The organism is Curtobacterium sp. P97 (genome assembly GCF_023712445.1).
Taxonomy (GTDB): Bacteria; Actinomycetota; Actinomycetes; order Actinomycetales; family Microbacteriaceae; genus Curtobacterium.
In genome coordinates, this window is sequence record NZ_JAMAYF010000004.1 from 111,318 (window position 1) to 223,219 (window position 111,902).

General features: G+C 72.0%; 114 protein-coding genes and 4 tRNA genes (1 of these 118 only partly in view). 57 read left to right on the plus strand and 61 right to left on the minus strand.

The annotated features are described in order from the left end of the window. Window positions 1-322, minus strand: the 5' portion of a protein-coding gene (locus tag M3677_RS05490; RefSeq protein WP_251159984.1) for an NAD(P)-dependent alcohol dehydrogenase. It extends 722 nt beyond the left edge of the window; only the first 322 of its 1,044 coding nucleotides appear in the window; it begins with the start codon at window positions 320-322; its stop codon lies beyond the left edge, outside the window. A 155-nt stretch (window positions 323-477) separates the two neighbouring features. On the opposite strand from M3677_RS05490, the gene M3677_RS05495 reads away from it, so the two are divergent. From M3677_RS05495 to M3677_RS05505, 3 genes are all read left to right on the plus strand, one after another. Beyond that, on the plus strand, window positions 478-918 hold the full coding sequence (locus tag M3677_RS05495) for an OsmC family peroxiredoxin (protein ID WP_209684341.1): 441 nt from the start codon (window positions 478-480) through the stop codon (window positions 916-918). 83 nt (window positions 919-1,001) lie between these two features. Continuing rightward, entirely contained in the window at window positions 1,002-1,478 is a 477-nt protein-coding gene (locus tag M3677_RS05500) for a hypothetical protein (protein WP_209684343.1), read from the plus strand. Window positions 1,479-1,542: 64 nt separating this feature from the next. Continuing rightward, entirely contained in the window at window positions 1,543-3,051 is a 1,509-nt protein-coding gene (locus tag M3677_RS05505; protein WP_209684345.1) for a threonine/serine exporter ThrE family protein, read from the plus strand. A gap of 97 nt (window positions 3,052-3,148) precedes the next feature. Here M3677_RS05505 and M3677_RS05510 read toward each other — a convergent pair whose 3' ends face one another. Together M3677_RS05510 and M3677_RS05515 are read right to left on the minus strand one after the other, a co-directional pair. After that, entirely contained in the window at window positions 3,149-3,343 is a 195-nt protein-coding gene (locus M3677_RS05510) for a DUF2795 domain-containing protein (protein WP_066651621.1), read from the minus strand. 82 nt (window positions 3,344-3,425) lie between these two features. Beyond that, on the minus strand, window positions 3,426-4,103 hold the full coding sequence (locus tag M3677_RS05515; protein ID WP_066651619.1) for a TetR/AcrR family transcriptional regulator: 678 nt from the start codon (window positions 4,101-4,103) through the stop codon (window positions 3,426-3,428). Between the two features lie 152 nt (window positions 4,104-4,255). On the opposite strand from M3677_RS05515, the gene M3677_RS05520 reads away from it, so the two are divergent. After that, window positions 4,256-4,573 carry a hypothetical protein gene (locus tag M3677_RS05520; protein WP_251159985.1) on the plus strand — a complete coding sequence of 106 codons (318 nt, stop codon included), beginning with the start codon at window positions 4,256-4,258 and terminating at the stop codon, window positions 4,571-4,573. A gap of 140 nt (window positions 4,574-4,713) precedes the next feature. On the opposite strand, the gene M3677_RS05525 is transcribed toward M3677_RS05520, so the two are convergent. Next, window positions 4,714-5,640 (minus strand): SDR family oxidoreductase, encoded by a 927-nt coding sequence (locus tag M3677_RS05525; RefSeq protein WP_251159986.1) that lies wholly within the window; start codon window positions 5,638-5,640, stop codon window positions 4,714-4,716. A 158-nt stretch (window positions 5,641-5,798) separates the two neighbouring features. Here M3677_RS05525 and M3677_RS05530 point away from each other — a divergent pair, with 158 nt between their 5' ends. Next, window positions 5,799-6,626 carry a hypothetical protein gene (locus M3677_RS05530; RefSeq protein ID WP_251159987.1) on the plus strand — a complete coding sequence of 276 codons (828 nt, stop codon included), beginning with the start codon at window positions 5,799-5,801 and terminating at the stop codon, window positions 6,624-6,626. 60 nt (window positions 6,627-6,686) lie between these two features. Here the strand turns inward: M3677_RS05530 and M3677_RS05535 are convergent, their stop codons facing one another. The 4 genes from M3677_RS05535 to M3677_RS05550 all read right to left on the minus strand — a co-directional run bounded on the left by M3677_RS05535 (window position 6,687) and on the right by M3677_RS05550 (window position 11,896). Then, entirely contained in the window at window positions 6,687-7,472 is a 786-nt protein-coding gene (locus M3677_RS05535; protein ID WP_251159988.1) for an endonuclease/exonuclease/phosphatase family protein, read from the minus strand. Window positions 7,473-7,527: 55 nt separating this feature from the next. Then, on the minus strand, window positions 7,528-9,021 hold the full coding sequence (locus tag M3677_RS05540) for an LCP family protein (RefSeq protein ID WP_066651609.1): 1,494 nt from the start codon (window positions 9,019-9,021) through the stop codon (window positions 7,528-7,530). A gap of 82 nt (window positions 9,022-9,103) precedes the next feature. Then, window positions 9,104-9,754: a GntR family transcriptional regulator gene (locus tag M3677_RS05545; RefSeq protein WP_209684356.1), complete on the minus strand. Its 651-nt coding sequence runs from the start codon at window positions 9,752-9,754 to the stop codon at window positions 9,104-9,106. 12 nt (window positions 9,755-9,766) lie between these two features. Next, window positions 9,767-11,896, minus strand: a complete 2,130-nt coding sequence (locus M3677_RS05550) for an efflux RND transporter permease subunit (protein ID WP_251159989.1) — start codon at window positions 11,894-11,896, stop codon at window positions 9,767-9,769. 83 nt (window positions 11,897-11,979) lie between these two features. Here M3677_RS05550 and M3677_RS05555 point away from each other — a divergent pair, with 83 nt between their 5' ends. Then, window positions 11,980-12,378, plus strand: coding sequence for a MarR family winged helix-turn-helix transcriptional regulator (locus M3677_RS05555; protein ID WP_251159990.1), 399 nt, complete (start codon window positions 11,980-11,982; stop codon window positions 12,376-12,378). Between the two features lie 67 nt (window positions 12,379-12,445). Further along, window positions 12,446-13,480 (plus strand): LCP family protein, encoded by a 1,035-nt coding sequence (locus tag M3677_RS05560; RefSeq protein WP_251159991.1) that lies wholly within the window; start codon window positions 12,446-12,448, stop codon window positions 13,478-13,480. A gap of 81 nt (window positions 13,481-13,561) precedes the next feature. Here the strand turns inward: M3677_RS05560 and M3677_RS17955 are convergent, their stop codons facing one another. From M3677_RS17955 to M3677_RS05595, 6 genes are all read right to left on the minus strand, one after another. After that, window positions 13,562-14,245: a transglycosylase family protein gene (locus tag M3677_RS17955; RefSeq protein WP_066651599.1), complete on the minus strand. Its 684-nt coding sequence runs from the start codon at window positions 14,243-14,245 to the stop codon at window positions 13,562-13,564. Between the two features lie 361 nt (window positions 14,246-14,606). After that, window positions 14,607-15,758 carry a 23S rRNA (uracil(747)-C(5))-methyltransferase RlmC gene (rlmC, locus tag M3677_RS05575; RefSeq protein WP_251159992.1) on the minus strand — a complete coding sequence of 384 codons (1,152 nt, stop codon included), beginning with the start codon at window positions 15,756-15,758 and terminating at the stop codon, window positions 14,607-14,609. 7 nt (window positions 15,759-15,765) lie between these two features. Further along, window positions 15,766-16,641, minus strand: coding sequence for an SMP-30/gluconolactonase/LRE family protein (locus M3677_RS05580; RefSeq protein WP_209684366.1), 876 nt, complete (start codon window positions 16,639-16,641; stop codon window positions 15,766-15,768). 37 nt (window positions 16,642-16,678) lie between these two features. Next, the gene (locus M3677_RS05585; RefSeq protein WP_209684368.1) at window positions 16,679-17,299 is read right to left on the minus strand and encodes a DedA family protein; all 621 of its coding nucleotides are present in this window, start codon (window positions 17,297-17,299) and stop codon (window positions 16,679-16,681) included. A gap of 37 nt (window positions 17,300-17,336) precedes the next feature. Then, window positions 17,337-18,023 (minus strand): FadR/GntR family transcriptional regulator, encoded by a 687-nt coding sequence (locus M3677_RS05590; protein WP_066651590.1) that lies wholly within the window; start codon window positions 18,021-18,023, stop codon window positions 17,337-17,339. Further along, window positions 18,020-18,739, minus strand: a complete 720-nt coding sequence (locus M3677_RS05595; RefSeq protein ID WP_251159993.1) for an SDR family oxidoreductase — start codon at window positions 18,737-18,739, stop codon at window positions 18,020-18,022. Before M3677_RS05595 ends, M3677_RS05590 begins: the two co-directional genes overlap by 4 nt. 71 nt (window positions 18,740-18,810) lie before the next feature. Here M3677_RS05595 and M3677_RS05600 point away from each other — a divergent pair, with 71 nt between their 5' ends. The 7 genes from M3677_RS05600 (at window position 18,811) to M3677_RS05630 (ending at window position 26,014) form a co-directional block, all read left to right on the plus strand. Beyond that, complete coding sequence (locus tag M3677_RS05600) at window positions 18,811-19,566, plus strand: SDR family NAD(P)-dependent oxidoreductase (protein WP_251159994.1); 756 nt, start codon at window positions 18,811-18,813, stop codon at window positions 19,564-19,566. A 133-nt stretch (window positions 19,567-19,699) separates the two neighbouring features. Beyond that, window positions 19,700-22,627, plus strand: coding sequence for a Na+/H+ antiporter subunit A (locus tag M3677_RS05605; protein WP_066651585.1), 2,928 nt, complete (start codon window positions 19,700-19,702; stop codon window positions 22,625-22,627). After that, complete coding sequence (locus M3677_RS05610) at window positions 22,624-23,049, plus strand: Na(+)/H(+) antiporter subunit C (protein WP_209684376.1); 426 nt, start codon at window positions 22,624-22,626, stop codon at window positions 23,047-23,049. Before M3677_RS05605 ends, M3677_RS05610 begins: the two co-directional genes overlap by 4 nt. Beyond that, entirely contained in the window at window positions 23,046-24,749 is a 1,704-nt protein-coding gene (locus M3677_RS05615) for a Na+/H+ antiporter subunit D (protein ID WP_251159995.1), read from the plus strand. Before M3677_RS05610 ends, M3677_RS05615 begins: the two co-directional genes overlap by 4 nt. Further along, window positions 24,742-25,323, plus strand: coding sequence for a Na+/H+ antiporter subunit E (locus tag M3677_RS05620; protein WP_066651579.1), 582 nt, complete (start codon window positions 24,742-24,744; stop codon window positions 25,321-25,323). Before M3677_RS05615 ends, M3677_RS05620 begins: the two co-directional genes overlap by 8 nt. Next, window positions 25,320-25,661, plus strand: a complete 342-nt coding sequence (locus M3677_RS05625) for a sodium:proton antiporter (protein ID WP_209684378.1) — start codon at window positions 25,320-25,322, stop codon at window positions 25,659-25,661. Before M3677_RS05620 ends, M3677_RS05625 begins: the two co-directional genes overlap by 4 nt. Next, complete coding sequence (locus M3677_RS05630) at window positions 25,658-26,014, plus strand: monovalent cation/H(+) antiporter subunit G (RefSeq protein WP_081984549.1); 357 nt, start codon at window positions 25,658-25,660, stop codon at window positions 26,012-26,014. Before M3677_RS05625 ends, M3677_RS05630 begins: the two co-directional genes overlap by 4 nt. 1 nt (window position 26,015) lies before the next feature. Here M3677_RS05630 and M3677_RS05635 read toward each other — a convergent pair whose 3' ends face one another. From M3677_RS05635 to M3677_RS05645, 3 genes are all read right to left on the minus strand, one after another. Continuing rightward, window positions 26,016-26,987 (minus strand): NAD-dependent epimerase/dehydratase family protein, encoded by a 972-nt coding sequence (locus tag M3677_RS05635; protein WP_251159996.1) that lies wholly within the window; start codon window positions 26,985-26,987, stop codon window positions 26,016-26,018. A 48-nt stretch (window positions 26,988-27,035) separates the two neighbouring features. Next, window positions 27,036-28,274, minus strand: coding sequence for an MFS transporter (locus M3677_RS05640; protein WP_251159997.1), 1,239 nt, complete (start codon window positions 28,272-28,274; stop codon window positions 27,036-27,038). 221 nt (window positions 28,275-28,495) lie between these two features. Beyond that, window positions 28,496-28,936, minus strand: coding sequence for a MarR family winged helix-turn-helix transcriptional regulator (locus M3677_RS05645; protein WP_251159998.1), 441 nt, complete (start codon window positions 28,934-28,936; stop codon window positions 28,496-28,498). Between the two features lie 46 nt (window positions 28,937-28,982). Between M3677_RS05645 and M3677_RS05650 the strand changes: the two genes are divergently transcribed. After that, the gene (locus tag M3677_RS05650; protein ID WP_066651569.1) at window positions 28,983-30,218 is read left to right on the plus strand and encodes a multidrug effflux MFS transporter; all 1,236 of its coding nucleotides are present in this window, start codon (window positions 28,983-28,985) and stop codon (window positions 30,216-30,218) included. Between the two features lie 90 nt (window positions 30,219-30,308). Here the strand turns inward: M3677_RS05650 and M3677_RS05655 are convergent, their stop codons facing one another. After that, a complete protein-coding gene (locus tag M3677_RS05655) occupies window positions 30,309-31,034 on the minus strand; it encodes a phosphatase PAP2 family protein (RefSeq protein ID WP_251159999.1) in 726 nt (241 codons plus the stop codon). 144 nt (window positions 31,035-31,178) lie between these two features. Here M3677_RS05655 and M3677_RS05660 point away from each other — a divergent pair, with 144 nt between their 5' ends. After that, a complete protein-coding gene (locus M3677_RS05660; RefSeq protein WP_251160000.1) occupies window positions 31,179-31,931 on the plus strand; it encodes a DUF3800 domain-containing protein in 753 nt (250 codons plus the stop codon). Window positions 31,932-32,046: 115 nt separating this feature from the next. Here the strand turns inward: M3677_RS05660 and M3677_RS05665 are convergent, their stop codons facing one another. Then, window positions 32,047-32,355, minus strand: a complete 309-nt coding sequence (locus M3677_RS05665; protein WP_081984546.1) for a Dabb family protein — start codon at window positions 32,353-32,355, stop codon at window positions 32,047-32,049. A gap of 126 nt (window positions 32,356-32,481) precedes the next feature. Here M3677_RS05665 and M3677_RS05670 point away from each other — a divergent pair, with 126 nt between their 5' ends. Next, window positions 32,482-32,838 carry a VOC family protein gene (locus M3677_RS05670; protein ID WP_251160001.1) on the plus strand — a complete coding sequence of 119 codons (357 nt, stop codon included), beginning with the start codon at window positions 32,482-32,484 and terminating at the stop codon, window positions 32,836-32,838. Between the two features lie 69 nt (window positions 32,839-32,907). On the opposite strand, the gene M3677_RS05675 is transcribed toward M3677_RS05670, so the two are convergent. Next, the gene (locus M3677_RS05675) at window positions 32,908-33,795 is read right to left on the minus strand and encodes an SDR family oxidoreductase (RefSeq protein WP_066651561.1); all 888 of its coding nucleotides are present in this window, start codon (window positions 33,793-33,795) and stop codon (window positions 32,908-32,910) included. Window positions 33,796-33,955: 160 nt separating this feature from the next. After that, a complete protein-coding gene (locus tag M3677_RS05680; RefSeq protein WP_251160002.1) occupies window positions 33,956-34,684 on the minus strand; it encodes an NYN domain-containing protein in 729 nt (242 codons plus the stop codon). Window positions 34,685-34,866: 182 nt separating this feature from the next. On the opposite strand from M3677_RS05680, the gene M3677_RS05685 reads away from it, so the two are divergent. Continuing rightward, window positions 34,867-35,685, plus strand: a complete 819-nt coding sequence (locus tag M3677_RS05685; RefSeq protein ID WP_251160003.1) for an SDR family oxidoreductase — start codon at window positions 34,867-34,869, stop codon at window positions 35,683-35,685. A 90-nt stretch (window positions 35,686-35,775) separates the two neighbouring features. Here the strand turns inward: M3677_RS05685 and M3677_RS05690 are convergent, their stop codons facing one another. Beyond that, complete coding sequence (locus M3677_RS05690) at window positions 35,776-36,507, minus strand: trypsin-like serine protease (RefSeq protein ID WP_251154252.1); 732 nt, start codon at window positions 36,505-36,507, stop codon at window positions 35,776-35,778. Window positions 36,508-36,641: 134 nt separating this feature from the next. Here M3677_RS05690 and M3677_RS05695 point away from each other — a divergent pair, with 134 nt between their 5' ends. Further along, entirely contained in the window at window positions 36,642-38,180 is a 1,539-nt protein-coding gene (locus M3677_RS05695) for a M81 family metallopeptidase (RefSeq protein ID WP_066651555.1), read from the plus strand. Continuing rightward, a complete protein-coding gene (locus M3677_RS05700; protein WP_066651553.1) occupies window positions 38,180-38,914 on the plus strand; it encodes a copper homeostasis protein CutC in 735 nt (244 codons plus the stop codon). Before M3677_RS05695 ends, M3677_RS05700 begins: the two co-directional genes overlap by 1 nt. A 20-nt stretch (window positions 38,915-38,934) precedes the next feature. On the opposite strand, the gene M3677_RS05705 is transcribed toward M3677_RS05700, so the two are convergent. Continuing rightward, entirely contained in the window at window positions 38,935-39,561 is a 627-nt protein-coding gene (locus tag M3677_RS05705; protein WP_209684508.1) for a metal ABC transporter ATP-binding protein, read from the minus strand. Between the two features lie 50 nt (window positions 39,562-39,611). Here M3677_RS05705 and aztB point away from each other — a divergent pair, with 50 nt between their 5' ends. Genes aztB through M3677_RS05725 form a run of 4 tightly spaced genes read left to right on the plus strand, consistent with a single transcriptional unit; the run spans window position 39,612 to window position 43,802 of the window. Next, window positions 39,612-40,493, plus strand: coding sequence for a zinc ABC transporter permease AztB (gene aztB / locus M3677_RS05710; protein WP_251160004.1), 882 nt, complete (start codon window positions 39,612-39,614; stop codon window positions 40,491-40,493). Further along, window positions 40,490-41,689 (plus strand): ABC transporter, encoded by a 1,200-nt coding sequence (locus M3677_RS05715; RefSeq protein WP_251160005.1) that lies wholly within the window; start codon window positions 40,490-40,492, stop codon window positions 41,687-41,689. The genes aztB and M3677_RS05715 overlap by 4 nt, the downstream gene beginning before the upstream one ends. Before the next feature lie 26 nt (window positions 41,690-41,715). Next, window positions 41,716-42,591, plus strand: a complete 876-nt coding sequence (locus tag M3677_RS05720; RefSeq protein WP_251160077.1) for a metal ABC transporter substrate-binding protein — start codon at window positions 41,716-41,718, stop codon at window positions 42,589-42,591. A 26-nt stretch (window positions 42,592-42,617) separates the two neighbouring features. Then, window positions 42,618-43,802 carry a hypothetical protein gene (locus tag M3677_RS05725; RefSeq protein ID WP_251160006.1) on the plus strand — a complete coding sequence of 395 codons (1,185 nt, stop codon included), beginning with the start codon at window positions 42,618-42,620 and terminating at the stop codon, window positions 43,800-43,802. 79 nt (window positions 43,803-43,881) lie between these two features. On the opposite strand, the gene M3677_RS05730 is transcribed toward M3677_RS05725, so the two are convergent. After that, the gene (locus M3677_RS05730) at window positions 43,882-44,496 is read right to left on the minus strand and encodes a GNAT family N-acetyltransferase (protein ID WP_251154260.1); all 615 of its coding nucleotides are present in this window, start codon (window positions 44,494-44,496) and stop codon (window positions 43,882-43,884) included. 78 nt (window positions 44,497-44,574) lie between these two features. Between M3677_RS05730 and M3677_RS05735 the strand changes: the two genes are divergently transcribed. Continuing rightward, window positions 44,575-45,183: a TetR/AcrR family transcriptional regulator gene (locus M3677_RS05735; RefSeq protein WP_251160007.1), complete on the plus strand. Its 609-nt coding sequence runs from the start codon at window positions 44,575-44,577 to the stop codon at window positions 45,181-45,183. Between the two features lie 35 nt (window positions 45,184-45,218). Here the strand turns inward: M3677_RS05735 and M3677_RS05740 are convergent, their stop codons facing one another. Further along, complete coding sequence (locus tag M3677_RS05740; RefSeq protein ID WP_066651540.1) at window positions 45,219-45,479, minus strand: hypothetical protein; 261 nt, start codon at window positions 45,477-45,479, stop codon at window positions 45,219-45,221. A gap of 120 nt (window positions 45,480-45,599) precedes the next feature. After that, window positions 45,600-46,454, minus strand: a complete 855-nt coding sequence (locus M3677_RS05745; protein ID WP_066651538.1) for a helix-turn-helix transcriptional regulator — start codon at window positions 46,452-46,454, stop codon at window positions 45,600-45,602. 87 nt (window positions 46,455-46,541) lie between these two features. Between M3677_RS05745 and M3677_RS05750 the strand changes: the two genes are divergently transcribed. The 7 genes from M3677_RS05750 (at window position 46,542) to M3677_RS05780 (ending at window position 54,518) form a co-directional block, all read left to right on the plus strand. Further along, a complete protein-coding gene (locus M3677_RS05750; protein WP_209684528.1) occupies window positions 46,542-47,324 on the plus strand; it encodes an SDR family NAD(P)-dependent oxidoreductase in 783 nt (260 codons plus the stop codon). A gap of 154 nt (window positions 47,325-47,478) precedes the next feature. After that, window positions 47,479-48,000 carry a peptide-methionine (S)-S-oxide reductase MsrA gene (msrA, locus tag M3677_RS05755; RefSeq protein ID WP_251160008.1) on the plus strand — a complete coding sequence of 174 codons (522 nt, stop codon included), beginning with the start codon at window positions 47,479-47,481 and terminating at the stop codon, window positions 47,998-48,000. A gap of 144 nt (window positions 48,001-48,144) precedes the next feature. Then, window positions 48,145-50,163 (plus strand): glycogen debranching protein GlgX, encoded by a 2,019-nt coding sequence (glgX, locus tag M3677_RS05760; RefSeq protein WP_209684531.1) that lies wholly within the window; start codon window positions 48,145-48,147, stop codon window positions 50,161-50,163. Between the two features lie 117 nt (window positions 50,164-50,280). Then, window positions 50,281-50,991 carry a GntR family transcriptional regulator gene (locus M3677_RS05765; protein ID WP_209684533.1) on the plus strand — a complete coding sequence of 237 codons (711 nt, stop codon included), beginning with the start codon at window positions 50,281-50,283 and terminating at the stop codon, window positions 50,989-50,991. Next, window positions 50,988-52,004 (plus strand): ADP-ribosylglycohydrolase family protein, encoded by a 1,017-nt coding sequence (locus M3677_RS05770; protein ID WP_209684535.1) that lies wholly within the window; start codon window positions 50,988-50,990, stop codon window positions 52,002-52,004. Before M3677_RS05765 ends, M3677_RS05770 begins: the two co-directional genes overlap by 4 nt. 109 nt (window positions 52,005-52,113) lie before the next feature. Continuing rightward, window positions 52,114-53,598 (plus strand): cytosine permease, encoded by a 1,485-nt coding sequence (locus tag M3677_RS05775; RefSeq protein ID WP_251160009.1) that lies wholly within the window; start codon window positions 52,114-52,116, stop codon window positions 53,596-53,598. Continuing rightward, window positions 53,595-54,518, plus strand: a complete 924-nt coding sequence (locus M3677_RS05780; protein ID WP_251160010.1) for a PfkB family carbohydrate kinase — start codon at window positions 53,595-53,597, stop codon at window positions 54,516-54,518. Before M3677_RS05775 ends, M3677_RS05780 begins: the two co-directional genes overlap by 4 nt. A 249-nt stretch (window positions 54,519-54,767) precedes the next feature. Here the strand turns inward: M3677_RS05780 and M3677_RS05785 are convergent, their stop codons facing one another. Beyond that, entirely contained in the window at window positions 54,768-55,673 is a 906-nt protein-coding gene (locus tag M3677_RS05785) for a carbohydrate kinase (protein WP_251160011.1), read from the minus strand. 129 nt (window positions 55,674-55,802) lie between these two features. Between M3677_RS05785 and M3677_RS05790 the strand changes: the two genes are divergently transcribed. Together M3677_RS05790 and M3677_RS05795 are read left to right on the plus strand one after the other, a co-directional pair. Next, the gene (locus M3677_RS05790) at window positions 55,803-56,222 is read left to right on the plus strand and encodes a BLUF domain-containing protein (protein ID WP_066651524.1); all 420 of its coding nucleotides are present in this window, start codon (window positions 55,803-55,805) and stop codon (window positions 56,220-56,222) included. Window positions 56,223-56,303: 81 nt separating this feature from the next. After that, window positions 56,304-57,347: a hypothetical protein gene (locus tag M3677_RS05795; protein ID WP_251160012.1), complete on the plus strand. Its 1,044-nt coding sequence runs from the start codon at window positions 56,304-56,306 to the stop codon at window positions 57,345-57,347. Window positions 57,348-57,443: 96 nt separating this feature from the next. Here the strand turns inward: M3677_RS05795 and M3677_RS05800 are convergent, their stop codons facing one another. Both M3677_RS05800 and M3677_RS05805 read right to left on the minus strand, forming a co-directional pair. Beyond that, window positions 57,444-58,559 carry an N-acetylglucosamine-6-phosphate deacetylase gene (locus M3677_RS05800; protein WP_251160013.1) on the minus strand — a complete coding sequence of 372 codons (1,116 nt, stop codon included), beginning with the start codon at window positions 58,557-58,559 and terminating at the stop codon, window positions 57,444-57,446. Continuing rightward, window positions 58,556-59,584 (minus strand): ROK family protein, encoded by a 1,029-nt coding sequence (locus tag M3677_RS05805; protein ID WP_251160014.1) that lies wholly within the window; start codon window positions 59,582-59,584, stop codon window positions 58,556-58,558. The genes M3677_RS05800 and M3677_RS05805 overlap by 4 nt, the downstream gene beginning before the upstream one ends. A 131-nt stretch (window positions 59,585-59,715) precedes the next feature. Here M3677_RS05805 and M3677_RS05810 point away from each other — a divergent pair, with 131 nt between their 5' ends. From M3677_RS05810 to M3677_RS05830, 5 genes are all read left to right on the plus strand, one after another. Next, a complete protein-coding gene (locus M3677_RS05810; protein ID WP_251160015.1) occupies window positions 59,716-60,504 on the plus strand; it encodes a DeoR/GlpR family DNA-binding transcription regulator in 789 nt (262 codons plus the stop codon). A gap of 215 nt (window positions 60,505-60,719) precedes the next feature. Next, complete coding sequence (locus tag M3677_RS05815) at window positions 60,720-61,958, plus strand: Gfo/Idh/MocA family protein (protein ID WP_066651513.1); 1,239 nt, start codon at window positions 60,720-60,722, stop codon at window positions 61,956-61,958. Further along, complete coding sequence (locus M3677_RS05820) at window positions 61,955-63,268, plus strand: sugar ABC transporter substrate-binding protein (protein ID WP_251160016.1); 1,314 nt, start codon at window positions 61,955-61,957, stop codon at window positions 63,266-63,268. Before M3677_RS05815 ends, M3677_RS05820 begins: the two co-directional genes overlap by 4 nt. A gap of 109 nt (window positions 63,269-63,377) precedes the next feature. Beyond that, window positions 63,378-64,337 carry a carbohydrate ABC transporter permease gene (locus M3677_RS05825; protein WP_251160017.1) on the plus strand — a complete coding sequence of 320 codons (960 nt, stop codon included), beginning with the start codon at window positions 63,378-63,380 and terminating at the stop codon, window positions 64,335-64,337. Next, a complete protein-coding gene (locus M3677_RS05830) occupies window positions 64,334-65,242 on the plus strand; it encodes a carbohydrate ABC transporter permease (protein ID WP_251160018.1) in 909 nt (302 codons plus the stop codon). Before M3677_RS05825 ends, M3677_RS05830 begins: the two co-directional genes overlap by 4 nt. Before the next feature lie 328 nt (window positions 65,243-65,570). Here M3677_RS05830 and M3677_RS05835 read toward each other — a convergent pair whose 3' ends face one another. From M3677_RS05835 to M3677_RS05855, 5 genes are all read right to left on the minus strand, one after another. Beyond that, window positions 65,571-66,473 carry a carbohydrate ABC transporter permease gene (locus M3677_RS05835; RefSeq protein ID WP_251160019.1) on the minus strand — a complete coding sequence of 301 codons (903 nt, stop codon included), beginning with the start codon at window positions 66,471-66,473 and terminating at the stop codon, window positions 65,571-65,573. Next, entirely contained in the window at window positions 66,470-67,420 is a 951-nt protein-coding gene (locus M3677_RS05840) for a carbohydrate ABC transporter permease (protein ID WP_251160020.1), read from the minus strand. Before M3677_RS05840 ends, M3677_RS05835 begins: the two co-directional genes overlap by 4 nt. Window positions 67,421-67,429: 9 nt before the next feature. Then, window positions 67,430-68,785, minus strand: a complete 1,356-nt coding sequence (locus M3677_RS05845) for an ABC transporter substrate-binding protein (RefSeq protein ID WP_251160021.1) — start codon at window positions 68,783-68,785, stop codon at window positions 67,430-67,432. A 41-nt stretch (window positions 68,786-68,826) separates the two neighbouring features. Then, a complete protein-coding gene (melA, locus tag M3677_RS05850; RefSeq protein ID WP_066651509.1) occupies window positions 68,827-70,143 on the minus strand; it encodes an alpha-galactosidase in 1,317 nt (438 codons plus the stop codon). A gap of 234 nt (window positions 70,144-70,377) precedes the next feature. Next, a complete protein-coding gene (locus M3677_RS05855) occupies window positions 70,378-71,166 on the minus strand; it encodes a DeoR/GlpR family DNA-binding transcription regulator (RefSeq protein ID WP_066651508.1) in 789 nt (262 codons plus the stop codon). 158 nt (window positions 71,167-71,324) lie between these two features. On the opposite strand from M3677_RS05855, the gene M3677_RS05860 reads away from it, so the two are divergent. From M3677_RS05860 to M3677_RS05875, 4 genes are read left to right on the plus strand one after another with little or no spacing between them, the layout of a single operon-like run. Further along, window positions 71,325-72,656 (plus strand): D-tagatose-bisphosphate aldolase, class II, non-catalytic subunit, encoded by a 1,332-nt coding sequence (locus M3677_RS05860; protein ID WP_251160022.1) that lies wholly within the window; start codon window positions 71,325-71,327, stop codon window positions 72,654-72,656. Further along, entirely contained in the window at window positions 72,653-73,786 is a 1,134-nt protein-coding gene (locus M3677_RS05865) for an SIS domain-containing protein (protein ID WP_209684547.1), read from the plus strand. The genes M3677_RS05860 and M3677_RS05865 overlap by 4 nt, the downstream gene beginning before the upstream one ends. Then, on the plus strand, window positions 73,783-74,766 hold the full coding sequence (locus M3677_RS05870; RefSeq protein WP_251160023.1) for an N-acetylglucosamine kinase: 984 nt from the start codon (window positions 73,783-73,785) through the stop codon (window positions 74,764-74,766). The genes M3677_RS05865 and M3677_RS05870 overlap by 4 nt, the downstream gene beginning before the upstream one ends. Window positions 74,767-74,824: 58 nt before the next feature. Then, window positions 74,825-76,330 (plus strand): glycoside hydrolase family 36 protein, encoded by a 1,506-nt coding sequence (locus tag M3677_RS05875; protein ID WP_251160024.1) that lies wholly within the window; start codon window positions 74,825-74,827, stop codon window positions 76,328-76,330. Between the two features lie 21 nt (window positions 76,331-76,351). On the opposite strand, the gene M3677_RS05880 is transcribed toward M3677_RS05875, so the two are convergent. Continuing rightward, entirely contained in the window at window positions 76,352-77,281 is a 930-nt protein-coding gene (locus tag M3677_RS05880) for an NADP-dependent oxidoreductase (RefSeq protein ID WP_066657609.1), read from the minus strand. Window positions 77,282-77,386: 105 nt separating this feature from the next. Here M3677_RS05880 and M3677_RS05885 point away from each other — a divergent pair, with 105 nt between their 5' ends. The 3 genes from M3677_RS05885 (at window position 77,387) to M3677_RS05895 (ending at window position 79,740) form a co-directional block, all read left to right on the plus strand. Then, on the plus strand, window positions 77,387-77,899 hold the full coding sequence (locus M3677_RS05885; protein WP_066651500.1) for a MarR family winged helix-turn-helix transcriptional regulator: 513 nt from the start codon (window positions 77,387-77,389) through the stop codon (window positions 77,897-77,899). Window positions 77,900-78,892: 993 nt separating this feature from the next. Beyond that, window positions 78,893-79,222 (plus strand): hypothetical protein, encoded by a 330-nt coding sequence (locus tag M3677_RS05890; protein ID WP_066651492.1) that lies wholly within the window; start codon window positions 78,893-78,895, stop codon window positions 79,220-79,222. Between the two features lie 329 nt (window positions 79,223-79,551). Continuing rightward, window positions 79,552-79,740: a hypothetical protein gene (locus M3677_RS05895; protein WP_066651491.1), complete on the plus strand. Its 189-nt coding sequence runs from the start codon at window positions 79,552-79,554 to the stop codon at window positions 79,738-79,740. 38 nt (window positions 79,741-79,778) lie between these two features. On the opposite strand, the gene M3677_RS05900 is transcribed toward M3677_RS05895, so the two are convergent. The 3 genes from M3677_RS05900 to M3677_RS05910 form a co-directional block, all read right to left on the minus strand. Beyond that, entirely contained in the window at window positions 79,779-80,165 is a 387-nt protein-coding gene (locus tag M3677_RS05900) for a hypothetical protein (RefSeq protein WP_144411198.1), read from the minus strand. A gap of 20 nt (window positions 80,166-80,185) precedes the next feature. Continuing rightward, window positions 80,186-80,707, minus strand: a complete 522-nt coding sequence (locus tag M3677_RS05905) for a hypothetical protein (protein ID WP_066651486.1) — start codon at window positions 80,705-80,707, stop codon at window positions 80,186-80,188. 624 nt (window positions 80,708-81,331) lie between these two features. Then, window positions 81,332-81,421: transfer RNA gene (locus M3677_RS05910), tRNA-Ser, on the minus strand. A 140-nt stretch (window positions 81,422-81,561) separates the two neighbouring features. Here M3677_RS05910 and M3677_RS05915 point away from each other — a divergent pair. Further along, window positions 81,562-82,617 (plus strand): SGNH/GDSL hydrolase family protein, encoded by a 1,056-nt coding sequence (locus tag M3677_RS05915; protein ID WP_251160025.1) that lies wholly within the window; start codon window positions 81,562-81,564, stop codon window positions 82,615-82,617. A gap of 9 nt (window positions 82,618-82,626) precedes the next feature. Further along, window positions 82,627-83,988: a DNA repair protein RadA gene (gene radA / locus M3677_RS05920; RefSeq protein ID WP_066651439.1), complete on the plus strand. Its 1,362-nt coding sequence runs from the start codon at window positions 82,627-82,629 to the stop codon at window positions 83,986-83,988. 151 nt (window positions 83,989-84,139) lie between these two features. Here radA and M3677_RS05925 read toward each other — a convergent pair whose 3' ends face one another. After that, complete coding sequence (locus M3677_RS05925) at window positions 84,140-84,523, minus strand: SseB family protein (RefSeq protein WP_066651438.1); 384 nt, start codon at window positions 84,521-84,523, stop codon at window positions 84,140-84,142. A gap of 343 nt (window positions 84,524-84,866) precedes the next feature. Here M3677_RS05925 and M3677_RS05930 point away from each other — a divergent pair, with 343 nt between their 5' ends. Further along, window positions 84,867-85,073, plus strand: a complete 207-nt coding sequence (locus tag M3677_RS05930; protein ID WP_022904520.1) for a cold-shock protein — start codon at window positions 84,867-84,869, stop codon at window positions 85,071-85,073. A gap of 349 nt (window positions 85,074-85,422) precedes the next feature. Here the strand turns inward: M3677_RS05930 and M3677_RS05935 are convergent, their stop codons facing one another. Continuing rightward, entirely contained in the window at window positions 85,423-85,572 is a 150-nt protein-coding gene (locus M3677_RS05935; protein ID WP_158407719.1) for a hypothetical protein, read from the minus strand. Window positions 85,573-85,730: 158 nt separating this feature from the next. Between M3677_RS05935 and M3677_RS05940 the strand changes: the two genes are divergently transcribed. Then, the gene (locus tag M3677_RS05940; RefSeq protein WP_251160026.1) at window positions 85,731-86,462 is read left to right on the plus strand and encodes a DUF3800 domain-containing protein; all 732 of its coding nucleotides are present in this window, start codon (window positions 85,731-85,733) and stop codon (window positions 86,460-86,462) included. A 113-nt stretch (window positions 86,463-86,575) separates the two neighbouring features. On the opposite strand, the gene M3677_RS05945 is transcribed toward M3677_RS05940, so the two are convergent. Beyond that, entirely contained in the window at window positions 86,576-87,274 is a 699-nt protein-coding gene (locus M3677_RS05945) for a hypothetical protein (protein WP_251160027.1), read from the minus strand. A gap of 135 nt (window positions 87,275-87,409) precedes the next feature. Beyond that, the gene (locus tag M3677_RS05950; RefSeq protein ID WP_209684599.1) at window positions 87,410-87,952 is read right to left on the minus strand and encodes an amino-acid N-acetyltransferase; all 543 of its coding nucleotides are present in this window, start codon (window positions 87,950-87,952) and stop codon (window positions 87,410-87,412) included. 110 nt (window positions 87,953-88,062) lie between these two features. Between M3677_RS05950 and M3677_RS05955 the strand changes: the two genes are divergently transcribed. Next, window positions 88,063-88,515: an SRPBCC family protein gene (locus M3677_RS05955; protein ID WP_066651432.1), complete on the plus strand. Its 453-nt coding sequence runs from the start codon at window positions 88,063-88,065 to the stop codon at window positions 88,513-88,515. Window positions 88,516-88,613: 98 nt separating this feature from the next. Then, the gene (locus tag M3677_RS05960; RefSeq protein WP_251160028.1) at window positions 88,614-89,432 is read left to right on the plus strand and encodes a hypothetical protein; all 819 of its coding nucleotides are present in this window, start codon (window positions 88,614-88,616) and stop codon (window positions 89,430-89,432) included. A 314-nt stretch (window positions 89,433-89,746) separates the two neighbouring features. On the opposite strand, the gene M3677_RS05965 is transcribed toward M3677_RS05960, so the two are convergent. Continuing rightward, the gene (locus M3677_RS05965; RefSeq protein ID WP_066651428.1) at window positions 89,747-92,263 is read right to left on the minus strand and encodes an ATP-dependent Clp protease ATP-binding subunit; all 2,517 of its coding nucleotides are present in this window, start codon (window positions 92,261-92,263) and stop codon (window positions 89,747-89,749) included. A 167-nt stretch (window positions 92,264-92,430) separates the two neighbouring features. Here M3677_RS05965 and M3677_RS05970 point away from each other — a divergent pair, with 167 nt between their 5' ends. After that, a complete protein-coding gene (locus M3677_RS05970; protein WP_066651419.1) occupies window positions 92,431-93,363 on the plus strand; it encodes an NAD(+)/NADH kinase in 933 nt (310 codons plus the stop codon). A 164-nt stretch (window positions 93,364-93,527) separates the two neighbouring features. On the opposite strand, the gene M3677_RS05975 is transcribed toward M3677_RS05970, so the two are convergent. The 15 genes from M3677_RS05975 to tilS form a co-directional block, all read right to left on the minus strand. Beyond that, window positions 93,528-94,601, minus strand: coding sequence for a sigma-70 family RNA polymerase sigma factor (locus tag M3677_RS05975; protein WP_209684601.1), 1,074 nt, complete (start codon window positions 94,599-94,601; stop codon window positions 93,528-93,530). A gap of 346 nt (window positions 94,602-94,947) precedes the next feature. Then, window positions 94,948-95,079 carry a hypothetical protein gene (locus M3677_RS17965; protein ID WP_268746767.1) on the minus strand — a complete coding sequence of 44 codons (132 nt, stop codon included), beginning with the start codon at window positions 95,077-95,079 and terminating at the stop codon, window positions 94,948-94,950. Window positions 95,080-95,153: 74 nt separating this feature from the next. Continuing rightward, entirely contained in the window at window positions 95,154-95,297 is a 144-nt protein-coding gene (locus M3677_RS05980; protein WP_251160029.1) for a hypothetical protein, read from the minus strand. A gap of 54 nt (window positions 95,298-95,351) precedes the next feature. Next, entirely contained in the window at window positions 95,352-95,555 is a 204-nt protein-coding gene (locus M3677_RS05985; protein ID WP_251160030.1) for a hypothetical protein, read from the minus strand. Between the two features lie 113 nt (window positions 95,556-95,668). Next, entirely contained in the window at window positions 95,669-97,204 is a 1,536-nt protein-coding gene (gene lysS / locus M3677_RS05990; RefSeq protein ID WP_251160031.1) for a lysine--tRNA ligase, read from the minus strand. A 120-nt stretch (window positions 97,205-97,324) separates the two neighbouring features. Continuing rightward, window positions 97,325-98,017 (minus strand): Rossmann-like and DUF2520 domain-containing protein, encoded by a 693-nt coding sequence (locus tag M3677_RS05995; RefSeq protein ID WP_251160032.1) that lies wholly within the window; start codon window positions 98,015-98,017, stop codon window positions 97,325-97,327. After that, window positions 98,014-99,777: a PH domain-containing protein gene (locus M3677_RS06000; RefSeq protein ID WP_251160033.1), complete on the minus strand. Its 1,764-nt coding sequence runs from the start codon at window positions 99,775-99,777 to the stop codon at window positions 98,014-98,016. The genes M3677_RS05995 and M3677_RS06000 overlap by 4 nt, the downstream gene beginning before the upstream one ends. A gap of 9 nt (window positions 99,778-99,786) precedes the next feature. Next, on the minus strand, window positions 99,787-100,308 hold the full coding sequence (locus tag M3677_RS06005; protein ID WP_209684606.1) for a PH domain-containing protein: 522 nt from the start codon (window positions 100,306-100,308) through the stop codon (window positions 99,787-99,789). Between the two features lie 22 nt (window positions 100,309-100,330). After that, a complete protein-coding gene (locus M3677_RS06010) occupies window positions 100,331-100,819 on the minus strand; it encodes a DUF3180 domain-containing protein (RefSeq protein WP_066651410.1) in 489 nt (162 codons plus the stop codon). Beyond that, on the minus strand, window positions 100,816-101,349 hold the full coding sequence (folK, locus tag M3677_RS06015; RefSeq protein ID WP_235426411.1) for a 2-amino-4-hydroxy-6-hydroxymethyldihydropteridine diphosphokinase: 534 nt from the start codon (window positions 101,347-101,349) through the stop codon (window positions 100,816-100,818). The genes M3677_RS06010 and folK overlap by 4 nt, the downstream gene beginning before the upstream one ends. Continuing rightward, window positions 101,346-101,735: a dihydroneopterin aldolase gene (gene folB / locus M3677_RS06020; protein ID WP_066651406.1), complete on the minus strand. Its 390-nt coding sequence runs from the start codon at window positions 101,733-101,735 to the stop codon at window positions 101,346-101,348. Before folB ends, folK begins: the two co-directional genes overlap by 4 nt. Then, complete coding sequence (gene folP / locus M3677_RS06025) at window positions 101,732-102,736, minus strand: dihydropteroate synthase (protein WP_251160034.1); 1,005 nt, start codon at window positions 102,734-102,736, stop codon at window positions 101,732-101,734. The genes folB and folP overlap by 4 nt, the downstream gene beginning before the upstream one ends. Before the next feature lie 6 nt (window positions 102,737-102,742). Then, window positions 102,743-104,731: an ATP-dependent zinc metalloprotease FtsH gene (gene ftsH, locus M3677_RS06030; RefSeq protein WP_066651404.1), complete on the minus strand. Its 1,989-nt coding sequence runs from the start codon at window positions 104,729-104,731 to the stop codon at window positions 102,743-102,745. A gap of 165 nt (window positions 104,732-104,896) precedes the next feature. After that, the gene (gene hpt / locus M3677_RS06035) at window positions 104,897-105,448 is read right to left on the minus strand and encodes a hypoxanthine phosphoribosyltransferase (RefSeq protein WP_031272831.1); all 552 of its coding nucleotides are present in this window, start codon (window positions 105,446-105,448) and stop codon (window positions 104,897-104,899) included. Window positions 105,449-105,457: 9 nt separating this feature from the next. After that, window positions 105,458-106,477 (minus strand): tRNA lysidine(34) synthetase TilS, encoded by a 1,020-nt coding sequence (gene tilS / locus M3677_RS06040; protein WP_251160035.1) that lies wholly within the window; start codon window positions 106,475-106,477, stop codon window positions 105,458-105,460. Between the two features lie 51 nt (window positions 106,478-106,528). Here tilS and M3677_RS06045 point away from each other — a divergent pair, with 51 nt between their 5' ends. Further along, complete coding sequence (locus M3677_RS06045) at window positions 106,529-107,020, plus strand: inorganic diphosphatase (protein ID WP_066651400.1); 492 nt, start codon at window positions 106,529-106,531, stop codon at window positions 107,018-107,020. A 119-nt stretch (window positions 107,021-107,139) separates the two neighbouring features. On the opposite strand, the gene M3677_RS06050 is transcribed toward M3677_RS06045, so the two are convergent. Beyond that, complete coding sequence (locus tag M3677_RS06050; RefSeq protein WP_251160036.1) at window positions 107,140-108,606, minus strand: NlpC/P60 family protein; 1,467 nt, start codon at window positions 108,604-108,606, stop codon at window positions 107,140-107,142. Between the two features lie 33 nt (window positions 108,607-108,639). Then, a complete protein-coding gene (locus tag M3677_RS06055) occupies window positions 108,640-109,923 on the minus strand; it encodes a M23 family metallopeptidase (protein ID WP_066651398.1) in 1,284 nt (427 codons plus the stop codon). A gap of 255 nt (window positions 109,924-110,178) precedes the next feature. Between M3677_RS06055 and M3677_RS06060 the strand changes: the two genes are divergently transcribed. From M3677_RS06060 to M3677_RS06070, 3 genes are all read left to right on the plus strand, one after another. Beyond that, window positions 110,179-110,251 (plus strand) — tRNA-Glu (locus tag M3677_RS06060). Window positions 110,252-110,301: 50 nt separating this feature from the next. Further along, window positions 110,302-110,378, plus strand: a tRNA-Asp gene (locus tag M3677_RS06065). Window position 110,379: 1 nt separating this feature from the next. After that, window positions 110,380-110,452: transfer RNA gene (locus tag M3677_RS06070), tRNA-Phe, on the plus strand. Window positions 110,453-110,670: 218 nt separating this feature from the next. On the opposite strand, the gene M3677_RS06075 is transcribed toward M3677_RS06070, so the two are convergent. Beyond that, entirely contained in the window at window positions 110,671-111,681 is a 1,011-nt protein-coding gene (locus tag M3677_RS06075) for an aldo/keto reductase family protein (RefSeq protein ID WP_251160037.1), read from the minus strand. Window positions 111,682-111,902: the final 221 nt, after the last annotated feature.

Here is a 111,902-nt window from a genome sequence, read left to right on the forward strand (position 1 = left end):
AGTAGGTGTCCTGGCCCTTCGAACAGGACGCGCAGTGCCCGCAGCCGACCGGCCCGTAGACGAGGTAGGCGTCGCCCTCGGTGAAGCCGCTCACCCCGTCACCGACGGCCTCGACCCAACCGGAGGTCTCGTGCCCGAGGACGAACCCGGGGGCCTGCGCGCCCGGCTGCCCCTCCTGGAACTCGCGGTAGACGGCGACGTCGGAGTGGCACGCCCCGGCACCGGCGACCTCGAGGAGCACCTCCCCGGGTCCCGGGACGGGCTTCTCGACCTCGGTCAGGACGGGGAACGTCCGGAACTGTTCGAACACGACGGCGTGCACGGGTTCTCCTTCGATCTCCGTCAAAACTACACCTGTCGCGCATCTCGGTCGCCGGACATCCTGCGTCTTCCCCGAGAGCCGGTTGCGAGAACGGTCGTTCTCCGATTGACTGGCGTCGGCCCTGAACGGGGCCTCCCCCAACGAAAGGAGCGGCTATGCCCACGCGCACCGCACGCACCGCCTGGCAGGGCGGCCTCAACGACGGTTCCGGCCAGGTCGAGCTGTCGAGCTCGAAGGTCGGCACCTACGACGTCTCCTTCCCGAAGCGCGCCGCGGACGAGGCCGGTGGCACCACCAGCCCCGAGGAGCTCATCGCCGCGGCCCACTCGGCCTGCTACGCGATGCAGTTCTCCGCGATCCTCGGCGAGGCCGGCGGCACCGTCGAGGCCCTCGACGTCAAGGCCGACGTCTCGCTCGGCCCGGACAGCGCCGGCGGCTTCAAGCTCACCGGCATCACCCTCACCGTCAACGGTGAGGTCTCCGGCATCGACGAGGCCGCCTTCCTGAAGGCGGCCGACGAGGCCAAGGCGACCTGCCCGGTCTCCAAGGCGCTCACGGGCGTCGAGATCGAGCTCAAGGCGACCTTCGAGCAGTAGTCGTCACCGACGGACGGACGGACGGGAGGCGCGGTGCCAGCTGGCACCGCGCCTCCCGTCCGTCCATCGGTACGGTGGGGCGCATGCGCCGCCTCTTCCGCACCCGCACGCACGTCGTCACGTGGGTGGGCGCACTCGTCGCCCTCGTCGGCGTGGTGTTCCTGGCGGTGCGGCGACTCGACTCGTCCGGCTGGATCGCGGGTGCATCGGGCGGTGACTTCGCGTTCGTCAGCGGGGACCGACCCGGGCAGCTCGTCGTGGGGGCGGTCCTCGCCCTGCTCGGTGGGATCGTCGCGGCCGCCTGCGCCGCTCGCCTCGCCCGCACCTGGACGCTCCGGGGGCTGCTGGTCGGGATCATCCTGCTCGTCGCCGGCGTGGTCCTCCTCCTCGCAGCACCGAACCCGTCGTTCGGGTGGTTCGCCTACGCGCCCCTCGCCGGCGAGACGATGCTGCCGATCCGGACCACCCGACTGCAGCTGACCGGGCAGGTCGTCGTGCTGGTCGGTGCGGTCCTCACCGCCTTCGCAGCCGGACGACTCAGCACGCAGGCCCGTCACTGACCCGTCATCGGCAACGTCCAGCGGACGTCCGGACTCGGGCGCGAGCGGCTGGCACCATGGTCTGATGGCCGAGCAGTTCCTCCCCGGCGTCCCGCGGCCCGGGCGCCCACCCCGGCCGCGCGTCCGCAACCTCGCACAGCACGACATCCGCGACGCCCGTGCCCGCCTGCGCGGCACGATCTACGAGGACGTCACCCCGGACACCCGCCCGCGCGAGCAGTACTCGCCGGTGCAGATCGTCGACTTCTGCCTCGACCTGGCCGAGGTCATGCTCGCCTCCGGTGCGGACACCCGCAGTGTCGAGACCGCCGTCGTCGCGGTGTCCACGAAGTGGAACCTCGCGCCCCTCGACCTCGACTTCTCCGGCAGCTCGGTCACGCTCCAGTACGCCCCGGCCGACCACCCGCCGCTCGTCAAGGTCCGCACGGTGCAGTCCGACGGCTCCGACCTCGACCGGCTCGCGCGCGCGAACCAGATCGTCGACGACCTGGTGCACGGCGAGCGCGACATGACGAGCGCGGTGAGCGCCCTGGTCGCCGTCCTGCGGCTGCCCACCCGGTGGCCGACCTGGCTCGCCGACGTGGGCCTCTCGGTGCTCGGCACCTCGATCGCGATGCAGGCCGGTGGTGGCTGGCGCGCCGGTGTCGGCGCGTTCGTGCTCATGTTCGGGATCATCCTGTCCGGCCGCTGGCTGACCGGCCGGGGCTTCCCGCAGTTCTTCGTCTCCGGTGCGCAGGCAGCCGTCGCCTCGGCCATCGGCACCCTGGCGATCTGGGCCGAGGTCCTGACCGCGACGGGTGCGGCCACGATGGTCGCCGCACTCGTCGTCCTGCTGCTGCCCCACGTGTCGCTCGTCACCTGGGCCCAGGACGCGATCTCCGGCTTCCGGGCCATGGCCGTCGCCCGGGCGTTCTACATCGTGCTCGTGATCGCCGCGATCGTCGTGGGGGTCCCGGCCGGCATCGCGGTCCTGCAGTGGCTCAGCATCGAGGTCGACCCGTCCGGCATCGTGCTGCAACCGCTGCCGCTCTGGGCCTCGTTGTCGCTGACGGTCGTGTCCGCGGCGGCGAACTGCTTCGTGCAGCAGGCCAGTGCCCGGGTCATCCCCGTCGCGGTGGTGTTCTCGGTCACCGCCGGCGCGTTCCTCTGGGAGCTCCGGCACCTCGGCATGCCGCTGCTGGGAGCGACGTTCATCGCGTCGGTGCTGCTCGGCGTGCTGTCGACCATCGCAGCAGCCCGGATGCGCACGGCCGTGGCGGCGATCGCGGTGCCGGCGTTCTGCGGTGCGCTGCTGCCCGGTGTCGCGGTGTCCGATGCCCTGCTGCACTTCATGTCGGGGGCGTCCGGCGCCGCGCTCGACTTCGTGGCGGCCGTCTCGGTGGCACTCGGCATCGGCGCGGGGCTCGTGCTCGGCGGTCTCGTGGCGACCCCCGGCGCGCGACGGGCCCTGCGGCGGGCGCGTCGGGTGACGGTGCACTCGGTCCACAACGACACGACGGCGATCCCCGTCCTGCGGGACACCGGGTACGACCCGGGCAACGGCTCCGTGCCGCGGGGCCACCGCCCGCGCTGAGGGACCACCCGACACGAGACCCGGGCTGGGCGACCGCTCTCGTGCCCGGGAGCACGAGGAACGTCGCCCAGCCCGGGTCTCGGGTGGTGCGAGCGCCTCAGCCCTTGTCGGAGACGGCCTTCGTCACCGCGGTGGGGGCGTCGTAGTCGCCGTCCGGGATCCCCTTCAGGGCGTCCAGGACGTCACCGGGGGCGTCCTCCTTCTCGGCGGTCGCGACGATGTCCTCCTTCGAGGCGGGGTAGTCGATGCCGCTGAGGTACTTCTGGACCTGGATCGGGTTCGGTGCTGCCATGTCGGTTCCTTCCGTCGGAGCCTCCACGACTACGCCCGTGCGGCTCCGGATCGACCCGGGTGACGCGCCTCGCGGCCAGGGGTCAGATCTCCCAGCTCCCGCTGTCGCTCCACGTCGAGAAGCGCTGCGCGGCCTGCGGCTCGTACCGCTCCATCCATCCGCGCTCGAGTCGGGCGACCGCACGGTCGAACGCCGGCACCAGGTCGAGCTCCGCGCGGAGCATCGCCTGCAGCTGGAGCCCTTCGTACAGCGCGATGAGCTGCTCGGCACCGCGACGGGGGTCCATCGTGTGCGGCGCGCGGCCGACGGCGATGTCGTGCTCCAGTCCGCGCCTGACCTGCGAGAAGAAGAGCTGGTAGCGCGACCGCAGGTACGTGGCCATGGGGTGCGCAGGGTTGCCGGCGACGGAGAGCAGTGCGACGAGCAGCCGCATGAGCGCGGGGTCCTCGGCGTTCGAGGCGACGATCGCACGCAGCAGGTCGACCGTGGGGCCGTCCCCGACCTCGTGTGCCACCGCCTCCAGTCGCGCGCCGTTCCAGCGGTCGACGGCGGCGAGCACGAGGCCGTCCCAGGACGGGAAGTGCTGGCGGAGCTCCTCCGTCGTGATGCCCATCCGCTCGGCGACCATGCCGACGTGGGCCTCGTGGAAGGGCACGTCGCGGAGGACGTCGACCGTGGCGCCGACGATCGTGATGCGCAGGTGCAGGGTGGCGGCCGCGGCGGCTGCCGCCTGCGTGTCGGCGCTGGTGTGTTCGAGCATCGTGCCCTCCGTCGTGCGGCGGACGTCCTGTCCGCACCTCCATCCAAGCGCAGTGGCGGGGGACACAGCATCCCCGGTACGGGTGTCAGCATGTCGGGGGACAGGCGACGACCCCGGAGCACGCACGCGGGCTGCCGTGCGACCATGCCGGGATGACCCCCGAAGACCCCGTCGCACAGGGCCTGGCCACCATGGCCTCCGCAGGCTACGAGTTCGGCGGCGACGACGAGCAGGTCGCGCACGACGTGCGGACCATGTGGGAGCAGCTCGGCTCCCCGGAGGGCGCCTTCGGCGCTGCAGCACGCGCGATCGCCCGGCTGCCGCAACGCCCCGAGGTCCCGATCGCCGACCAGGCCCGCCGCCGCGCGTTCGAGCGCGCGATCGGGATCAACCCGGTCGAGGTCGAACTGACCGCGGCGATGTCCGCACGGGAGCTGCTGGAGCGGATGGCGCGCTCCGTCGCCTGCTGAGACGACGGACGGGCGCGCCCCGCTGAACGGCAACGCGAAGCGTTGCGGGGCGCCCCGACCGAGCCTGTGAGGGAGGCGCGGTGCCAGCCGGCACCGCGCCTCCCGTCCGTCTACGGTGTGCGCGCGTCAGGCGACCCGTCTCACGGGGTCGGCATGCCGCCGTCGACGTGGAGCGTCTCGCCGACCACGTAGGACGACTCGCCGCTCGCCAGGAACACGAACGCCGGCGCGAGCTCGGCGGGCTGGCCCCAGCGGCCCAGGTAGGTCTGCTCACCGGCGGACGGAAGCGCCTCGGGCGGCTGGCCACCGGCCGGCTGCAGCGGGGTCCAGATCGGGCCTGGAGCGACGGCGTTGACCCGGATGCCCTTCGGCGCGAGCTGTGCCGCGAGCCCCTTGGCCATGTTGTTCACGGTCGCCTTCGTGGCTGCGTAGTGCACGAGGTGCGGTGACGGCGCGTACGCCTGGATCGACGTCGTGTTGATGATCGTCGAACCGGGCTGCATGTGCGGCACGGCCGCCTTCGTGATGCGGAAGGTCGCGTAGGCGTTCGTCTTGAAGGTCTCGTCGAACTCCTCGTCCGAGATCTTCGTGATGTCGTCGACGTTCTGCTGCTTGCCGGCGTTGTTCACGAGGATGTCGAGCCCGCCGAGGCCGTCGACGGTCTTCTGGACGAGCTCCTCGCAGAACGCCAGGTCCTTGATGTCACCGGGGATCGCGACGGCCTTGCGGCCCGCGTCCTCGATGAGGCCGACGATGCGGTCGGCGTCCTCCTGCTCCTCGGGCAGGTACACGATGGCGACGTCGGCACCCTCGCGGGCGTAGGCGATGGCGACGGCGGCGCCGATGCCCGAGTCGCCGCCCGTGACGAGCGCCTTGCGGCCCTGCAGGCGGCCCGAGCCGCGGTAGGTGTCCTCACCGTGGTCGGCGGGCACGTTCTGCGCCATCTCCTCGTCGGTGCCGGCACCCTGCAGGTACTGCTCGTCCGGCTTCTTGTCGGCGTACATCTTCGTGGGGTCCTGCATCGCGTACTGGTCGAGACCCGCCTGGTCGTTCTGCTGCTCCGTCATGGCCTGGACGGTACGCACCGGGGTACCGCTGTCCGTCCAGCCGGGTGTCCCCCGCGACGCGTCCGTGACACATCCCCAAGATCACGAACACGTGACGACCGGGCTGCGATTCGGTAACACCTGTCGTCCTGTCCGGCTCCGGGCCGTACGGTCGACTGGTGACTTCCCGCACTCTGCTCGCGCTCGGCGCTGCCGTGCTCGCCTTCGCGGCCGGCACGGTCGGGTCCGATGCCCTCGCGACGGGGGGCGTGGCACCGGCCGCGGCAGCGGAGGACCGCAGCGACGTCGCGGACCCGGTCCAGCCACTGATCCGGGTCACCGACCGCGAACTGCGCCGGGTCGACACGGTCGAGCTCGACGCCGAGTCCCTGGTCCTCCGGCACGCCGACGACACCGTCGCGGACGTCCCCATGCGCGACGCGAGGTCGACCGTCTCGCTGCTCAACCGGCTGCTCGGGACCCCGTCGCGCACGCAGACCGCGGTCGGCGACGGCGGCGCGTGCTTCCCGGCGGGGACGACCTACACCTGGGGCGGCGCGGTCCGCGTCGCGGCGCTCCGCACACCGTCTGCCGTCGGCAACGCGGTCGAGATCCGTGTCCTCAAGGACTCGGTACGGGGCCGGACCGGCGACCGGGTCGAGCTGACCGGTCCTGACGGGCTCCAGGTCGGCGACGACGTCGCGGACGAGATCGCGACGGCTCCACGCTCCGACAAGGTGTCGTTCGGGTCCGGCGACTCCCGGGCGTGGCAGCTGCTGCTCGAGGCCGGTTGGGCTCCCGACGAGCGTTCGACCGGTGACGACGCGACCGGCGACGACCCGACCGGGGACGACCCCCGCGCGGAGCACGACGACGCGACCGACGGTCCGACCCACGACACGGGCGAGGACGCGCGGGGCACGAACGGCGTCTCGGCGCTGACGAACGACACCGAGGTGACGGTCATCGGCTCCCCGATGCCGGTGCACGCGCGCCGGTCCTGCTGACGCGTCCCGCACTGCACGACGGCCGCGCGGTCACGGCCCGCGCGGCTCAGGTCACGCGGCTCAGGCCACGCGCAGGGACGCCACCACCGGGAAGTGATCACTCGCGGCCCACGTCTCCGGGCCGTCGTGGTCCATCACGACGCGCTCGGCGGTGACGTCGCCGCGGGTCAGCACCCAGTCGATCCGCTCGCCGGAGTCGACCGGTTCCTGCCACCCGTTGAAGGACGCGGTGCGGTCACCGGGGTCACCGGCGTCGGACCAGGCGTCCCGGTACCCGGCATCGGTGAAGACCCGGGACGCCGGACCCGCGCCCCATGGTTCGTTGCAGTCACCGGCGAAGACGACGGGGCCGTCGACCGGGGCGAGCCGCTCGACGACGAGGGCGGCGCTGCGCCGACGGACCTCGTCCCCGTGGTCGTTCTCCTCGTGGTCGAAGTGCGCGGTGAGGAGCGTGAAGGCGGCCCCCTCGGCGTCGAGGAAGCGCGCGTGGTTGGCGACCCGTGGGTACAGGCTCCCCCAGGTGTTCGACACCGGCTCGTCCGGGGTGTCGGAGAACCAGAAGGTCCCGACGTCGACGGGGCGCAGGCGGTCGCGGCGGAAGAACACCGCGGCGTGCTCCCCCGCGGAGCCCCCCTCGCGGCCCTGCCCGACGGCGTCGTGGTCGGGCAACCCCTGTCGGAGGGCGTCCATCTGGTGGTCGAACGCCTCCTGCACGCAGAGGACGTCGGGGTCGTGCCGTCGGATGACCTCGAGCACCAGCGGCAGGCGCGCTGGCCAGTCGTGCCGCGGATCCGGGTTCTTCACGTTGTAGGTCATCAGGGTGATCGGACGCGCGACGTGGCTCACCGGTCGACCCTACCGACACGCTCCCACGGGCGACCCCAGGGTGGTGCAGGGTGCGTCAGTTGATGCAGACGCCTTCCTCGCCGTAGGTCTTCACGTCGGTGGAGCTCGGCGTCGGCTCGGACTCCGCCGGCTTCGACGCCTCGGCCTCGGGCGCCTCGTCCGCCGGGGTGGAGGAGGCGTCGCCGGGGGCGGCCGGGGCGGTGACGGTGATGCCGTCGGACCCGAGGACGAGCGTGACGCCCGACACCGTCGTCGACCGCACGGCGACCGCACCGGGCACCACCGCGGCGACGGCCTTGGCCTGCGCCTCCTGCCCGGCGGGGTACTGCACCTGGGTCTTCTGCGTCGTGTCCGAGGACCCCGGCGTCCCGACCTGGAAGCCGCGGGCCGTCAGGTTCGCGGTCGCCGTCGCGGCGGCGCCGGTCGTCCCGCTGCCGTTCAGCACGGTGACCGTCGTCGCGGCGGGCTCGGCGGCCGTGGCCTTCGTGTACTCCTCCGGCTCGCCGACGAGTCCCTGCACGAACGCGGGCAACCCGACGGTGTCGACCTCGACGATGGACAGCGGCCGGCCACCCACCGTGATGGTCGGGGTGCCGAGCGTCGGGATCGTGGCGGACTGGATGTTGCCCGGGCGCAGGTTCCGCATCTGGCTCGCCAGCGACACCAGGTCGGTGTCCGTCTGGATGGAGCTCCCGACGGCGCTGAGGATGTTGTTCATCTTGATGGGGTTGAGCAGGGTGCCCGCGGAGAGCACCTTGCGGGCCTCCTGCGACAGGAAGTACTGCTGGCGCACGTTCCGGTCGAGGTCACCGTTCGGCAGCCCGTGCCGCTGGCGGACGAACGACAGCGCCTGCTTGGCGTCGAGCTCTGAGGTGCCGGCCGGCAGGTCGACACCCGAGTACGGGTCGTTCACCGCGTTGTTCAGGCACACCTCGACCGGCCCGAGCTCCTTGACCACCTGGTAGAAGCCGAGCAACGACACCCGGACGTAGTGGTCGATCGTCAGGCCGCTGAGGTCCTGGATCGTCTGGATGAGCAGCTTCGCACCACCGGTGTCGCCGCCGCCGTTGAGCGTGCCGTAGTAGAACGCGCTGTTGAGCTTGCCCTTGCCGACGCCGGGGATCGGGACGTACGAGTCGCGCGGGAACGAGATCATCGTCGCCTGGGACCCGTCGGCGTTGATGTGCAGCACGATCATCGTGTCGGTGTTCGTCGCACCGCCGTCGTCCTCGGTGCTCAGCTCGGCCATCTGCTCGGGCGTCGCGTTGTCCGGACGGTGGTCGTCACCGACGAGCAGGATGTTCTGCGCCTGACCGTCCACGTCGTCGTCGTCGTCCGACCGCGGACTGATCGCGTCGATCTTCGTGACGCCGCTGTTGAGGCTCGTGAAGGCGAACGCGGCGTAGCCGCCGGTCAGCACGAGGCCCATCGCCAGGACGCCGGCGACCGCGGGGAGGACCACGCCGCTCCCACGCTTCTGGCGCCCGTGGCGCGGCGGCACGTGGCCGCGGCGGGCACGGCGCGTCGTCTGCTCGGGTTCGATGCTCACCCGGAAACCATAACGGCACAGCGTGGAACGGACAGGGAGATCCCTGAGGGTCCGTGCCCGACGCTGTACGCCCGGCGCTCGGTCAGTCGCGCGTGGGCAGGAGGTGGATCGCCTCCATCGCGAGTTCCGCGTCGATCGGCTCGCCCGCGGCGACGGCGTCACGGAGCTTCACGATCTCGGGTCGGATGACGTCGGTCGGGACGAGCTCGGTGAGCTCGGGCACGCGGAGCCGGAAGGCCAGACCGTCGGTGGTCGAGCGGCACAGCTGCGCGAGCGAGGCGTTGCCGCAGGCCTCCGCCCACATCGAGTAGATGTCCGCCCCCTCGCGCGCGACCTCGGCCTGCTGGTCGGCGTCGAGCCGCGCCAGGACGTCGTCGAGCACGGCGGTGACCCGCTCCCGCTCGGCGTCCGAGAACCGCGGGACGGCCAGGCGGACGACCCCGCCGTAGATGACGCCGAGCGTGCGGTAGGCGTCGAGCAGCTCGGCCTCGGTCGGTGCGGCGACGCGGGTGTAGCGGTTCGGCGCCATCTCGATGAGTCCGGCCCGTGCGAGTTCCGCCAGTGCTTCACGGATCGGGGTCCTGGAGACGCCGAGCCACGCGATGAGGTCGTCGTCGTTCAGTCGTTCGCCCGGTTCGAGCGTGCCGTCCATGATCGCGTCGCGGATCTTGTCCTGCACGGTGTCACGGAGCAGCTTGCGCTCTGCGGCCGGCTGCGTGGAGGGAACTGGCATGCCACCAGCGTGTCACATGTGACGCGCTGCGCGCGAGAGGCGCGACGGCCACCACGCCCGGCGCCCCAGGTCGATCACGAGCGCGGGGACGAGCAGCGACCGGACCACGACGGTGTCGAGCAGGACGCCGAACGCCACAACGAAGGCGATCTGCGCCAGGAACAGGATCGGGATGACGCCGAGCGCCGCGAAGGTCGCGGCCAGCACGATGCCCGCCGAGGTGATCACTCCCCCGGTGGCCGCGAGCCCGCGCAGGACACCCTCACGCGGGCCGTGCCGCAGGGACTCCTCGCGCACCCGGGTCATGAGGAAGATGTTGTAGTCGACGCCGAGCGCCACGAGGAACACGAACGCGTACAGCGGGACGGACGGGTCGACCCCGGGGAAGTGGAACACGTGGTCGAACACCAGTGCGCCGACGCCGAGTGCGGCCGCGAAGGACACCACGACACTGCCGACGAGGACCAGCGGGGCGACCACGCTGCGGAGCAGCAGCACGAGGATCAGCAGGATGACCGCGAGCACCACGGGGATGATGACCGAGCGATCGCGGATGCCGGTGTCGTTCGTGTCGACGGCGGTCGCCGTGACGCCACCCACGACCGCGTCGGGGTCCACCCGCTCGACGGCGACGCGGAGGTCGCGGACGGTCCGTTCGGCGGCGCTCGAGTCGGCGGGGTCGGCGAGCGTGGCCTCGAGCAGGACGTCCCCGCGCGACACCGTCGGCTCCGCCGCGCCCGTGGCGGTCCGGGCGGCGGCGTCCGACCCCACGGGGACGGTCCCCGAGGGCGAGTCGGTGGAGGCGGCCACCACCCCGTCGACCCCGCGGACCGAGCGGACGGCGTCGACGAGGGCGTCCAGGTCACGCTCGGCGCCGATGACCTGGGCCGGGCTGCCGGAACCCCCGGGGAAGTGGTCGGCGAGGACCCGCTGGCCGTCCCGCGCCTGGGACGACCCGATCACCAGGTCGCTCTGCGGGACGCCGTCGGCACGGAGCCCGACGAGGCCGCTGCCCATCGCCAGGAGCGCCACGGTGCAGACGATCCAGACCGTGCGGGACCGACGCGCGACGAGGCGCCCCACCCGCGCCCACAGTCCGGTCGCGTCCGGACCGGTGGTCGGGCGGCCACCGGAGCCGAAGGCCGGGCGCAGGGGCCAGAACGCCGCCCGACGGAACGCCAGCAGCAGGGCGGGCAGCAGGGTGAGGGCGGCGAGCAGGCTGAAGGCGATCCCGATCGCGGCGACCGGCCCGAGCGCCTTGTTCGAGTTGAGGTCCGACAGGAGCAGGCAGAGCACCCCGACGATGACGGTCCCGCCCGAGGCGACGATCGGCTCGAACGCGCCGCGGAGAGCGGCCCGGGTCGCCTCCCAGCCGGTGCGGTGCTCGCGCAGTGCCTCGCGGTAGCGCGCCGTGTAGAGGAGCGCGTAGTCCGTCGCGGCGCCGATCACGAGGATCGACAGGATGCCCTGCACCTGCCCGTTGACCGTCACGACCCCCGCCTTCGCCAGGGCGTACACCACGAGGATCGAGGCGCACAGGGCGAAGGTCGCCGTCCCGAGCACCAGGAACGGCAGCAGCGGCGACCGGTAGACCACGATCAGGATGACGAACACGGCGGCGAGTGCCACCCCCAGCAGCAGGCCGTCGATGCCCGCGAACGCCTCGGTCAGGTCGGCCGTGAAGCCCGCCGGACCGGTGACGTACCCGGAGACGCCGGCGGGCAGCGCCTCGTCCACCGTGGTCCGGATGGCCGAGACGGCGTCTCCGGTCTCCGCGTCCTCGGTCAGTGTCGCGACGATCTCGGCGGCGTCGCCGTCCTCGCTCGTGATCACGGGGCTCGTGCCCTGCACGTCGTCGCGCTCGCCGATGGTGTCGGCGATCCGACGGGCCGCAGCGAGGTCGTCGGGCGTCAGGCCGCCGTCGCGGTCGAGGACGACGATGGCGGGTGCCCCCGAGGCCTGTCGGAAGTCGGCGGCACGCTCCTGCACCTTCGTCGCGTCGGCCGAGGCCGGCAGGAACGACGTCTGGTCGTTCGTGGCGACCTCGGAGATCTTCCCGAAGACGGGACCGCCGACGCCGGCCACGACGAGCCAGACGAGGATGACGAGCGCGGGCAGGACGATGCGGAGGAACCGGGACACGTCGGTGAGCGTACACCGATCGTCAGCATGCTGACTATCTCCGCGCCGACGCCGCCGGGAGGACCCGCCCGTAGACTCCGATCATGCACGAACCCGCGGAGCAGTGGCCGCTCGGACGCCTGCTCTCCGCCGCGGCACGTGCCGTCGAGCGGGAGTGGGACGAGCGACTCCGGGCGATCGGGCTGACCCACGCCGCCCTCGTCGCGATCGACATCCTGCTGCGGACCGGCCCGACGGGCGCGGACACCATCGCCAGGACCGCTCGCGTGCAGCCCCAGACCATGTCGCGGACCCTCGAGCGGGCCGAACGGGACGGCCTGGTCGAGCGGACCGCCCACCCGGAGGACCGCCGGCGTCGCGTGGTGTCCGTCACCGACGAGGGTCGCCGCGCATGGGAGACCGCACAGCACATCGAGCGGGAGGTCCTCCCCGAGGACGCGGAGCTCCGCCGGCGGCTGACCAGCGTGCTGCACCGCTCGTGACACTGAAATACCACATGCTGTAGACTCTCCGGGTCGGCGCAGGGCCGACCCGACCCGAGGAGTCCCGATGTCCGAGCGTCGCGCCGCCCGAGCCGCGGCAGCAGCAACAGCAAGAACGGCCCGGAGGCGGCGCAGGCACCCCGCGCTCAGCGCGCTGGTCGCCACCACCGGCACCCTGGTCGGCATCGCCACCCTGCTCGCGGTCGTCGCAGCGGTCTTCGTCGGCAGTCTGACCCGGAGCTTCGACGACCACACCGAGGCGATCGCGGACCCCTTCCCCGCCGGCGACCGGCCCGCACCTTCCGGCGGCGCCGAGGACATCCTGCTCATCGGCTCCGACTCGCGGGCCGGACTGGCCGACGGCGACCAGACCGCCGGCGGGCGGTCGGACACGCTGATGCTCGCCCACGTGCCCGCCGACCGCCGCCACGTGTACCTCATGTCGATCATGCGCGACTCGTGGGTCGAGGTCCCCGGCCACGGCCGGGCCAAGATCAACGCCGCGTACTCCTGGGGCGGCATCCCGCTCACGGTGCAGACGGTCGAGCAGCTGCTCGACGTCCGGATCGACCACGTCGCCGAGGTCGACCTCGCCGGGTTCGCCGACATGACGGACGCACTGGGCGGCGTGACGGTGCAGTCACCGCGGGACTTCACGGCGCGGGGCCACCACTTCGTCAGCGGCGCGAACCGGCTCGACGGCGAACAGGCCCTGGCCTTCGTGCGGGAGCGGTACGCGTTCGCCGACGCCGACCACACACGCGTCCGGAACCAGCAGGCGTTCCTGCGCGGGGTGTTCGACCAGGCCCTGTCGCGCGGCACCCTGACGCACCCGGGACGACTGCAGGAGTTCGTCACCGCGACGAGCGAGCACCTGGCGGTGGACCCCGGGCTCGACGCGGCGACGATCGTCCGTCTCGGGTGGTCCCTGCGCGGGGTCCGACCGGACGACCTGGTCACGTTCACGATGCCGACCGCGGGCAGCGGGACGACCCCCGACGGCCAGTCGTTCGTCCGGTTGGACGACCACGACCGCGCCGCGATCTCGAGCGCCCTGCGGTCCGACGACCTGCAGCGGTGGCTCGAGGATCGCCCGAGCTGACGGTCGCGCCGGCGAATCCCGGACAGCACGAGACCCCCGCGACAGGTGCCACGGGGGTCTCGTGTCGGATCGGGAGGTCGATCAGGCGGGGAGCTGGAGCTCCTGGCCGGCGTAGATCAGGTTCGCGTCGTCGATCGTCGACGTGTTCGCGGCCCACAGCTTCATGTAGCCACCGTCGATGTTCAGCTTCGTCGCGATCTTGTCGAGCGTGTCGCCCGACTCGATCGTGTACGTCTTGCCGCTCGTCGCGACCGCGGCCGGCTTGCTCGACACGGCCGCCTTCGGAGCGGCCTGCGTGGTCGCCTTCGGTGCGGCCGGCGTGGTCGCCTTCGGTGCAGCCTGCTGCGGCGCGGCCTGCTGCGGTGCAGCCTGCTGCGGCGCGGCGGGGGCCGGAGCGGCGGCCTGCGGAGCGGCACCCGTGGTCCCGCTCAGGCCGAGCTTCGCGGAGCAGGCCGGCCATGCACCCCAGCCCTGGGACGCGAGGACGCGCTCGGCGACGGCGATCTGGGCCTCGCGGCTCGCGGAGGCCGGGTTGCCGGCGCCGCCGTTCGCCTGCCAGGTGCCGAGGTTGAACTGCAGGCCACCGTAGTAGCCGTTGCCGGTGTTGATGGCCCAGTTGCCACCGGACTCGCACTGTGCGAGGGCGTCCCAGGTCGAACCGGATGCGGCGTTCGCGGGCGCTGCCGCCAGGCCGACACCGGTCGCGGCGATGCCGGCGAAGGCCAGGCCACCGACGATGGTGCGGGTACGGGAAAGCTTCTTCATGGTTGATCGCTCCACCGGGACCACGGACCTGGCGCCCGCCTGAGCGGACCCGGTCGCCACTGCCCGTCCCGACCGATCGCGGTCATGTTGTGGGGTGCGCCGCCGGGGGCAGTGGTCTCGTGCCGGTGGCGCTGGTCGGCAACCATAGGAAATTCGTGACTGTTATCAAACCGAGACAATGAGTTCTACCCGTGAGTGCTATGTCCCCCACCGGTCTTCCTGAGTGCCCCGATCACCATGGGCATGCAGATCGGTCTGTACCCGGGTACGTGACCTTGGCAGTTTCCTGGCAATGCTGCGGACGGGAGGCCCGTGGCGGCCTGGCAGCGAGCCTCCCGACCGCTGGCTGGTCGCGTCCTGGTCAGCGCCTGGACAGCAGCGTCACGGCCTCGAGGTGGCCGGTCTGCGGGAACATGTCGAGCACGCGCGCCCGTCGCAGGCGGAGCGACGGCATGCGCGCGAGGTCCTTCGCGAGGGTGACCGGGTTGCAGCTCGAGTAGACGACGTGCTCGACCTCGGACTCCTCGAGCCAGGTCGCGAGCGTCTCGCCGATGCCCCGGCGCGGCGGGTTCACCACCACCAGCTCGGGCAGCGCGTCCGGTCGGGCCCGGAGGGCGTGCTCCGTCGCGTCGTCGGCCGCGAAGCGGACGTCGGTCAGCCCCGCCTCGCGCGCGGACTGCTTCGCGGAGCGGATCGCCTCCCGGCTCGTCTCGATCCCCGTGACGGCACGACCCGGGCGCGCTGCGTGCAGGGCGAACCCGCCGACACCGCAGTACAGGTCCCACATCGAGGCCGGCCCGACCTCGTCGATCCACGCCGACGCCTGGTCGTACAGCTGGCTCGCGACGCTCGTGTTCGTCTGGAAGAAGCTCTGCGGTCGGAGGTGCATCGCGATCGAGCCGAACCGCATCGGCAGCGTCTCCTGCTCGGTCAGCACGACCTCGCGTTCCCCCTCGGTGACGGCCTTGTGCTCCGGGAGCAGGTTCGCGGTGACCACGACCGCCTCGGGCAGGACCCGCCGCAGGTCGTCGAGGCGCTCACGCAGTCGTGGCAGCTGCCCTTCGGAGCGCAGCACGAAGCGCACCATGAGCTCGCCGTCCGGGGACTCGGTCACGAGCACGAACTTGAGCTCGCCCCGACGTGCGGCCACGTCGTACGGGATCAGCCCCGTGTCGGCGACGAAGTCCGCCAGGACCGGGAGCGCCCGTCGGATGCCCGGCGTGCAGATGCCGCAGTGCCGCAGGTCCACGCCGCGCTGCCGGTGGTCCAGGATCCCCACCGTGGGGCGCTGGACCGTGCCGCCGACGACCATCTTCGCCTTGTTGCGGTACCCGGACTCCGGGCTCGTGATCGCGGGCAACCACTCGACCGCCCCCGGGCCCCCTGCGGCCTCGACGGCGTCCCGCAGGAGTTCCCGCGTGCGGATCTCCTTGTCGAGCACCTGGTCGCCGTAGGGCTGTCCCATGAGTGTGCACGAGCGGCACACCCCCCGGTCGAAGTAGTCGCACTGCATGGCCGGGTCAGGATACGGCAGCGGCGTCCCGCGTCGTCGTCGCGATGCGGTACAGCGAGGTCGTCGCGGTCACGAAGAGCGTCGTGCCGTCGTCGCCTCCGAAGCACAGGTTCGACACGACCTCGGGCACGGCGACGTCGCCGATGCGGGCGCCGTCGGGTGCGAAGACCGTCACGCCCCGGTGGGTCGAGGACCACACGTTGCCGTGGACGTCGACCCGGATGCCGTCCGGCACGCCCTCGCCCTCGCCGAGCCGGGCGAACACCCGGCCGTTCTTCACGCGGTGGCCGTCGACGTCGTAGGCACGGATGACCGGCTCGTGGGCGGACGAGCTGGCGACGTGGAGCACGCGCTCGTCGGGCGAGAACGCGAGACCGTTCGGTTCGTCGACGTCGAGCACCACGGGGCGCAGGTCCTCGCCGTCCGGTCCGCACCGGAACACCCAGTGGTCGCCGTACTCCCGCTCGCCCGGGTGTCCCTCACGCGGCTGGGTGATGCCGTAGGCCGGGTCGGTGAACCAGATCGAGCCGTCCCGCGTGACGACGACGTCGTTCGGCGAGTTCAACCGACCGTCCGCCCAGCCGTCGACGACCGCGGTGACGACGCCGCCCCGGTCGCGCTCGACGCGTCGCCGCCCGTGCGAGCACTGCACGACGGAGCCGTCGCGGTCCAGCGTGCGGCCGTTCGTGAACTCGACGTCCGACGCGTACACGGTCGTACCGCCGGTCTCCTGGTGCCACTCGAGGATCCGGTCGCCCGGGATGTCCGACCAGCGGACCGTCCGGTCGGACGGGATCCAGCACGGTCCCTCGGCCCAGGTGCTGCCGGTCGCGAGGCGCTCGACGGCGTCGGGGTCGGGGACGAGTTCGGTGAGGCTCGACACGGGTCCTCCTTCGGACGGTGCCCTCCACGCTACGGCGTCAGGCGGTCGCAGCGGCCTCGGCGCGGCGCCGCACGGCCTTCTCGACCGCGGAGATCGCGAGGCCGAGCAGGATCGACGCGACCACCGCGAGGGTCGTCACGAGGAACGGCTGCTCCCGGCTCCAGTGCCCGGTGGCCGCCGCGATCCCCACGCAGTAGGCCGCCCACACCACGTCGGCGACGAGGCAGCTGACCAGGAAGCGCCGGAGGTCGAGCCCGCTGTCCGCACCGACCAGGTTCGTCGTGAGGCGCCCCATCGGGATGAAGCGGCCGAGGACGGCGATGCGTCCGGGGGCCTTCCGGTACCTGGCGTCGATCGACTCCCGCGCCTTCCTGACCTTCGGCCGGCTGAACCACGACCGCGAGCCGAGGTCGACCGTCCGCGCCAGGTGCCAGAGCGCGACGTCGCCGAGCACCATCCCGATCGTCGCCGCGACCACCAGGACGAGCACGGGCAGGAACCCACCGTCACCACCGACGAGCAGCGTGCCGATCGCGACGACGAGCGCCTGGCTCGGCAGGAACACCGCAACGCTGCCGGCGGCCAGCACGAGCCCGACCACGAGGAAGGCCCAGGGCGTCCCGACGAGCTGGAGCACCATCTCCTGCGCTGCGTCCACCGTTCACCTCCGTCGACGCCGGGTGCGCCGACCACGATCATCCCAGGTCCGGGCCCGGCCGGTGCTCGGTGCGCCGCACGATCTCGCGCATCACGTCGGCGGCCTCGTCCGACCGACCCCCGACGACCGCCTGCACGAGCGCGACGTGCAGCCCGACGTCGTGGCGGTCCGGCCGGATGCTCCCGCGCTCACGAAGCGCCTCCCCCACGACGCGGTGCAGCCGTCGGTACAGCGCGTTGCCGGACAGCTCCAGCACGAGGGAGTGCAGCCGGACGTCCGCGATCGTGAAGTCGACCCGGCGGTCCTCGGCCGCGGCGGACGCGAGCTCGTCCGCGGTGGCGAGGAGCGCCTCCCGTCCGGCCGCGCAGTCCTCGAGCGGTGCTCGTCGGGCCGCCGCGGCGGCCGCTGCCGGTTCCACGGCGACCCGCAGCTCGCGGAGCTCGACGGAGACCTGCGCCGCGTCGGGCCCCCGGAGCCGCCAGCGGACGACCAGCGGATCGAGGACGTCCCAGTCCGTGGGGTGGGCGACGACCACGCCGACGCGGGGGCGCGCACTGAGCATGCCGAGCGCGACGAGGACGCGGACCGCCTCACGGACGATGCTGCGGCTCGCGCCCGACCAGGCCACCAGGTCGTCGGTGCTCCGACGGCTCCCCGGCGCGAAGGTGCCGGTGACGACGGCGGTCCCGATCCCGTCGAGCACCCGGTCGAAGGCGCTCGTCACCGCTGCGCGACGGGCGACAGGACGAGCTCGTCGATGCGGACGTGGGCCGGCGCCGCGAGCACGAAGGCCACCGTGCGGCCGACGTCGTCGGGCTGCAGCATCCGAGCGCGCGCCGCCGCGTCGGGGACCTCGGGACGCTGGTCCAGGAAGTCCGTCGCGACGTCGCCCGGGCACAGGTGGGTGGCCCGCACGCCGTGCTCGGCCTCCTGCTGGTTGAGCGTCCGGACGATCGAGCCGAGGGCGGTCTTGCTCGCCGAGTACGCGACACCGGCACCGGGTTGGAAGGACCAGCCCGCGTAGGACGACACCACCACGACGACACCGCCCGCGTCCCGGAGCGCCGGCAGTGCAGCGTCGACCACCGCCACCACGGCGGTCGTGTTCGTGTCGATGACGGCGCGGACGTCGGCGAGCGACTGGTCGTCCCACCGTCGCGCCGGCGAGTTCAGCCCGGCTGCCAGCACCAGGCCGTCGATCCGGCCGTGCCGTCCGAGCACGGCGTCGCGTGCTGCGGGCACCGCGTCGCCGTCCGTCACGTCGAGCGGCACGACGTCCGCCGTCCCGCCGACCGCGCGGACCTCGTCCGCGACCTGCTCGAGTAGGTCCCGGCGACGCCCGCTGAGCACCACCGTCCACCCGTCACGGGCTGCGGCCACCGCGCTCGCCGCCCCCATCCCGCTGCCGCCACCCGTGATCCAGAGCACCTTCGCCGTCATGCTCGAATAGTATGACGATTCAAGGCACGGGCGCCCACCGTTGCCGGGACAGACCGACGACGGGAGCGACGATGCACCTCGACCTGACCGACCGCGTGGTGGTCGTCACCGGAGCCGGCCGGGGGATCGGCCGGACACTCGCGGCGCGGTTCGCCACCGAGGGGTGCCGCGTCGTCGCGTTCGACCTCGCCTTCGACGACGCCGGTGACGACGGCGTCGACCGTGTCGTCTGCGACGTCGCCGACCCGGCCTCCGTGCGTGCGGCCGTCGACGAGGTCGTCCGCCGGCACGGCACCGTCGACGTGCTCGTCAACAACGCGGGCATCAACGTCACCGGGACCGTCGCCGAGCTCGGCTGGGACGAGTGGCGACGGTGCATGGACGTGAACCTCGGGGGCACCTTCCTGGTCAGCCAGGCGGTCGCGCCGGTGATGCAGGCGGCCGGGCGCGGGCGGATCGTCAACGCCGCGTCGTTCGCGGCGATCGTGCCGAGCGTCGGCAGCGCGGCCTACGCGGCGTCGAAGGCCGCGGTGGTCTCGTTCACCCGCGTGCTGGCGTCGGAGCTCGGCCCGTGGGGCATCACCGTGAACGCCTACGCGCCCGGCATGGTGCCGACCGCGATGAACGGGTTCGCCGAGATGCCGCAGGCCGAGCAGGACCGGCTGCTCGACACCCTGTCGCTCCGGCGGTGGGAGACGCCCGACGACGTCGCCGACCTCCTGGTCTTCCTGGCGAGCGACGCGTCCGCCTACGTCACGGGCACACTGCTGGACGTCTCCGGCGGCAAGCTCGCGACGCAGATCCCGGCACGGGCGCACGGTCGCTGAGGCCGGACGCGGAGCAGAGTGGAGGGAACGCTCGCTCCGGCTGTCCGGTCGCTCAGGAAGTTGCCATCCGCCTCTCCGTAGGCTGTGAGGGCCCAGTGAGCCGGACTGCAGCCCGACCCCGAGGAGGTGCCCGATGGTCTCCGTCCTCGTCGCGTTCGCGATCGTCGCCCTGATCGTCCCCGCCCTGACCCCGCTGATGGGGCGCCGCGTGTTCTACGTCGCCGCCCTCGCCCCCGCCGCCGCCGCGGTGCTGACGATCGCCCAGAGCGACGCCGCACTCCACGGCGGGGTCACGAGCCGGTGGCAGTGGATCCCGGAGCTCGACCTGGCGCTGTCGTTGCGGATGGACGCCCTGTCGTGGGTCCTCGCCCTGGTGGTCTCCGTCGTCGGTGCGCTCGTGCTCGTCTACTGCGCGTCGTACTTCGAGCGGGACGAGCCCGGACTGGGCCGGTTCGCGTCCGTCCTGACCGCCTTCGCCGGGTCGATGTACGGCCTCGTCGTCGCCGACGACGTGATCGTGCTCTTCGTGCTCTGGGAGGCCACGACGGTCTTCTCGTACCTGCTCATCGGGCAGGACGCCGACAAGCGCGCGAGCCGTGCCGCCGCGATGCAGGCCCTCGTCGTCACGACCGCCGGCGGGCTGGCGATGCTCGCCGGACTCGTCGCCCTGTCCGTGACCGCGGGGACCACGAGCCTGTCGGGCATCATCGCGCAGGCACCGGAGCTCGTCGAGCGTCCGGGGCCGCTCGTGCCGGTCGCGGTGGTCCTCGTGCTCCTGGGCGCCCTGACGAAGTCGGCGATCGTCCCCTTCCACTTCTGGCTCCCGGCAGCGATGGCGGCGCCGACCCCGGTCAGCGCGTACCTGCACGCCGCGGCGATGGTGAAGGCCGGCATCTACCTGGTCGCCCGCCTGGCCCCGGCGTTCGCGCTGCTGACCGGCTGGCGCGAGACGATCACCGTGCTCGGTGTGCTCGGCATGCTCATCGGCGGCTACCGCGCGCTGCGCCAGACCGACGTGAAGCTGCTGCTCGCCTACGGGACGGTCGCGCAGCTCGGCTTCCTCGTGCTCGCCGCCGGGTGGGGCGCTCCGGCCGTCGCCCTGGGCGGGGTCGCCCTGCTCGTCGCGCACGCCACATTCAAGTCGACGCTGTTCCTGGTCGTCGGAGCCGTCGACCACGCGACCGGCACCCGCGACCTCCGGAAGCTCAGCGGTCTCGGGCGGAAGCTGCCGTGGCTCGTCGTGGTCAGCGTCCTCGCGCTCGCGTCGATGGCGGGCATCCCGCCGACGATCGGCTTCGTCGCGAAGGAGGCCGTCCTGACCGGCTTCGTCGAGGAGCTCCACGGACCGCAGGCGGCCTGGGCGTGGATCGCACTCGTCGGGGTGACCCTCGGCTCGCTCCTCACCGTCGCGTACTCGCTCCGCTTCCTCTGGGGCACGTTCGCCCGGAAGTCCGGCGTGGCCGACACCGAGCCGCACGGCCTGCACGGACTCGGTGTCGTGCCGTCCGTCCTCGCCGTCGCCGGACTCGCGTTCGGCCTGCTCACGCCCGTCGTCGCGCACGGCCTCGAACCCGCTGCCACCGCCGCGGCGCTGCCCGAGGGCGAGGTCCCGCACCTGGCGCTCTGGCACGGCCTGGAGCCCGCGCTCGGCCTCTCCGCGATCACGCTCGTCGGTGGCGTCCTCCTGTTCCTGGCACGACGCCGGGTCGAGGCCCTGCAGCACCGACTCTCCGGGTCACCGAGCGCGGCCGACACCTACCGGAAGACCATGCGTGGGCTCGACCGCCTGGCGACCGGGCTCACGGCCGGCGTCCAGCGCGGGTCGCTCCCCTACTACCTGACCGTGATCCTGTCGGTGTTCGTCGCCGGCGCCCTGGCGAACCTGGTGCTCGGCGGCCCGTGGGCGTTCCGCGTGCGCTTCGCCGACTCGTGGGGCCAGGTGCCGGTCGTCGCCGTGATGGCCGTCGCCGCGATCGCGGTGCTGACCGCGAAGACCCGGTTCGCCGCCGCCGTGCTCGTCGGCGTCACCGGCTACGGGATGTCCGTGCTCTTCGTCCTGCACGGTGCGGTCGACCTCGCGCTCACCCAGCTCGTGGTCGAAACCGTCACGCTGATCGCGTTCGTGCTGGTGCTCCGCCGGCTCCCCCCGCGGATCGCCACGGCCAACCCGTCGCGCTTCCGGATCGTGCGGGCCCTGTTCGCCGGCCTCGCGGGAGCCACCCTGGCCGTCGTCGTGGTCGTCGCGGCCTCGGCACGGAACAGCACCCCGATCTGGCCGGACATCCCGGCGCTCACGAAGTCCTTCGGTCACGGCCTGAACGTCGTGAACGTCGCCCTCGTCGACCTGCGCGGCTGGGACACGCTCGGTGAGCTGACCGTCGTCGTCGCCGCGGCCACGGGTGTCGCGAGCCTGATCTTCCTCGATTCGCGCGAGGACACCCTGCCGCGGCTGCGCGACCTGCCGGCGACCGTGACGAGCGACAAGCACCGCCCGGACGGCGAGCCCCGCGCCTGGCTGCCGACGAGCGCGGCGATCCCGACCGGTCGCTCGGCCCTGCTCGACGTGGTCGTCCGCCTGCTCTTCCACGGCCTCGTCGTGCTCTCGCTCTACCTGCTCTTCGCCGGGCACAACACGGCCGGCGGCGGCTTCGCCGGCGGACTCGTCGCCGGCATCGCGCTGGCCGGTCGGTACCTGGCGGGCGGTCCCGCGGAGCTCGGCGCCGCCGCGCCCGTCCGCGCCGGTCGCCTGCTCGGCCTCGGCGTCGCCACCGCGGCCACGACCGCGATCGTCCCGCTGTTCTTCGGGAAGGAGGCCCTGTACTCCGCGTTCTTCGAGGCGACCGTCCCCGTGCTCGGGCACGTCGAGTTCGTCACCGCGACGTTCTTCGACATCGGGGTCTACCTGGTGGTCGTCGGGCTCGTCCTCGACGTGCTCCGGAGCCTCGGTGCCGAGGTCGACCGGCAACGGCTCGAGGACTCGCGGGCGCGCATCACCGACACCACGGAGGGCGACGTCGACGACAACGCCGCCGCCGCGACCCCGGAGGGGAGTGCCGTATGACCATCACCCTGGTCCTCGTCATCGCGATGGCGGTGCTGTTCTCGTGCGGCGTGTACCTGCTGCTGGAGCGGTCGCTGACCCGGATGCTGCTCGGGTTCCTGCTGCTCGGCAACTCCCTGAACCTGCTGTTGCTCATCATGTCCGGCGCGGCGGGCAAGCCCCCGATCGGCGGCTCGTCCGAGGGCATCACCGACCCGCTCCCCCAGGCGTTCGCCCTGACCGCGATCGTCATCACCTTCGCGGTGAGCGCGTTCCTGCTCGCCCTCATCCACCGCTCGTGGAAGCTGTCCCGCGCCGACGAGGTCGAGGTCGACGAGGCCGACGTCGCGATCGGCAAGGACCGCGACGACGATCCCGCGGACGACGACCCCGAGATCGACACCGACCCCGAAGCGGTCCAGAACGAGGAGGCCTCGCGATGACCTGGCTCGTCCCCCTGCTCGTCCTCGTCCCGCTGCTCGGCGCCGCCATCGCGCTCGGCCTCCTGCGGCACCAGAAGCTCCAGCGGGCCATCACGGTCGCGGTGCTCGCGGTGGCCGTGGTCGTGGCCGCCACGCTCATGGTGCTCGTCGACCAGCACGGCACCATCGTCGTGCAGGTCGGCGGGTGGCAGGCACCGTACGGCATCTCGCTCGTCGTCGACCGGCTGAGCGCCCTGCTCCTCACCGTGAGCGCGAGCGTGCTCCTGCTCGTGCTGCTCTTCTCGATCGGCCAGGGACTCGCGGCCGACGACGAGGACGCCCCCGTCACGATCTACTACCCGACCTACCTGGTGCTGGCCGCCGGAGTGCTCGACGCGTTCCTGGCGGGCGACCTGTTCAACCTCTACGTCGCGTTCGAGATGCTCCTGGTGGCGAGCTACGTGCTCATCACCCTGGGCGGCAGCGAGCAGCGCGTGCGCGCCGGCACGACGTACATCATCACGAGCCTCATCGCCTCGGCGCTGTTCCTCGCATCCATCGGCCTGGTCTACGGCGCGACCGGCACCGTGAACATCGCGCAGATCTCGGAGCGCGTCGCCGGGCTCCCCGAGCACGTGCAGCTCCTGCTCCACACGATGCTGCTCATCGCCTTCGGCATCAAGGCCGCGGTGTTCCCGCTCGCCTTCTGGCTGCCGGACTCGTACCCGACCGCACCGGCCCCGGTCACCGCGGTGTTCGCCGGACTCCTCACGAAGGTCGGCATCTACGCGATCATCCGGCTCGAGACGATCATCTTCCCGAGACCACAGCTCAACACGGTGCTGCTCGTGGTCGCGGTGCTCACGATGATCGTCGGCGTGCTGGGGGCCGTGTCGCAGACCGACGTGAAACGACTGCTGTCCTTCACGCTCATCAGCCACATCGGCTTCATGGTGATGGGCGTCGGGCTCGGTTCCGTCGTCGGCACCGCCGCGGCCGTGTTCTACACGGTGCACCACATCGTCGTGCAGACCACGCTGTTCCTGGTGTCGGGGGTGATGGAACGCGTGGGCGGCACGACCTCGACCCGGTCGCTCGGCGGGCTGCTCAAGGCCGCACCGCTCCTCGCCGCGCTCTACCTGGTCCCGGCGTTCAACCTCGGGGGCATCCCGCCGTTCTCCGGGTTCATCGGCAAGCTCGGCCTGTTCCGCGCCGCGGCCGAGGACGGCTCCCCGATGGCCTGGGTGACGGTCGGCGCCGGCGTGGTGACGAGCCTCCTCACCCTGTACGCACTGATGCGCGTCTGGGACGCCGCCTTCTGGCGGCCCAAGCCGGCCGCCGAGGCGGCGGCACCGCACGCCAGCACGGCCGAGCCGCACGCGCACCTGCGGTCGCCGGAACCGGCGCCGCTGACCGTCTCCGAGGAGACGGGCGAGGCGTACCACCCGGGAGGCTCGACCACCGTCACCGAAGCGGCGCACGCGAGCAGTGCCTCCGGTCCGGCCACCGGCCAGACCCCCGCGGTCGAGCCGTCGGTGCACACGCCGCTGCCCCGGATGCTCGTCGCCGTCACGACGGTGGCGGTCCTCGGGTCGGTCGCGCTCACCGTCGTCGCCGGTCCGCTCTACGGTTACGCGACCCGCGCAGCGGAGTCACTCGAGTCGCCGGACCGATACGTGCAGGCCGTCCTGGGCAGCACGGACGGAGGCGCTGATGAGTGACACCCGCCGCATCTCGAACGCCCGACGGATCGCCCTCGCCTGGCGCTACGACGTGCCGCTCGTCGCCGGACTGACCGTGCTCTGGGCGCTGCTGTGGGGATCCTGGAGCGTCCTGACGCTGCTGTGCGGCGTGGTCGTCGCGCTCCTCGTCACGCAGCTGCTCCCGCTGCCGCCCGTCCCCCTGTCGAAGCGGTTCTCGCTGCCGCGCGCACTGTGGTTCCTGGTGGTGTGGGCCGGGCACGTCGTCGTCGCCTCGTTCCGGGTGGCCTGGGCGGCCGTCCGACCGCGCGGCGTCCGGCAGAGCTCGATCGTGCTCGTGCAGCTGCACACCACGTCGGAGATGACCTTCACGCTCGCCACCCTGGCGATCTCCCTCGTGCCCGGGTCGTACGTCGCCGACGTCGACCTCCCCCGCCGTCGCCTGCTCATCCACGTGCTCGACACCGAGCGCCGTGAGCAGGTCGACCAGGAGCGGCGGACCGTCGCACGCATCGAGGAGCTCGTCATCCGCGCCATCGGGTCGAAGCAGGACGTCTCCGAACTCGCCGAGCCGCTGCCGGAGGTGACCCGGTGAGCGCCGCGGTCGTCGTCATGGCCGTCGGGATCGCGCTCGTGCTCGTCCTGCTCGGCGCCACGCTCGCGCTGGCCGTCGGGCGGATCGTCCGCGGACCGACGATCCTCGACCGGATGATCGGCTCCGACATGGTGCTCACCACCGCGCTCGTGGTGATCGCCGCGGCGATGGTGGTCCGGCGCGACCTGACCGGCGTCCCGGTGCTGGTCGTCATCGCGGCGACGAGCGTCTTCGCGACCATCGCCGTCGCACGGATCGTCACGCCCTCGTCGGACCCGTCCGACGAGGGGATCGACGTGACCACGCCGGAGCACGCCGCCGAGGAGGAGTCGAAGTGATCGAGATCCTGCAGTCCTTCGTCGACGGGGCCGGCGTCCGTGCGTGGATCGCCCTCGTGCTGATGCTCCTCGCCGCGGGGCTGTCGTTCGGCGCCGCCGTGGGCATCGTCCGGTTCCGGGACCCCCTCGTCCGGCTGCACGCGATGGCGAAGCCGCAGGTGCTCGGGTTGGCGCTCGCCCTGGCCGCGATCGTCGTGGCGGTGTGGACCTGGACGGCGTTCTGGGTCGTGCTGCCGGTGCTCGTGTTCCAGCTCTTCCTGGTGCCGGTGTCGACGCACATGATCGCGCGTGCCGGGCTGCGGTCGAACGACTACCGGCACGAGGACCTGCTGGTCGACGACACCGAGGACTGAGTCACCCGGCGGCGCGGACCGCAACCTCGTCGTCGTCCGAGAGGCCCGCGCCGTGGGGGTGGACCGGTTGCAGCTGCTCCCACGCGAGCACGTCCGCCAGCGTCTCGGCGAGTGGCCTCCGTGTCAGGCCTGCCGCACGCGCGCGGTCTGCCGGTCGGTCGTTCATGCCCTGGTGGTCGTCGTCGGGGATCCACAGCGGCAGGGACCGCTCCCCCACCCAGGGCGCCACCCCGCGCGCGAGGAGCACCTCGTCCGCGAGCGCCACGACCGGGACGTCCACGCCCGCTGCGGCCCGTGCTTCCTCGAGGTGCTGCCCCAGCGTGACGACCTCGCCGGGGACGTCGTGGACACCCGCTCGTCGGCCCTCGGCCGCTCCGACGAGCCATCCCGCCAGGTCGCGGACGTCGATCACCGAGGTGGGTCGATCCGTGCGCGCCGGGACCACCACCGCGCGGCCGCTCTCGGCTGCACGGGCGAACCGCCACGGCCAGTAGCCGGAACGTCCGGTGTGGTCGCCCGGTCCGCCGACGAGTCCGGCCCGCGCGACCGAGGCACGCTCGGGGCCGAAGGCGTCGAGGACCGCACGCTCGCACGCCACCTTCGCGGCGCCGTAGTCGGCGGGGTCGTCCGACGGCTCGAGCACGGCGGCGTGCTCGTCGGCACCGCGCTCGGCCTGCGAGGCGTAGACGCTCACGGTCGACACGAAGACGTACCGGTCGGCGACGGGCTCGAGGTCACGGGCTGCGCGACGGACGTGCTCCGGGGTGCGGGAGACGTCGACGACCGCGTCCCATCGCTCGCTGGCGACCCCGGTCAGGGCGTCGTCGCGGTCCCGGTCGGCCCGCACGAGTCGAGCGCCGGTGGGGACGTCCGAGCCGCGCGCGACGCACGTGACGTCGTGGCCGGTGTCGAGAGCGTGCTGCACGACGGTCCGGCCGAGCCAGGCGGTGCCGCCGAGGACGAGGATGCGCATGCAGTCCAGCCTGCACCGAGCGGCGACCGACGGCGCGCGGCGACCGGCTCAGGCGGTCGCGGCCGCCGGAGCGTCCTCGCGGCGGGCGAGCAGCAGGTCCGCCACGGCGGCGACGACGACCAGCGCGGCAGCGTACGCGGGGAACGCCATCGCGGCACCGGTGCCCGCACGCTCGGCGACCTCGCCGACTACGGCCGACGCGACCGACTGTCCGACGATGACCGCCGAGCCGAGGATCGTCATCGTGGTCGCCGAACGGCCGACGGGCGACCGGTCCGATCCCAGGCTGTACTGCGCGACGAGCGTCGGGCCGATACCGATGCCCATGACACCGAGCACGAGGACGACCGCCACGACGGAGTCCGCTCGGCTGAAGGCGATCGCGCCGCCCAGCAGCACGACCCCGAACACGAGCCAGCGCCAGGTGACACCGAACCGCTGCGGGAACGCCGCCGATCCGAGTGCGAGTGCGGCGGACCCGATCCCCATCACGCCGTACAGCAGGCCGGCCTGGGACGCCTCGCCGTGCTGTTCCGTGAAGGCCGTCAGCGAGGTCAGCGTCGACCCGAAGAAGAGTCCGATGCCGAGGATCCCGACGACGACCACGAGGAGTCGCGGACGGAGCAGCTGCCGGGCCGGTGCGCGCGTCTCCTGTGCCGGCCCACCGACGACGAGGGCGCCGGTCGGGTGCAGCGCGAAGGCGGTGACGAAGACGAAGGTCAGTGCCGACGCACCGGCGACGGCCACCCACGGCGCGATCGTGCTCGCGAGCAGGCCGACCAGGAACGGTCCGACGATGAAGACGGTCTCGTCCGCGGCCGACTCGTACGCCATCGTGCCGCTGAAGACCTTGTCGCGGCGTGCCGGGGACATGCGCTGGCGGATGATCGCCACGAGTCGCGTGCGGGACATCGGGGCGACCTGCGGTGCGGTCGCGCCGATCAGGAACGACATCGCCAGGACCGCGAGGTCGGGCGCGGTGCTCGCGACCACGATCGGCAGGACGCCGAGCAGGACGGCGTTCGCGAGTCCGACCGGGACGAGGACGGCCCGCTGGCCGAAGCGGTCGGCGGCCGCACCGACGAGGGGTCCGAAGATCGCCGAGCCGATCCCGACGAAGGCGGAGTTGATGCCACCGAGGGCGACGGAGTCACGGGACGCGACGACGAGGGTGAGGACACCGACGACCATCATCGCGAAGGGCAGACGGGCGATGAACGCGATCGGGAAGTACCACCGACCGGCGAAGGAGACGAGGGACGCGTCGGAGCGTCGGGCTTGGAGCATGAGGGGGTGTGCCTTCTGGGGCCCGGCCTGGTCCGGCGGCGGGCCCATCGGGTGCCGCCGCTGTCCGTCGGTGGGGCCGACGGCCGGTAGATACACACTGCTTGCTGTTGTGTCCCCCCAGGGTACCAAGCCCGTCCGGACGGCACGCGGGACCCGTCGGGACGCAGCTGGTGACGGTCTGGAGGCGCGTGGCGGGCCCCCCCCCCCCCGCCCGACCCACGTCAGCCGCGGCGCAGGCCGTCGTCGATGCGCGCCAGCAGGTCGGCGGCGACGTCGATGCCGTCCTCGTCGCCGCCGAGGGCGGCTCGGAGCCGCTCGGCCCAGTGCGCGTGCAACCGCGCGATGCTGTCGTGGGCGAGGGCGGTGGGGTGCAGCTGCACGGTCCGGGCGTCGTCCGGGTCGGTACGGCGCTCGACCATGCCCTTCGCGACGAGGGCGCGGAGCGCGACGCTGCAGTTGCTGCGCTGCAGGGCGGTGGCCTCGGCGACGGCACTCGGCGAGGCGCCGGGGTTCCGGTGCACCCAGCGCATCACGAGCGCCTCGGTGCCGGTCAGCGGGACGATGTCGAGCGCATGCGGGCCGTGCGGGTCGACCTCGCGACCGATGCGCAGGACGACGTCGGCGAACTCGGCGAGGGCGTCATCGGAGACCGCTGGTGCCATGTCGTCACTGTACCGTCCAGCGACAATGAGTTATGGTTTCATAACCATGACGACGGACACCGGGTCCATCCGCGCCACCACGGCGACGCCCTCCACCCGCCCCACGGGCATCACGACTCCCCTGCTGCTCGTGCTCGGCCTGCTCAGCGCGGTCGCCCCCTTCGCGACCGACCTCTACCTGCCGGCGTTCCCGCGGATGACCACGGAGCTGTCCGCCTCGGCGACGACCGTGCAGCTCACCCTGACGGCGTTCCTGGTCGGTGTGACCGCGGGGCAGCTCGTGTTCGGGCCGCTGTCGGACCGTTTCGGCCGCGTGCCCCCGCTCCTCGCCGGCGCCGCGCTCTGCGTCCTCGCGAGCGCCGCAGCGGTGCTCGCGCCGAACGTGGCGGTGCTCGTCGTCGCCCGGCTGCTGCAGGGACTCGGCGGGGCGGCCGGCATGGTGATCGGCCGCGCCGTGATCTCCGACCTGGCGACCGGCAAGCCCGCCGCCCGCGCCTTCTCGCTCATGATGATCGTCGGCGGGGTCGCGCCCGTGGTGGCACCGCTCCTCGGCGGTCTGCTCACCGGACCGATCGGGTGGCGCGGACTGCTGACGATCGTGCTCGGCCTGTCGGTGCTGATGCTCGTCGCCGTGCTCGCCGTCGTGCGGGAGACGCACCTGCGCTCGCGGCGTGACGCGCTCCGGGCCGAGCGCGTGGCATCCGGCTCCCCGCTGCGAGCGCTGCGATCGCGCACCTTCGTCGGGTACACGGCGGTCTTCGGCTTCGCGTTCGCGGTGATGATGGCGTACATCTCGGCGTCACCGTTCCTGTACCAGGGCATGCTCGGGCTCGACACGGTCGGCTACGGGCTCGCCTTCGGTCTGAACGCACTCGCGCTGATGGGCGTGAGCATCCTGTCGGCGAAGCTCACCGCGACCCGCTCGGTCGAGGGCGTCCTGACGCTCGGCATCGCCCTCGTGGTGGCGTCCACCGTGGCGTTCGCGCTGCTCGTCGTGACCGGGGCGCCCGTCCTCTGGCTCGCGGTGCCGCTCTTCACGGCGGTCGGGTCGCTCGGCCTCGTGCTCGGGAACGCGACGGCGCTGGCGCTCGGCGCGGTCCCCGGGGTCGCGGGCAGCGCCTCGGCCGTGCTCGGCGCCCTGCAGTTCGGGCTCGCGGCGCTCGTGTCGCCGCTCGTGAGCATCGGGGGCGAGGACACGGCGGCGCCGCTCGCGGTCGTCATGCTCGCGGCCGCCGTGGTCGCCGTCGTCGCGCTCGTGGCGGCGCGGCGCAGCCGGGCGTAGCAGCGCAGCGCAGCGCGGCGCGGCGCAGCCGGGCGTAGCAGCGCAGCGCAGCCGGGCGTAGCGGCGTGGGGTCGCGGGGCCGTGCGCCGCTCAGTGGCGGCGCCCGAGCGGTACCGCGGCACCCTCGCGCGGGCGGAGGAACGGGATGCGGGGCATCGCCCAGTCAACCCACACCACCCGGGCCGCCGGCGCGACCGCCAGCGCCCAGAGGATCGAGGCCGCCGCGTCCGTCGGGTAGTGCACGGCGTCGATCGAGACCGAGAGGAACACGACCACGATCGCCACGACACCGGCGACCCGGGCGACCTGGTGCCACCGCGTCTCGCGGACGACCCACACGAGCGCGATCACGAACGCCGTGATGTAGACCGTGTGCCCGCTCGGGTACCCGGGGTCGGGCTGGACGGGGAACGGGTGCGGCAGCAGCGCCACGTCGGGCCGGGCGCGGTGGACGATCTCCTTGACGACGGCGGACGGCAGCCACGTGATCGCGATCGTCATGCCGAATCCGAGGGCCGGTCGGAGGTCCCGTGCCCGCCACCAGATGACGCCAGCGACGACGAACGTGATCGCGATCGCCGGCACCGGGCTGATGACGTGGTAGACCGCCGTCGTGAACGCACCGAGCGCACCGGTGTGCAGCGTGTTGAACGCCTTCGCGAGCCCCGCGTCCACCGAACCGAGGAAGAACCCGATCACCGTCAGCACGACCACGGCCCCGATGCCGATCGTGACGGTCGCCAGCGGGTGGGGGTTCGGCTCGAGGATGCCGACGACGTCGGCCCTCCTGCGGCGGCGCTCGGGCTCGGTGCTCATCCACCCATCGTCCCAGGGAGAGCCGCCCGTGCCCGGCACACGCGGCCCGCGCAGATCAGAGACCGCTCAGCCTGCGTGATCCCGCTCCGCATGCCGCATCCACAGGGCTGAACGCGGACGCGTGCCACGTGTCAGGCTCGTCCGATGCTGGTGGCCTACGTGGACGAGTCGTACGACCGAGATCGGTACTACGTCGCTGCGGCGATCGCCACGCTCGACCAGTGGGACCTCGTCGCGGAGCGGCTGTCGGAAGTCCGCAGGCGAACCGCTCTCGAACACGGGACCGATCCGGCGATCGAGTTCCACGGCCACGAACTCATGGGCGGCGCCGGCTCGTGGCGATCGTTGCGAGGCAGGCATCGCGAGGCTGCGGGCATCTCCCTGGCGGTCCTCCGAGCTGCACTCGACTGCGGAGTCCGGTACGTCCTGTGCGGAGTGGACACTGCACAGCTCGGCGCCCGGTCCCACGATGCCCGTACTCCGCACTCAGTCGCCTTCGGGCACGTCCTCGAGGAGGTCGATCGCTACACGGGTGCGAGCGGCGACGGGGAGCAGGCGATCGTCGTCGCCGACGAGATCGCGACGCAGGCAGAACACCAGCGCGCGTTCGCCGGTTACCAGGAGTTCGGCACGCCGGGTTCGCAGTCGTCCAGGCTCCGGAACATCTCGTCCCCGATCAACTTCGCGTGCTCCCGGTTCGCCGACGGGTTGCAGGTCGTGGACCTCGCCGTCTACGTGCACTACCGCCGAGAGCGCGTCCACAATCCGCACCCGGCAGCTCGCAGGACGCTTGCACAGCAGTGGGCCGCGATCGCACCGGCAGTCATCCACCGGGAGACGTGGACGCCCGACGGAGATGCCGACGACTCCGTCGAGGAAGAACGAAGGCCCCGGTGACGGGGCCTTCGGCTGGCGACGTCCCGAGAACCGGCCCGTCGTGCTTCCACGGTAGCTCAGGACAACCTTCGTCGCGACCCTCACCCTGCAGCTCGACGCTCACGAGCAGCCCGGCTCAGTCCTCGACGTCGAACACGACGACGCGGCTGCTGCCGGCGCCGATGTGGTCGGCGACCGGACGGTGCTCCGGGTGCGGCAGGTACCCGGCGAGCGCCTCGCGGTCACGGAAGCGCACCGTGAGCATCCAGTCGAACCCGCCCTCGAGGCCCTCGGTGCTGATGCTCGGTCCGGAGTGCACCGACTCCACCCCGTCGATGCGGGGCAGGTGGTCACGGCAGAGCGCATCCGCCTGCACGGCGTGCTCGCCGACCCCGTCCCGCGCTGCGTCCCACTGCACCAGCACCACGTGCGTCACACCAGCCATGTCCTGCTCCCGTCGTCCCGGCCCACATTGCCACCCGAGCACTGGGACACCACCCCGCCTGTGCCCGCACGCAACCAAGGGACCTACCGTCGGCCGGGTACGAGACGGCACGACGAGAGGAACACCATGGCAAGCGGAGTAGCAGCGGTCTGGGTACCGGTCAGTGACATGCAGCGCGCGGTCGCGTTCTACCGCGACGCGCTCGGCCTGACGGTCGCGAGCGAGGACGACGACTGGAGCGAGATCGACGCGAACGGCCTGCGCATCGGCCTGAACGGTCGGGAGTCGGCGAGCCCGTCGAGCGGCGGCGGTGCGGTCGTCTCGTTCCAGCCGGACGGCAGCATCGAGGACGAGGTCGCCGACCTGCGGTCGAAGGGCGTCGAGTTCGCGGGTGACGTCAGCGAGCACCCGTGGGGCAAGATCATCCCGTTCAAGGACAGTGAGGGCAACGACCTGCAGCTGTACTCGCCGCCGCAGGGCTGACGCGACGACCCGCAGACGGGAGGCGCGGTGCCAGCTGGCACCGCGCCTCCCGTCCTCCTGCAGCGCCGTCTAGAACGCGGGCGTCCCGCCGGCGATCGTGATGGTCGAGCCGGACTGGTAGCTCGACTCCGGGCTGACGAGGTGCACGTACGCGGCTCCGAGCTCGGCCGGCTGGCCGGGGCGGCCGAACGGCGACTGCTCGCCGAAGTGCGACACCGTCTCGGCGTCGTCGGACCCGGGCTGCAGCGGCGTCCACACCGGACCCGGCGCGACCGAGTTGACACGGATGCCCTTCGGGGCGAGCTGCTGCGCGACGGCCTCGGTGAAGGTCTTCACGGCGCTCTTCGAGATCGCGTAGTCGATCTTGTCCGGTGACGGCGTCGCGGCCTGGATCGAGCCGGTGGTGACGATCGTCGAGCCGGGCTCGAGGTGCGGGACCGCGGCCTGGGTCAGCCAGAACAGCGAGTAGATGTTCGTCTTGAACGTCGAGTCGAAGTGCTCGGTGGTCAGCGACAGGATGTCGTCGTTGCTGTCCATGCGACCGGCGACCATGACGAGGGTGTCGAGCCCGCCGAGTTCGTCGACCGCCTTCTGGACGAGGTCCTTGCAGTACTGCTCGTCGGAGATGTCCCCGGGGACGAGGACGGCCTTGCGCCCCTCGGACTCGAGGAGGTCGCGGACCTGCTCGGCGTCCTCCTGCTCGTCGGGCAGGTAGGAGAGGACGAGGTCGGCACCCTCACGGGACATCGCGATGGCGGCGGCGCGGCCGATGCCGGAGTCGGCACCGGTCACGATGCCGCGGAAGCCGGTCAGCCGTTCCTTGCCGACGTAGCTCTGCTCGCCGTGGTCGGGCTCCGGGTCCATCTTCCACGCGGCACCCGGCAGCGACTGCTCCTGCTTCGGGAACGGCGGCTTCGGGTAGAGGGAGTTCGGGTCGCGCTTCTCGTACTGGCTCATGGGGCCATGGTGCTCGCGAGCTGCTCCGTGCCGGTCCAGCAGCACCGGGTGGGTTCGGTGGGCTCGAGACCCTCGAGGAAGGAACCTGGACGAGGAAGAGAAGACCCGGCCCCTGAGGAGCCGGGTGGTGTCCTGCTAATGTACCAGATACACAGTCCCGTCACCATCCATCAGGGCGTCGGAGGTGAGCGATCCGTTCCGGCAGGACCACCGCTGCGACGTCCGTCGCTGTCAAGCGACACCACCAGTGGCCCCCCGCACCTTCGGCCGGTTCGCCCCGGAGCTTGCCCGCCGTGAAGCCCGGCGTCGGGTTGACGGTGCCCACCGGCACCAGCGTCCGCGCGTGCGCGAGCGGGAAGGCGAGGTCGCTGTCGTTGGTGACGACGACCACGGCATCGACCCGATCGGTGAGGACGTCGATCAGCAAATGTGACGCCACGTTGACGTCGGAACCCTTCTCCTCGCGCCTCGCCACGGACACCATGAACGACGCGGACGGCACGTCCCGGTCCGACGTGTCCCGCACCTGCAGCGGCCAGTCTGCGCGGACCAGCCGAGGTCGCCCGCGGCGGTCCGCCACGGCGAGCGGCGCCGTTGCCACGCGGGTGACGTACTGTCCGAGGGTGAGCTCGTCCAAGGCCCCGGCCAGGCGGAGCGCGCGCAGGTACGTGTCCTGGTCCCGCTGGTCGTCCTCGTTCCCCGCTCCGCTGATGCGGGCGGTGCAGTAGACGACACGCTCGACCTCACCGGACCATGCCGCCCCGGGTCCGTCGACCAGACGCTGCGCCAGCGCTCGAGGGTCCAGCCACCGCCAACCCGGGGCAGCACCGCTCAGCGCCCGAGCTCCGTAGTAGAGGTTGAAGCCGTCGACGTACACACCCACGCGCATGTCGGGTGACGGTAGTGCGAAGGCGGACGTGCCCGATGGTCATCCCCAGCTGCACGGTCGAGGGCGGTCGTCCACACCGCTGCGCCCCTCCTGTGCCCCGCTGTCACCCGGGCACCCAGGTCGCACCCGGGCGACGGGCGTTGCCTGCTCGCGGTCACCCGATCAGCAACTGGAGGCAGCGAATGGCCAAGACCTGGTTCATCACCGGAGCATCGAAGGGCTTCGGCCGCGAGTGGGCGGAGGCCGCCTTGGAGCGCGGGGACTCCGTCGCGGGCACTGCCCGGGACACCGACGACGTGCAGGCACTCGTCGAGCAGTACCCGGACACCTTCCTGGCGATCCGGCTCGACGTCACCGACAAGGCCGCCGACACCGCTGCGGTGCAGCAGGCCGCGGAGCACTTCGGACGGCTCGACGTCGTCGTGAACAACGCGGGTTTCGGCCACTTCGGCATGGTCGAGGAGCTCACCGAGGACGAGGTCCGCGCGCAGCTCGAGACGAACTTCTTCGGTGCGCTCTGGGTCACGCAGGCGGCACTGCCGATCATGCGCGAGCAGGGCTCGGGCCACATCGTGCAGGTCTCGAGCATCGGCGGCATCAGCGCGTTCCCGACGGTCGGCGCGTACCACGCGTCGAAGTGGGCGCTCGAGGGCCTGTCCCAGTCCCTGTCGCAGGAGGTCTCGGGGTTCGGCGTCTCCGTCACCCTCGTCGAGCCGGGCGGCTTCTCGACCGACTGGTCCGGTCCGTCCTCGAAGCACAGCGAGGAGCTCGACGCCTACGCGGACGTCCGCGAGGCCGCCTCGAAGCGTCCGTCCGCATCGGACCCGGGCAAGCCCGAGGCGACCCGCTCGGCGATCCTCAAGGTCGTCGACGCCGAGCAGCCGCCGCTGCGCGTCTTCTTCGGCAAGGCGCCGCTCGGCATCGCCGAGCAGGACTACGAGTCGCGGCTCGCGACGTGGCGCGAGTGGCAGCCGGTCGCCGAGGAGGCACACGGCGCCTGAGCACCCACGCCGCCGACGTCACCACGTGTCGGACGGGAGGCTCCCCACCAGCTGGTGGGGAGCCTCCCGTCCGTCGGTGGGTCGGGTCGGTCAGACGCCCGCCGTCGACCGGATCCACGAGGACGACTGCGACAGCAGTGCGTAGTTCGACCCGGCCGTCGTGTCCGCACCGGGGTCGGCGCTGTCGCCGGTGGAGCACACCGCGACGACCTTGCCGTTGACCAGGAGCGGGCCGCCGGAGTCGCCGTGGTTCGACGCTCCGGTGACGCCGGTGACGTGCTGCGCCTTGCCGCTGTAGGCGTCGCGCGTCGCACCCGTGAGCGACACGGTCGCCTGGTACAGCGCGTCCGACTGCTGCGCGTTCGCGCGGAGGCCGTAACCCTGGATGACGCCGGTCCCGCTCGACTTCGCCGCGGCGGTCAGATCGAGGGGGGCGTAGGTCGACAGCGCGTAGGTGCTGCGCAGGTGCACGAGCGCGATGTCCCCGGCCGGCGCGGCGCTGACGCGGTCGATCGCGACGGCGGTGCCGCGGTTCGTGGTGGAGTTCGAGTGGTAGACGTTCATCGCGCCGATGCCGTCGATGCAGTGGCGGGCGGTGACGATCCACGAGGCGTTGATCTGCTCGCCGGTGCAGTTGCTGACGTACCCGGACGGGATGGTGCCGCCGGACGCCTCGAGCTGGACGGCCCAGGTGGTGGTGGGTGCCTTCTCACCGCCGACGACCTCGGTGCCCGCGGGCAGCGCGGAGGCGGGGGTGGCGGCGAACACGCCGCCGGCGACGACGGCCACGGCGGCGAACGCCGCTGCGAGGGTGTGCTTCACGGGGACTCCTCTGTTCCTGGCTCCTGCACCGTTGCAGGATGCAACTGCGGTCATCCTGACCCTCGTCCGGGGGCCGCGCCAGTCCGCACTTCCACCGACACCGGGGCTCCGTGACCGCTCCCTATGCTGATCCAGTGCCCGACCCCGCCGTCACCGCCGCCGCTCCGGACGCACGTCGCCCGGTGATCGCGATCGCCGGACTCGCGATCGAGACCTCGACCTTCACGCCCACCCGGACCCTCGCGCCCGCCTTCCACCCGGACCGCGGTGACGAGGTCGTGGCGCGGTACCCGTTCCTGGCGTCGTACGCGGACTCAGCCGACTTCCGCGGGGCGCTCATCGGCCACGCACTGCCCGGCGGGGTCGTCGCCCGGCAGGCCTACGAGGAACTCGCCGACGAGATCGTCGCGCGCCTGACGGCGATCGGGCCGGTCGACGGCCTCTGGTACGACATCCACGGCGCGATGGTGGTCGAGGGGCTCGACGACGCCGAGACCGACCTGCTCGGCCGCATCCGCGCGGTCGTCGGGCCGGACGTCATCGTGTCGGCATCGATGGACCTGCACGGCAACGTCACGCGGGAACTCGCGCACCAGGTGGACCTCGTCACCTGCTACCGCATGGCCCCGCACGAGGACGCCCTCGAGACGAAGGAGCGCGCGGTCCGGAACCTGGTCGACGTGCTCGCCACCAGGCCGGTCGGAGGACAGCGCCCGGTGAAGGCGTGGATCCCGATCCCGGTGCTGCTGCCCGGCGAGCAGACGTCGACCCGCATCGAGCCCGCGGCGTCGATCTACGGGCAGGTACCGGAGGTCGAGCAGGAGGACGGCGTCCTCGACGCCGCGATCTGGGTCGGGTACGCCTGGGCCGACCAGCCCCGCGACCGTGCCGTCACCGTCGTCACCGGGTGGGACCGCGACGTCGTGGCCGCGGGCGCCGAGCGCCTGGCCCGAGCGTTCTGGGACGCCCGCGAGGACTTCGTGTTCGTGGCACCGACGGGCTCCTTCGACGAGTGCCTCGCCGCCGCCCTCGCACCCGGGACCGCGCGTCCGTTCTTCGTGTCGGACTCCGGTGACAACCCGACCGCCGGCGGTTCCGGTGACATGACCTGGGGTCTCACGCAGGTGCTCGCACACCCGGCCTTCGCCACCCCTGACGGCCCCACCGTCATCTACGCGAGCGTCCCCGGCCCGGCCGCCGTCGCCGAGGCGGTCGCGGCCGGGGTCGGTGCGACCGTGACGGTGACGGCGGGCGCCGAGGTCGACGACGTGCACGCGGGGCCGATCACGATGACCGGCCGGGTGCACGCGGTCAAGCACGGCGACCGGGACGCCGAGACCGAGGTCGTGCTGCAGGTCGGCAGCGTCTTCGCGATCCTGACGACGCTCCGCAAGCCGTACCACCACGAGCACGACTTCACCGATCTCGACCTCGACCCGCGTCGGGCCGACGTCGTCGTCGTGAAGATCGGCTACCTCGAGCCGGAACTCTTCGACATGGCGGCCGACTGGATGCTGGCGCTCACTCCGGGAGGGGTCGACCAGGACCTGCTCCGCCTCGGGCACCACCGGATCGAGCGGCCGCTGTTCCCCTACGATCGGGAGTTCGCGACGCCGCCGGACCTGTCCGCGCGCATCGTGCCGCCGTCGAACGAACCCCTCGGAGCCGCCTGATGACCGTCGCCCTCGAGATCGCCGTGACGTCGCCCGCCGGGGCCCTGGTCGCCCGTGACGGGGGCGCCGACCGGGTCGAGCTCTGCATCGGCCTGGAGCTGGGCGGCCTGACGCCCTCGCAGGCCCTGGTCGAGGCCACGCACGAGACCGGGATCCCGGCGCACGCCCTGGTGCGCTGCCGCCCCGGGGGCTTCACGTACGACGACGACGAGCTCGCGCTCATGGAGCGGGAGGTCCGCACGGTCCTGCGCTCGGGAGCGGCCGGGGTGGTGGTCGGTGCCCTGCGCCCGGACCGGACCCTCGACGAGGACGCCCTCCGCCGCTTCGTGGCCGCCACCCGCTCGGTCTCCGCACACGCCGAGGTCACCCTGCACCGCGCGGTCGACCACGCCGCCGACCCGGTCGCGACGGTCGCGCGGCTCGCCGACCTCGGCGTCACGCGGGTGCTGACCTCCGGCGGCGCCGCGAGCGCTCCGGCGGGAGCGACGACGATCGCGCGCATGGTCGACGCCGCCGGGCCCGTGCAGGTGATGGCGGGGGCCGGGGTCCACGCGCGGGACATCGGAGCACTGGTCGCGACCGGGGTCGCCGCGGTGCACCTCTCCGCCAAGCGGTCGGTCGTGGGCGGTCACGACGGCGTCCCGATGGGCAGCGGCGACGACGGTTCCGGCCACACCGTCACGGACGCGGCGGTGGTGGCAGCAGCGCGGACTGCCCTCGATCAGTCGGCCTGACGGCGGTCCCGGCGGAGCCGTCAGCCCAGGGCCACGACCCGGTCCGCAGCGGCGATCGCGACCGGGTCGTGCGCCGCGTGGACGACGACGACACCCGCGGCGGCCTCCGCGGCGAGCGCCGCCGTCACGAGGGCCGCCGACCCGGCGTCGACGCCCGCCGTCGGCTCGTCGACGAGCAGGACCGGCGCGCGCTGCGCGAGACCGAGGGCGACGAGCGTGCGCTGCCGCTGCCCGCCGGACAGCTCGTCGAGCGGCCGGTCGGCGAGGTCGGTGATGCCCATCCGGTCCAGCTGCGCGTCGACGACCGCGTGGTCCGCCCGTCCGAGCGGTCGCCACCAGGGCCGTGCCCGCCAGCGCCCCATCGCGACGGTCGACCGCACGGTCAGCGGGAGCGCGGACGGCGGGACCGCCTGGGTCACGTACGCCACTCCGCCGGACGGGAGGCCCGACACGGCCCCGCCGACGGGCGTCACCACTCCGGCGAGCGCGTCGAGCAGCGTCGACTTGCCGGATCCGTTGGGTCCGGTGAGCGCCGTGACGACCCCGGCGGGGAACGTCGCGTCGAGACCGTCGAGCACCGTCCGGTCACCGCGTCGGACGACGAGGTGCGTGACCTCGAGGGCAGGGGGAACCGCGGTGGTGAGCACCTGAGCACGCTATCAGTATCGATAGTCGTTTTCATGTAGCGTCTCCCAGCATGACCTGGCTGACCGACCCGTTCTCCGTCGACTTCATGCTGCGCGCCCTCGTCGGCGGCACCCTGGCGGCGGTCCTCTGCGCGGTCGTCGGCACGTGGGTGCTCGTGCGGGGCATGGCGTTCCTCGGCGAGGCACTCGCACACGGCATGCTCCCGGGCGTCGCGGTCGCCACCCTCACCGGGATCCCCGCCGTGCTCGGAGCGGCCGTGAGCGCGGGCGTGATGGTGGTCGGCGTCGGCGCACTCCGTCGTCGCGCCCGGCTGTCGTACGACACCTCGATCGGGCTGCTGTTCGTCGGCATGCTCGCCCTCGGGGTCATCATCGTGTCCTCGTCCCGGTCCTTCGCCACCGACGTCACCGCGATCCTGTTCGGCGACGTCCTCGCCGTGACCCGGACCGACATCGGTGGGCTCGCCGTCGCGGTCGCCGTCGCACTCGTCCTCGCCGCGGCGTTCCACCGGCCCTTCACCGCGGCCGCCTTCGACGTCCGGAAGGCGGCGACGCTCGGCCTCCGTCCCCGACTGGCCGAGGTCGTGCTCGTCGGGCTCGTCACGCTCGCGGTCGTCGCGTCCTACCGCGCGGTCGGGACGCTCCTGGTCGTCGGGCTCCTGCTCGCGCCCGCCGCCGCGGCCCGGGCCTGGACCCGGCAGGTCGGGTCGACCATGCTCCTCGCCGCGGTGATCGGCAGCGCCGCCGTCACCACCGGCCTGCTCGTCTCCTGGCACGCGGGGACCGCCGCCGGCGCGAGCATCGCAGCGGTCGCCGTCGCGGGCGTCGCCGTCTCCCGCGGCCTCGCCGCCCTGCTGCCGCACCGGGGGCGGCGGACGACCACGACCACACCAGCACCAGCACCAGCACCAGCACCACGAGAGGGAGCATGACGAACCCCACCACCACCACGACCCGCCGCGTCGCGGCGCGACGCATGACCACCGCAGCGGTGGCCGCCGGACTCGCGCTCGGCCTGACCGCCTGCTCGACCGGAGGCACCGCCGGACCGGCCGCCGACGACGCGACCGGCACGGCGAAGCCCCACGGCTACGTCGAGGGCGCGAGCGAGGCGCAGGAGCCGCAGGTGCGCCTCCTGGCCGTGTCCGCCGCCGGCGAGACGGCGGTGCACGACCTGCTGAGCGGCGAGACCACGGCGCTCGACGACGTCGAGGCGCCTGAGCAATCCGCGACCGACGGACGGTTCCTCGTCAGCAGCACCGAGGACCGCACCACGATCGTCGACGGCGGTTCGTGGACCGTCGACCACGGCGACCACACGCACTACTACGCGGCCGAACCGCGCGTGGTGGGCTCGATCGACGGCGGCGGGCCCGTCGAGGTGCACTCGTCGGAGACGATGACGACCATCACCTGGCCGGAGCGCGGCGAGGGCGTCGTCCTCGACCGGGCCGCACTCGGACAGGGTGACGTCGAGGAGACGGTCCGGATCGACGCGACCGTCCTGCTGCCGTTCGGCGAGCAGCTGGTCGCGGGCACCGACGACGGCGTCCGGGTGCTCGACGCCGACGGCGAGCCGAGCGGCGCCGAGGCCGCGTGCACCGACCCCGCGGGCGGCATCGTCACCCGGGCCGGCGCCGTGGTCGGCTGCTCGGACGGGGCGGTCGTCCTCGGCGAGTACGGCGAGACCACCACCGTCGCGCTGCCCGACGGGGCCGCACGCCCGACGGAGTTCTCCGCCCGCGCGGGTCGACCGACGGTGGCCGGGCTCGCCGGCGACCGGGGCGCGTGGCTGCTCGACAGCCGCGAGGGCACCTGGCGACTCGTCGAGACCGAACGGCCCCTGCGCGCCGTGACGGCCGTCGACGACGAGGACGAGCACGTCGTCGGCGTGGACGACCAGGGTCGAGTCGTGGTGATCGCGGCGACGACGGGCACGGTCGCCACCACCGAACCGCTGCTCGACCCGGGCGAGCAGCCGCTCCTGCAGCTCGACGCCCAGCGCGCCTACGTCGCCGACGCCTCCGGGCAGCAGGTGCACGAGATCGACTTCGCGGACGGTGCACGCCTCGCGCGGTCGATCGACCTGGCCGCGGCGCCCGTCGCGTTCGCCGAGGTCGGACTGTGACCCGCCGGTTCCGCGCCAGCGCCGCGCTGGCCGTGGCCGCCGGACTGGTCGCGGTGACGGCGGGGTGCTCGTCCGCCGGGTCGGACCGCCCGGTCGTCGCGGTGACGACGAACATCCTCGGCGACGTCGTCACCGAGGTGGTCGGGGACGCGGCCGTCGTGATGGTCCTCATGCCGGCGGGTGCCGACCCGCACTCGTTCGAGGTCTCCGCGCAGGAGGCCGCCCGGCTCCGGAGCGCCGACCTCGTCGTCGAGAACGGGCTCGGGCTCGAGGAGGGCGTCGCCCGGCACGTGGAGGCCGCCGCCTCCGACGGTGTCCCGGTGTTCACGGCCGGCGAGCACGTCGACGCGCTCGAGTGGACGACGGAGGACGACAGCGGCCCCGATCCGCACCTCTGGACCGACCCCGCACGCATGGTCGACGTCGTCGAGGCCCTCGACGACGCCCTGCGGGACGCGGGCGTCGAGCCGAGCGGGACCGACGCGTACCTCGACGAGCTGGCCACGCTCGACACGGACATGTCCGACGCGTTCGCGGGCATCCCGGAGGACCGACGGGCACTCGTGACGAACCACCACGTGTTCGGGTACCTGGCGGACCGGTACGACTTCCGGGTCGTCGGCGCCGTCATCCCGAGCGGGACCACCCTGGCGTCGCCGAGCGCGGCGGACCTGCGCGACCTCGCGTCGGCGATCGACGAGGCGGGCGTCCCGACGATCTTCGCCGACCTCTCGCAGCCCGCACGGCTGGCCGAGGTGCTGGCGGACGAGGTGGACGTGCACGTGGAGATCCGCTCGCTCGCCACCGAGTCGCTGACCGAGGACGGCGTCGCCTCGACCTACCTCGGGATGATGCGGTCGAACACGGCGGCGATCGTCGACGGCCTGTCGATTTCTAATTGAGAATGAGAATCAGTACAGTGAACCGCATGACAACTCTGCGCACCACGCTCGCGCCCGCAGCCCTGCTCGGCGCCGCAGCCCTCGTCCTCACCGGCTGCTCGACGGGCCCCGCCGACGCGGAGGCCGAGGGCACCCGCACCACGGAGGCCGCATCCGCCGAGGGCGACCGCATCGTCCTCACGTACGACGGCGGCCTGCTCACCCTCGACCAGGACCTGCGGGTCGTCGCCGACGACAGCATCGACGGCTTCACCCGCGTGAACCCCGCCGGGGACGGCCGCCACGTGCTCGTCACCGTGCCCGAGGGCTTCCGGGTCCTCGACACCGCCGCAGACCCGGCCCTGACCGACGCCGTCTTCCCGGCCGACACCGGCGGCCACGCGGTCGTGCACGGCGAGAAGACCGCGCTCTTCGCGGACGGCAGCGGTGACGTCACGGTGTTCGACCACGACGACCTCGACGGCGCCACGCTGCCCGAAGTGGAGACCACGGAGTCCGAGGCGGCACACCACGGCGTCGCGATCGTGCTCGAGGACGGCACGCTCCTCAGCACGATCGGCACCGAGGAGGAGCGCACCGGCGTCCGCGCGCTCGACGAGGACGGCGAGGAGCTGGCCCGCTCCGAGGCGTGCCCGAACGTGCACGGCGAGGGAGCGGTGCAGGGCGAGGTCGCGGTCTTCGGCTGCACCGACGGCGCCCTCGTGTACCAGGACGGCGCCTTCACGAAGATCGACGCCCCGACCGAGTACGGCCGCACCGGCAACCTGTTCACCACCGAGGACTCGTCCGTGGCCGTCGGTGACTACAACGACGACCCGGACAGCGAGGGCTACCTGCTCGACCAGGTCGCACTCATCGACGCCGCGTCGGGCGAGTACCGCGTGGCCGACATGCCCGAGGGTGTGGGCTTCACCTTCCGCGACATCGCGCGTGGTCCCGGTGACGAAGCCGTGATCCTCGGCTCCGACGGCGCCCTGCACACCTTCGACGAGCAGACGGGCGAGCCGATCGACACGTTCGACGTCCTCGACGCCTGGGAGGGTCCGACCGAGTGGCAGGACGCCCACCCCGCACTGAAGGTCGCGGGTGACGTCGCGTACGTGACCGACCCGACCGAGCGGAAGATCCACGCGGTGGACCTCACCACCGGGGAGGTCGTCGCGTCGAGCGACGAGCTGCCGGGCGTCCCCAACGAGATCGCGGTCGCCTGACGGCCGACGTCACCACCCGACGGACGGGAGGCGCGGTACCGGCTGGCACCGCGCCTCCCGTCCGTCCGTCGGTCGCGGCTCAACCGACCGCGGGTCGCCACATCGAGACCGGAGCGGCCGCCCGGAAGCCGGTGATCGGCGCACCGTCCCCGAAGCCGTGGCGACGGTAGAGCCGGCGGTTCTGCGGCGTCGAGGACTCGAGGTACGCGTGCTGCGCGAGGGCGTCGACCCGGCGCAGCGCGTGGTCGAGCAGGAGCCCGCCGACCCCCTGACCTCGGGCCGCGGCAGCGACACCGATCTCGGCGAGGTACCAGTGCGGCGCATCGGGGCGGGCGCGGTCCATCCGTCGGAGGTGCCGCAGCGCGCGGAGGGCACCGCCGGTCCCGAGGACCCGGAGGAGTGCCGGGACCTGCCGGACGAACGCCAGCGTGCCGCCGACGTGCGGCCGAGGCGCCTGCCAGAACGCGGCGCCGAGCAGCCGGCCCTCGTCGACCGCGACGTCGAGCGCCCGGGCGCGTTCGGGGACGGCCCGGACGAGCGCGGCGAAGAGGGCGCCGAGCACGACGACCCGGTCCTCGCCCGGACGCGGCGGTCGGACCTCACCGAGGACGGGGTCGGCAGCGAAGGCCTCGGCGAGCACGGCCGCGGCGGCGGGCACCTCGGACGGGGATGCGGGACGGACGGTGATCGACACGGGGACTCCTCCACTTTCGGCCAGCTGGCCAGATCAGCTTGCCGACCACTCCTGCGGACGCCCCGTACGCTTCCTGTGATGACGCAGGACCAGCAGACGCGGTCGTACCGCCCCCGAGGGGAACGGCGTGACGAGCTCCTCGACGCGGCTGCCCTCGTCGTGCGCGACCACGGGGTGACCGGCCTCACCACGCGGGCGGTCGCCGAGCGTGCCGGCGTGGCGCACGGAGTGGTGCACTACGTCTTCGGCGCGCGGTGGAACCTGGTGGTCGCGCTCCTCGAACGCCAGGCACGGGACGTCCTCCCTCGCGTGCTCGCCGCTGCCGACGCGCGGCACGACCTCGCCGACGCGATCGATGCCGGAGTGGCCGCGTACCTGGACCTGGTGCGCCGGGAACCCGAACGCTTCCGCCTCCTCGAGGCCGTCAGCGGCACCGCCCTCGACGGTGACGACGCGCTCGTCGCCGCCGAGCGAGCCCTCTGGCGCGACGGGGTGGCGGCCGGCATCACCCGCTGGACCGCGCGGCACGGAGTCGAGCTCGCCGAGCCGACCGCGGTGGCGGCGGACGCGGTGCTCGCCCTGGTCGACGGCCTCGGGCGCGCGGCGTGGAGTGACCCGGACGGCACGTCGACCGATCGTGCACGCGCGGTGCTCGTCCGCGGCCTGGCGCACGCGCTCATCCGCTGAGCACCGGCGGGCCGGGTGGACGAACTCGCTCGTGATCAGCGCCAGGTCCGCGCGACCACCCAGCCGTCGCCCTCGGGGACGATGTCGACGACGACGGCGTCCCCCTCGGCGCTGACCTGGAAGCGCCACCCCACCGTGCGCTCCGGCGCGTGGGTCATCGCCGACGGCAGGAACTCCGCCGTCGCGGTCAGTCGCGTCGGACTGTCGCTCACCCGCCAGCGTCGGTCCCGCCACACCATCCGGTCCGGCACCCCGCGCTCCCACCACACCGTGGCGACCTCGTGCGTCAACATCATCCCGACCTCCCGATTCGAACGTGTGTTCGAATGGTAGGCGATCGCAGGACGACACGCACGTGCGGGGTCGACGGGTGCGCACCGCGTCCACCGACGCCGTCACCGCCGGCCCGTCGTGGCTCAGCCGCGCTCGGCAGTCTGCGTGGCGAGCATCCCGAGGAGCGCGAGGGCATCGGCGTCGGGGGATCCCGGCGCCGCGGTGTAGAGCACGAGGAACTGGTCGCCGTCGACGAGCGCGAGGCTGTCGCAGTCGACCGTGACCGGCCCGACCGACGGGTGGTGGAAGGTCTTCGTGAGCACCGGAGCCGGCTGCACGTCGTGTCGTGACCAGAGCCGCGCGAACTCCGCGTTCCCCGTCCGGAGCTCGTCGACGAGCGCGACCACCTCCACGTCCGTCGGATGCTGCGCGAGCGTCGTCCGCAGCTGCATCACCACCTGGTGCCGGAACTCGGCGCCGTCGGAGATGCCGTACGGCGGCTCGGACGCCCCGCCCGTCCCGCCGACGGGGAAGGCCTGCCGGGCGAGGTTGCGGCCCCGACGGTCCCGCAGGGCGAAGTCCTCCAGGAGCGCGGCGGCCAGGGGGTTCCACGCGAGGACCTCGAAGTCGGCGGCGAGCACGATCGCAGCGGTCAGCGGCAGACGGTCGACGACCGCCAGGATGCTCGGCCGCACCTGACGCCGGATGCTCGCGGTCCGTGTCCGGGCGGTCCCGGCGAGCAGGTGGAGGTGGTCGGACTCGGCGTCGGTGAGGCGCAGCGTCCCCGCGATGCCGGCCAGCACCTCGGCGGAGGGCCGAGGGGCTCGTGCCTGCTCGAGCCGGACGTAGTACTCGGTGGAGATGTGGGCGAGGACCGCGACCTCCTCGCGGCGCAGCCCGGGTGTGCGCCGGCGGGTCCCCGACGGGAGCCCGACGTCCTCCGGCCGCAACCGCTCGCGCCGTGCGCGGAGGAACGCGGCCAGCTCCTGCTTGTCCATGTCCCGATCCTCCCCCCGCGGGCACGTCGCCGTCCTGGTACCGGGTGTACCTGGCTACGCGGCCACCGCGGGACGGACGCTGACGGCATGAACGATCACACCACCACCCGTCCGAACGGCCTGCTCACCGGCAAGGTCGTGTTCGTCTCCGGCGCCAGCCGCGGCATCGGTGCCGCCGCCGCCCGGCTCTTCGCCGACGAGGGCGCCGCAGTCGTCCTCGCCGCGCGGAGCACCGGGTCCCTCGAGACCGTCGTCTCCGGGATCCGCGACGCCGGCGGCACCGCGGACGCCGTCGCGCTCGACCTCGCCGACCCGGCGAGCATCCGGGCCGCCGTCGACCGGGTCGACGAGCTGCACGGGCGACTCGATGGCGCCTTCAACAACGGAGCCGCGATCCAGCAGCCCGGCCCGCTGGACGCCACGAGCGACGAGGACATCGACACCCAGTTCGCGGTCAACTTCCGGGGCCACTGGGTCGCGATGACCGCCGAGGCCGCCCTGATGCGCCGCTCCGGCGGCGGGGCGATCGTGAACACGTCGAGCATCGGCAGCCGCCGGGCCAACCCCGCACTGCCGGCCTACGGGGCGATGAAGCGCGCCCTGAACAGCATCACCGAGACGGCAGCCGTGACGTGGGCGCCCGAGGGCATCCGGGTCAACGGCATCACCCCGGGTGGCACCGCGACGGACATGATCGCCGCGTGGGAGGCGGCGACCCCGGGGATCACGGAGCAGATCGACGCCTCGGTACCGCTCGGCAGGATGGCCCGCCCCGAGGAGGTCGCCGAGGTGGCGGCCTGGCTGCTCAGCGACCGGGCCTCGATGGTGACCGGAGCGAGCATCCCGGTGGACGGCGGCGCCGGGGCCTGACGCACCCGCGGTGGCGCCCGGCTGGACGTGGGCCGTCCGTGCACCGACGACCGGGGCGCACGATGGACCACGACCCGGGAACACGCGCCCGGGGTCGCCGGTTGCACCCGGTGATGCCGCAGCCAGCGGCAACGACGACGCCCAGGAGGCCAGCATGACCACGACCGAGACCGCCATCCTCGCCGGCGGGTGTTTCTGGGGAGCGCAGCAGCTCCTCCGCCGCCGACCCGGCGTCGTCAGCACGCGCGTCGGCTACTCCGGCGGCGACACCCCGAACGCCACGTACCGGAACCACGGCGACCACGCCGAGGCCGTCGAGATCGTCTTCGACCCGTCGCAGATCTCCTACCGCGACCTGCTCGAGTTCTTCTTCCAGATCCACGACCCGTCCACGAAGGACCGGCAGGGCAACGACGTGGGTCGCAGCTACCGTTCGGCGATCTACTTCACGAACGACGAGCAGCGCCAGGTCGCACTCGACACCATCGCGGACGTCGACGCCTCCGGCATCTGGCCGGGCAAGGTCGTCACCGAGGTCGAGCCCGCTGGCGACTTCTGGGAGGCCGAGGAGGAGCACCAGGACTACCTCGAGAAGTACCCGGCGGGGTACACCTGCCACTTCGTGCGCCCGGGCTGGAAGCTCCCGCACCGCGACGAGGCGACCGCCACGGTCTGACGTGGCGACGTGACGTCGTGACGACGTGACGGTCTGGAGGCGCGGTGCCAGCTGGCACCGCGCCTCCCGTCCGTCGTCGGTCCGGCATGCCCGGGGTACGTCACCGACCCGAGGACACAGTCGCCGACCACTACAAGTGGGAGCATGACCACTTCCTCCCGCACCCCGCTCGGCGTCACGCTCGTCGACGGGGGCGCCAACGTCGCGCTCTTCTCCAGCACCGCCGAGCGGGTCGAGTTCTGCCGCTTCGACGAGGACGGCACCGAGCACCGCACCGAGCTCCGCAACCGCACCGGCTACACGTTCCACGACGTCGTGCCGGACGTGACCGTCGGCACCCGCTACGGCTTCCGCGTGCACGGCGCCTGGGACCCGGCGAACGGCCTGCGCCACAACGCCGCGAAGCTCCTGCTCGACCCCTACGCGACCGCCGTCGACGGCTCGTACGAGTGGGGCCAGGCCCTCTTCGGCCACGACATGGAGGACCCCGAGCAGATCGACGAGACCGACTCGGCGAGCGCCATGCCGAAGTCCGTCGTCGCGGACCGCGAGTTCGACTGGGACGGCGACACGCTGCTCCACACCCCGTACCGCGACACCGTCGTCTACGAGGTGCACGTCAAGGGCTTCACGAAGCAGCACCCGGACGTGCCCGAGGAGATCCGCGGCACGTACGCGGGCCTGGCGCACCCGGCCGCGATCAAGCACCTGACCGACCTGGGCGTCACGGCCGTCGAACTGCTGCCGACGCACCAGTTCGTGCAGGACTCGACCCTGGCCGACAAGGGCCTCCGCAACTACTGGGGCTACAACAGCATCGGCTTCTTCGCCCCGCACGACGAGTACTCGTCCTCGGGCACGGCGGGCCAGCAGGTCACCGAGTTCAAGGAGATGGTCAAGGCCCTGCACGCCGCGGGGCTCGAGGTCATCATGGACGTCGTCTACAACCACACCGCCGAGGGCAACCACATGGGCCCGACGCTGTCCTTCAAGGGCATCGACAACCAGTCGTACTACCGCCTGGTCGAGGGTGACGAGGCGAACTACTTCGACACGACCGGCACGGGGAACTCGCTCAACGTGTCGCATCCGTCCGCACTCGGGCTCATCACGGACTCGCTCCGCTACTGGGTCGAGGAGATGCACGTCGACGGCTTCCGCTTCGACCTCGCGACGACGCTCACCCGCCAGGACGGCGAGGCCGAGAAGCACTCCGCGTTCCTCGACATCATCCACCAGGACCCGGTGCTCCGCGAGGTGAAGATGATCGCCGAGCCGTGGGACACCGCCGGCTACCAGGTGGGCGGGTTCCCGGCCGACTGGTCGGAGTGGAACGGCAAGTACCGCGACGACCTCCGCGCGTTCTGGCGCGGCGACGAGGGCACGCTCGGCGACGCCGTGCAGCGCACGCTCGGCTCCCCCGACGTGTACGAGGGCTCCCGTCGCTCCCCGCTCTGCTCGGTGAACTTCGTCACCGCGCACGACGGCTTCACGCTGGCCGACCTGACGATGTACGCCGAGAAGCACAACGAGGCCAACGGCGAGGACAACAACGACGGCGAGAGCAACAACACGTCCTTCAACGGCGGCATCGAGGGCCCGACCGACGACGGCGCGGTGAACGACTACCGCGACCGCCAGCGTCGGAACTTCCTCGGCACGCTCATGCTCTCCGCGGGCATCCCGATGATGCTCGGCGGCGACGAGATCGCCCGCTCGCAGGGCGGCAACAACAACGCGTACTGCCAGGACGACGAGATCTCGTGGTTCGACTGGGAGGCCGCCGACCAGGACCTGCTCGCCTTCACGACCGCGGCGATCGCGTTCCGCAAGCAGCACGAGGCGCTCCGCCCGCTCTGGTACCGCACGGCCCCCGGTGACTCGGAGTCGACGGTGCAGGTGCTCCGCGCGGACGCGCAGGGCTTCGAGGACGGCGACTGGGCCGACGCGGGCAACCGCGCGGTGATCCTGGTGCTGCAGCAGGGCGACGACACCGTCGCGGTGCTGCTGAACGCCTCGGGGACGACCGTCGAGTTCACGCTGCCCGAGAAGCCGGGCGGCGGCACGTGGTCGCTCGGCCTGTCGAGCGACCACGACCAGGCCGTCGAGGGCGACGCGACGACGCTGCTCGTGCGCGACGCGTCGTTCACCGCACTGGTCTAGTCCCCGGACGCACGGACACGAGGACGGGAGGCGCGGGGGCACCGGGGACCCCGCCACCCCTACCTCGTGTGATCGCCTCGGTGACTGGACAGGCGTTGTACATGTACACTCCTGTCCATGCCCGTCTCATCGAAGCGACGCCTCGTCGCCGACGCCCTCCGCGACGCGATCGCGACGGGCCGGTACCGCGCCGGTGAGCGCCTGCCCGGCGAGCACGACCTCGCCGCCCGCTTCGCGGTGAGCCGCGGCACCGTCCGCGCCGCCCTCGCCGACCTGGCCGACGACGAGTACATCTCGACCCACGGGGGCGTCGGCTCGGTCGTCACGTTCGACGGCGCCGCCCTCGACCCGCGGGGTGGCTGGGCGCGGTCGATCGCCGCCTCGGGCACCGAGGTGACCACCCGCATCCTGCGACTCGCCCGCGTGGACGACCCGGGCCTCCAGGTCGAGGTCGACGCTGCGGACGCGGCGTTCGTCGCGGTCGACCGGCTGCGCACCGTCGTGGGCGGGCGGCCGGTGTCGCTCGAGCGGAGCATCCTGCCCGCCGTCGGCCGCCTGGCCGCTGCACCGACCGACGGACTGGTCGAGGACTCGCTCACGGCGACCATCGCCGAGGCCGGCCTCGTGCCGGCGAGCGCCGAGCAGTGGGTCGACGTCGTGCCCCTCGACGCCGAGGACGCCCGCCTGCTCGACCGCGCCGAGGGAACCCCGTTCCTCCGGAGCCGACGTGACTCGCGCACCGCCCAGGGCGCGTTCGTCGAGCGCGTCGACAGCCTCCTCGACCCGGACCGCTTCCGCCTGCACATGCGCTTCGGGACCGCACGATGACGACTCGACAGGACACCGTGAACGACCAGACCCACGCCCTCGCCGCCCTGACCGGCCTCGCGATCGGCGACGCCCTCGGCATGCCCACGCAGTCGATGTCCCTCGCGCAGATCCGAGCCGACCACGGCACGATCTCCGGGTTCGTCGACGCCGGACCGCACCAGCGGATCGCCGCCGGCATGCCCGCGGGCACGATCACCGACGACACCGAGCAGGCGGTCATGGTCGCCGAGCTCCTCGTCGAGGGTGACGGGCACATCGACCCCACCCGCTTCGCCGAGGCGCTCATCGCCTGGGAACGCGCGATGCAGGCCAAGGGCTCGCTCGACCTGCTCGGCCCCAGCACGAAGACGGCCGTGCAGCGCATCCTCGACGGCGTCCCGGCGTCCGAAGCCGGGTCGACGGGGACGACGAACGGCGCCGCGATGCGGATCGCGCCGGTCGGGATCGCCGTGCCCTCCGGTGACCTCGTCCGTCTGGTCGACGCCGTGCAGGACGCGTCGCGCGTCACCCACGACACGGGGATCGGCATCGCCGGGGCGAGCGCCGTCGCCGCCGCCGTGAGCGCGGGCGTCGGCGGCGCCTCCCGGACCGAGGCGCTCGACGCCGCGGTTGCGGCCGCCACGATCGGCGCGGGCCGCGGCCACTGGGTCGCGGGCGCGGACATCGCTGCGAGGACGACCTGGGCGCGCGGCTTCCTGCCGACCGTCCCCGCCGACGACCGGATCGACACCGTGTCGCAGCTCGTCGGCACGAGCGTCGCCAGCCAGGAGTCGGTCGTCGCAGCGCTCGCCCTCGTGGCGCTCGACCTCGACCCCTGGGAGACGCTCTGCACGGCCGCGTCGATCGGCGGCGACACGGACACCATCGCCGCGATGGCCGGTGCCGTGCTCGGTGCCGTGCACGGTCCGGACGCCTGGCCCGTCGACGCGGTCACCACCGTGACGGCCGTGAACCACCTCGAGCTCGGCCCGCTGGTCGACGGACTGCTCGCACTCCGTCACCGGGCCTGACCCGACCCCGGACGGCGGCGGTCCCCCCTCCGCCGCCGCCCGGTCACCACCCCTCCCCAGGAGCACCCCGCTCTCCCGCAGCACCCTTCCGATGACGTAAGAGGACCCCATGGCCCAGGACACCACCACGCGCTCCGGCGGCACGCTCTCCAGCGGCACGCTGACGAGCGTCGAACAGCGCGGCATCGAGCCCGTGCCCCACGACGAGCGGAACGGCGCCCCCGGGGCCCTGTTCTGGGTCTGGTTCGCCGCGAACATCTCGATCCTCGGGCTCCCCCTCGGTGCGACGCTCGTGGCGTTCCAGGGGCTGACGATCTGGCAGGCGCTCGTCGTCGCGGTGATCGGCGCCGCCGGGTCCTTCGCGGTCGTCGGGGTGATCTCCATCGCCGGACGCCGCGGCGGGGCTCCCGGTCTGACCCTGAGCCGCGCGGTGTTCGGCGTGCGCGGGAACATCGGTCCGACCGCGGTGTCGCTGCTCTCCCGCCTCGGGTGGGAGACCGTGAACACGACGACCGCGGCCTTCGTGCTGCTGTCGCTCTTCACGATCCTGTTCGGTACCGACGGCGACGCGAAGGCGAACCCGGTGCTGACGATCGTCGCCATCCTCGTGTTCGTCGTCGCGACCGTGCTCGTCTCCGGGCTCGGCCACGCGTTCATCGTCGCCGTGCAGAAGTGGGCGACGTGGGTGTTCGGCGCCCTCAACGTCTTCGTCGCCGTGTTCCTGGTGCTGCGTGTCGACTGGGACGTCGTCGGGTCGCAGCCCGCGGGCCCGGTCGCCGCGATGGTGATCGGCATCGGCACCATCGCCGCGGGCACCGGCATCGGGTGGGCGACCGCCGGTGCGGACATCGCCCGGTACACGCGCACCTCGGTGAAGGCGGGCGCCCTGATCAGCGCCAGCGCTGCCGGCGCGGGCATCCCCCTCGTGGTCCTGGTCGGTCTCGGCGCCCTCGTCTCCGCCGGCGACCCCACCCTCGCGCAGGCCGGTGACCCGGTGGCGGCGATCCGCGACCTGCTGCCGAGCTGGATGGCGATCCCGTACCTGGTCGCGGCCTTCGGCGGACTGCTGCTGTCGAACCACCTGTCGGTGTACTCGGCGAGCCTCACCACGCTGACCCTCGGCATCAAGGTGCCCCGCGTGTGGGCGGTCGGCGTCGACGTGGTCGTCACGACCCTCGGCGCGATGTACTTCATGCTCGTCGCCGACGGCTTCTACGCGCCCTTCATCACGTTCATCTCGGTGCTCGCGGTGCCGATCACCGCCTGGCTCGGGGTGTTCATCGCCGACATGGCGAAGCGACGCTGGTACGACCCGGCCGCGCTGCTCGACCTCCGCGCCGGAGGCCGCTACTGGTACCGCGGCGGCGTCGCCTGGGGCGCCCTCGCCGCCTGGGTCGTCGCGATCGTCGTCGGCTTCCTCTTCACCTCGGTGCAGGTCGGCGACGCGGACCCCGTGTTCGTCGGAGCACTCTCGGACAGCTGGATCGGCGCGAACGGCCTCGGGTGGATCGTGACGTTCGTCGTCGCCGCCCTCGTGTACCTGCTCACCGGCGGTGCCCGCGGCCAGCTGCACGCTCCCGAGGAGCGCGCGTGAGCCGCCTCGTCTCGGTCGGCAACGTCGTCGTCGACATCGTCCTGCGCGTGGACGCGATCCCCGAGCCCGGCGGTGACGTCATCGCCTCGGCGTCGGAGATCACCGCGGGCGGCGGGCTCAACACGATGGTCGCCGCCGTCCGCGACGGCCTGCCCGTGGTGTTCGCCGGGCAGTACGGCACCGGGCCGTTCGGCGACGTCGTCCGTGCGGCGCTCGTCGACTCGGGCGTCGAGGTCCTGCAGCCCGGGCTCGACGACGTCGACAGTGGGTACTGCGTCGCACTCGTCGACGCCTCCACCGAGCGCACCTTCGTGACGAGCGTCGGCGCCGAGGGCCGGCTCGGCCGCGCGGACCTCGACCGCGTCGCGCTCCGGCCGGACGACACGGTCGTCGTCTCCGGCTACGGCCTCGCGCACGCCGTCAACGGTCCGGCCATCGCCGACTGGCTGACGACGGTGCCCGACTCCGTCCGTGTCGTGCTCGACCCGTCACCGCTGGTCGACACGCTGCCCCCGGCGGTGCTCGGCCCCGTCACGGCGCGCGCGGACGTGGTCAGCGCCAACGGCCGGGAGGCACGGCTCATGGCACCGACCGCCGCGGGACTCCCCGAGGCGGTCGCGGCGATCGCCGCATCCGCCCGCGGCACCGCGCTGGCCCGTGACGGCGCAGCGGGCTGCTGGGTCGCCGAGCCGGGGCGCGCCCCGGTCCTGGTGCCCGGGTTCCCCGTCGACGCGGTGGACTCGAACGGCGCGGGTGACGCCCACGGGGGTGTGCTCGTCGCTGCCCTGGCGCGCGGTCACTCGCTGGTCGACGCGGTCCGGCGTGCCAATGCCGCGGCGGCACTCGCGGTGACACGGCAGGGGCCGGCGACGGCTCCGACGGGCGCGGAGACCGACGCGTTCCTCGCCGCGCACGCCTGACGGCGGGGGGCCCGGCCGGTGCGCGACCGTGCGCCCGCGCGGGCCGCAGCGGTCGCGCGGTCGGCGGTCGCGCGGTCGGTGGTCGGCTGCCGGTGCGATGTGCTCGCGCACAACCGGGAGCACCTCGCGCCACGTCGATCCGCGGCGCCACGTGCTCCCCGTTGTGCGGGCGACGCGAGGCTCACCCGTGGCGAGCACCGGTCGCTGCCCCGTACGTCCGGCCCGGGCGAGGGGCAGGGCGACGAGCGGTCAGGCGCCCAGGACCCCGGCGGCGTCCGTGTCGAGCTCGGCCCGGACGGGTGGGTCCGCGCCCGGGCGGGACACCGTGACGGCGGCACAGGCCAGCGCGAGCGACGCCAGGCGTCCGAGCTCGTCGGTGTCGAGGCCGGTGGGCGCGGATCCCCGTGCGAGCACGCCTGCGAGCAGCCCCGCCATGAACGAGTCACCCGCGCCGATCGTGTCCGCGACCTCGACGCGCGGCGCCGGCACGGTGGTCCGCGCGCGGGCGGACGCCATCGCGCAGCCCGACCCGCCGAGCGTCACCGCGGCGAGCGCCGCCCCGTGCGCCAGCAGCCCGTCGAGGACCTGGTCGACGCTGCGGTCCGGCCAGAGCCACGCGGCGTCCTCGTCGCTGAGCTTGATCACGTCGGCCTCGGCGAACAGCGGTTCGAGGGTGGCGAGCACGGCATCCCGGTCGGGCGTGATCGACGGACGGACGTTCGGGTCGAGGGAGACGAGGGCGTCCGTCGGGCGGGTACGGAGCGCCTCGAGCACGGTCCGTGCGCCCGGCTCCAGCACAGCACCGATGGAGCCGACGTGCACGAGCGGCGTGCCGACCGGCACCTGCACCGGGTCGAGGCGCCAGTCGAGGTCGAACTCGTAGGACGCACCGCCGTCGTCGCCGATCGTCGCGACGGCGGTGGAGGTGCGTTCGATCGCGGTCGCGTCGACCTCGACGTCGCTCGCGCCGACGTGCGCCCGGATCGAACCGCCGTGGTCGTCGTCGCCGAGCGCGCACACGAGCCGTGCGGCCCGGCCGAGGCGAGCGACGCCGACGGCGACGTTCATCGGGCTCCCGCCCGGGTGCTCGACGCGCCCCTCGGGGCGGTCGACCACGTCGACCAGGGCTTCTCCGATGACGATGACGGGGTCCATGGCACCAGCCTCCCAGAGCCGACGGCCGTGCGACGTCGGCCTGTCCGCTCGTCCCCCGGTGGTCCGTGGACGCACGGGTGCCGCGGAGTTGACTGACGGACCCGGCACGACCGCCACCAAGGAGCCCCGATGCTGTCCCTCATCTACTCGAGTGTCGCCACCCGATCCCTCGACGACGACGACCTCGCCGGCCTGCTCGCGCAGAGTCGGCGGGCGAACGCGGAGAACGACATCACCGGCGTCCTGCTCTTCCGGAACGGCTACTTCCTGCAGCTGCTCGAGGGTCCGGACCAGGCGGTCCGCGCGAAGATGGCGACGATCAAGCACGACGACCGGCACACCAAGGTCACGGTGCTCACCGAGGAGCTCATCGAGGAGCGGCAGTTCCCGGAGTGGACGATGGGCTACCCGGCCGAGGACACCGACGTCGAGCAGGCCCCGGGCTACCGGACGACCTTCGACGACCTCGACGCCGCGGACGGAACGCAGATCAGCTCGCTGCCGGCGCTCCGCGAGCTGATCCGCTGGTTCCGACCCTCGCCCCGCTGACGACCCGGCCCGACCGCGACGGCACGCGGCGTGCGAGGATCGGCTCGGTCGGACAGGGGGTCCGACGGACGGGGGCACAGCGTGGGCGACACGACCAGCGAGCAGACCAGGACGCACCCCTGGGTGCACGTGCTCGGCGCGACGGCGATCGGCGTCGGCGCCGCACACCTCGCGCGCGCGGCCGCCCTCCTCACGTTCTTCGTCGGCGTACCCGGCCTCGTGGCGCTGCTGGTCCACACGGTCGTGGCGTGCGGAGCACTCGGCGGTCTGGCGGTCCTCGCCACCCGGCGTCGCCGGACGGCGTGGCTCGGTGCTGCGGGCCTCGTCCTCGTCCCCGCGGTCCTCGTCGCGGCGCTGCTGCCCGCTGCCCTCGCCGGCCCCGAGCCGACGTTCCCGCTCCTCGCGTCCACGCCCACGCCGTACCTGGTGGGCGCGGTCGTCGCCGCGGTCCCGGCGATGCTCGTGCACCGCGGAGTCCTGCGGAAGCTCGGCGCCGTCCTGGGGACGGGCGCCGCGGTCGCGGTCGTCGCGGTGGTCGTCGCGGTCGGCGTCCGCGTCCACGGGAGCGACGTGCAACGGGACGAGCAGGCCATCGCGCGGGCGCAGGTCGCCATCGGCGCGGACTTCCGGCCCGTCACGATCTCCCCCGACGGGTACGGCTCCGTGTACGAGGCGAACATCGAGCAGCGGCTACCGGGGTTCCTGCAGGTGTTCTCCTCGCCTGCCGAGGAGGCGCACGCACCCGGCGACGCGTCGGGATCCGACCTGACGGTCGTCACGCTCGCCGCGACGACCCCGCCGTGCGGCCGACCGATCGAGGGCGTCGCCCCCGGGGGCGGTTCCGAGGCGGAGACGTCGTGCGACGAGGACGGAGGGGTCGTGCGGCGGACGAGCGAACACGGCCACGAGGTCGCCGCGGTCGTGGGCGACACGCTCGTGGCCGTCAGCGCCCTGCCGGAGGTCGACGACAGCCTGCTCGAGGCTGCCGTGCGCTCCGCGGAACCCATCGACGACGAGGCGTACCGGCACGTGCTGCTCGGTGACGGCGACGAGTACACCGACGAGCTCGACGGCAACCGGTGTCCGGTCGTCGGCGCGGCGTGCGGCCCGCCGGCACGTCGCTGATCCGGACGGGAGGCGCGTGTCGGGCCGGCACCGCGCCTCCCGTCCGGCGGCGCCGGCTCCGTGACACGGGCCGCCCGGGCGGGCGGCCGCGCTCGGTCAGGCGGCCGGTCCGAGCGGCAGCGGGTGGATCCGCCCGTCGGGTCCGATCACCACGAGGTCGGCGGCGGATCCGACGCTGAGCGGCGGACGCAGACCGAGCACCGACGCCGCCCGTGCGGAGGACGCGTGCACCGCCGCCGGCAGCCGGTCCGGACGACCGTCGACGAAGCGAGCGACGGCGTCCGCCACCGTGATCGTGCTCCCCGCCAGTGACGAGCAGTCCGCGAGCCGGGCGACTCCGTCGGAGACGACGACCTCCGAGCCGGCGATCCGGTAGCTGCCGTCGGGGCAGCCGGTCGCGGCCATGGCGTCCGAGACGAGCACGAGGCGGTCGCCCGCGGCTCCGCGCACGACGTCGACGGTGACCGGGTCGAGGTGGTGGCCGTCCACGATGCACTCCACGGTGAGACGCTCGTCCGACAGCGCGACGCCGACCGGGCCGGGCGCACGGTGGTGCAGCGGCGGCATCCCGTTGAACAGGTGCGTGACGAGGGTCGCACCGGCGTCCACCGCTGCCCGGACCTGGTCACCGTCGGCGTCGGTGTGCCCGATCGCGACGACGATGCCCGCCGCCACCAGTCGCCGGACCGCGTCGAGCGCACCCGGCAGCTCGGGCGCGAGGGTGACGATGCGGAGCGCCGCACCGCCGGCGTCCACGAACAGGTCGACCTCGTCGGGGGTCGGCGGGTGCAGCAGCTGCGCGGCGTGCGCACCCCGGCGGGCGGGTGCGAGCCAGGGCCCCTCGAGGTGCAGTCCGGCGAGCGTGCCGTCGTCGACGAGCGGTCGCAGGCGGTGCAGGGCAGCGACCGTGTCCGGCACCGTGCCCGTCGCGATCGACGCCACCAGGCGGGTGGTCCCCCGCGCGGCGTGGTGGTCGGCGGCCGCCCGGGCCTCGGCGACCGAGCACGAGGCGAAGTCGTGCCCGAGGGCACCGTGCGCGTGCAGGTCGACGAAGGCCGGCAGGACGGTGCCCGGCGCCTCGACCACACGGTCGTGCACCGGTGCCGCACCGGTGCCGACCGCGGCGACCCGGCCGTCCTCGACGGCGAGCCACGCCTCCGACAGGTCGACCGCGGCGGTGACGATCCGTGGGGCGCGGACGAGGACGGTCACGCGGTCACCGCCACGTCCGGCACCGACCCGGCACGCACCGACGCGGCACGCGCCGAGCTGGCCTGCGCCTGGCGGGCGAGCAGCACCGCACCGATGGCGCCGGCCGCATCGCCGTGGCGCGCCCCCACGAGTTCGGGCAGTCGGACCCCGGCGAGGCGGTCCGCGACGGCGGCGCGCAGCGGGTCGAACAGCAGCGGCCCGGACTGCGCCAGCCCGCCGCCGACGATCAGGGTGTGGCACCCCGCGACGGCCGTCAGCCAGGCCAGGGTGTCGGCGAGCACGTCGACGCAGTCGTCCCACGCCCGTCGGGCGACCGGGTCCCCGTCGAGCACCCGGAGCATCGCGTCGTGGGCGCTCGGAGCACCACTGCGGCGTGCGACGGCGCCGGCCGAGGCGACCTCCTCGACCCGGAGGCCCGCGTGCGCGCCGTCCCGGATCCGGACCTGGCCGATCTCCCCGGCCCACCCGCCGCCCGGCACGACCCGGCCGTCGACGACCAGGGCACTCGCCAGGCCGGTCCCCACGGGGACGAAGGCGACGGTGCCACGGCCGAGCGCGGCGAGGGTGTCGGTGTCGGTGTCGATGTCGGTGGCGAGCAGACCGCCCGGGGCCGCTCCCGGACCGGCGGCCCGGACCTCGGCGAGCGCTCCGGCCCGGACGTCGTGGCCGAAGGCGAGCGGGACGGCGTCCACGCCCGCCGCGCGCAGGGCGTCGTCGACCCGCGCCCGGACCGGCACGTCCCGCCAGCCGAGGTTCACGGAGAGCACCGATCGGCCGGCGTCCTCGTCGACGACCCCGGGGACGACCAGACCGATCGCCCCGAGTTCCGTCCCCCGTCGCCGGGCGACCGTCCGGGCCCGCTGTCCCAGCGTCGCGACGAGCTCGGCCAGCGCGGTGGCCTGCGGGTCGTCCCGGGGCGTCGGGACACGCTGCTCCTCGAGCACCCGCCCGTCGTCGGCGACCAGGCGCACCTTGATGGTCGTGCCCCCGACGTCGATGCCGAGCGCTGCACCGTTCGCGGTCATCGCGAGCCCTCCGGTCGTGCCGATCGGGACTGATCGGACGCCGACAGCCTGCCGACCGATCGTGATCGGTGCAAACAACGCTCATCATTTCCGCTCACATCGCGGTGCGAGCACGCCCGTAGGATGACGCCATGACCCCGCAGCAGAGGCTCAACGCGCTCCTCGAGCTCGTGAGCGACCGCGGGAACGTCTCCATCGCCGAGATCGGCGAGGCGCTCGGCATCTCCGCGGCGACCGCCCGGCGCGACCTCACGACCCTGGCGGACCAGCGGCTCGTCACACGCACCCACGGTGGGGCCGCAGCGCTGGGCGCGGGGTACGAGCTGCCGCTGCAGTACAAGATCGCCCGGCAGGCCGAGGCGAAGACCGCCATCGCCCGGGCGACCGCCGCGCTCGTCTCCCCGGGGGACACCGTCGGCCTGAACGGCGGGACGACGACCACCGAGGTCGCGCGGGAGCTCGGCAAGTCCGAGCGCTTCATCCGCGCCGACGGCGAGTGCGGCATCACCATCGTCACCAACGCCCTGAACATCGGCTACGAGCTGTCGGTCCGCGCCAACGTGAAGATCGTCGTGACGGGCGGTGTGGCGCGGCGGCAGTCGTACGAGCTCATCGGCCCGACGGTCCGCGACACCCTCGACGGGTTCGCGCTCGACGTCGTCGTGCTGGGGGTCGACGGGCTGTCCGGCCAGTACGGCGCCACGACCATGCACGAGGGCGAGGCCGAGGTGAGCCGGCACTTCGCGTCGGTCGGACGGCGGATCATCGTGGTCGCCGACTCGACGAAGATCGAGCGCTCCACCTTCGCGCGCATCTGCCCGCTCGACCGCATCGACGTGCTCGTCACGGACCAGGCGGTGCCGGCGTCGTTCGCCGCAGACCTGGCGTCCGCCGGCGTGGAACTCGTCGTCGCGAGCTGACGCCCCACGGCTGCGGTCACCTCGGATCCGTCCGTCGTCGTCGACGTCGTCGGCTGCGCAGCCGTGGTCGGCCGGTGCCGTCGTCTCCCGTCGTCGTGACGTTGCCGACATGTAACAACCTCGGATGCACGCTTCCGTGATCGAGCCGTGCGTGCTTATTGTGCACTCATGATCGATTTGGCATCATTGCCGTCACAATCACGCAAGGGAGCGAGATGACCACCACGAGCACACGCCTGCTCCGGGTCGGCGTCGTCGGCATCGGCCAGCGGTCGGCCATCGCCGACCACGTGGCCGCTGCGGGGCTGGACGCCGACGGCGTGGACGCCCGGATCACGGCCGCCGCCGACACCACGGAGGGCGGCCGGACACGTGCCGCCGCGCACTGGCCGGAGGCCGAGGTGGTCGCCGACCACCGGGCACTGATCGGCTCGGACGGCGTGCCGAACCTCGTGGACGCGGCGATCGTCACCACCCCGGACTGGACCCACGCCGAGATCGCGATCGACCTGCTCCGTGCCGGCATCGCCGTCTACCTCGAGAAGCCCCTGGCGATCACGGTCGAGGACGCCGACGCCGTCCTGAACACCGCCGCCGAGACCGGGACGCCCCTGTACGTCGGCCACAACTTCCGGCACGCCGCCGTCGTCCGACTCATGCGCGAGGTGATCGCCCGCGGTGAGATCGGCGAGGTCAAGGCGGTGTGGGTCCGCCACTTCGTCGGCAACGGCGGCGACTACTACTTCAAGGACTGGCATGCCGACCGCAGCCGCGTGAACTCCCTCCTGCTGCAGAAGGCGAGCCACGACCTCGACGTCGTGCACGCCCTCGCCGGTGCGTACACGAGCCGGGTCGTCGGGATGGGGTCGCTCTCCGTGTACGGCGACGTCACCGACCGGCGGGACCGCAGCGACGAGCTCATGACCGACTGGTTCTCGTTCGACAACTGGCCGCCCGCCGAGCAGACCGGCCTGAACCCCGTCGTCGACGTGGAGGACGTCTCGATGGTGATGATGACGCTCGACAACGGCGTGCAGGCGAGCTACGAGCAGTGCCACTTCACGCCCGACTACTGGCGCAACTACACGGTGATCGGCACCCACGGACGGCTCGAGAACGTCGGCGACACCGGCGGTGGTGTCGTCAAGGTGTGGACCCACCGCCGCAACTGGGACGTCACCGGTGACGTCGAGTACCCCGTCGACGGCGTCGAGGACGGTCACGCCGACGCCGACCTCCTCACGATGACCGAGTTCCTCCGCTCGGTGGCCCTCGGCGAGCCGACGACGCTGTCCCCGATCGCGGCGCGCATGGCGGTCGCCGCCGGCGCACTCGCCACCCGCTCGCTCCGCAACGGCTCCGTCCCGCTCGACGTGCCGCCCCTCCCCGATGCCACGATCCGTCACTTCTCGGCCGCCGGCCGCGACGACCTCTCCGGAAGGAACACCCGATGACCCTCCCCTCCCCCCGTCACGGCCGCGGTCGCCGCCGCGCCCTGCTCGGTCTCGCTGCCGCGGTCAGCGCCGTCGCCCTCCTCGCCGGGTGCAGCAGCGCCTCGTCCGCCGGCTCCGACTCCGGGACGGGCACCGTCGCGAAGGACACGAAGGCCGACCTGACGTACGCCGTGTGGGACCAGAACCAGGTCGACGCGATCAAGGCGAACATCAAGGGCTTCAACGAGGAGTACCCGGACATCACCGTCAACGTCGACGTCACGCCGTACGCCAACTACTTCACGAAGCTGCAGACACAGGGCTCCAGCAACACGCTGCCCGACCTGTTCTGGATGAACGGCCCGAACTTCCAGCTCTACGCGGGCAACGGAAAGCTCGCACCGATCACCGGCGCCGTGGAGTCGGGCGCGATCGACCCGTCGAAGTACTCGAAGGCGCTCGACGACCTGTACACCTACGACGGCAAGCAGTACGGCGTGCCGAAGGACTTCGACACGATCGGCGTCTGGGTGAACAAGGCCCTGTTCGAGCAGGCCGGCGTCGCGATGCCGTCGAAGGACTGGACGTGGCAGGACTTCCAGGACACCGCCGCCGAACTGTCGCAGAAGCTGCAGGGCGACGGCGCGTACGGCGCCGCCGGCGGCATGGACGGACAGACCACCTACTACGACACGATCTTCCAGGCCGGTGGATCCGTCGTCGACGACGGGAAGTCGGAGTACGACACGAAGGCCGCTCAGGAGGGCATCCGCTTCTGGACCGACCTGATCGACTCGGGCGCCTCGCCGACGATCAAGCAACTGACCGACACCACGGCGGACCAGTGGTTCACCTCCGGCAAGCTCGCGATGTACCAGGGCGGCAGCTGGTTCCGGTCGGCGCTGATCGGCACCGACATGGAGCAGGACGTCGTCGTCTACCCGCTGCCGAAGGGCAAGGAGCAGGCGACCGTCATCCACGGCGTCTCGAACGTCGTCGCCGAGGGGTCGAAGGACAAGGCCGCCGCCCAGGCACTGCAGGCGTACCTGGCGAGCAAGCCGGCACAGCAGCAGCAGGGTGACATGGGCGCGGTCATCCCGGCGTACGAGGGCACGCAGGACGCCTTCACGAAGACCATGCCCGACGCGGACCTGCAGGTCTTCCTCGACGCGGTCGACTACGCGAAGCCGCTGCCGGTGTCGAAGAACACCGCCGCGTGGAACACCCTCGAGACGAACCTGCTGCCGAGCGCCTTCGACGGCTCCGAGCCGGTCGACCAGGTGACGGAGCAGCTCGCCCAGGAGATGGACGCAGCACTCGCGAAGGAGTGACGACGAGCCGGTCGGTCGGGCCCGCGCCCGGCCGGCCGGCTCCGTCCCGTCCGCCCATCCGCACCGCACGGACCACCCGATCCGACCGCCCTGGCCGAGGAGCGACCTGATGACGATCAACACCCAGCAACCGGACGCCACACAGGTGTCCGCACCGCCCGACACCAGTCCCGACGGCCCCTCGCGACCGTCGCGGGCACGACGCACCGACGGCATCTGGCCGTGGTTGTTCGTGCTGCCGCTGCTCATCGGCGTCGGCACGTTCTTCATCTGGCCGATCCTGCAGACGTTCTGGTACTCGTTCACGAGCTGGGGCGTGTTCGGCGGCGCCACCTTCACGGGCCTGGCGAACTACGGGCGCCTGCTGACCGACCCGCAGCTGTACCAGTCGCTGGTCAACACGATCGTCTACACGGTGATCGTCCTGCTCGGCATCCCGATCGCGGTCTGGCTCGCGAGCCTGCTGAACACGCCGGGCCTGCGCTTCGCACAGTTCTACCGCGTGCTGTTCTTCCTGCCCTACGTCGCGATGCCCGCCGCGATCGCCCTGGTGTGGCGCATCATGTACAACGGCGACTTCGGCATCGTGAACTGGTTCCTCGGGCTGGTCGGCATCGACGGCCCGTACTGGATCTCCACCCCGGGCTTCGCGCTCGTCGCGGTGTCCCTCGTCGGTCTGTGGTCGTCGCTCGGCTTCTCGATGATCATCCTCGGTGCCGGGCTCAAGGACATCCCACCCGAGCTGTACGAGGCCGCAGAGCTGGACGGTGCGAGTCGCTGGCGCCAGTTCCACGCGCTCACCGTGCCGCTGCTGACCCCGAGCATCTTCTTCGTGCTCGTCGTCACCACGATCTCGAGCTTCCAGCTGTTCGACCTGCTCTACGCGATCCTCGGCTCCACCAACCCGGTCATCCCGAAGACGATGTCCCTCGTCTTCTACTTCTACAACGCCGGGTTCATCGACAACGACAAGGGCTTCGCGGCTGCCATCGCGATGGTGATCTTCGTGCTCATCGGCATCATCACCGTCGTGCAGTTCCGGGTCCAGCGGAAGTGGGTCCAGTCATGACCGGCATCATCGAAGCGCGCGGCAGCAAGGTCGCGGCGGTCACGAGGGCGGCGAGCCGCAGCCGGGCGCAGACGACGACGCGTCCGGGGCGCCGCGGGGGCAGCCACTGGTGGATCCACGTGGTGCTCGGCATCGGTGGGTTCGTCATGGCGTTCCCGTTCCTGTGGCAGATCGTCATGGCGCTGTCGACGAACGCGCAGGTGACCTCGCCGACGCCGACCTTCTGGCCCGGTGAGCTGCAGTGGAGCAACTTCGCCCGGGTGTTCGAACGGCTCCCCTTCCTCGACCAGCTCGCGACCTCGATCTGGGTGACCCTGATCCGCACCCTGGCGCAGATCGTGCTGTGCACCCTGGCCGGGTACGCGTTCGCCCGCATGCGGTTCCGCGGCCGCGCGGTCATCCTCGGGATCGTGCTGTCGATCCTGCTGGTGCCGTCGCAGGTCTACCTGATCTCGCAGTACCAGATCGTCCAGGGCCTCGGGTGGCTGGACAGCCTGGCCGGCATCGTCGCACCGGGCCTGTTCAGCGCCTTCGGCACCTTCCTGATGCGGACCGCGTTCCTCAACATGCCCGCGGAGCTCGAGGAGGCGGCACGCATGGACGGAGCCAACCCGTTCCAGACCTTCTGGCGGATCATGCTGCCGCTCGCCCGCCCGTCGATCAGCGTGCTCGCGATCACGACCGTGCTCTGGTCGTGGAACGAGCTGCTCTGGCCGCTGGTGGTCTCCACCCGCGCCGAGGACATGCCGCTCGCCGCCGGGCTCGCGACCCTGTCCAGCGACCGGACCATCGACTACCCCCTGCTCATGGCGGCGAGCCTGATGGCGATGGCCCCGGTGCTGATCCTGTTCATCGTGCTGCAGCGGCGGGTGATCGACGGTCTCGCGTCCTCCGGCCTGAAGTGAGCGGTGGCCGACACGGCCACCGGACGGAGCGCCCCTCGGGATCCGAGGGGCGCTCCGTCGTGGTCGCTGCGGCCGCGTGGACGGCCGATGCGCCCGGACGGGAGGCACGGTACCGGCCCGCCCCGCGGCTCCGGTCCGTCCGTGCGCAGGACGGGAGGCGTGGTACCGAGCCGACCCGCGCCTCCCGGCCGGCAGTCCGCGCCCAGCCGGCGGCTCGGTTCCGGGCGGACCCGCGCCTCCCGGCCGGCAGCCGTGCCTGCGGACCGCCCGCACGGACGACGGGAGGCACGGTGCCCGTGAGCACCGTGCCTCCCGTCGTCCGTGCTGCTCAGCCCTTCAGACCGGCCGAGGCCATCGTCGCGACGAACTGCTTCTGCGCCACCAGGAAGAGCAGGATCAGCGGCAGCGTGGCGACCACGTTCCCCGCCATCAGCAGCGACCAGTCGGTCCGCCGCGCCCCCTGGAAGTTCGTCAGACCGAGCTGCAGCGTGAACGAGTCGGCGTCGTTGATCGCCACGAGCGGCCAGACCAGGTCGTTCCACGACCCGAGCAGCGTGAAGATCGCGAGCGTTGCCAACGCGGGACGGGCGAGCGGCAGCACGATCCGGAAGAACACCTGCAGGCGGGTGCACCCGTCGATCTGGCCGGCCTCCTCGAGCTCGGCGGGCAGGGACAGGAAGAACTGCCGCATCAGGAAGATGCCGAACGCCGAGGCGAGCCAGGGCACGATCGCGGCACCGAGGCTGTCCACGAGGTGCAACCGGGCGAACATGACGTAGGTCGGGATCATGAGCAGCTGCGACGGGATCATGATCGTCGCGAGGATCGCCAGGAACCCGAACGTCCGCCCCGGGAACCGCAGGCGCGCGAACCCGTACCCGGCCAGCGAGCACAGGACGAGGTGCGAGACGATCGCCGACGCCGACACGATGACCGTGTTGAGGAGCCAGTGCAGGATGTCCGACTCGGCGAACAGGCGCGTGTAGCCCGACAGCGTGAACTGCGTCGGGAGGAACGACGGCGGGAACTTGTTGATCTCCGACGCCGGTTCGAGCGACGTCGTGAACATCTCGATGAACGGCAGCAGGAAGAGGAGCGCCACCGGTGCGAGCAGGAGGTGCCACGGGCTGAACGGCAGGCGACGTCGACGACGGGGCGTGGTGCGCTCCGCCGGTGTCGCGACGGCGGCCGGCCGGTTCGGGGTCTCGAGTACTCGGGTCTCGACGGTCATCGTGACGCGTTCCTTCCGGCTCGGCGCTGCACGAGCGTGACGATCACGGTCGCGGTGAGGGTGACGAAGAACATGCCGTAGGCGATGGCGGACCCGTAGCCGAACTGCAGGTTCTGGAAGGCCGTCTTCCACAGGTAGTAGACGATCGTCTGGGTCGCGTCGAGCGGTCCGCCTCGGGTGGTGGCGTAGACGAGGTCGAAGAGCTGCACGGCCTGCAGGGTCTGGTAGATCCCGACGAACGCGGTGACGGGCGCCAGCTGCGGCCACACCACGCGCCAGAACGTCTGCCAGTTGTTCGCGCCGTCGATCCGGGCCGCCTCGAGCACGTCACCGGGGACGTCCTGCAGGGCGGCGAGGTAGATGACGGTCGTGAAGGCCGCCTGCCCCCACAGGGACATGACGACGATCACGACCATCGCCTCGGCGCGGTCCTCGAGCCAGCCCTGGGGCGGGACGTGCAGCACGCGGAGCACGTTGTTGACGATGCCGAACTGCGGGCTGAACAGGTAGGTGGTCAGGATGCCCGTCGCCGCGGCCGAGGCCACGAACGGCACGAAGATCGCCGTGCGGTACAGCCCGATGAACCGGATGCGCCGGTTCAGCGCGACGGCCAGGGCGAGTCCGAGCAGCAGGGACGCGGGGACGAACAGGACCGTGTACAGCAGGGTGTGCACGGCGGCCGCGAGCGCGCTCGCGTCGGTGGCCAGGTCCTGGTAGTTCTCGATGCCGGCGAAGGACGGCGGGCTGAAGCCGTCCCAGCGCTGGAAGGAGAGGACGAGCGCCCAGACCCCTGGGAAGATCGTGAGGCCGAGGACGACCGCCAGGGCCGGGGCGACGAAGCCCCAGCCGGTGAGGCCCTCGCGGGCGGCGGCCGATCGACGTCGGCGCGGTGGCCGCGGCGGCGCGGTGTCGGTGGTCGGACGGGTGCGGAGTGCGGGAGTGGTCACGGGGGCCTCCTAGCCCTGACGGAGTGCCTTGTCGGCGGCGACGGTCGCCTGCCGGAGTGCCTCGGCCGGTTCGCCCTCGCCCTGCAGCACGCGGGACACCGCGTTGCCGAACGCCTCGGACAGGCCGTTGTAGCCGGGCAGGGTCGGGCGGACCTGCTTCGCGTTGGCGGAGTTCGCCTGGATCACGTCGAGTCCGGGCAGGGCGTCGACCTGCTTGCGGAACGCCTCGCTGTCGGCCTCGCTCGAGCGCAGCGGCAGGTTGCCGACGGCGACGTTGAACCGCTCGTCCTGCTCGGGCGAGGTCAGCCACTTCGTGAAGTCCTTCGCCCAGTACGCGCGGTTCACGTCGTGGTTGTCGAAGAGGGTCCAGAGGTCCGGCCCGGACACCGTCTGGTGGTCACCGTCGGTGCCGGGGAGCCGCACCACGCCGTAGGAGGTCCCGGCCGTCTGCAGGGCGGAGAGCTCCCACGGACCGGAGGTGATCATGCCGACGCGGTCGCTCTCGAACAGCTGGGCGAACTTCGTGTCCGTCTGGTCGAGGTACACGCTGCGGTCGGTCACGGCCATGGACCGCATGAACTCCAGGGCGTCGACGCCGGCCTTCGAGTCGAACGCGGCGTGCTCGCCGTCCTCGGACAGGATCGAACCGCCGTTCTGCCAGAGGTGCGGCCACATCTGCCAGGTGGTCTCCTCGCTGCCCGAGACCGAGTAGCCGTAGCCGAAGGTCTGGCTGTCCCGGTCCGTCAACGCCTTCGCGGCGCGACGGAAGTCCGACCAGTCCCAGTCCGCCGTCGGGTACGGCTCACCGGCGGCGTCGAAGACGGTCTTGTTGTAGAAGAGCGAGATGTTGTCGACGACCGCGGGGAAGCCGATCACCTTCCGCCCGGTCGGCTGCGCGGTGCCGCGAGCCGCCGGGGAGAACTCGTCCCAGTGCGTGTCCGGGTCCTCCGCCTCGGCGCGCAGGTCGAGCGTCCGCCCGGATCGCTCGAGCTGGCTCGCCCACGACCCGAAGGTGTACGAGATGTCGGGTGAGTCGTTCCCGGCGAACGACGCCGCGAGCTTCTGGAGCAGTTCGTCGGTCGACGAGGCCCCGGAGGACATGTCGATCGTCACGTTCGGGTGCTCGTCCTCGTACTCGTCGACGAGCACCTGCAGGAGCTTCGCCGCCTCGTCGCTCTGGCCCGACCACATGGTCAGGTGGACCGGTGCCGTGGTGTCGAGCTCGGTGGCACCCTGCGGTGCGCAGCCGGTGAGGACCGTCGCGGCGACCGCGATCGCGACGGCGAGCGCGCCGCGTCCGGTGCGGCGGCGGGCGGTGCGTGTGCTGCTGCTGGTGCGTGTGCTGCTGCTGGTGGTGCGTGTCACTGCGGACTCCTTCGTCGTCAGTGGTGCGTCGGCCGGCGAGCTCAGATCCCGCGTGCGGGGATCGTCGCGCGCAGCGGTTCCGGCAGCAGGTCCCCGTGGGCGACGACGAGGTCGTTGCACAGCTCCCAGATCTGCTCGGGCGTGAGCGTCGAGGACGCGTTCGGGTCCATGAGCACCGCCTGCCGGATCGCGACCGGGTCACCCGTCCGCGCGGCGTGCACGGTGAGCTCGTTCACGGAGACGTACGGCCGGTTCAGCGCCGCTGCCTGCACGGGGAGCGCCCCCATCGGGATCGGTGCGATGCCGCCAGCGCCGACCGTGGTCGGGACCTCGACGACGCACCCGTCCGGCAGGTTGTCGATCAGGCCCCTGTTCGGCACGTTCGCGTGGATCTCGCGCTCGGTGCCGGTGACCAGCGAGTGGATGACCTGCGGGGCGTACTCCGAGGCGCCCTCCTCGAGCTGCACGGGTCGGCCGGCCGCCAGGTCGCGCTCGGCGGCCTCGAACTCGGCGACGTTGTCCTCGGAGATGCCGACGTACTCGAGCGGACGCAGGCGGAACCGGTCGACCTGCTCCGGCGAGCGGAGGAACCACGACAGGTACTCGGAGGAGTGCTCGCTCGTCTCGGTCGGGTAGGAGCCGATCCGCTTGAACACCTCGACCCGTACCCGCCGCTCGAGCTCCGGGTCCTGCCGGATGCGCTCGCGGAGCCGCGGGTACAGGTCCTCGCCCTCGTGCGTCCACTCGAGCAACCACGACTGGTGGTTGACGCCTGCTGCGCGGAACCGAGTCTGCTCGACGTCGAGGTCGAGGAGTCCGGCGAGGTCGTGCGCGGTCCAGTAGACGCTGTGGCAGAGCCCGAGCGCCGTGATGTCCGGCGCGACGGTGTCCGCCCACCAGATGTTCATCGCCATCGGGTTCGTGTAGTTGAGCAGGACCGCGTCCGGGGCGACCTCGCGCATGTCCGCGGTCAGCTCGGTGAGGAACGGGAAGGTGCGGAGGGCACGGAAGACGCCGCCGACCCCCGTGGTGTCACCGATGGTCTGGTGCAGGCCGTACCGCTCCGGGATCTCGAGGTCGGTCCGGGTCGCGGCGATCCCGCCGATCTGCACCATGTCGACGACGAAGTCCGCGTCGGCGAGGGCGCGGCGTCGGTCGGTCGTCGCCGTGAGGGTGACCGGCCGGCCGAGGCGCTCGCTCACCTGGCGGGCGGTGGCCTCGGCGACGGCGAGGCGACGCTCGTCGACGTCGAACAGCCGGAGGTCCAGCTCGGGGAGGTCGTCGTACCGGAGGAGGTCGGCGAGCAGCTGTCGCGTGAAGACGACGCTCCCGGCGCCGACGAACACGATGCGGGTCATGGGAAGCCCTTCGTTCGGGGTACCGCCGAGGGACGACGGTCGGGGCCACCCGGCGGGTGGCAGAGGGCACGGAGGGGTGGGAGGTCACGCGTCCCGACGCGGGCTCCTGCGGCGTCCGGGTGCGCGGCCTCGACGGGGTTCGCCGGCCGGGCCCCACGGTAGGGCGCGGTGGGCACGACCACCACGCAGCCTCGCGAAACGCGCAGGACGAGTGCGCGTTCGGGCGTGGAGCGCTCAGGCGATGAGGACCTCGACCCCGGCCGCGGCGATCTGCTCGAGCGCCTCCGCCGGGGCGTGCTCGTCGGTCACCAGGACCGACACGTCGCCGATGTCGGCCATCCGCGCCATCGTCTGCCGCCCGACCTTCGAGCCGTCGCACACCACGACCACGCGGTCGGCGTGCGTCACCATCACGCCGTTCGTCCGCGCCTCGGTGTCGTCGTGCGTGGTGACGCCGCCGGCCGCGCTGATGCCGTCCGTGCCGAGGAACGCCGTCGTGACCTTGAACGCCGCGAACGCGGCCTCGGCCAGGGGACCGACCGCCTCGAGCGAGGTGGCGCGGAGCGTGCCGCCGGTCAGGATCGTCTTCACCCGCGGGCTGCGCGAGACCTCGAGCGCGATGGTCACGGCATTCGTGATCACCGTCAGGCCGTTCCGGTCGCCGAGCGCCCGCACGACCTCCTTCGTGGTGGTCCCGCCGCTGACCGCGACGGCCTGTCGCCCCGGGGGCAGGAGCCGTGCGGCGAGCCGACCGACCGCGCGCTTGGCGGCGTCGGCCTCCGAGGCACGCATCACGACGGGCAGCTCCGGGAGCGCGCCGACGGACTCGACCCGGCCGTAGCTGCGCACGACGAGACCGCGCGCCTCGAGCTCACCGAGGTCGCGTCGGACCGTGGCCGCCGAGACGCCGCAGGCCCGGATCAGCTCGTCGGTGCTCGTCGAGCCCTGCTCGCGCACCCGCTCGAGGATGTCCCGCATCCGGTCCCGCCGCTTGCGGCCGACGTCCGGCGAGTCGTTGTCCATGGACCCATCATGCGCCAGAACGATCACTGCGAATGACCGGAGTGATCGTTCTGGCAGCGGAACTGATCGGTCGTTGCCGACACTGGGTCCGGACGCGGCGCCGGACGGTGCCGCGTCGGCAGCGCCGCCGACCGCGGCGCACGCACCAGGAGAACCACGTGAACCCCATCACTGCGCTCGTCGCTCGCCACCGTGCCGGATCCGGTGAGGGCATGTACTCGGTCTGCTCGGCGAACCCCTACGTCCTGCGGGCCTCGATGCGCCAGGCGCTCGAGGACGACGCGCCCCTGCTCGTCGAGGCGACCTCCAACCAGGTCGACCAGTTCGGCGGGTACACCGGCATGACCCCCGCGGACTTCCGGGCCGCGGTGCTCGACCTCGCCGAGGCCGAGGGCTTCCCGGCCGACCGGCTCGTCCTCGGCGGCGACCACCTCGGCCCGAACACGTGGCAGGACCGCCCGGCCGCCGAGGCGATGCCGCTCGCCGTCGACCTCGTCCGTGCCTACGTCACCGCCGGCTACACGAAGATCCACCTCGACTGCAGCATGCCGCTGCAGGGCGAGGTCGCCCCGCTGACCGACGCGGTCGTCGCCGAGCGGGCCGCCGTGCTGCTCGCCGCCGCGGAGTCCGCCGCCACCGACGCCGGGATCGACCGCGACGGCATCGTCTACGTCATCGGCACCGAGGTCCCGACCCCCGGCGGGGCGAAGGAGACGCTGCACGACCTCGAGCCGACCCCGGCGACGGCCGCGGTCGGGACGCTCGACGTGCACCGTGCGGCGTTCGAGCGCGCCGGCCTCGCCGACGTGTGGCCGCGCGTCGTCGCGCTCGTCGTGCAGCCCGCGGTGGAGTTCGACCACCTGCAGGTCATCGACTACGTGCCCGAGGCCACGACCGCGCTGCAGGAGGTCATCGAGGCGACGCCCGGACTCGTGTACGAGGCCCACTCGACCGACTACCAGACGCCCGAGGCGCTCCGTGCCCTGGTCGACGACCACTGGGCGGTGCTCAAGGTCGGCCCCGGCCTGACCTTCGGGCTCCGCGAGGCGTTGTTCGCCCTCGACGCCGTCGAGGCGGAACTCGTCCCGGACGGCAGCGCGGTCGACCTGCGCAGCGTCGTCGAGCGTCGGATGCTCGCGGAGCCGGACCGCTGGGAGCGCTACTACGAGGGCGACGCGCACGAGCAGCGCATCGCCCGCACCTACAGCTACAGCGACCGGATGCGCTACTACTGGCCGGACCCGGAGATCACCGCCGCGACCGAGGCGCTCGTCCGCAGCCTCGACGCGGTCGGCATCCCGCTCCCGCTGCTGAGCCAGTACCTGCCCGTGCAGTACGAGCGGGTCCGCGAGGGCCTGCTGCCGAACCGTGCCGAGGACATCGTGCTCGACCGCGTCCGCGACGTCCTGCGTCCGTACGCCGCCGCCGTCGCCCCGCGCGCGCAGGCCACCGGTACGGTCACCACCACCACCAGCAAGGAGTCCCTGTGACCACCACCGCCCCCGTCCGCGCCGACGAGACCGCGACCCACCGCGAGATCCTGCAGCAGCCCGACAGCTGGCAGCGCCTCGTCGCGTCGCTCGACGACCGCCGTGCCGCGCTCGACGCCTTCCTGCAGCCGCTGCTCGCCGACGAGGACCTGCGCATCGTGCTCACCGGGGCCGGCACCTCGGCCTTCGTCGGGGACATCGCGAGCGTCGACCTGCGCCGCCACCTCGGCCGTCGCGTCGAGTCGATCGCCACGACCGACATCGTCGCCGACCCGCACGGCTCGCTCGGCGACCCCGGCCGGGTGCTCCTGGTCTCGTTCGCCCGCTCGGGCAACAGTCCGGAGAGCGTCGCAGCGACCCGCGTCGTCGACGACGTCGCGCCCGGTGCGCACCACCTGGTCGTCACCTGCGACCCCACGGGCGCCCTCGCCCGCGAGCACCGCGGGCAGGACCGGTCCTTCGTCCTCGACATGCCGGCCGAGACGAACGACACCGGCTTCGCGATGACGTCCAGCTTCTCCACGATGCTCCTCGCCGTCCTCCTGGCCTTCCGGCCGGAGCTCGTGGCCGGTACCGGCGCGCTGGTCGCGGCGGCACGGACGATCGCCGGCCTGGAGGCACGGATCGCCTCGCTCGCGGAGGGCACCGAACGCGTCGTGTACCTGGGCAGCGGAGCGCTGCAGGGCCTGGCACGCGAGTCGGCGCTGAAGCTGCTCGAGCTCACCGCCGGCGGGGTCGTGTCGTTCTTCGACACCCCGCTCGGCTTCCGGCACGGCCCGAAGGCCGTCGCGGGTGCGCACACCCTGGTGGTCGTCTACGGCTCGTCGGACCCGTACACGGCGCGGTACGACGCGGACATCCTCCGGGAGCTCCGCGCGGACGGAGCCGTCCGGGTCGTCTCGGTCGGCGGGGACGCGGACGACGAGCGTTCCTTCCCGCTCGACGACCTGGCGGGCCTCGACGACGCGTTCCGCAGCGTCGCCCTGGTCGGCTTCGCCCAGCTCCTCGCCCTCGCCACGTCCGTCGCGCACGGGTGCACGCCGGACAACCCGTTCCCGGGCGGCACGGTCAACCGCGTCGTCCAGGGCGTGACCATCCACGACCACCGCGCGGGAGCTGCACGGGCATGACCGTCTTCCTCGGCATGGACGGCGGCGGCACCAAGACCGCGTTCCTGCTCACCGACGGCGAGGGCACCACGCTCGCCGAGTCGCGGCAGCCGGCCTCCTCATGGTTCGACGCGGGGACCGGTCTCGTCGGCGACGTCGTCCGTGCGGGCGTCGACGCGGTGACGTCGGCGGCCGGCATCGCCCCGGCGGACATCACGTTCGCGCACTTCGGCATCCCCGGTCACGGGGAGTCGAGTCGTGACACCCCCGTGCTCGACGCCCTCCCCGCCGACGTGCTCGGACACGACCGGTACTCCTGCGGCAACGACATGGTCGGCGGCTGGGCCGGATCGCTGGCCGGCCGCGACGGCGTCAACGTGATCGCCGGCACCGGGTCGATGGCCTACGGCGAGCGCGGCGGCACCGCGCACCGCGTCGGCGGTTGGAGCGAGGTGTTCGGCGACGAGGGGTCCGCGTACTGGGTCGCCGTCCAGGGGCTCAACGCCTTTTCGCGGATGGCGGACGGCCGACTCCCCCGGGGTCCGCTGCACGCACTCGTGCGCGAGCGGGTCGGGGTGACCGAGGACCTCGACCTGATCGGCGTCGTCATGGACGAGTGGGGCGCGGACCGCGGGACCGTCGCCGACCTGGCGAGGGTGGTCGTCGCGGCCGCCGACGCCGGCGACGACGCTGCTGCCGACGTCCTGCACCGCGCCGCCGCGGAGCTCACGACCCTGGTCGGCACGACGGTCCGCGCGCTCGGCTTCCCCGCCGGCGAGCCGGTCCCCGTGTCGTACTCCGGCGGGCTCTTCCGGGCGCCGCGGTTCCGCGAGGCGTTCGCCACCGCACTGCTCGCCGAGGACACGACCCTCGAGCTCGTCGAACCCCGACACGATCCGACCGTCGGCAGCGTCCTGGTCGCGATGCGCCGGGCCGGGGCACCGATCCCCGAGCGGTTCACCGCGGAGACGGTCCCGGCCACCTCCAGCGCCGCCCGCTGACACCACGCACCGACACCAGGCATCGACACCACGCACCGACACCACGAGGAGACCACCCGTGCAGTACACGTTCGAGTTCGACGGCCTCCGGGTGCCCGCGAACGTCTCCGGACCACCCCGCCGGACGGCGGACGGGTGGCTCGTCCCGGCTGGCCCCGTCGCGCTGCTCCACCCCTTCGGGCACCGCGCCGAGTTCTACCGGCACGGCTGGAACTCGTGGAGCCCGAGCGGGTGGACGCGGGTCGACGGCGACACCATCGGGATCAAGGACAGCCCCGAACGCCTGCTGACCGCCGACGACGCCGCGAACGAGACACCGCACGCGCACTCCGGCAGCGCGGTGGGTGCGGTGACCGGTCCGGACGGCGGCACCCTCCTCGTCGGGGCGCTCGGGCTCGGCACCCCGCGGGTCGGCGCCGACGGCAACGTCCTGTGGGCGTCGAGCGAGCAGGACGACGCGGAGTGGTTCGTCGCGTACGGCGCCGAGCAGGACGTCTTCGCCGCGTACGCCGACCGGGTCACCGAGCGGCTCGGTCGCCGGACGGCCCGCGCCGGCACCGTGTGGAGCAGCTGGTACTCGTACCACGAGGACATCACCGAGGACCGGATCGCGCGGGCGGCCGCCGACCTCGAGGGCTACCCGGTCGACGTCTTCCAGCTGGACGACGGGTGGGAGCCCATCGTCGGCGACTGGACGGCGGGGCCCGACTTCCCGAGCGGGATGGCGGCGACCGCACGGACCATCGCGCGCCACGGCTTCCGTCCGGGCATCTGGCTCGCGCCGCTGATAGCCCTGCCCGGCTCGACGATCGCCACCGAGCGCCCCGACCTGCTCGTCGCGGGTGACGACGGCCGTCCGCTCGTCACCGGGCACAACTGGGGGTCGCACTACCACTCGCTCGACACGACGAACCCGGAGGTGACCGACCACCTCCGCGGGGTGTTCGACCGGATCACCGCGGACGGCTACAGCTACCTGAAGCTCGACTTCATGTACGCCGGGGCGATCGCCGGGCACCGACACGTCGACCTGCCCCGCGAACAGGTCTACCGGCAGGCGATCGAGCACATCCGAGCCACCGTCGGCGACGACGTCTACCTGCTCGGGTGCGGGGTCCCGATGATCCCCTCGGTCGGGGTGTTCGACGGAGCCCGTGTCGGACCGGACGTCGCGCCGTTCTGGGACAACGCCGAGCGGGTGGGCGACCCCTCCGGCGAGGGCGCCCGCAACGCGCTGGTGTCCTCGGTCCACCGGGTGTGGATGCGGCGGCTGTACGAGGTGGACCCCGACTCGGTCTACTTCCGCAGCGAGCGGAACCTGCTCGGCGCCGACGAGCGTCGGGCGCTGCAGGACACCGCGGCGGTCCTCGGGTTCCGGTCGACGTCCGACCCCGTCGACTGGCTCCGACCGGAGGAGCGTTCCGAGGCCGCGGACTGGCTCGGCGGGAGCGCCGTGGTCGAGCAGGTCGGCCGGTACGTCTTCCGCCTCGACGACCGGGTGGTCGACCTCACCCCGTACGTCACGGGCGAGCACGCGGTCGACGCGGCGTCCTTCATCGGCTGACCGGCCGGCGGTCGTCGTCCCTCAGACGGTGACGACGACCTTGCCGGCGATCCGCCCGGCCGCGCCCTCGGCGTGCAGCGCCGGGAGGTCCTCGAGCCGGATGCGCCGGGTGACCTCGACCGTCAGCTGCCCGGCGTCGACGAGCGCGACGAGCTCGGCCAGGCGCCCGCGGTCCGGCAGGACGAACACCGTGGCGGCGCGGACGCCCCGGGACTCGTCGTCCGGCGTCGCCATGAACGCCGTGGTGCTCACCACGACCCCGCCGTCACGCACGGCGGCGACGAGCGCCCGGAACTGCTCCGGCTCGATCGGCGCGAGGTTCAGCAGCACGTCGACCGGCTCGTCGACCGCCGCCAAGACGTCGGTCGTGGTGTGGTCGATCACCTGCTGGGCCCCCGCGGCGCGGACCGCGTCGGCGCTCCGCGGGCTCGCGGTGGCGACCACGTGCACACCGGCACGGACGGCGAGCTGGATCGCGTACTTCCCGACCACGCCACCGGCGCCGTTGATCAGCACGCGCTGGCCCGCCTCGAGGCGACCCTCGTCGAACAGTGCCTGCCATGCCGTCAGCGCCACCGACGGGAGTGCCGCGGCGTCCACCAGCGGGACGCCCGTCGGGGCGGCGACCAGTGCCTCCGCGGGTGTGACGACGTACTCGGCGGCACCGCCGTCGCGTTCCATCGGCAGGAACCCGACCACCGCGTCGCCCACGGCGAGGCCGTCGACGCCCTCGCCCAGCGCGGCGACCGTGCCGGACACGTCGTAGCCGGGAACGTGCGGCAGCTGGACCGGGATCGGCAGGAACCCGCCGCGCATGCCGTTGTCGGCGGCGTTGTAGGCGGAGGCGGTGACCTGCACAAGCACCTCGCCCGTGCCCGGAACCGGGCGCTCGACGTCCTCGATCCGCAGGACCTCCGGACCGCCGACCTCGTGGAACCGCACTGCCTGCATGGTGTCCTCGTTCATGATGTTCCCCTTCATTGTTTGCTTCCAATTCGAAGCGATGGGTCGACCGTACACCTGCTTCGAGTTCGAAGCAACAGGTAGGATCGGGGCATGGACTCTCCCCCGTCGGCGCTCACCCCGACCCAGCTCGGCGCGTACCTGTCGTTCACCGAGGTCGCGGCCCTGCTGCGCCCAGCCGTCGAGCAGCAGCTCCGCGACGCCGGCGAACTCAGCTACGTGCAGTTCCAGCTGCTCGCCCGGCTGGGCGATGCGCCGGACGGGCGGCTGCGGATGACCGACCTGGCGGACGGGGTCGTCTACAGCCGGAGCGGGCTCACCTACCAGGCACAGGTGCTCGAGCAGCGCGGGCTCGTCACGCGGGGACCGTCACCCGACGACGAGCGGAGCACCGTGGTCTCCCTCACCGACGCCGGGCGCGACGCGCTCGCCACCGTGCTGCCCGGGCACATCGCGACGGTGCACGGACTGCTGTTCGCGCACATCAGCGACGACGACGCCGCGCAGCTGGGGGACGTCCTCGGGCGGATCAGCGGGCACCTGCGGCAGCACCCGCCGCGGTCGGCGGGGCGGGTGCGGCGGAAGACGGCGGGCGACTCGACGTGACGACGGCCGGACGGGAGGCGCGGGGCGGGCTGCCCCCGCGCCTCCCGTCCGCCAGTGGCGAGCCGACAGGCGTCCGGTCCGGCCCGAACAGGGGCCCGCGGTGGTCCGGGCCGCCTCAGCAGCCTCGCCGCGTGGAGCACCTGCCGATGAGGACGTCCGTGCACGTCGTGCGGGCGCAGATACGGACAGGCGGGTCGCTCGAGGCGGCGCGTCCGCTGGTGGGACCTCGCCGTCGACACGGCACTGGCGATCGGTGCGCAGGACGACCGCTCCTCGGACACCGGGGTGGCGCCCGACCGTCTCCGTCGCCGACGTGCGCAGCGCCAGACGGGGCGCTGTGGCTCGGTGCGAGCCTCTCGATCCTGGCGCTCGTGGCCGGGGTCGGCAGCTGGGTGACCCCGACGCCCGAGCCGGACCGGCCTCAGGCGGTCCTCCTGGACGCGGCCGCCGAACCCCTGCCGACGCCCACACCGACCACGACGTCGACACCGACCGGTGGCGCACCCCGCGGCGCGCGCGGTCTCCCCGTCGCACCGTTCACCGTCGAGGGCGGGGCCGTGCGCATCGCGCAGTTCGACGAGGAGGACGCGTGGGCGGCGATCTGCGAAGCGGCCATGGGCGACTCCGACTGCCTGGCGTGGGGCATCGTCGCCTCGATCGAGTGCGACCTGCTCGTGAGGAAGCTGGGGAGAAGGCGCGCATCGCGGCATACGGTGCAATCTCTTGTGACCGACCAGCTGGCAGCATGGACAGCTGGACGGGGAACAGCATCGCATTCGGTGCCATCCCGCTCGTTCGCTCCTGTTGCTCCTCGAACGACTTCGTCTGCCAGGTCGGGAGTACGGCGAGCTTCGGACCCTCCGACTCCTACAACGAGGACACCAAGATCCGCTCGGATGCGTCGAGCTTCCTCCGGAACGTCATCACGGATCCCCAGCGGCGATTCGCTGACGAGTCGGAGCTCGGTCAGGATCGAGCAAGCGAAGGGATGAAATGACCACCTCACTCGGGCGGGACGTGACCTTCATTCTCCTGAACGTCGTAGCGGTGGTCACGGCGACGTTCGTCTGGTTCATCTACCAGTTCGCCCTCATGGTCTACACGCCCTGCGGGGGAACGGAAACGTGCTCAGAGGGCGCGCAGCAAGGAATCTACATCGGCTTCCTCATCGCAGAGCTCCTGAGCATCGTGCTCCCGCTCTGGGGAGGTCTTTCTCGTCGCAGGAAGGGCGTGAGCTTCTGGTGGCTCCCGCTCATCTCGATCGTCTGCGTCATTGCGGCGCTGGTGCTGTCCTGGCCACTCAACCTGTGGGCGGCGTCCTGAACCGAGGTTCGACGCCTGCGGCGTCCCGCGGCCCGCGTCGACGCTCGCGTCGAGCCCCGCCATCCGCCGGCGGTCCTGGTGTCTGCGTCGTCGCCCCTCCTCGTGCACGATCATCGCGCCACACCAGTGTCGGCGCATGGGCTTCTGGGGCAGACGCAGCGCGCTCCACTGAACGTCCGAGCGCTCGTCGCCATCGCGCTGATCGTCGTGACGGGAGGCGTGGTCTGGCCCCCGCGGCGTTCGATCTTGCCGCCCGCACACCGCCCTCCCAGTTCGACCACGACGCAGAGGACACGCCGCCCACCTCGGAGGATCGCGCCATCGCTACTGTGCAGGCTGTCGCGCTGATCGGGACCCCGCCCGCGGCCGTGGTCGCCCTGGTCATCGCGACGAGTTCACTCCGGCTCTGGAAGGAACAGGCGTCCGCGATCATCGCGACCAGTCTCGTGAGCCTTGCAGCGCTGACCGGCGTCGCCTTCGTCTGGATCGGCATCGGCACACTGGTGTTCTTGACCTAGCACGCGCGGCGGTCGGGCCTGCACCCCGAAGCGGTCCGTCATGAGCTCAGGATCTCCAGGACGGCGAGCACTGCGAGAACGACACCCGCGACGGAAGTGGTGACCCCAGCTACTGTGACCGTCTGCGCGAAGGTGTGGACCGCACCCTGGGCGCAGAAGCGGTCGATGGCCGATACGGCCAGCATCGTCGCGGCCATCGCCACGGGGACAGTCGCCATCCAGATCAGGGCGAGAGCCCGCCGCGCCGCCCAGACACCCGCCGGATGAGCGTGCAGGACGCCGCGGAGACGCTCAGGGTCGGCCTCCCATGCCGCGTCGATCGGAGCCACGTACCGGTAGGCGAGGACGCAGGCCATGATCTGCGCGATGAGGACGACGAGGGCTGCACTCGGCAGGATCCATGTCAGCCTCGAGGCACCGCGCACGCTCGGGCTCCGCGAGGCGCTCACTTGTCGAGGAAGTGGCCGAGGTAGACGTACGAGCCGCCCGAGCAGGCCCCTCCGAGCTGGAGCCACTGGTCGGCTCCGAGTGCCGCCGCTCGATGCACCTCGAGGTCCGTGGGCTGCTTGTCGGACCAGTCGCGGCGTTCGGGGTGGTCGGAGGGTGTGCGCGGGACGAAGCCGTCGGCCTCGGCCGCGTCGAACACCCGCTGCGCCTCCGGTACGCACGCCACCGCCCACGATTCGTCCGCCTTGAACATGTCCCGGCTCCCGGAGGAGACGAGTCGTGTTCCTGCCGGGAGGCTGATCCCGACCATCTGCTCGACGGCAGAACGCGAGAGCTGGCTGCACTCACCGCCGAGCGGGCTGCAGGTGCTGCCGTCCGCGGTGTGCGAGGGCCCGAGCGTGCGCTGAGCTGCGGTGCCGACGGCGGCGAGCACGCCGATGACGAGCGCTCCGGCCAGGACCAGCAGGCCCGCGAGCGTGACGAGCAGTCGCGTCAGGCTCGGACCGCGTACGTCTTCCACGCGGCCACCCTAAGCGGCAGGGTCACCGCCGACCACGAGGGTCCTCGTGGATGTGTCCCAGGGGCCACGACCGGGACCATCAGCTCAGGCCGGCCTGATCGCGACCCCCTCGGTACCCGTCGACGTCGCCGGTCTGGATCGCGCCGGTCACGCCAGCGTCGAGCTCGTCCTGGAGCACGCCCGACCGCGGCGCCAACGAGCTGGCGCGTTGCCGGGAAGCCCGACGAGCTCGAACTCGCCCTCACCGGTCTGGATCGTGAGCGTGCCGGTGGCCGGATCAGCGTCTGCGTGCAGGAGCCCGCCGGGGCGCCCACCCAGATGTGCGCCGGCAGCGCCGGTGGCAACGGGAACGGCACCGCACGGGCGGGCTCCTCAGCTGCGCGGTCGGGGATCTCGCTCGACGTCCCACTGCGCCGGGTCACGAGCACGAACGCGGCCGTCCGCGCCGCGGGCCCGTTCTGCACCGCGGAGACGATCGCCGGCACAGGGTGCGGCAGGTCCTCGAAGCCGACCTCCACCTCGAGGCGGTCGATGATCAGCAGGTCGTCGCGATCGAGGACCTCGGCGGCTCGACCGATTCCACGTGAGAAACAAGAAGACCCCCGCGTGAACGGGGGTCTTCTGTGGCGGTACCGGTGGGATTTGAACCCACGGTGGAGTTGCCCCCACACATGTTTTCGAGACATGATCCTTCGGCCGCTCGGACACGGTACCGGGAAAGAGTTTACACGACTCCGGCGGTGCTCACGACCACCACCGGCCGCTCCCCTTCACAGCCGGCGCTGTCCCGCCGTCCATCCACGGGCCAGCCTCGGCAGAGCCCAGGGTGAGCGAGCCCGCGTACGGTCTCCGGCATGAAGACCCGCACCCTCGTCGCCCTGCTCACCTCCGTCATCGGCGGGCTCGCCGTCGTGGGCGGTGGCGCATTCGGCGCCCGAGCGGGGATCCGCGGGCAGCGAGCCGCATCCCAGCGCGTGGTCGACATGCTGCCCGTGCACGCCGACTGGTGGCGGGAGCGCCTGCAGCACGAGGGGCAGCTGACGTACCTCGCGATCGGCGACTCCGCAGCGCAGGGCGTCGGCGCGACGGCTCCCGGCCGGGGGTACGTCGGGCTCCTGGCCCGCCGCATCCGGCACCGATCGCGCATGTCGGTGCGGGTGGTGAACCTCAGCGTCTCGGGCGCGACGACGTGGGGTGCGAAGCACGACCAGCTCCCGAAACTGCGGCAGTACTCGCCGGACGTCTGCACGGTGTCGATCGGGGCGAACGACATCGCGGACTTCCACCCGGACAAGTTCGAACGGAACATCCGCGCGATCTACAGCGCTGTGCCGTCGCACGCGATCGTCGCCGAGCTCCCGTGCATGTTCGTGCCCGACCGCGAGCGCAAGGTCGCCGTGGCGAACGACATCGTGCACCGCGTCGCCGCCGAACTCGGGTTGACCGTGGCGCCGCTCCACGTCATCACGAAGCGCGTCGGGCTCCGTCGGACGTTCTTCAACAGCTACGGCGACCTGTTCCACCCGAACGACCGCGGGTACGAGATCTGGGCGAGCGCCTTCGAGCCTGCGGTCGATGCCCGTGTGGACACCGTCGCCGCGATCCGGCACTACCTGTCCGCACGTGAGGCCGAGGACCTCGGTCGCGAGGCCGGCGCCGTCGCGAGCGCCCGGGCCGAGCAGGACGTCGAGCACGCAACGGAGCTCGACCACGGCGGCCGACCCGGTCGCGTGGAGCGGCTGCGGCAGCGGATGACGGGCGGCATCCCCCTGCCCGAGCAGCCAGGCGGCCACGACCGGACGCCCGCGCACGACGAGGACGACGAGCGCGGCGCCGACGACGAGCACGGCGAGGACACCGATCACGGCCGGCACGCTCCGCGGCACCGCGGTGTCGGCGGGGCGCTCTAGCCTCGAGCCATGGCGCGCACCCAGTCCCTCTACCGCTGCACCGAGTGCGGGTGGACCAGCATCAAGTGGGTCGGCCGCTGCGGTGAGTGCCAGGCGTGGGGCACGGTCGAGGACACGACGGCGGCCGCGGCGAGCTCGCGCGGGCCCGCTGCCGTCTCCGTCGCTGGAGCGCGCGTGGCCCGACCGATCACCGAGGCCCGCGGAACGGGGGTCCAGCGGTGGACGTCCGGGATCGGCGAGTTCGACCGCGTGCTCGGCGGCGGCATCGTGCCCGGGGCCGCCGTACTGCTGTCCGGCGAGCCGGGCGTGGGCAAGTCGACACTGCTGCTCGAGGTCGCCTCCCGTGCGGCAGCGACCGGCAAGCGGGTCCTCTACGTCAGCGCCGAGGAGTCAGTGGACCAGGTCCGACTCCGCGCCGAGCGCACGAACGCCATGCACGACCAGCTCTACCTGGCGAGCGAGGTCGACCTCGGCGTCATCCTCGGCCAGATCGACCAGGTGCAACCGGACCTGGTCATCGCCGACTCCGTGCAGACGATCTCGTCGAGCACCGTGGACGGCATCGCCGGCGGCACCTCCCAGGTGCGCGAGGTCGCCTCCACGCTCATCCGGGTGGCGAAGGAGCGGTCGCTGCCCGTCCTCATCGTCGGCCACGTCACGAAGGACGGCACGATCGCGGGTCCGCGACTGCTCGAACACCTGGTCGACGTCGTCTGCCACTTCGAGGGCGACCGGCAGACCGCACTCCGGTTCGTCCGGGCACTCAAGAACCGCTTCGGCCCGACGGACGAGGTCGGCTGCTTCGACATGGCCGGCGACGGCATCCACGAGGTCCCGGACCCGAGCGGCCTCTTCATGTCGCGGAACGGCACCCCGGTGTCGGGCACGTGCGTGACCGTGGCACTCGAAGGACGCCGTGCGCTCCCGGTCGAGGTGCAGGCGCTCGTCGTGCCGAGCTCCGCACCGCAGCCGCGCCGGGTCGTGAACGGTGTCGACGCGTCACGCGTGGCGATGCTGCTCGCCGTGCTCGAACGACGCGCCGGCCTCAAGCTGTCCGATGCAGACGTCTACGTCTCGACGGTCGGCGGGATGAAGCTCACCGAGCCGGGCGCCGACCTGGCGATCGCGCTGGCCCTGGCGAGCGCTGCGCGGGACCGTCCGTACCCGCACACACTGGCGGCGGTGGGCGAGATCAGTCTGGCCGGCGAGATCCGTCCGGCGACGGGCGCGAAGCAGCGGGCGAACGAGGCCTCGCGGCTCGGGTTCACGACCGTGCTCGGCGCGGACGCCGAGCACCTGCGCGAGGCGCTGCGCGTCGCGTTCTCGCTGACGCAGTCGGTCCGTGAACGCGAGCTCGACCGCGCATTCTGACCGGAACCGGCACCGACGGCCCTGACCGGACCGGACCGGACCAGCTCTGACCGAACCGGACCAGGCCGGACCGGACCGATCGCCCGTGGCGAGCCGCAGGACGGGCGCGCGTCGCGCCTCCAGAGCGAACCGACGCCGCCCAGGCCCGCGCCTACGCGCGGAGCGCCGCCAGCAGGTCCGCCGGTGCCGCCTGCATCGTGTGTGGCCCGGCGATGTCGAAGAACACGCCCTCGAGCGAGTCGAGGTGCGCCGCCAGGAACTCGTCGAGCCGCGGCCCGTCGTAGACCATGACCTGGCGGACCTTCTCGTCCGGCACCATCGCGGTGTACGCATCGGCGGACGAGAAGAGCAGCAGGATGCGCTTGTCCGAGCCCTCGCGGCCGAAGACGCGGACCTGCATGTCCTTCTTGCCGGTGACGAGCCGGGGGACGATCACGATGTCGTTCCGCAGGGCGAACGCGACCGCGGCGACGTCCTGCTTCGCGAGGGCCTCCTCGAGCTGCTCGCTCCGGAAGCGCTGTTCCTTGTCTGCCATCACCCCTAGTCCACCAGATCTGCACGCCGACGGCGAACAGGAACGGCTGCGAGGCGGAGATCCTGCACAGAAGTGGGCGCTGCCTCTTCCATTGCGGCCACAGCACGGTAGGTTGGTCTCAACCGCTTCGGCGGGAGTCCATCGTTCTTCCGGTGCTCTGCACCTTCGAGCGCCATCGGTCACTGATCTTCCCAGGTCGCCTGGCCCCGAACCCGTCCCACCGGCCCATGCCCGCGGGACGCACTGATCTGACGACAACCGTCGGTGGATCGGCGGCAGCAAGAGCCGTCTCGCAAGACAGGCAACGAACGTGGCCTGGCAAGAAAGTTAAGGAAACGCCATCATGGCAACTGGCACCGTCAAGTGGTTCAACAACGAAAAGGGCTTCGGCTTCATCGCTCCGGACGACGGCAGCGCCGACGTCTTCGCGCACTTCTCCGCGATCGCTGGCAACGGCTACAAGTCGCTCGAGGAGAACCAGAAGGTCGAATTCGAGATCACCGAGGGCCGCAAGGGCCCGCAGGCCGAGAACATCTCGGTCATCGGCTGACCTCAGCTGCTCGGAACGGGCTCGTCGTCTTCGGACGGCGAGCCCGTTCGCATGTCCAGGCGGCGTCGCTTCCGGGCAGCGCCGCCTCGGGTCAGCGCCACCTCCGGACAGCCTCGCCCCCAACAGGCGCTGCTTCCGCGCAGCGCCGCTTCCGGACAAATCGCTAGACGCCCTAGCAATGTGACGTAGCGTGGTGGCATGACTTCCACGCACCACGGACCGGAAGACAGCGCGCAGCCGTTCGACATGCAGACGTTCCTCGACGACTTCATGACCGGACTCGAACCGGGTTCAGTCGAGGAGCAGCTCTAGGAGGAGGTGCGGGAGCAGCCCCTCGGCAGCAGCGCCGCTACTCGCTCCGGACGCCGTCCGACCAGATCGTGTCGTCCGCGGGCTCGAACAGACCGCGCTTCGCGCGCTTCCGGAGCCCCTTGAGTGTCGCGATCTTCACCGGCTCGACGCCGTGATCACGCTCGTAGGCCGAGGCTGACTCCCGCACGATTCCTTGATCCGACACTCTGTCAGCATGACGCAGCGTGGACAGCTCCCGGCGCGGAGTGCGTCACTCGGATGACGTGCCGGGCGCGCCGCAGCCCCTCGAGACGCAGACCATCGGCGCACGAGCGCAAGGGACGCCTGCTGATATGCTGCCGTTTCATGGGGAGCGGCTTCGTGGTCTACGTCGACGAGAGCGGGGACCACAGTCTCACCAGCATCAACCCGGACTACCCGATGTTCGTGCTGGCCTTCTCGATCTTCCCCATCGACCTCTACGTCGACCGGATCGTACCGCTGGTGCAACGCCTGAAGTTCGACTTCTTCAACCACGACATGGTCGTGTTGCACGAACGCGAGATTCGCCAGTCGAAGCCGCCTTTCGACATCCTGCTCAACGCCGAGACGAGGGCGGCCTTCATGAGCCGCATCGATGAACTCTTCGAAGAACGGTTCGGCGTCGTGGCCACGGCGATCAGGAAGACCGAATTCCGGGATCGCGTCGGGCTGGACACCAGCCCGTACCACGTGGCACTCGAGTACGGTCTCGAGCGGGTCTTCCTCCAGCTGCAGGCTCGGGGCGTCTCCCGCCGCGAGACAACGGTCGTGTTCGAGAGCCGCGGACGGTTGGAGGATCGAGAGCTCGAGGACGAGTTCGACCGCATCATGCGACGAACCAAGATGCGCGGCATGCCCGAGACCTTCCGCTTCTGCATCGCCCACAAACAAGCGAACAGCACCGGTCTGCAGCTGGCTGATCTCGTAGCCAGGCCGATCGGCACCCACCTTCTGCACCCGGACAGGACGAACCGGGCTTGGGAACGAATCCTGCAACGGATGCCGAAGTCTCCGAGCGGCTCCGTCGCTGGGTGGGGACTGAAGGTCTACCCCTGAGCAGCGGGACCCCGCTCCGGACAAGCGAAAACCCCCGGCAGAGCCGGGGGTCGGACGCCGATCGGGCATTCCCAATCCACTTGCGTTCAGGCTAGCACGCGCGGCGTATCAGCTCAGTTCAGCACGAACTGCGCCGACTCCTTCGACTCCAGGTCCCCCACCGACACCTGCAGGTGGTAGCTCGCCCCGCCACCGGGCACCGACGGCCGAGCACCGTCGCACGTGGTCGTCGACGAGCGCGTGCGGTCCCAGGCGATCGCCGGCGTGGTGAGCTCCTGCCCCGCCTTGATCGTGACGTCCTGGTTCGTCCCGCCCGTCTGGCAGTCCTTCGACGACCAGTACTGCTCCTGCCCGGAGCTGATCGTCAGGACCTGCTGCGCCGAGCCGAGGTCCAGGTGGCACGAGTCGGAGCCGGTGTTCGTGATCGACATCGCGATCTGCGGGTCCTCGGTCGGCCCGTAGGTGCCCTTGTCGACGACCGGCGTGAGCTCGATCTGGTCCTCGGAGCACGTCGTGGCGTCACCGGAGGCCGAAGCGGGTGCCGCGGCGGACGCCGACGGGGCTGACGAGGAGCCGTCACCAGCGGGAGCGGACGCCGCCCCGGACGCGGCCACGGAGCCGTCGGACGCGGCTCCACCACCAGCCGACGGCGAGGCCCCCGGCGCCGACGCGGACGAGGCCCCGCTCCCCCGCCCGACCACGATCAGCACGACCACCACGACCACGAGCAGCAGCACGCCGGCGACGAGCACGCGACGACGCCAGTAGACACCGGACGACTCGGGTCCGACAGGGTGACGGAACGACGACATGCGCACAGGGTAGGGCGAACGGGTCTCTCCGCAGCGACGCGACGCCGATGCGTCACCGAACGCGTCAGCAATCCACAGGCAGCGGATCGCCGGTCAGTGGCCCCCGACCGAAGGATCCCGGTCAGCGGATCCCGGTCAGAGGATCTTCAACATGCGGGTGTTGCCGAGCGTGTTCGGCTTCACCCGGGCGAGGTCGAGGAACTCCGCGACCCCCTCGTCCGACGAGCGCACGAGCTCGGCGTACACGTCCGGTGACACGACCTGCTCGCCGATCTCCAGGTACCCGTGCTTCGCGAAGAACTCGACCTCGAAGGTCAGGCAGAAGATGCGGGCGACGCCGAGCTCCCGGGCGTCGTGCTCGAGCGCCTCGAGCATCCGGTGGCCGACCCGCTTGTGGATCCAGTCGGCGTCGAGCGCGAGCGTGCGGACCTCGGCGATGTCGTCCCAGAACACCGCGAGGGCACCGCAGCCGATCGGCGTGCCGTCCGGCCCCTCGGCGATCCGGAACTGCTGGATCGAGCCGTAGAGCGCGACGTTCTCCTTGCCGAGCAGGATGCGCCGGTCGACGTACGGAGCGATGAGCCGCTGGATGTGCGGCACGTCCGAGGCCAGGGCCGGGCGCACCCGGATGCCGTGCTCGTCCCGCTCGTCGAACGCGTGCTTGCCGTTGCCACTCATCCCGTCGAGCATACGGCGCAGCAGGGGGACACTGCCCTGGGGAGCCTCCAGCCGGAGCGGCATAGCGTCGGTCACGAACCCGAAGAGCACGACGAAACGAAGGAGCGACCATGCCCCAGATCATCGAGACCGTCGACGTCAACGTCCCCGTCCGCCAGGCCTACGACCAGTGGACCCGGTTCGAGGAGTTCCCCCACTTCCTCGACGAGGTCGAGAAGATCGTCCAGGTCGACGACAAGACCACCGACTGGACCGTCAAGGTCGCCGGTCAGGAGCGCGAGTTCCGCGCCGTCATCACCGAGCAGCACCCGGACGAGCGCGTCGCGTGGACCGTCAAGGACGGCGACACCGACCACGCGGGCGTGGTCACGTTCCACAAGCTGTCCGACAACGAGACCCGCGTCACCGCGCAGATCGACTGGGAGCCGTCGGGCTTCCTCGAGAAGCTCGGCTCCGCGGTCGGCGTCGGCGGGCACGCGGTCAAGAAGGACCTGCAGAACTACAAGGAGCGCGTCGAGAACGCCCCGACCGAGCCGGGCTGGCGCGGCGACGTGCAGGCCTAGGACCCCGCAGCACGACGGACGGGAGGCGCGGTGCCGGCTGGCACCGCGCCTCCCGTCCCGCTGTGGGCGGGACCGCACGCACACGTCACCCTGGCAGGGTGGACACCATGCAGCTCGTCCGCACCGCCGTCACCGGCACCGTGATCGCCACCGCCGGCAGCGTCGCCCTCGGGGCCGCCGCCGCTCGCCGGCTCCTCCGCCCCGCACCGTTCGTGCCGCCGGAGTCCGAGCTGGTGTACGCCGACGAGCGGTCCGTCCCGGGCGCCGAACCGGACGGCGTCGTCGGGCGCACCCACGTCGTCCACGTGCACGGGCAGTCGCTCGGCCCGCAGCAGGTCCTGCGTGGCCTGCGCGTCTGGCGGGAGCTCGGCGCCTCCAACCAGGTGGTCGACACGTCCGACCTGCCGCTGCGCTCCCTCGATCCCGCCGCGGTCGATCGCGTCGCCGCCGCCGCGCACGCCGCGCGTGCCCGCGGCGCCGAACGGGTGGTGCTGCAGGGTTGGTCCGCCGGCGCCCTCGCTGCCTCCGCCGCGGCGGCACGCACGCCGGTCGACGGCATCGTCGGGGTCGCACCGCTCCTCGACGTCCGGTCGGCCCTGCGCGGCGCCGTGACGACCGCGCGCTTCCCGGCGGCCGTCGGTGTGGTCGCGGGACGGATCGCGACCACGCCGGGTCTCAGCCGCCTCGCCGGGGTGCCCTACCCCCTCACGGTCACCCGCTGGCAGGACGACCGCACGCCGACCCTCCTGCTGCACTCGACGGCCGATGCCCTGGTGGCAGCGGCCGACGTCGAGACGCACCGCGCCCGCGGAGCCCGGGTCGAGACCTTCGCGCACGCCCGGCACACGCTCGAGTGGAACGAGGACCCGGAGCGCTGGGAGCGCGCCGTCAGGGAGTTCGCCGCGACGCTCGGCTGACGGACACTCACCGGAACGAGAAGTGGCCCCGGTCGGGGGGAGACCGGGGCCACTGACGTCCGACCTGTTGGGGGAACCAGCCGGACGTCGGTCGCGAGGTGTTGGGGGGAACCCTCGCACGAACAACGGTACCCCCCGCCCGGGGGTCGCGTCCGCAGCGCACGCCGGAACCCGCACACGGATCCGCGACCACGAACGGACGGGCGCACCCCGCTTGGTGCAACGCGAAGCGTTGCGCGGGGTGCGCCGACCGAGCTTGCGAGGGAGGCGCGGTGCCAGCCGGCACCGCGCCTCCCGTCCGAGTGGAACCGGTCCTAGGACTCGATCTCGCCCTGCGGGGTCTCCGCGGACTCGACTGCGGGAGCCCCGGCGAGGACCTCCTCGCGACCCGGCTGACGCCCGGTCTCGAAGTCGAACTTCCCGTCCACGAAGTCGACCTTCACGTGGTCGCCCGCGTTCAGCTCACCCTGCAGGATGTGCTCGGACAGCTGGTCCTCGACCTCGTGCTGCATCGCGCGACGCAGCGGACGAGCACCGAGTGCCGGGTCGAAGCCGACCTTGATGAGCTGCTCCTTGGCGGCGAGCGTCAGCTCCACCGTCATGTCGCGGTCCAGCAGGCGGTCCGCCAGGCGCTTCACGAAGAGGTCCACGATCTGCAGCAGCTCGGACTGCGAGAGCTGCGGGAACACGATCGTGTCATCGACACGGTTCAGGAACTCGGGCTTGAAGTGCTTCTTGAGCTCCTCGTTCACCTTCGAGCGCATGCGGTCGTAGCCGACGGCCGAGTCACCCTCGACCTGGAAGCCCACCGGGCCACCCGCGATGCCCTGCGAACCGAGGTTCGTGGTCATGATGATGACGGTGTTCTTGAAGTCGACCACGCGGCCCTGACCATCGGTCAGACGACCCTCTTCGAGGACCTGCAGCAGCGAGTTGAAGATGTCCGGGTGGGCCTTCTCGATCTCGTCGAACAGGACCACGGAGAACGGCTTGCGGCGCACCTTCTCGGTGAGCTGGCCGCCCTCCTCGAAGCCGACGAACCCGGGAGGGGCACCGAACAGTCGCGAGACCGTGTGCTTCTCACCGAACTCCGACATGTCGAGGGAGATCAGCGCGCCCTCGTCGTCGAACAGGAACTCGGCGAGCGCCTTGGCGAGCTCGGTCTTCCCGACGCCCGTGGGGCCGGCGAAGATGAACGAGCCCGAGGGGCGGTTCGGGTCCTTCAGACCGGCACGGGTGCGGCGGATCGTCTTCGAGAGGGCCGAGATGGCTTCCTCTTGACCGATGACGCGCTCGTGCAGGGCCTTCTCCATGAAGACGAGACGCGAGGTCTCCTCCTCCGTGAGCTTGAACACCGGGATGCCCGTGGCCTGCGCCAGGACCTCGGCGATGATGCCCTCGTCGACGGTGCCGGACGCGGCGACGTCACCCGCACGCCACTGCTTCTCGAGGCGGAGACGCTCGCCGAGGAGCTTCTTCTCCTCGTCGCGCAGGCTCGCGGCCTTCTCGAAGTCCTGCTCCTCGATCGCGGCTTCCTTCTGTCCGCGGACCGTCGAGATCTTCTCGTCGAACTCGCGGAGCTCCGGCGGCGCCGACAGGATCGACAGGCGGAGGCGTGCGCCGGCCTCGTCGATCAGGTCGATGGCCTTGTCCGGCAGGAAGCGGTCCTGCACGTAGCGGTCCGCCAGGTTCGCCGCGGCGACGATCGCGCCGTCGGTGATGGACACCTTGTGGAACGCCTCGTACTTGTCGCGGAGGCCCTTGAGGATGTTGATCGCGTGCGGCAGCGACGGCTCGTTGACCTGCACCGGCTGGAAGCGACGCTCGAGTGCGGCGTCCTTCTCGAAGTGCTTGCGGTACTCGTCGAGCGTGGTCGCACCGACCGTCTGCAGCTCACCGCGGGCGAGGAGCGGCTTGAGGATCGACGCGGCGTCGATCGCGCCCTCGGCAGCACCGGCACCGACGAGCGTGTGGATCTCGTCGATGAAGACGATGATGTCGCCGCGGGTGCGGATCTCCTTCGTGACCTTCTTGAGGCGCTCCTCGAAGTCACCGCGGTAGCGGGACCCGGCGATGAGCGACCCGAGGTCGAGCGAGTAGAGCTGCTTGTCCTTCAGCGTCTCCGGGACGTCACCCTTGACGATCGCCTGGGCGAGGCCCTCGACGACCGCGGTCTTGCCGACGCCCGGCTCACCGATCAGGACGGGGTTGTTCTTGGAGCGGCGGGAGAGGATCTGCATGACCCGCTCCATCTCCTTCTCGCGCCCGATGACCGGGTCGAGCTTGCCGTCGCGCGCCGCCTGGGTGAGGTTCCGACCGAACTGGTCGAGGACCTGCGAACCCTGCTGGGCGTTCTGCTGCTGCTCGCCGCCGACGGCGACCGCTTCCTTGCCCTGGTACCCGGACAGGAGCTGGATGACCTGCTGACGGACGCGGTTGAGGTCCGCACCGAGCTTGACGAGGACCTGGGCGGCGACGCCCTCGCCCTCGCGGATGAGGCCGAGCAGGATGTGCTCGGTCCCGATGTAGTTGTGGCCGAGCTGCAGCGCCTCGCGCAGGGACAGCTCGAGCACCTTCTTGGCGCGCGGCGTGAACGGGATGTGCCCGGTCGGCTGCTGCTGGCCCTGCCCGATGATGTCCTGGACCTGCTCGCGGACGGCATCGAGCGAGATGCCGAGCGACTCCAGCGCCTTGGCGGCGACGCCCTCGCCCTCGTGGATGAGGCCGAGGAGGATGTGCTCGGTGCCGATGTAGTTGTGGTTGAGCATCTTCGCTTCTTCTTGAGCGAGGACGACAACACGACGGGCTCGGTCGGTGAATCTCTCGAACATGTGCTCTCCCTTGCCGGGCTCGTGGGAGCTCGGTGACGTACATCGAGACTAACCAGCGGACCCCCGCAGGGCTGCCCCTGTTCGCCGTGGGCGTGACCTCTCTTCGCCCGGTGGCCCGCGACCTCCGCACCTGCCGTCGACCAGGCCCGGACGGTTACGATCTGGGCATGGAGCAGCCTGTCGTCGGACTCGTCGTCCACCCCACCAAGAACGTGCAGGAGTCGATCGCGACCCTGCAGGGGTGGAACGCCTCCGGACTGGGTCGGCTCGTCGCCCGGCGGGCGGACGCCCAGCGCATCGGCGGCGACGTCGAGGTGATCGGCGACGACGACTTCACCGACCAGGTCGACCTCGTCGTCGCGCTCGGTGGGGACGGCACGATGCTCGGTGCGATGCGGCTCGTGGCGAAGCGCCCGGTGCCCGTGCTCGGTGTGAACTACGGCAACGTCGGCTTCCTGGTCGAGATCGAACCGCCCGAGCTCGAGGCCGCCCTCGACCGGTTGTCCGCCGGCGAGTACCAGCTCGAACCGCACCACGCACTCGAGGCCCGGCTGTCGTGGGGTGGCGCGCGGACGGACTACCTGGCGTTCAACGACCTGACGATCGTGCGACGGCCGGGAGCCGGGCAGGTGTCGGCCGACCTCAGCGTGAACGGGCTCGGCTACGGGTACTACCGTGCGGACGCCATCGTCGCCGCGACCCCCGCGGGGTCCACCGCGTACAACTACGCGGCCGGCGGCCCCGTGCTCTCCCCGGCGCTCTCCGGCTCCGTGGTGACGCCGGTCGCCCCGATGGCGGGCATCGACCGCGCCGTGGTCCTGGCGGCACGGGAGCGCTACCGCTTCGACATCGCCGAGGGGACCCGGAGCGCGGCCCTCGAGGTCGACGGCCTCGTCGTGGGCGAGGTCGCCACCGGCGCGCAGATCGACATCCGACTGCGGAAGGACGCCGGCAGCGTGGTGCGCCTGGACGCCGAGCGGCACGGACGTACCGGCCGGGTGAAGCTCAGCCTGCTCGACCTGCCGGTCCGCCCGGACCAGCTCATCGAGCTCATCCCGCAGGACCTGCGCCAGAAGCTCGGCCGCGAGATCGAGGACTAGCACCCCAGGCAACGACAGGGCGGGACTGCTGGGCCCCGGACAGCGAAGTGGCCCGCCCAGGCAGTGCCTGGACGGGCCGTCCCATCACCCCACCGGCCCGCCTTCCCACAGGACGACCCGGTTCCCCGTGCCGACGCTCACGCGCCGGCCGAAGCCTGCTGACCTCAGTCGGTCAGGTACAGCTGCATGTCCTGGCTCACGGCCTTCGCGAACAGGCGCAGCTTGGCACGCGACTCGACGCGGCTGACCGCCTGGCGCGTGGTGTGCACGATCTTCGAGATCTCGTCGAGCGTCATCGGCTTGTCGTCGTCCAGGCCGTAGCGCATGCGGATGACGTTGGCCTCGTCGGTCGGCAGCTCGGAGACGATCGACCGGATGTCGCGGTGCAGGAGCGTCGTCTCGGTCAGCTCGTTCGGGCTCGCGGCGTCCTCGTCCTCGATGAAGTCGCCGAGCTCGCTGTCGTCGGAGTCACCGACGACGGTGTGGATCGACACCGGCTCGTGCGAGCGGCCCTTGAGGTCGAGGAGCTCCTCGGTGGTCATGCTGAGCTCGGCGGCGACCTCGTCGGGCATCGGCGCGCGGCCGAGGTCGACGGTCAGGTCACGCTCGGTGCGCGAGATCTTGTTGATGAGCTCGACGGTGTGCACCGGGATGCGGATGGTGCGCGCCTTGTCGGCGAGACCACGCGAGATCGCCTGGCGGATCCACCAGGTGGCGTAGGTCGAGAACTTGTAGCCCTGCGTGAAGTCGAACTTCTCGACCGCGCGGACCAGACCGAGGTTGCCCTCCTGGATGACGTCCATGAACGGCAGACCGCGCTGCGAGTACCGCTTCGCGATGCTCACGACGAGTCGGAGGTTCGAGGTGATCATGCGCTCCTTGGCGCGCTCACCGTCGCGGACGAGCCAGCGCAGCTCGCGCTGCAGCGTCTTGTCGATGCCGGCCTCGGTGGCGAGCTTCTCCTCGGCGAACAGACCGACCTCGATGCGGCGGGCGATGTCCGCCTCTTCCTCGGCGGTCAGGAGCGAGAGGCGCCCGATGTGGCGCAGGTAGTCGCCGACCTGGTCGACCGAGGCGCCGCGGACACCCGCGAGCTGCTCGTCGGCCTCGACCTCGACGGCGTCGAGCGTGGTGGTCTCCACCGCGGTGACGGCGGTCTTCGCGGCTGCTGCCTTCTTGCTGCGGCGCGCGGTGGTGCCAGTGGTCGTCGTCTTCGGTGCTGCGGTCGCGATCGTCATGGTGACTCTCCCTGCGGTTCGACGGTGATGGCCTCGGTGGGGGGTGTTGACGAGTAAAGCGGTCCCGAGGTGTACCCCACAAACCGATCGGATCGATTCCCAGGGAACGTCGTGCTTCACCCGCAGAACTGTCCCCCGCGGGGTACAGGCCTGGTGTCAGCATGGCCCCGTCGGATGCCCGCGCACAAGGGGATGTCGCCGTGTTTCCGGTGTTGCAGGGATGTTTCATCGACGATCGCAAGCGTGTACCCCGCGCCGCTGCGCCGAGCGGACACGGAAAAGGGGTACGGCGTTCCGGATCGTCGTGATCCGGGTGCCGTACCCCGAAGAGCGCAGGGGCCCGGTGTCACCAGGAGGGTTCGAGCCACCCGTCCCGTCGCTCGGCGACCTCGAGGTCGGCGTCGAGGTCGAACTCGTCGTACTCGCTCTCGATGTCGCCGACGAGGCTGCGGCCGGTGAAGACGTGCGTGATGGACATGCGGACGATGCTCACCCGCGCGGACGACCGCCCGGCGACGACCGGGTGAACGGTCGGTGACCGACGTCGGGCGCTCAGACGTCGACGTCGTCGTCGTCATCGTCCTGCCAGACCGCGTCACGTGCGGCCTCGGGCAGGACGGAGTGCCCGAAGGCGTCCTCGGGGTCGAGATCAGCCGGGTCCGAGGGGGTCGACGACGGCGAGGGACGTGCGGTCACCACGTCACTGCAGCACCCGTCGGTGAACGGGTGGTGACGGACTGCCGGGGAGGGCTACTCCACCGAGCTCGGCGCGGGGGCCGGACGGCCGTGCTCGCGCTCGAAGCGCGCTCGCTCCTCGGCCTCGACCTTGGCGTACGCGGACCGCTCGGTGCGGTCGGCCCGCATGATCGCGCGCATCACGAACCAGAAGATCAGGCCGACGACGACGGTCGGCGTCACGGCGAAGATGATCCCGGTCACGACTCCATCTGGCACCGGAGCATCGTACCTCGCCACGGTGACCGCCACCTGCCCGCGACGAGGACCGCACGGACGGGAGGCGCGGTGCCAGCCGGCACCGCGCCTCCCGTCCGTCTCCGGTCGCGTCCCTACTTCACCAGCGGGAACAGGATCGTCTCGCGGATGCCGAGGCCGGTGATCGCCATGAGCAGGCGGTCGATCCCCATGCCCATGCCACCCGACGGCGGCATGGCGTGCTCGAGTGCGCGCAGGAAGTCCTCGTCGACGCGCATCGCCTCGGGGTCACCACCGGCGGCGAGCTTCGCCTGCTCGACGAAGCGCTCGCGCTGCACGACGGGGTCGACGAGCTCGGAGTACGCCGTCGCGAGCTCGAAGCCGCGGACGTAGAGGTCCCACTTCTCGACCACGCCGGGACGGGTGCGGTGCTCGCGGGTGAGCGGCGAGGTGTCGACCGGGAAGTTCATCACGAAGGTCGGCGCGTGCAGGTCGTCCCCGTGGAAGTGCTCCCACAGCTCCTCGACGTACTTGCCGTGCGTGGCGTGCGCGACCTCGACGCGCTCGGCCTCGGCGAGCGCCACCAGCTCGGACAGCGGGGTCTCCGGGGTGATCTCCCGCCCGGCGGCCTCGGACAGCGAGCCGTACATGTCCATGCGGGCCCACTCGCCGCCGAGGTCGTACTCGGAGCCGTCGGCGAGCGTGACGACGAGGGAGCCGCCGGTGACGGCCTTCGCCGCGTTCTGCACGAGCTCCTGGGTCAGGTCGGCCATCTGCTCGTAGTTGCCGTACGCCTGGTACGCCTCGACCATCGCGAACTCGGGCGAGTGCGACGAGTCGGCACCCTCGTTCCGGAAGTTCCGGTTGATCTCGAAGACCCGGTCGATCCCGCCGACGACGGCGCGCTTCAGGAAGAGCTCCGGTGCGATGCGCAGGAACAGCTCGGTGTCGAAGGCGTTCGAGTGGGTGACGAAGGGTCGGGCCGAGGCGCCACCGTGCTGCGTCTGCAGCATCGGGGTCTCGACCTCGAGGTAGTCGTGCCCGGTGAAGGTCCGTCGCAGCGAGGACATCACGGCAGCACGGGCGCGGACGGTCTCGCGGGCCTGGTCGCGGACGATCAGGTCGAGGTACCGCTGGCGGACCCGGGTCTCCTCGTTCAGCTCGTTGTGCAGGTTCGGCAGCGGCAGGATCGCCTTCGCCGCGATCGCCCACTCGTCGACCATGATGCTCAGCTCGCCACGACGCGAGGAGATCACACGGCCGTGCACGAAGACGTGGTCGCCGAGGTCGACGAACTCCTTCCAGCGGGCCAGGGACTCGTCGCCGACCTCGGCCAGCGAGACCATCGCCTGCACGCGGGCGCCGTCACCGGACTGCAGCGTCGCGAAGCAGAGCTTGCCGGTGTTGCGGGAGAACACGATGCGCCCGGCGAGTCCGACGACGTCCTGCGTCTCCTCGCCCGTCTCGAGGTGCGCGTACTGCTCGCGGACGGCGGGGATCGTCGTGGTGATCGGCAGCTCGGCCGGGTACGCCTCGATGCCGGCGTCCAGCAGCTTCGCCCGCTTGTCGAGCCGCACCTGTCGCTGTTCGCTGGTCTCGGCGGCGGCGAGCTCCTCGGCGGAGGGGCCGTCGCCCGAGGGCTCGGTGGCGGATGCGGTCTCGTCGGTCATGCTGTGCGGCTCCGATGGGGTCGTGGGGATGCACCGATGGTACCGGCCGCTCCGCTCCCGCCGGTCCCCGCGCCGACCCTCGGCGTGCAGGGCCCGCCCGGTGTCGGCGGGGAGCGGGCGCTAGTGGTCCGCCCGACCGTCGGCCGCGGCCAGCGCGTTGTCGACGGCCGAGCGCACGAGGGCGCCGAGCACGCGTCCGGGGCGCTCGACGCCGATGCCGGACAGCGTCCCGGCGGACTGGTCCACGATGGCGGTCGAGAACGACACCGCGGCGCGCACGGCATCCGCGTACGCCGGCCGGTCCTGCTCGGACACGACGAACGGCTCCGCACCCATCTCGACCACGAGCGCCTGGGCGATCGGCAGCACGGGCGCCGGGGCGGTCACCGCGCAGTGGGCGTCCCGGAGCCGGGCGAGGTCGACACTCGTGCCGGTGAACGCCATCGCCGGGTGGATCGCGAGCGGGATCGCGCCGGCCGACAGGGCGGGCCGCAGGACGTCGACACCGTGGTCCGGACTGGTGTGCACGACGAGCTGGCCCGGCTGCCAGATCCCGGCGTCCGCCAGGCCCTGCACGAGTCCGGCGAGCTGGTCGTCCGGGACGGCGAGCAGCACGAGCTCGCTGCGCTCGACCAGGTCGGGGGTCGCGAGGACGGGGGCACCGGGGAGCATCGCCTCGGCGCGGTCGCGGCCCGCGTCGGAGACGGCCGTCACACCGACGACGGCGTGCTCGGCGTTCGCCAGGGCCGCCCCGAGCACCGGTCCGACCCGGCCCGCGCCGACGATGCCGACGCCGAGTCGTCCGGCCCTCACCGGAGCGCTCCGGGCGGCGGCACGTCGGACCAGCGGCCGGGAGGCACGGCCTGCGTCCCCCCGTCGGCCCGCCACGTTCCCGTGGGAGCTGCGTCGGCGGCGGTCGCCACCACCTGTCCGTCCGGGGCGTGTGTGGCGGGGGTGCGGCGGGCCTCCCGGGCGCGCCAGCGGTGCGTGGTGTCGACCGCCGCGGCCTCGACGGCGCGGTGCGCGCTCTCCGACCAGAGGCGCTGGGCGTCGAGCGCGTCCAGCGCGCCGATCCGCGCCGAGACGGGACCGGACACGGTGTGGACGTGTGCGGTCGCGAGCCGGAGCACCCGCTCGAGCGGCCCCTGCTCGACCTTGACGCTCTGCACGCGCGGCAGCGGCACGATCACGAGCGAGCGCCAGACGGCTCCGAGACGGAGCAGCACCGCGCCCTGCACGAAGCGGTAGCCGTTGCGGCGGAACGAGAACGGGCGGAGCCAGGCGCCGCGACGCGGGGAGTGCACGAACCCGCCGCGGTCCCCCGTCGTCGTGAGGCTGTCGTCGACGACGTTGACCGCCTCGGACGAGCCCTCGCGGAGCTCCTCGCGCGACGCCGTCGGTCCGGCGACCGCGGTGCCGACGAGCCCCGGCAGGATGATGTCGAGGACCTCGCGGACGTCCTCGGCGCGACCGACCGGCAGCACGATCGAGGACACCTGCTGGTTGTTCGACGCCCCGTTGCCGGCGTTCGTCGCACGGTTGATGCGGACGTCCCACCAACCGAACGGACGCCAGAGCAGCGGCTGCGCAACGCTCACCGCGTGGATGCGCCCGGGCGGCAGCGTCTCGTTCGACGTCGAGACGAGACCGAAGCCGATCCGGATGCCGTCGCGGGTCTCGGCGATCGTGTACTGCAGCGAGCGCGAGAACTTCCGGACGGTGTAGCCGCCGGCACCGATCACCACCGGGAACAGACCGATCAGGATGCCGTACTCACCCGTGATCGCGATGCTGACGATCATCGCGACGATCACCACGACGAAGAACACCGTCGTCCCGGAGAGCAGCATCGACGCGATCAGGCGTCCGGGGTGCACCTTGACGATGCGCGTCGCGTGCACGGCGGCGGGGTCGAGCTCCGGCGAGAAGAGCTCGCCGACACGGTCCTGCAGCACGCCGTTCGAGTCGCGACGGGCCGTCTCCTCGTCGTCCTGCGCGCCGGAGGCGAGCACGAGGATGCGCTGCCGGAGGTCGTCGGCTGCCCGCGCACCGAGGTACGCGAGCTGCACGTTGGCGTCGTTGCCGGCCTGGGCGATCTCGAGCTTCGCCGTCCCGAAGATCCGCGGGACCACCGGCCGCGAGATGTTGATGCCCTGGATCCGGTCGAGCCGCGCCTTGCGGTGGCTGCGGAACAGCACGCCCGAGCGGACCTCGACCACGTCGCCGGTCACGCGGAACTCGTGCATCCGCCAGGACACGTAGAACAGTCCGATCAGCACGACCAGGAGCACCACGATCCCGAGCAGCACCCAGCCGACGGCGCCGTGCTCCCAGACGTAGCGGACCGGGTCGCCGTCGTCCTGCGGTGCGCCGCCCGGGACGAAGAACTCGAGGAGCTGGTCCCGCAGGTTGTTGAGCACGTACCCGAGGATCACGATGAGGAAGATGCCGCCCTTGAGCAGCGGCGTCAGCGGGTGCAGGCGGTGCCACTCGCCGTCGGTCAGCGGAGCGGCAGCGGCAGCATCGCCACGCCGCGGGGGCGCGGGCGGCGGCGGTCCGGGTCGGAACGTCACGACGACTCCCTAGAGCCCGGCGCGGCGGGACTCGGCGAGCTCGACGAGCCGGTCGCGCAGCTCGTCGGCGTCGGCGGCGGGGATGCCCGGGATCCGCACGTTGGTCGCGGCGGCCGCGGTGACGAACTTCAGCTCGCTGAGCCCGAGGATCCGGTCGAGCGGTCCGCGGTTCACGTCGACGAGCTGCATGCGGCCGTACGGCACCGCGGTGAAGCGCTGCCACATGAGCCCGCGGCGCAGCACGAGGTCGTCGTCGCGCAGGGCGTAGCCGATCGCTCGGACCCGACGGGGCGTCAGGACGGCGGTGACCAGCGCGACGAGGGCGACCACGATCGCGACGCAGCTCCACACCGTGCCGGCGGCGCCCCCGAACCCGCCGAAGAGCGCCGCGAAGAGCACGCACCCGGCGGTCACGACGACCCCGACCACGATCGTGCTGACGAGCTCCGTCCAGACGAGCTTCGGCGACACCCGCGTCCACGTGGTCCCGGTCAGGCCGAGGCCCGGCTCGTCGAGTCGTTCCAGCGGCATCACGGCCTCCTGCGGTCGTCGGTCAGTTCGCCGTCGTCCCACCCCGCGGCAGGTCGTCGTCGTCGTCGCCCGGTGGCGGCGCCATGCACATCCGCTCGGCGACGAGCGCACACACCACGAGCACGAGACCGCCCCCGACCGCGACGGCGTTCGGCAGGACCGAGCCTAGCGGCGGCAGGGCCGACCTGGTCAGGAGGTACAGCAACAGCCCGGCCGCGAACGCCCCGAAGAGCGCACCGGCCAGGCTCGAGGCCTTCGCCAGGACGACCACGCGCGTGGCGTAGAGCGGGTCGACGGGGTGCTGCCGGGTCGCGCCGTCGCGGGCGTGGCGGCGCACGGGTCGAGCCATCGCGACGACCGCGACGCCGATCAGCGCGAGCGTCACGCCGAGGGGCGTCGAGAGCAGCAGGGTGGGCGCCTGGCGCGAGGCCAGGACGGCGTCGAGCGCGAACCCGGCGACGACGGCGACGACCGCGACGCTGATCAGGGTGGAGGCGCGGGTGGGGTTCACGCGGCGGACCCCGACCCGGGCACGGCGTCGAAGAGCCGGGGCTCGTCGACGCGCTCGGTGTCGTCGCCGAGTCCGTCGAGCAGGTCCGCGACGCGTCCAGCGCCGGGCAGGACCGCGTCCGGGTCGGCGTCGAGCCACGGTGCGAGCACGAACGCGCGCTCCCCCGCCCGCGGGTGCGGGACGGTGAGCGTCCCGGAGTCGATCAGCAGGTCGTCGACGGCGATCACGTCGAGGTCGAGGGTGCGGTCGCCCCAGCGGACCTCGCGGGTGCGTCCGTGGTCGTCCTCGATGCGGTGCAGGGCGTCGAGCAGGTCGTGCGGCGCCAGGTCGGTCTCCACCACGACGACGCCGTTGCGGTACCGGGGCTTGCTGTCGTCGAGCCCGTCGAGCGTCAGGGCGACGGACTCGACCTCGTGGCTCGACGCCACCGGCCGGATGCCCGGCACGGCCGCGATCGCCTGCGCCGCGGCCCGCAGGGTGCTCCCGCGGTCCCCGAGGTTCGCACCGAGGGCGATGACTGCCCGGCTCACTCTTCTTCCTCGTGGGACACCGATCCACCGCGGGTGCGGCGGATCGTGATCGAGACGTCGGAGAACGGCACCGTGATCGGCGCCTGGGGCTTGTGCACGGTGACCTCGACCGCGAGCGCCGCCCGGTGGGTGAGGACCGCGGACGCGATGCGCTCGGCGAGGGTCTCGATGAGGTCGACGGGCCCGCCCTCGATCTCGGCCACGACCTGCTCGGCGACGACCCCGTAGTGCACGGTGTCGGCCAGGTCGTCGGACCCCGACGACACCCGGGCGTCGACCTCGACCGCGACGTCGACGACGAAGTCCTGGCCGTCGGCGCGCTCGTGGTCGAACACGCCGTGGTTCCCCCGGGCACGGACCCCGGTCAGTCGGATGGTGTCCCTCACGATCGTGCTGCCCTCCAGGCATCCCAGACGTCGAGCACCGCACGGGTCGGTGCGGGGTCGTGCACGCGCACCCCCCACGCGCCGCGTTCGGCGGCGAGCAGGCTGATGGCGGCGGTGGCGAGGTCGCGGTCGCGCGGCGGTGCGCCGGCAGCACTGCCGACACCGTCGAGGAACCGCTTGCGAGAGGCGGCGACGAGCACCGGCAGGCCGATCGAGGCGAAGCGCTCGTACCCGGCCAGGATCTCCCAGTTCTGGGCGCCGTGCTTGGCGAAGCCGAGGCCGGGGTCGATGACCACCTGCTCCTCGCGGATTCCGAGGACGATCAGTTCGGCGACGCGGAGCTCGACCTCGCGCCGGACCTCCTCGACCGCGTGCGTGTACTCGGCGTTCCGGTGCATCCGGTCGCTGTGCCCACGCCAGTGCATCACGACGAAGCCGGCACCGGTGTCGCGCACGACCCTCGCCATGTCGTCATCGGCGAGGCCGCCCGAGACGTCGTTGACGATCGCGGCGCCGGCCTCGACCGCGCGCTCGGCGGTCGACGCGTTCATGGTGTCGACGCTCACCGCGATGCCCTCGGACACGAGCTGCCGGACGACCGGCAGGACGCGCTGCTGCTCGACCGCCACGGGCACCCGGTCGGCACCGGGTCGGGTCGACTCGCCGCCGACGTCGACCAGGTCCGCTCCGGCGCCCACGAGGTCGCGGGCGTGCGCGATCGCGGCGTCGACCGCCAGGTGCAGGCCGCCGTCGCTGAACGAGTCCGGCGTGACGTTGAGGATGCCCATCACCCGCGTGCGGTCGTCCGGTCCGCCGGCGCTGCCGCTCGACGCGCGGTCACGCCGCCGGCCGGTCACGATCTCGGGCACCGGTGCCGGCGCACGGAGGTCGATCGCGACCGTCGGCGGTTCCGCCGCGGCGGTCCGCGCCTCGTGCTCGGCGGCACGGGCGCGGTCCGCCTCGGCGAGGCGACGGGAGCGTCTCGTCGGCAGGTCGGTCATGCCGGCCTACGCGGGGGCGATACCGGGGTTGCCGAACGGGCGACGACGAGGCTTCGACGACGACTCGGTGTCGCCCTGCTCCGCCGCGGTCGACGCAGCCTTGCCCGGGAACTCGATCGCAGGCAGGTTCGAGACCGGACGACGGTCGCTCGAGAGCCACTGCGGGCGCTCCGGGAGCTTGCGGACGTCCTTGAAGATCTCGACGAGCTCCGGCGCGTCCAGCGTCTCCTTGTCGAGGAGCTCGCCGGCCAGGCGGTCGAGGATGTCGCGGTTGTCGTTGAGCACCTGGTAGGCCTCGTCGTGGGCCGCCTCGAGCAGGGCACGGGTCTCGGCGTCGACCGTCTCGGCGATGTTCTCCGAGTAGTCGCGTCCGCTGCTGCCGCCCATCTCGCGGCCGACGAACGGCTCGCTCGAGCCCGACCCGAGCTTGACGGAACCGACGGCACGGCTCATGCCGTACTCGGTGACCATCTTGCGTGCGGTCGACGTGGCCTTCTCGATGTCGTTCGACGCACCCGTGGTCGGGTCGTGGAACACGATCTCCTCGGCGACGCGGCCGCCCATGGCGTAGGTGAGCTGGTCGAGGAGCTCGTTGCGGGTCACGGAGTACTTGTCCTCGAGCGGGAGCACCATCGTGTAGCCGAGGGCGCGACCGCGCGGCAGGATCGTGATCTTCGTCACCGGGTCGGTGTGGCGCATCGCGGCGGCGGCCAGGGCGTGACCACCCTCGTGGTACGCCGTGATCAGCTTCTCCTGGTCGGACATGATCCGCGTGCGGCGCTGCGGACCCGCCATGACGCGGTCGACGGCCTCGTCCAGGGCGCGGTTGTCGATGAGCTGCGCGTTCGACCGGGCGGTGAGCAGGGCGGCCTCGTTGAGGACGTTCGCCAGGTCGGCACCGGTGAAGCCCGGCGTCTTGCGGGCGAGGAGCTCGAGGTCGACGCTCGCGGCGAGCGGCTTGCCCTTCGCGTGCACCTCGAGGATCTGCTTGCGGCCCTGCAGGCTCGGGGCGTCGACGCCGATCTGGCGGTCGAAGCGGCCCGGGCGCAGGAGCGCGGGGTCGAGGACGTCGGGGCGGTTCGTCGCCGCGATGAGGATGACGTTCGTCTTGCCGTCGAAGCCGTCCATCTCGACGAGGAGCTGGTTCAGCGTCTGCTCGCGCTCGTCGTTGCCACCGCCGATGCCGGCACCACGGTGGCGACCCACGGCGTCGATCTCGTCGATGAAGACGATCGCGGGGGCGTTCTGCTTGGCCTGCTCGAACAGGTCACGGACGCGGCTCGCACCGACACCGACGAACATCTCGACGAAGTCCGAACCGGAGATCGAGTAGAACGGCACGCCGGCCTCGCCCGCGACGGCGCGTGCGAGCAGGGTCTTGCCGGTGCCGGGAGGGCCGTACAGGAGCACGCCCTTCGGGATCTTCGCGCCGACCGCCTGGAACTTCGCGGGCTCCTGCAGGAACTCCTTGATCTCGTGGAGCTCCTCGATCGCCTCGTCCGAACCGGCGACGTCGGCGAAGGTGACCTGCGGGTTCTCCTTGTTGTTCATCTTCGCGCGCGACTTGCCGAACTGCATGACCTTCGAGCCGCCACCCTGGGCACTCGAGAGCAGGAACCAGAACAGGGCGCCGATGATGAGGAACGGCAGGATGATGCCGAGGAGCGACAGGAACCAGTTGCCCTGGTTCACCACGTCGTTGTACCCGTCGGGCAGGTTCGCGTCGTTGACGGCCGAGACGACCTCTTCGCCACGCGGCGTGGAGTAGTAGAACTGCTCCTTCGCGTTGCCGTCCTTGAGGGTCAGGTCGACGCGCTGCTCGGTCGAGTTGACGACCACGGACGAGACCTTGCCGTCGGCGAGCTGCTCGAGACCCTTCTGGGTGTCGATCTGCTGCGTGCCGGACTGTGCGATCACGCTCCAGCCGATGAAGATGCCGACCAGCGCGATGAGCACGTAGAGGTACGGGCCGCGGAAGATGCGCTTGAAGTTCATGTGATCCGGGCGCGATGGCCCGACACCTTTCTCTGCCGGAGTTGCGTGGAGGTCAGCATACGGCGGTGACTCTGTGGCGAGAATGGGTGTCCTCTGCGGGCGAACTCCACCCGTGCCCGGAGGAAGCCGTACGGGCCGCCCGTGGTCCGGACGGCCCGGCGGGCCTCAGGAGTAGACGTGCGGCGCGAGGACGCCGATGCCGCGCAGGTTGCGGTAGCGCTCGTCGAAGTCCAGGCCGTAGCCGACCACGAACGCGTCGGGGATCTCGAAGCCGGCGTACTTCACGTCGACCTCGACCTTGGCGGCCTCGGGCTTGCGGAGCAGCGCGACGATCTCGACGCTCGCGGCACCGCGGGACTCGAGGTTCTGCTTCAGCCAGGACAGCGTCAGGCCGGAGTCGATGATGTCCTCGACGATGATGACGTCGCGGCCGTGCAGGTCGGTGTCGAGGTCCTTGAGGATCCGCACGACGCCGGACGACTTCGTGCCGGAGCCGTACGACGAAACCGCCATCCAGTCCATGCGCGCCTGCATCTTGAGGTGCCGCGAGAAGTCCGCCATGACCATGACGGCGCCCTTCAGCACGCCGACGAGCAACGGGTCCTTCCCCGCGTAGTCACGGTCGACCACCGCGGCGAGTTCGGCGAGCTTCTCGTCGATCTGCTCGGGGGTGAAGAGCACTTCGGACAGGTCTGCCTGGACGTCGGAGAGTTCCACCAGAGCACTCTAACGGGCGGCGAACGCGATGCGCTCGCCCTCGCGCGACGCCCGGACCCCCGGCAGGTCGACCGGGCCCTGCCCGCGCCAGTCGGTCACGAGCCGGCAGACCTCGAGCGTCTGCGTGCGGGACAGCGTCACGCCGAACTCCCCCTCGACCGCCAGGCGGACGAGTCGCTGCCGGAGCGCCGGCGGGTTCGCCAGCAGCTCCGGCACGGAGAGCGAGATGCCTGCCTCGGAGTGCTCGGCGAGGTCCTCCGCCATCTCCTCGGCGAAGTGGTCGAGTGCCGCGGCGTCCTCGCGGAGCTGCTCGGCGGTGCGGGCGAGCGCCTCGGGCACCCCCGCACCGAGCTCCCGCTCGAGCGCCGGCATCAGCGTGTTCCGGACGCGCACCCGTGCGTACGCGGGGTCGTCGTTCTGCGGGTCGTCCCACGGCACCAGGCCCGCGGCGACCGCCGCCTGCCGGGTCGTGTGCCGGCGGACCCCCAGGAGCGGCCGGCCGTACGCCGGCCCGGTCGCGCGTCGCGCGAGCGGCGGCATGCCGGACAGCGCGTCCGGGCCGCTGCCCCGCAGCAGGCCGAGCAGCACGGTCTCGGCCTGGTCGTCGAGCGTGTGGCCGAACAGCACCAGGGGTGACCCGGTGTCGGCGGCGACCTCCGCGACGGCGGTGTGCCGTGCCTCCCGGGCGGCGCCCTCCGGACCACCGTCCGTGCCGACCGCGACCCTGCGGACCGTCACCGGGTCGAGACCCACCGACGCGGCCGTCCGGGAGGCACGGCTCGCCACCGCCTCGCTGCCCGCCTGGAGCGCGTGGTCGACCACGACCGCGCCGGCCCGCAGGTCCTGCTTCGGTGCCTCGAACGCGGTGGCCGCGGCGAGCGCGAGCGAGTCCGCTCCCCCGCTCAGCGCGACCGTGACCAGGTCGCCGCGGTGCAGCAGCCCCTCGTCACGAGCCTGGGCGAGGAGCGTCCGGACCGCCAGCCGGGTCGCGGCGACGGCCGGGTCCAACCGGGGACGCGGAGTGTTCACCCGGTAACGTTAGCCGCGCTTTCTTCCCGCACATGAGACCAGGAGCGCACCATGACCGCGTACGACGTCGTCGTCGAGATCCCCAAGGGCAGCCGCAACAAGTACGAGGTCGACCACGAGACCGGTCGTGTGTACCTCGACCGCGTGCTGTTCACGTCCTTCGTCTACCCGACCGACTACGGGTTCTTCGAGAACACGCTGGCCGACGACGGCGACCCCGTGGACGCGCTCCTGCTGCTCGAGTACCCGGTGTTCCCGGGCGTCGGCGTGAAGGTCCGCCCCGTCGGTGTCTTCAAGATGAGCGACGAGGCCGGCAACGACGCGAAGGTCCTCGTGGTCCCCGCGAAGGACCCGCGCTGGCAGCACATCCAGGACATCTCGGACGTCGACGAGCAGACCAAGGCCGAGATCGCGCACTTCTTCGAGCGCTACAAGGACCTCGAGCCGAACAAGTGGGTCAAGGCCGACGGCTGGGGCGACGCCGCGGAGGCCGAGGCGATCGTGCAGGCCGGCCAGGCCGCGTACGTGCCCGCCGGTCACTGACGCTCGCACGAACGACGGCGCCCGCGCTCCCCGAGGGGAGCGCGGGCGCTGTCGTTCGTGCTGGTCGCCGGTCGCTCGGACTCCGGTCGTCGGTGCCGGTCGCCGGCCGGTCGCTCGGGCTAGAGCGAGCCGCTCGGGCGGGCGACGTACGGCAGGAGCTGGTTCGGCAACCAGATGCCGCGCTCGACCACGCCGACACCGGGGCGGGCGGCCTCGACCATCGTGCCGTAGCTCGTGACGATGCTGTCGTGGTAGGCGCCGGAGACGCTGCCGTTCGACGAGTAGAAGAGGATGTCGCCCGGCTGGCGCTGCGACAGCGGGACGAGCCGGCCGATCGACGCGAAGTGGTTGTACTGCCAGACGACGTTGTGCCCGCCGGTCGCGATGCCCTGCGAGTTGTACGCCATCATCACCAGGCCGGAGCAGTCCCAGGTGCTCGGGCCCGCCCCGCCCATCAGGTACGGCTTGCCGAGCTGGGCGCGGGCGTACGCGATGGCACCGGCGGCCTTCGACGGGCTCGAGACCGGTGCCGGTGCGGGGGCCGGAGCGGGGGCCGGCGCCGGCGCGGGGGCCGGAGCAGGCGCGGGCGCGGGCGCCGGACGTGACGGGGTCGTGTTCGGCTGCGTCGTGCTCGGGCGCGACGGGCTCGTGCTCGGGCGCGAGGGGCTCGTGTTCGGGCGCGAGGGGCTCGTGTTCGGCTGCGTCGTGCTCGGCTGGTTCGAGCTCGGGCGCGACGGCACGGACGGCGACGCGGGGTCGCTGCTGCCACCGGAGTCGCCGGCGCTGGGTGCCGTGTCACGGGAGGCGGCGGCGGTCCTCGCAGCGAGCTGCTGCTCGGCCCGCTTCGCCTGCTGCTCGTTCCAGTACGCCGTCTCGGTCGCCTTGCTCGTCCCCTTGAGGAACGCCAGCTGGTCGAGCACCTCGGACTGCTCGTCCTGCTGCTGCTGCACCCGGGCACGAGCCGAGGCGGACGCGTCGTTGGCGTCGTCGAGGGCACGCTCGGACTTCGTGGTCGCTGCGGCGAGGGCCTTCGTCGCCGCCGACTGCTGCGCGGCGATCGACTCGACGGTGTTCTGGTCGGTCTGTGCCTGCGCGAGCACACGGGCCGAACGCTCGGACAGGTGCGAGACCGTTCCCACGCGGTAGAGCAGGTCCTTCGCGTCCGAGGCGTCGACGAGCATCGAGGTCGACAGGTCACCGCCGCCCGTGCGGGAGAGCTCGACCACGAGCCCGGCGACCTGGGCCGCCGACTCGTCCGCCCGCCGCTCGGCACGCTTCGCCTGCGCCGTCAGGTCGTCGAGGGACGCCTGCGCCTCCTGCTGCTGCGACACCGCCATCGCGTAGTCCTGCGCCGCCTGGAGCTCGGAGACCTCGGCGCTGTCCGCGGCGTCCTGCAGCGTCTGCAGCCGGGCACTCAGCTCGTCCGCCGTCGTCTGGGCCTGCGCCGTGTCGGCCTTCGCCTGGCGCACGTCGTCCCAGCTCGGGGCCGAGGGAGCTGCCTGGGCGGGACCGGCGAGGACGACCGACAGACCGATGCCGAGGACGGCGACGACCGCGGTGCAGCCGGACAGGGTGGAGGGCTTCATGTCTCGCTCAGGGCCTCTCGACGGCGCTGTTGCTCATACCGAGATCCCCCGCGCTGCCATGAAGGGGACCGGGTCGACGGCGGAGCCGTTCACCCGGGTCTCGAAGTGGAGGTGGCATCCGGTCGACCAACCGGTCGAGCCGATCTTCGCGATCTGCTGTCCGGCCTCGACGTGCTGCCCGACGGAGACGAGGATGCCGCCGTCGACGATGTGCCCGTAGGCGGTGGAGATGCCGCCGCCGTTGTCGAGGACGACCTCGTTGCCGTAGCCGCCGCCGTTGGCCGCGAACGTCACCGTGCCGGCGTGGGCGGCGTAGATCGGGGCGTAGCAGGCGGGCGCGAGGTCGACGCCGGCGTGCAGTGCCCGGTAGTGGGTGTACGGGTCGACGCGGTAGCCGTACGGGCTCGTCTGGTACCCGCCGGCGGGACGGACCCACCCGGAGGAGTTCGGGGCCCCGCCGCCGGAACCGCCCTGGCCCGTCGCGGCCGCCTGCTCGGCAGCCTTCGCGGCCGCCGCAGCCCGGGCCGCCTCACGGGCCTTCTCGGCAGCGACGCCCTTGTCGTACTCGGCCTCGACGTCCTTCGCGTTCGTGGTCAGCAGGGTGAGCTGCGCCTCGAGGCGGGCCTTGTTGTCCGCCTGCGCGTCGACCGCGGTCTGTGCCCGGTCGGCGGCGTCCTGGGCCGCCTGCATCTTCGCCTGGGCCGCGTCGGCGAGGGTGCCGAGGGCCTCCTTCGCCTGCTCGGCACGGTCGGCGAGGCCCTGGGCGACACCGCGGTCCTGCGAGGCCTGCGAGTAGATGCCGTCGGCCTGCTCCGTGAGCTTCGACATCGCGCCGAGCTCGTAGAGCAGGTCACCCGAGTCGGACGGGTGCGTGAGGATGTCGGTCGTCACGTCGTTCGCACTCGCGCGACCGAGCTGCGCGGCGAGCTGCCCGGCCTGCTCCTCGGAACGCTTCGCCGTGCGGTCGGCATCGTCCGCCTGGTGCTGCAGCGTCTGCTGCTCGAGCGTCGCCGCGTCGTACTTCGTCTGCGCCGTCTGGTACGCCGTGCCGGCCGCCTCGGACTCCTGCTGCGCGGCCGATGCCTTCGCGGTCAGGTCCTGCAGGAGCGCCTTGATCTCGGTGACCTTGGCCTGCTGGGCGTCCTTCGATGCCTTGGCCTGCTCGACGTCCGACCAGCTGGGGTACCCGGCAGCCGATGCCGCGGAGACCGGGCCGACCGCGGCGAGTGCCCCGGCGGAGAGCACGACGGCGACCGCGGCGGCGATGACGCGGCGGCGGGAGCGGGGGCGGGGGATGCGGTGGGGTGCAGGCGACATGGTCTCGGTTTCGTAACGGTGCGGCGAGGCTCGGGCACGCCACACTGTCAACAGACGCAACAGTAACAACACGGGTCACGGCAGGGACACCCCCGAGCGAGGGCCTCGGCCGCCCATGATGGTCGCACCGAGCGCCCGGCTGATGCCCATCGGGACAGCGCGACACGCCGGGGATGCACGCTCGGGGGCACTCGATTTGTGCATCACGCAGAGCGTCCGTATGCTTGACTCCCGGTAGCGCACGGCGCAGCTTGCGGCCCTATCGTTTAGTGGCCTAGGACACCGCCCTTTCACGGCGGCAGCACGGGTTCGAATCCCGTTGGGGTCACTCCACGTGAGTGAGCAAGCAGCAGTACGACACCGAACACAACACAATATGGCCCTGTAGCGCAGTTGGTTAGCGTGCCGCCCTGTCACGGCGGAGGTCGCGGGTTCAAGTCCCGTCAGGGTCGCCACGGCTGGATAGCTCAGTTGGTAGAGCGTTCGACTGAAAATCGAAAGGTCCACGGATCGATGCCGTGTCCAGCCACGGTGAAGAGCCCCTCACGAGAGTGAGGGGCTCTTTTGCGTTCCCGGCGCGGGCTGCGGGGCTCCCGCGCCCGGTGCTCGGCCGCGCTCGTCATCCGTCGCTCGTCGCACTTCGGCGGCTCGACCTGCTCGCGCACAACGAGAAGCACATCGCGCCACGGACTTCCCTGGCGCGACGTGCTTCCGGTTGTGCAGCGGGACCGCTGCGGCTTCGCAGCCTCAGGCCTCGCGGGTCTTCGGGCTGCTGTCGTTCGTCTTCGCCGGGTCGAGCTCGACGACCGACCCGAGGGCGTCGTCGATGCGGGACATCAGCTCCGCGGGGATCTGCACCCCGGCAGCGCCGGCGTTGTCGTGCACCTGCTCCGGACGCGAGGCACCGATGATCGCCGACGCCACGTTCTCGTTCTGCAGCACCCAGGCCACCGCGAGCTGCGCCATCGACAGGCTCAGCTCGTCCGCGATCGGCTTGAGCTCCTGCACCGCCGAGAGCGTCTCGTCGTTCATGAACCGCTCGATCATCTTCGCGCCACCCTTGTCGTCGGTGGCGCGCGAGCCCTCCGGCAGGGGCTGACCGGGCTGGTACTTGCCCGTCAGGACGCCCTGCGCGATCGGGGACCAGACGATCTGCGAGATCCCGAGCTCCTTCGACGCGGGGACGACCTCGCCCTCGATGACCCGCCAGAGCGCCGAGTACTGCGGCTGGTTCGAGATGAGCTGGAACCCGAGGTCCTTCGCGAGCTCGGCCCCGGCCCGGAGCTGGTCCGCGGTCCACTCCGAGACGCCCACGTACAGCACCTTGCCCTGTCGCACGACGTCGGCGAACGCCTGCATCGTCTCCTCGAGCGGGGTCTCGTGGTCGAAGCGGTGCGCCTGGTACAGGTCGACGTAGTCGGTCTGCAGCCGCTCGAGCGAGCCGTCGATCGACTCGAGGATGTGCTTCCGGCTCAGCCCGGTGTCGTTGTGCCCCTTCGGGCCGGTCGGACCGAAGACCTTCGTGGCGATCTCGAGGGACTGGCGCCGCTCCCCCTTGAGCGCCTCGCCGAGGACGGTCTCGGCCCCGGTGTTCGCGTAGACGTCGGCGGTGTCGAACGTCGAGATGCCGACGTCGAGCGCGGCCCGGACGCAGGCGATCGCCGCGTCGTTCTCGACCTGGGATGCGTGGGTGAGCCAGTTGCCGTAGGTGATCTCGGAGACCTTGAGGCCCGAGTTGCCGAGGTAGCGGTACTCCATGTGCGTGTCACTCCTGTCGTGGAGCGCGTCGGTGCGCCCCGACCCGTGACGGTAGTCCGCGTCGACCGTGCCGCCTCCACCGTTCACTCCGGAGCCGCTACCGTGAAGTATCAGTTGCTCGGGGCAAGACGAAACCCCGGCGATGTGGCCGAGGCCAGTGATCGTTCCGGGGTCTTCGGGAACGATGCTACACGGAGGGGGATCGTCGGTGGAAGGACGGC

What these genes read in the sequence shown, in the direction of transcription:
- M3677_RS05495 (WP_209684341.1), top strand. Translation starts at nt 478, where the DNA reads ATGCCCACGCGCACCGCACGCACCGCCTGGCAGGGCGGCCTCAACGAC.
- M3677_RS05500 (WP_209684343.1), top strand. Translation starts at nt 1,002, where the DNA reads ATGCGCCGCCTCTTCCGCACCCGCACGCACGTCGTCACGTGGGTGGGC.
- M3677_RS05505 (WP_209684345.1), top strand. Translation starts at nt 1,543, where the DNA reads ATGGCCGAGCAGTTCCTCCCCGGCGTCCCGCGGCCCGGGCGCCCACCC.
- M3677_RS05510 (WP_066651621.1), bottom strand. Translation starts at nt 3,343, where the DNA reads ATGGCAGCACCGAACCCGATCCAGGTCCAGAAGTACCTCAGCGGCATC.
- M3677_RS05515 (WP_066651619.1), bottom strand. Translation starts at nt 4,103, where the DNA reads ATGCTCGAACACACCAGCGCCGACACGCAGGCGGCAGCCGCCGCGGCC.
- M3677_RS05520 (WP_251159985.1), top strand. Translation starts at nt 4,256, where the DNA reads ATGACCCCCGAAGACCCCGTCGCACAGGGCCTGGCCACCATGGCCTCC.
- M3677_RS05525 (WP_251159986.1), bottom strand. Translation starts at nt 5,640, where the DNA reads ATGACGGAGCAGCAGAACGACCAGGCGGGTCTCGACCAGTACGCGATG.
- M3677_RS05545 (WP_209684356.1), bottom strand. Translation starts at nt 9,754, where the DNA reads ATGCCAGTTCCCTCCACGCAGCCGGCCGCAGAGCGCAAGCTGCTCCGT.
- M3677_RS05555 (WP_251159990.1), top strand. Translation starts at nt 11,980, where the DNA reads ATGCACGAACCCGCGGAGCAGTGGCCGCTCGGACGCCTGCTCTCCGCC.
- M3677_RS05560 (WP_251159991.1), top strand. Translation starts at nt 12,446, where the DNA reads ATGTCCGAGCGTCGCGCCGCCCGAGCCGCGGCAGCAGCAACAGCAAGA.
- M3677_RS17955 (WP_066651599.1), bottom strand. Translation starts at nt 14,245, where the DNA reads ATGAAGAAGCTTTCCCGTACCCGCACCATCGTCGGTGGCCTGGCCTTC.
- rlmC (WP_251159992.1), bottom strand. Translation starts at nt 15,758, where the DNA reads ATGCAGTGCGACTACTTCGACCGGGGGGTGTGCCGCTCGTGCACACTC.
- M3677_RS05595 (WP_251159993.1), bottom strand. Translation starts at nt 18,739, where the DNA reads ATGACGGCGAAGGTGCTCTGGATCACGGGTGGCGGCAGCGGGATGGGG.
- M3677_RS05600 (WP_251159994.1), top strand. Translation starts at nt 18,811, where the DNA reads ATGCACCTCGACCTGACCGACCGCGTGGTGGTCGTCACCGGAGCCGGC.
- M3677_RS05605 (WP_066651585.1), top strand. Translation starts at nt 19,700, where the DNA reads ATGGTCTCCGTCCTCGTCGCGTTCGCGATCGTCGCCCTGATCGTCCCC.
- M3677_RS05610 (WP_209684376.1), top strand. Translation starts at nt 22,624, where the DNA reads ATGACCATCACCCTGGTCCTCGTCATCGCGATGGCGGTGCTGTTCTCG.
- M3677_RS05615 (WP_251159995.1), top strand. Translation starts at nt 23,046, where the DNA reads ATGACCTGGCTCGTCCCCCTGCTCGTCCTCGTCCCGCTGCTCGGCGCC.
- M3677_RS05620 (WP_066651579.1), top strand. Translation starts at nt 24,742, where the DNA reads ATGAGTGACACCCGCCGCATCTCGAACGCCCGACGGATCGCCCTCGCC.
- M3677_RS05635 (WP_251159996.1), bottom strand. Translation starts at nt 26,987, where the DNA reads ATGCGCATCCTCGTCCTCGGCGGCACCGCCTGGCTCGGCCGGACCGTC.
- M3677_RS05640 (WP_251159997.1), bottom strand. Translation starts at nt 28,274, where the DNA reads ATGCTCCAAGCCCGACGCTCCGACGCGTCCCTCGTCTCCTTCGCCGGT.
- M3677_RS05645 (WP_251159998.1), bottom strand. Translation starts at nt 28,936, where the DNA reads ATGGCACCAGCGGTCTCCGATGACGCCCTCGCCGAGTTCGCCGACGTC.
- M3677_RS05650 (WP_066651569.1), top strand. Translation starts at nt 28,983, where the DNA reads ATGACGACGGACACCGGGTCCATCCGCGCCACCACGGCGACGCCCTCC.
- M3677_RS05655 (WP_251159999.1), bottom strand. Translation starts at nt 31,034, where the DNA reads ATGAGCACCGAGCCCGAGCGCCGCCGCAGGAGGGCCGACGTCGTCGGC.
- M3677_RS05660 (WP_251160000.1), top strand. Translation starts at nt 31,179, where the DNA reads ATGCTGGTGGCCTACGTGGACGAGTCGTACGACCGAGATCGGTACTAC.
- M3677_RS05665 (WP_081984546.1), bottom strand. Translation starts at nt 32,355, where the DNA reads ATGGCTGGTGTGACGCACGTGGTGCTGGTGCAGTGGGACGCAGCGCGG.
- M3677_RS05670 (WP_251160001.1), top strand. Translation starts at nt 32,482, where the DNA reads ATGGCAAGCGGAGTAGCAGCGGTCTGGGTACCGGTCAGTGACATGCAG.
- M3677_RS05675 (WP_066651561.1), bottom strand. Translation starts at nt 33,795, where the DNA reads ATGAGCCAGTACGAGAAGCGCGACCCGAACTCCCTCTACCCGAAGCCG.
- M3677_RS05680 (WP_251160002.1), bottom strand. Translation starts at nt 34,684, where the DNA reads ATGCGCGTGGGTGTGTACGTCGACGGCTTCAACCTCTACTACGGAGCT.
- M3677_RS05685 (WP_251160003.1), top strand. Translation starts at nt 34,867, where the DNA reads ATGGCCAAGACCTGGTTCATCACCGGAGCATCGAAGGGCTTCGGCCGC.
- M3677_RS05700 (WP_066651553.1), top strand. Translation starts at nt 38,180, where the DNA reads ATGACCGTCGCCCTCGAGATCGCCGTGACGTCGCCCGCCGGGGCCCTG.
- aztB (WP_251160004.1), top strand. Translation starts at nt 39,612, where the DNA reads ATGACCTGGCTGACCGACCCGTTCTCCGTCGACTTCATGCTGCGCGCC.
- M3677_RS05715 (WP_251160005.1), top strand. Translation starts at nt 40,490, where the DNA reads ATGACGAACCCCACCACCACCACGACCCGCCGCGTCGCGGCGCGACGC.
- M3677_RS05725 (WP_251160006.1), top strand. Translation starts at nt 42,618, where the DNA reads ATGACAACTCTGCGCACCACGCTCGCGCCCGCAGCCCTGCTCGGCGCC.
- M3677_RS05735 (WP_251160007.1), top strand. Translation starts at nt 44,575, where the DNA reads ATGACGCAGGACCAGCAGACGCGGTCGTACCGCCCCCGAGGGGAACGG.
- M3677_RS05740 (WP_066651540.1), bottom strand. Translation starts at nt 45,479, where the DNA reads ATGATGTTGACGCACGAGGTCGCCACGGTGTGGTGGGAGCGCGGGGTG.
- M3677_RS05745 (WP_066651538.1), bottom strand. Translation starts at nt 46,454, where the DNA reads ATGGACAAGCAGGAGCTGGCCGCGTTCCTCCGCGCACGGCGCGAGCGG.
- M3677_RS05750 (WP_209684528.1), top strand. Translation starts at nt 46,542, where the DNA reads ATGAACGATCACACCACCACCCGTCCGAACGGCCTGCTCACCGGCAAG.
- msrA (WP_251160008.1), top strand. Translation starts at nt 47,479, where the DNA reads ATGACCACGACCGAGACCGCCATCCTCGCCGGCGGGTGTTTCTGGGGA.
- glgX (WP_209684531.1), top strand. Translation starts at nt 48,145, where the DNA reads ATGACCACTTCCTCCCGCACCCCGCTCGGCGTCACGCTCGTCGACGGG.
- M3677_RS05765 (WP_209684533.1), top strand. Translation starts at nt 50,281, where the DNA reads ATGCCCGTCTCATCGAAGCGACGCCTCGTCGCCGACGCCCTCCGCGAC.
- M3677_RS05770 (WP_209684535.1), top strand. Translation starts at nt 50,988, where the DNA reads ATGACGACTCGACAGGACACCGTGAACGACCAGACCCACGCCCTCGCC.
- M3677_RS05775 (WP_251160009.1), top strand. Translation starts at nt 52,114, where the DNA reads ATGGCCCAGGACACCACCACGCGCTCCGGCGGCACGCTCTCCAGCGGC.
- M3677_RS05785 (WP_251160011.1), bottom strand. Translation starts at nt 55,673, where the DNA reads ATGGACCCCGTCATCGTCATCGGAGAAGCCCTGGTCGACGTGGTCGAC.
- M3677_RS05790 (WP_066651524.1), top strand. Translation starts at nt 55,803, where the DNA reads ATGCTGTCCCTCATCTACTCGAGTGTCGCCACCCGATCCCTCGACGAC.
- M3677_RS05805 (WP_251160014.1), bottom strand. Translation starts at nt 59,584, where the DNA reads ATGACCGCGAACGGTGCAGCGCTCGGCATCGACGTCGGGGGCACGACC.
- M3677_RS05810 (WP_251160015.1), top strand. Translation starts at nt 59,716, where the DNA reads ATGACCCCGCAGCAGAGGCTCAACGCGCTCCTCGAGCTCGTGAGCGAC.
- M3677_RS05815 (WP_066651513.1), top strand. Translation starts at nt 60,720, where the DNA reads ATGACCACCACGAGCACACGCCTGCTCCGGGTCGGCGTCGTCGGCATC.
- M3677_RS05820 (WP_251160016.1), top strand. Translation starts at nt 61,955, where the DNA reads ATGACCCTCCCCTCCCCCCGTCACGGCCGCGGTCGCCGCCGCGCCCTG.
- M3677_RS05825 (WP_251160017.1), top strand. Translation starts at nt 63,378, where the DNA reads ATGACGATCAACACCCAGCAACCGGACGCCACACAGGTGTCCGCACCG.
- M3677_RS05830 (WP_251160018.1), top strand. Translation starts at nt 64,334, where the DNA reads ATGACCGGCATCATCGAAGCGCGCGGCAGCAAGGTCGCGGCGGTCACG.
- M3677_RS05835 (WP_251160019.1), bottom strand. Translation starts at nt 66,473, where the DNA reads ATGACCGTCGAGACCCGAGTACTCGAGACCCCGAACCGGCCGGCCGCC.
- melA (WP_066651509.1), bottom strand. Translation starts at nt 70,143, where the DNA reads ATGACCCGCATCGTGTTCGTCGGCGCCGGGAGCGTCGTCTTCACGCGA.
- M3677_RS05855 (WP_066651508.1), bottom strand. Translation starts at nt 71,166, where the DNA reads ATGGACAACGACTCGCCGGACGTCGGCCGCAAGCGGCGGGACCGGATG.
- M3677_RS05870 (WP_251160023.1), top strand. Translation starts at nt 73,783, where the DNA reads ATGACCGTCTTCCTCGGCATGGACGGCGGCGGCACCAAGACCGCGTTC.
- M3677_RS05880 (WP_066657609.1), bottom strand. Translation starts at nt 77,281, where the DNA reads ATGCAGGCAGTGCGGTTCCACGAGGTCGGCGGTCCGGAGGTCCTGCGG.
- M3677_RS05885 (WP_066651500.1), top strand. Translation starts at nt 77,387, where the DNA reads ATGGACTCTCCCCCGTCGGCGCTCACCCCGACCCAGCTCGGCGCGTAC.
- M3677_RS05890 (WP_066651492.1), top strand. Translation starts at nt 78,893, where the DNA reads ATGACCACCTCACTCGGGCGGGACGTGACCTTCATTCTCCTGAACGTC.
- M3677_RS05915 (WP_251160025.1), top strand. Translation starts at nt 81,562, where the DNA reads ATGAAGACCCGCACCCTCGTCGCCCTGCTCACCTCCGTCATCGGCGGG.
- radA (WP_066651439.1), top strand. Translation starts at nt 82,627, where the DNA reads ATGGCGCGCACCCAGTCCCTCTACCGCTGCACCGAGTGCGGGTGGACC.
- M3677_RS05925 (WP_066651438.1), bottom strand. Translation starts at nt 84,523, where the DNA reads ATGGCAGACAAGGAACAGCGCTTCCGGAGCGAGCAGCTCGAGGAGGCC.
- M3677_RS05930 (WP_022904520.1), top strand. Translation starts at nt 84,867, where the DNA reads ATGGCAACTGGCACCGTCAAGTGGTTCAACAACGAAAAGGGCTTCGGC.
- M3677_RS05940 (WP_251160026.1), top strand. Translation starts at nt 85,731, where the DNA reads ATGGGGAGCGGCTTCGTGGTCTACGTCGACGAGAGCGGGGACCACAGT.
- M3677_RS05945 (WP_251160027.1), bottom strand. Translation starts at nt 87,274, where the DNA reads ATGTCGTCGTTCCGTCACCCTGTCGGACCCGAGTCGTCCGGTGTCTAC.
- M3677_RS05950 (WP_209684599.1), bottom strand. Translation starts at nt 87,952, where the DNA reads ATGAGTGGCAACGGCAAGCACGCGTTCGACGAGCGGGACGAGCACGGC.
- M3677_RS05955 (WP_066651432.1), top strand. Translation starts at nt 88,063, where the DNA reads ATGCCCCAGATCATCGAGACCGTCGACGTCAACGTCCCCGTCCGCCAG.
- M3677_RS05965 (WP_066651428.1), bottom strand. Translation starts at nt 92,263, where the DNA reads ATGTTCGAGAGATTCACCGACCGAGCCCGTCGTGTTGTCGTCCTCGCT.
- M3677_RS05970 (WP_066651419.1), top strand. Translation starts at nt 92,431, where the DNA reads ATGGAGCAGCCTGTCGTCGGACTCGTCGTCCACCCCACCAAGAACGTG.
- M3677_RS05975 (WP_209684601.1), bottom strand. Translation starts at nt 94,601, where the DNA reads ATGACGATCGCGACCGCAGCACCGAAGACGACGACCACTGGCACCACC.
- M3677_RS17965 (WP_268746767.1), bottom strand. Translation starts at nt 95,079, where the DNA reads ATGTCCATCACGCACGTCTTCACCGGCCGCAGCCTCGTCGGCGACATC.
- lysS (WP_251160031.1), bottom strand. Translation starts at nt 97,204, where the DNA reads ATGACCGACGAGACCGCATCCGCCACCGAGCCCTCGGGCGACGGCCCC.
- M3677_RS06005 (WP_209684606.1), bottom strand. Translation starts at nt 100,308, where the DNA reads ATGCCGCTGGAACGACTCGACGAGCCGGGCCTCGGCCTGACCGGGACC.
- folP (WP_251160034.1), bottom strand. Translation starts at nt 102,736, where the DNA reads ATGACCGACCTGCCGACGAGACGCTCCCGTCGCCTCGCCGAGGCGGAC.
- ftsH (WP_066651404.1), bottom strand. Translation starts at nt 104,731, where the DNA reads ATGAACTTCAAGCGCATCTTCCGCGGCCCGTACCTCTACGTGCTCATC.
- M3677_RS06045 (WP_066651400.1), top strand. Translation starts at nt 106,529, where the DNA reads ATGACCGCGTACGACGTCGTCGTCGAGATCCCCAAGGGCAGCCGCAAC.
- M3677_RS06050 (WP_251160036.1), bottom strand. Translation starts at nt 108,606, where the DNA reads ATGAAGCCCTCCACCCTGTCCGGCTGCACCGCGGTCGTCGCCGTCCTC.
- M3677_RS06055 (WP_066651398.1), bottom strand. Translation starts at nt 109,923, where the DNA reads ATGTCGCCTGCACCCCACCGCATCCCCCGCCCCCGCTCCCGCCGCCGC.
- M3677_RS06075 (WP_251160037.1), bottom strand. Translation starts at nt 111,681, where the DNA reads ATGGAGTACCGCTACCTCGGCAACTCGGGCCTCAAGGTCTCCGAGATC.